Below are 111,421 nucleotides of genomic sequence, written 5' to 3'. Positions count from 1 at the left end.
GCGGTATGCCGGAGCCCCGGTGAAGTCTGTCGCGGCGATGTCGGACGCCGGACGCAGCCAGGGGGAGTTCGTCATCACGCGGCATGGCATCGAGGGCAGCCTCGTCTACGGCCATGCGGCCGCGCTGCGCGACAGGCTGGCCGCCAACGGGCAGGCCGATTTTGTTCTCGATCTTGTGCCCGGGCGGTCCCTCGACACGTTGGCCTCTGCCTTGGACAAGGCACCGCGAAAGGCGAGCTTCAGCAACCGTCTCAGGAAAGCGGCCCGCATCGATGGCGTGAAGCTGGCATTGGTCCGCGAGGTCGTGCCCAACGCCGATCATTTGCCGGCAAATGATCTTGCGTCCATGCTCAAAACGTTGCGTGTTCATGTCTTGCGACCACGGCCGATTGCAGAAGCCATTTCATCTGCCGGAGGCATTCCGCTCGACGCGATCGGGCCGACAGGGATGCTTCGCGCTGCGCCCGGCATTTTTGTAGCGGGCGAAATGACCGACTGGGAAGCTCCGACGGGCGGTTACCTTCTGACAGCATGCATGGCGACCGGTCGACTTGCGGCGACAGGACTTCTGGAATGGGTTTCTGGTTCGGAAACGAGACAGGCGACGGGCGTCTGACATCAGACTTTAAGCGCGGTTTGGATCAGCGAAAAACCGGCGCCCGTGTCGCATTGGACAGCAATTCCTGCTCGGTCGCGAACTGGCCGAAGAGCCGGGTCAGCCGGATTTTTTCTTCCGGGCCAAGACGATATCGACGGCAGAAATCGTCCACACTGCGCACGCGGCGCAACGCACTATTCTCCACTTTGGCAACGTCGATATGCTCGCTCACGATCCATCCCTTTCAATTGACGCGTCGATAACTGGCCATGGCAGGTTTAGTTCCGCCAGGGCTTAGCTTTTTCGACACGTCAAATTAAGGATGGATCCGCGATTCTACTTTTTCAGGATGACCCAGATAGCGTGAATGATTCCCGGGATATAGCCAAAGATCGTGAGAAGAATGTTCAGCCAGAAGTGAAGGCCGATACCCACCTGCAGGAACACGCCGACAGGCGGAAGGAGGATGGCGATGAGAATACGGACGACGTCCATGATCATCTCTTTCTGAAAACGTTTGCAGGCAGATCGTGGCCGACAGATGGATGTCTCCATCGGCCCATCTGCGAAAACCGATTTAGAGAACCGCGCTGCCTGCCATGAAGGCAAGAACGACGAAGATCAGGAAGATGACGACGGCGATGGCGAACAGGACGCGCGCGATCGTCGCGGTCGCAGCGGAGACGCCGGAGAAGCCAAGAAAGCCGGTGACGAGGGAAACGAGGAAGAAGATCAGCGCCCACTTGAGCATTGGTGATTCCTTTGAGTACGGGTTCGCTCGTTAACGCACCGGTCTGAAATTTGTTCCTTATGTAGATCAACCTTCCATGTGCTGCGCATGCACGGGTTCGACCTGAAGCGGGCGCGATTCATCTAACGAATATCGGAGTGTCCATTTCCGTACCGTCTGCCACCGCATTAAAATAGTTGAATGACACTATCGGCCCTGGAGTGGAGAACGCTTGTCTTGTCAAAGACAGAGAGCCTCTATGACCGAAGAGAAGAAAAAGCGTCGTCCGAAAGCGGGGCCGGCGCTCGGGAACATCGACGAAACCAAAGTCGTGGCACAAGCCATTATCGACACGCAACTCAATGCCGCACGTGAGAAGACCGAGCGGTTAAAACAGCTCCGACTCCAGCGCGAGGCCCAGCAGAACGACACGGCCGGCTGAAGCCGCCACAGCGATTCATCATTGCTTTCGGGTCTATCGGCCCGAGAGGCAAGGCAAGCCTTACGGGCTGCAAACGACAGCCGGATCGCTGTCAGACTTAACGGGTGATCGCTGGCCGGATGGGTGGGAAGCTCGGCTGCCATTTCGTTGGCCATAGGAAGAAAGCGGAAAAATCCCTATGTTCTTCATCTCCATCGTGTCCGCTTGACACGGCCTGCGATCTGCTTGGAGAAGTAACTGAACCTGCGTTGGTTCCGGCCTTATCCATTCTTTTTCCAGTCCATGTCACGCGGAGATCGGGGAGCGGAACCCGTGACGGGCATGGGCGGTCTTCGCAGCAAAACGGTGCACTTTGCACAGCGAGATGTCGGGACCATGGATCGAGCGTTCCAAGGTCTCGATGAATGCCGTCCTGTTCGTCTGCCCAATTCAGGCTTCATGTGAGAGGATGGCGATGGACGCCTCTTGCAATCTGCGTCATGGGAGCGCTCGATGATGAACGTGCTGGAAAAGGCGTATCCTGCTCGGGCGTTGCCGCGCCGCTGCGTCGTTATCATCGGCGCCGGCTTCGGTGGCCTGGCGTGTGCCGGAGCGCTCGGACATGCCGAGGTCGATGTGGTCGTGATCGATCGGCGCAACCACAATCTGTTTCAGCCGCTGCTCTACCAAGTTGCCACCGCGGCCTTGTCCCCGGCCGATATTGCGGAGCCGATCCGCAGAACGCTCGGGCGCTATCGCAACATTCACATCATGCTCGCCGAAGCCGACGGCATCGATACGCAGACGAAGCGGGTGATGCTCAAGGATGGCAATGCGGTCGCCTACGACCAGCTCGTGATCGCTACCGGCTCGGAATACAACTATTTCGGACATGACGAGTGGCAGCGGTTTGCACCGGGTCTCAAGACCCTTCACGAAGCTCGCCGCATCCGTCACCGCCTGCTTCTGGCCTTCGAAAAGGCCGAGCAGACGAAAGATCCGGCGGAACGTCGCGCTCTGCTCACCAGCATCGTCGTCGGCGGTGGACCGACCGGCGTCGAGATGGCGGGCGCTATCTCCGAGCTCGGGCGCTCCATGGCGTCGCGCGACTTCCGCACCATTCCGTTGTCGGACCTCCGCGTCATCCTGGTGGAAGCGGGGCCGCGCATCCTGTCGGCGTTTCCCGAGCATCTCCAGACCTATGCCTTGGGTTATCTCGAGAAGATCGGCGTTGACGTCCGATTGGGTGCGCAGGTGTCCGATATCACCATGGAGGGTGCCGTGATCGCAGGGGAGATGGTGCCGGCGGGCAACATCGTCTGGGGCGCGGGCGTCAAGGCGTCGCCGGCTTCCCGCTGGCTCGGCCTGGAGGGCAAGGCGAACGGCCGCATCCCCGTCGACTCCAAACTGCGTGTCGAAGGGTACGAGGATATCTTCTCGCTCGGGGACACCTCGGTCCAATCCGGCGACAACGGCGCGCCTCTGCCGGCTTTGGCCCAGGTGGCAAAGCAGCAGGGTCACTATCTTGGAAAGCTTCTTGCCAAGATCGACACCATTGAAATCGCGAAGCCCTTTCACTTCAACAATCGCGGCAACACGGCCGTGATCGGCCGAAATGCCGCGATCTTTGATTTTGGTCGCTGGACGCTGAAAGGCTATCTCGCCTGGATCCTCTGGGCGATTGTCCATGTCTACCTTCTGGTCAATTTCGAAAAGCGGATGCTGGTCACGCTCCAGTGGATCTGGCGCTATCTAACCCGCCAGCGCGGCGCACGCCTGATCGACGAGAATGACAGGGAGGACGTGTTGCCTGCCGCAAGGCGCTGAGCCTCTGCGCCTCACCGCCGCGGGTGGATGGGAAGCCGGGTGCAGGTCTGCCGGCCGCGGAACCTTTAGCGTTTCGACTGGTTCGATGACCGACAGCCGATGCGTGGGGATCCATCCTGCCATCTTTTCATCCGGCTCCGTGCCGGCATGCCTGTCGCGACCGCGCCGGCTCCCCCCTGTCGCCGGTCCGGCCGCGACAGGCTCATCAAGGGCCCGCTTGCCGCGCAAAGCGCGCGCTGGCTGCGCCGAGCGTGAGGTCGATATGCCTGAGAACTATACATCCTTGCTGATCATGGTCGTCGTGCTTGTTGCCATCTGTGGAGTGATTGGCGCTTGGGCCCTGCGGAGCCGTCGACGCCATGCCCGCGTGGCGCCCGTCGGCCGTAAGGACCGCCCTGATACGACGCTTGAAGGGGGACATGTGCAGTGACGGGCGATCGAAATCGAGAACCCTATCTGGCACCTTCCGCCGACTCGCCAAAGCAGGTCGAACACAAGTCGAAAGCGGGCAAGGGCATCATCATGTTCATAGCGGCCTTCGCTCTCGCGGCGTTTCTCATGTATCTGAGCATCCTGATCTATGCGAGCATCGTGCGGGTCTGATAGCCCTGTCCGACCATCGCGGCCGCAAATTCATTCCGCTCTAGCCGGCGATGCGATAGGCTCGCAGGGAAATCAGAGGCGGGATGACGGGTGACGCGGAAGAACACGATGCACGGGACGATAGCAGGGGCCTGGATGGTGGCCGCAACGGCGGCTTCAACAGCCGCCTTTCCCCTGCCGGCCGACGCTGAGGTAAAGGCGACGGAGACGGTCGAAACCTACGGGATCACCGGCAAAACCGGCGCTGAACTCTATGCTTCAATCGGCGAACGCGGACCTCTGCTCGGCGCTAGTCGGGTCATCGCGCACACACGGTTCAAGCTGACCTGGCGCCGGAATTATCAGACGGAGGGCAATGACTGCGTTCTCGTCTCGGCTGTTCCGCGCCTCATCATCACGACCACGCTGCCGAAACCGACCACCAGCCTTCCGCCGCCCGTGCGGGCCAGCTGGAAGACGTTCATCGAGGGCGTTCGCCAGCACGAAGCTGTGCATGGTCGATATGTCCGCGATCTCGTTGCGAAGATCGAGACCGCAACCATCGGGCTTCGCCAGTCCGAAGATCCCGGCTGCACGAAGATCAAGACGGAAATGACCCGTCGCCTTGGTGCGCTTTCCGATGAACGGCGTGATCTCGACCGTGCGTTCGACCGTGCGGAGTTCACGGAGGGCGGCGCGGTTCACGCGCTGATCCTCGCTCTCGTCAATGGTCCGTGACCGATAGGCAATGGTCGGCGAGGCTAGGCAGATGCCGCCGAGCTCGCTTCCGTGAGAGGCTCCAGAGACGGCGCTTCACGCCGTCAAGACATGTCATTTGTTTTTCGATCAACGCAGGGAGAAAATTTGACGGCCTGCGCGTGGGCGCGATGTCGACGCAACCTTGAACGACGGGCGCGATGATGCCACTTTCCGGCAACCCGAAAAGAGGACCGATCCATGAGCCTGCGCATCAACGATATCGCCCCCGATTTTACCGCAGAAACCAGCCAGGGAACGATCTCGTTCCACGACTGGATCGGCAATGGATGGGGCGTCCTGTTCTCGCATCCGAAGAATTTCACCCCGGTCTGCACGACCGAACTCGGCGCCATGGCCGGCCTCCAGGACGAATTCGCCAAGCGTGGCGTAAAGGTCATCGGCATCTCGGTCGACCCGGTCGAAAGCCATGAGCGCTGGAAGAACGATATCCGCACGGCGACCGGCTACGAGGTCGACTACCCCCTGATCGGCGACAAGGATTTGGCCGTCGCAAAGCTCTACGACATGCTGCCGGCCGGTGCCGGTGAAAGCTCGGAGGGCCGCACGCCTGCCGACAATGCCACGGTTCGCTCGGTCTTCGTGATCGGGCCGGACAAGAAGATCAAGCTGATCCTGACCTATCCCATGACGACCGGTCGGAACTTCGACGAGATCCTGCGCGCGATCGACTCGATTCAGCTGACCGCGAAGCACCAGGTGGCCACGCCCGCGAACTGGAAGCAGGGCGACGATGTCATCATCACTGCGGCCGTTTCCAACGAGGATGCGATCGCCCGCTTCGGCAGTTTCGATACTGTCCTGCCCTACCTGCGCAAGACCAAGCAGCCGACGGCCTAAGTCTGACAGCGGGGCCTGTGTCCGACAGCCGGCCCTGTGACCTCGATTGGATGTGCCTGCCGCGGATGTGTGCGGCCGGCGCAAATCCTCAGGCGACGCGCGCGCCGGCGCGCCAGACGCCGGCGACAAGCGGCGGCGAACCGGGCTCTGACCGCACCCGCAGGAGATCGGCGCGCAAGCCCGTCTCGATCCGGCCGCGATCGGCCAGACCGGCCGCCTTTGCCGGATTGGCCGTGATCATCCTGACAGCATGCGGCAGATCCGTCTGACCGCGCTCGGCCAGCAGGAAAGCTGCCTGGAGCAGGCTGAACGGCACGTAGTCCGACGACAGGATATCGAGCGCATCGCGCTCCAGAAGGTCGAGCGCCGACACATTTCCGGAATGAGACCCGCCACGCACGACGTTCGGGGCCCCCATCAGAACCTGTAGGCGGGCGGACTTGGACAACGTTGCGGCCTCGATCGTTGTCGGGAACTCGGCAAGAGCGATTCCGAGATCAACACTCTCGCGCACATGCGCCGCCGTTGCATCATCATGCGAGGCGATCGGGATGCCGGCTGCGTGGCAGCGTGCTGCGAGCGCCAGGCGGTTGCGGTCCGCATTCTCCAGGGACTGGGCGATCCGTCGCGCGCTGAACGCCTCGAAATCCGCGTCGGAGATCTTTTTCTTCCCCTGATAGTAGATTCGATAGGCCTCCAGACTCACGAACTGGCGCTGCCCCGGCGCATGATCCATCAACGACGCCAGCCGCACCCGATCATTGCGCTTCATGGCATCGAACTGCTCGACCACATCCGGCATGGAAACTTCGCAGCGCAGGTGAATGAAGTGCTCGGCGCGCAGGCGGTTCGCGGCCGTGGCGAATGAGATCATTTCCGCCATTTCCGCCATATCCCCGGCACCGAGCTCCGTATCGCCATCGAGCCCGACGCGCAGTGCGTCGAACACCGTGGTGATGCCCGCCGTGGCAATCTGCCCGTCATGCGCCTGCAAGGCGGCGGCAAGGTTCCAGCGCACCTTCGGCCGCGGCTGGAGATGGGTTTCCAGGTGATCCGTGTGCAGTTCGACGCATCCGGGCATCAGGTAGTCGCCCTCGAGGTCGATCCCGTTTGCCGTCTGGTGCGCCGTTGCCGTGGTGGAGATATCCGCGATCACGCCGTTGCGCACGACGACGGTGCCCTCAACGATCTCGGTCGGAAGGATGATGGCGCAGCGGGTGAAGATCTGTTCGTAGGTCATGGTCTGCCGTTCCGCAGCCTGGCTGCAGTTTTCGGGTGGGAGAGAAGTGTGGCGTGGAGAGACGTCGGCGCGCGGTCTCGTGCGGTCGTCGTCAGATAACGACCTTGCGCAATTGCTGGGACAGAATATCCATCAGCGTCACGGTGGCGACCACGATGATGAGAATGGCGGATGCCTGCGGATAGTAGAAGCCGCGAATGCTTTCGAACAGGATCTGTCCGATGCCTCCCGCGCCGATCAGGCCAAGCACGGTGGCGGAGCGGATGTTGGATTCCAGCCGATAGAGCGAGAAGGAGATCCAGAGCGGCAGGACCTGCGGGATGACACCGAAGACGACCTGCTGGAGGCGGGACGCGCCGGTGGTCCGGATCGCCTCGACCGGCCGCGGGTCGATCGCCTCCACCGCCTCGGAAAACAGCTTGGCCAGAATGCCCGTCGTATGCACGAACAGCGCCATCACGCCTGCAAACGGCCCAAGACCAACCGCGACGACGAAGAGCACGGCGAACACGATCTCATGGATGGCCCGAAACAGATCCATCAGCCTGCGGACCGGATGAACGACCCACGTCGGCGCCATGTTGTGCGCCGAGAGAATGCCGAAGGGAACGGAGAGGAGAACGGCAAGTAAGGTGCCCCAGAGCGCAATCTGGATCGTGACGAGCATCTCGTTGAGATAGGAGAGCCACTCCTTGAAGTCGGGCTTGAGGAAATCCTTGGCATACGACGCCATATTGCCAGCGTCCGAAAAGAGATAGGTCCAGCGCCCCATCTCGGCCGGCCCCCAGCTGGCTGCCAGCGCACCGGCGAAGACGAGCGCGACAAGCCAGCCGCGTTTGCTGCCGCGCGCAGCCTTCGCGCTGGTCTGTCCTGTCGCCAGGCGGGCGGGCGTGAGACCTGTGGTGGCGATGACGTTGGTCATGGGCGTCGTCCTTGTGGATCGCAGGCAGAAGTTCGTAGGGCGGATGGCAAGTGGGAGAACCGGAGCGGGCGGTGTTGCCCGCTCCGGTTCTCATGCTCAGCCGTTGGAGGCGGTGCCGAGTTCAGCTTCGAACTTGGCCTTCTGCTCCGTCAGAGGCTTGATCTTTTCGGCCTTGGCATCAGCCGACAGCGACGTGTCGGCGTCGATCTTGGCGATGGACTTCGAGAGTTCCATGACCCGGATCGGCAGGAGCTGCTTGTCGGTCGAGGCCTTGAATGGTGCCCACTTCAGGCCGGCAAGAACCTCCTTTTCATGGGCGATGTCGCCCTTGGAGTTGGCAGTGCCATAGGCCAGAAAGAAATCGCGCAGCTTGGTCTTGGTTTCTTCCGGCAGATCCTTGCGCCAGACGATCGGGTCGGACGGGATCAGCGGCGAGCGCCAGATTTCGCGAATGTTGGAGAAAGCATCCGGCTTGTTCTGCTCGATCAGCGCCATGTTCTCGGTATTGTTGGCCGCTGCATCGACCTGCTTCATGGCAACCGCCATGGCATTCGTCTCGTGGTTGGCGTTGGTGACTGTCTTGAAGCAATTCTTCGGGTCGATGCCGCGGGCGCCGAAGACAAAGGTCATGGGCACGAGATAGCCGGAGGTTGAATTCGGGTCACCCAGACCGAAGCTCTTGGTTTTGTCGCAGGTCAGAAGCTCGTCGACCGTCTGGATCGGGCTATCCTTGGGGACGATGATGACCGACCAGTAGCCTGGGTCGCCATTCTTGGCGACACTCTGCACGAACACCTCGCCCTCGGCGTGATCGACGGCTTCCATGGCCGACTTGTTGCCGTACCAGGCAACCTGCACCTTGTTGAAGCGCATGCCTTCGATGATGCCGGCGTAGTCCGAGGCGAAGAAGGGCTCCACGTCGAGACCGGTCTTGGTCTTGAGGTCGGCCAGCAGCGGCTCCCAGTTTGCCTTCAGGTTCTGTTGGGATTCGGTGGAAATGATGCCGAAGTTGATGGTCTCGGCTGCAAACGCCTGCTGGCTCAGTGTCGCGGCGAGCGAAAGCGCCGCAATGCTCTTGATGATCGCGTTCATGGTGGTCTCCGGTTGGTCCGTTACTGGGGGTCGGGTGGTGATCGGGTGATCAGACGGTGGCGAGCACTGTCTGACGTTGATGAGGCTCGGCGCCGAGCGGCGCCGCGGGGTCCGGCGGGCTGCCGGGGGCTGCTTCCGGAAGAACGAGCTCCTCCGATGCCGCGCCGTAAAGCTCGGCCAGGAAATCATTGGAAAGGGCCGTGGACGGGCCGTCATAGACGATGGCGCCGTCGCGCATGGCGATCGTGCGGCGACAATAGCGTCGCGCATACTCGACCTGATGAAGCGAAACGAGCACGGTGATGCCGTCTTCGCGGCAGATGTCGGCCAGCACGTCCATCACCCGGCGTGCTGCCGAGGGATCGAGCGCCGAGATCGGCTCGTCGGCAATCAGAATGCGTGCTTCCTGGACAAGGGTGCGGGCGATCGCCGCACGCTGCTGCTGGCCGCCGGAGAGGGTCGAGGCGCGTTGCGCCGCGACCTGGGGGATCCCGACGCGGGTCAGGGCCGCATGCGCTTTCGTCTTTTCCCGGGCGTTGAAGAGGCCGAGCGTGCCTCTCCAGCGCGGGACGCGGCCAAGATGGCCGATCAGCACGTTGGTAAGCACCGAAAGGCGTCCGACGAGATTGAACTGCTGGAAGATCACCGCCACGCGGCCGCGCGCCGCTTCGCGATTCATGCGTCCGCCGGCCTGTGACACCGCGCCGAGGATCTCGACACGGCCGCCATCTCCGTCGCCGATCTCAAGGCCGGCAATATGACGGATGAGGGTGCTCTTGCCGGACCCGGAGGCGCCGATCAGCGCCACCATCTCGCCTTGCTCCAGCATGAGGCTGACGCTGTTCAACGCCCGGGTCTCGCCATAGCGCTTGGAGAGATTGGTCACGGAAAGCGCAAGGGGTGTAATCTCGGTCATGGTTTGATCCCGGACAGCAGCTTGAAAGCCGACCTCAGGCCGGCTGCACGTCCAGGGACTGTGAGCGGCAAGCGGTGATGGTTGCGTGACGGTTACATGAAACTTTTGCGTCAGTGTCCGATGTCGGAAGCGTAGCGCGCAAGGAACGCTTCGCCGGTCAACATGCGGAAATCTTCAAGGGCGGCGAACAGTCTGTCATGCGGCCAGTCCCACCAGGCCAGCCGGTCCATGGCTTCGGCCGTCGCGCGGGAAAAGCGGTCGCGGATCAGTCGGGCCGGCACGCCGCCGACCACCGTGTAGGGGGCCACATCGCGGGAAACCACGGCGCCTGCGCCGATGACGGCACCGTTTCCGACCGTCACGCCCGGCAGGACCGTCGCGCCATGGCCGATCCAGACATCGTGCCCTATGGTGACCCGCCTTGCCCGCCGCGCGGCAAAGAAGTCCGCCTCGTCTGCGGCACCGTCGAAATAGTCGCCGGCCCTATAGGTGAAATGGTGGAGCGTGGCGCGCTCCATCGGATGGTTGGTCGCGTTCAGCCGCACGGTAGAGGCGATGTTGACGAACTTTCCGACGGTTGCGCACCATAGCGCGCAGTCCTCCATCACGTAGGAGTAATCGCCGAGATCGACCTCGCCGAGGCGCGACCTTTCGGCAATCTCGACATAGCGGCCGAGACGACAGTCGGTGACCGTCGCGGTGTCGTGGATTGCAGGGACATGTTCGCGGAGCTTGGGCATCACGCCGTCTTCCGAGCGGAGAATGCGGCGACGTCGATCGTGCGGGTTGCCACGGCGTCGCGCACCGGCTGGTCGTGGAAAATGCCCAGAACCGCGGTGCCCCGGGCAAGCTTCTCGCGGATCATTGCGGTGACCACGTCGCGGTTCTCCGCATCGAGCGAGGCCGTCGGCTCGTCGAGAAGAAGCACGGGATGATCGGTGATGAAGCCGCGGGCGATATTGACGCGCTGCTTCTCGCCGCCGGAGAACGTGGCAGGGGGAAGTCCGTGCAGCGTTTCCGGCAGGTTCAGGCGGGTCAGCAGGTCGCGGGCGCGCAAAAGCGCGTCTGCCCGATCGACACCGCGGGCGAAAAGCGGCTCGGCCACGATCTCCACGGCGGAGACGCGCGGCACGGCGCGCAGGAACTGGCTGACATAGCCGATGCCGTCATGCCGGATGGCGAGCACAAGGCGTGGGTCGCCGGCTCCGAGATCGCGGATCTCGCCGGTCGAAGGATCTCGCATAAGGACGGAACCGGCATCGATGGCGTAGTTGCCATAGACCATCCGCAGGATGGACGACTTGCCAACGCCCGAAGGGCCACCGAGAACGACGCATTCGCCGGGGAAGAGATCGAAGCGGACATTCGCGACCACGGGCAGCACGACGCCGTCGCGCAGATGCATGACAAAAGACTTTGCGACGTCGCGCGCGCTGAGCAGTGCACCCTCCGGCATGGAAGGTTGGCGAGGCATGGAAGGTTGACGAGACCCGGAGGGGGACGACACGGCGGAGGATAGGGACACGGGCAGACTCCGGCTGAGAGGTGTTGGAGTTCAGGACTCAGGGATCGAAGCGACGAGAAGCTGGGTGTAGGCATGGCGCGGATCGTCCAGCACCCGGTCCGTCAGCCCGGCCTCGACAATGTGCCCGCCCTTCATCACGATCATGCGCTGCGACAGGAGACGCGCGACCGCGAGATCATGGGTGACGATGACGACGGCGAGCGACAGGTCGGTGACGAGGCCGCGTAGAAGGTCGAGCACGCGCGCCTGCACGGACACGTCGAGGCCTCCGGTCGGCTCGTCCATGAAGATCAAGCGGGGATGCGTGACGAGGTTGCGGGCAATCTGCAGACGCTGTCGCATGCCGCCGGAAAAGGCGATCGGCTGGTCGTCGATCCGCACTGTGGGGATCTCGACGCGCGAAAGCCAGTCGCCGGCCGTACGGCGGATATCGCCGTAGTGACGGGCACCGACGGCCATCAGCCGCTCGCCGACATTGGCGCCGGCCGACACCCGCATCCTCAGCCCGTCGGCCGGGTACTGGTGGACGAAGCCCCAGTCGGTGCGCATCAGGAACCGGCGCTCGGCTTCAGAAAGTTCCGCAAGGTCGGGAAAGCGACCATCGCGCAGCCTGTAGCGGATTTCACCGGCCGAGCGTTCGAGCCTGCCCGAAATGCAGTTGAGCAGTGTCGTCTTGCCGGAGCCGGACTCGCCCACGATGGCCACGACTTCGCCGGGCCAGACATCGAAGGCGATGTCCGTGCAGCCGACGAAGGATCCATAGCGCTTTTCGAGGCCGCGGACGGAGAGAATGGGATCGGTCATCGCGCGCTCTCCTGGTCGGATTCGGCATGAGGTCCGAGCTGGGGGATGCCGGGGCCCGTGTGGCCGTCCGCCTGCCGGGTCTCGCAGTGATCGGTGTCCGAGCAGACGAACATGCGTCCGCCTCGGTCGTCGGTGACCACCTCGTCCATGTAGACGCCGGCCGCGTTGCAGAGCGCGCAGGGACGGCTGAACCTTTGAACGGTGAACGGATGATCCTCGAAATCGAGGCTCGCTACCTCGGTGAAAGGCGGCAGCGCATAGATGCGCTTTTCGCGTCCCGCGCCGAAGAGCTGCAGCGCCGGCGAACGACCGAGCTTTGGATTGTCGAATTTCGGGATGGGGGAGGGGTCCATAACATAGCGGTCCTCGACCTTCACCGGATAGGCATAGGTCGTGGCGATGTGACCGTGCTGCGCGATATCTTCATAGAGTTTCACATGAACGAGGCCGTATTCCTCTAGTCCGTGCATCACCCGCGTTTCCGTTTCCCGCGGTTCTAGAAAGCGCAGCGGTTCGGGGATGGGAACCTGGAAAACGAGGGTCTGGTGCGCCTGGAGCCGCTCTTCCGGGATGCGGTGCCGGGTCTGGATGATCGTGGCGTCCGCCGTCTTCGTCGTCGTCGCCACATTCGCGGTCTTGGCGAAGAAAGCGCGGATCGAGACGGCATTGGTCGTGTCGTCGGCGCCCTGGTCGATCACCTTGAGAACGTCGTCCGGCCCGAGAATGGCGGCCGTCACCTGTACGCCGCCCGTGCCCCAGCCGTAGGGCATCGGCATTTCACGGGAGGCGAAAGGCACCTGATAGCCAGGGATGGCGATGCCTTTCAGGATCGCGCGGCGGATCATGCGCTTGGTCTGCTCGTCCAGATAGGCGAAGTTGTAGGTGGGCAGGGTCATTCCGCGGCCTCCTGTCGGTCCGTCTCTGCGGTCGTCTTCGCGGCATGTTCCCGCCGCAGCATGCGCAGCAGGTCGAGTTCGGCCTGGAAATCCACGTAATGCGGCAGCTTCAAATGCTCGACAAAGCCGGTCGCTTCGACATTGTCGCAATGGGAGAGAACGAATTCCTCGTCCTGTGCCGGCGCCACGCGGTTCTCGTCGAACTCGTCTGCACGGAGCGCACGGTCAACGAGACTCATTGCCATGGCCTTGCGTTCCGACTGGCCAAAGACCAGACCATAGCCGCGCGTGAAGCGCGGGCCGTTCTCGCCGCCGCCCTTGAACTGCGACACCATCTGGCATTCCGTCACGCGGATCGCGCCGATGTTGACGGCAAAGCCTAGCTCGGGCAGGTCGATCTCCAGATCGACGAGGCCGATGCGCACTTCCCCGACAAAGGGATGCGTGCGCCCGTAGCCGCGCTGGGTCGAATAGCCGAGCGACAGAAGAAACCCTTCGTCGCCGCGTGCCAGCGCCTGAAGTCTCAGGTCGCGACCGGCGGGAAAGCCGGTCGGATCGCGGGTCAGATCGCGGGGTTCGACATCCGACGCGACATCCGGCTCGATCAGGCCTTCGTCGTTCAGGATATCCGTTACCCGGGGATAGGCGGCATCGCCGGCCATTTCGCGAAGCGCACCGGGTGCGACGGGATGGTCGCCGGCCATGTCCGGGTCGATCAGGCGATGGGTGTAGTCGAAGGTCGGTCCGAGCAGCTGTCCGCCCGGAATGTCCTTGTAGGTGGCCGAAACGCGTCGTTCGATCCGCATGGCCGCCGTTTCCACCGGACGCGTCGCACCAAAGCGGGGCAGCGTGGTGCGGTAGGCACGGATGAGGAAGATCGCCTCGATCAGGTCGCCGCGCGATTGGCGGACGGCCATGGCGGCCAGGTCCGGATCATACAGCGACCCCTCGGCCATGACGCGATCCACGGCGAGCGAAAGCTGGCCGGCGACCTGTTCCAGAGAGAGCGCGGGAACGGAGCGATCCCCGCGGCGTCGGTCGGCCAGCAGCCGGTGCGCCTTTTCGATAGCGGCTTCCCCGCCCTTGACGGCAACATACATGGCTCAGACCTCTTCGATGCGTGTGGTGCGGGGCAGGGCCAGCGCCTCGCCGCCCGCGACGAGGACGAGATCGAAACCGAGCGGAAAGCCGGCACGGTTGGCGGCCATGACATCGGCAAAGCCCCTCGGCAGACCCTGCGGCGCAATCTCACGCGTCGTCTCGATGCCCGGCCCCTTGAGAATGAGGCTTTGGCCGCCACGCAGGCCAGCGACCGGCAGCAGCAGCGATGCCGAGCGATCCGGATACTCGGCGGTGCCGCGCGCAAAACGGTTCCAGGCAGCGGCGTCACCGGCATCGGAAAGGTGAACGAAGCGGGCAGATGGCGCGTCGCGGGTAACAGTCGCGCCGGTGTGAAAGCCAACCCAGGCTTGTGCATCCGGCATGTCCGTCTCAAAGAACACCGGCGTGTCCTGATCAGCGAGCGCGAGCAGAAACGCGCCCGCAGCCGGCGACATGGGGGCGGGCGGAACCGCAAGGCCGGAGAGGTCGGCGATGCTGCCCGGGCGCGCAAAGGCATCCATCAGCGCCCGAAAGGCGTGCTGTGACCCGAACACAGGTTCGGCGAAACCGCCATCGACAAAGGCAAGGCTCATCGATCTTCTCCCCGAACCAGCGTGAAGAAGTCGACGCGCGTTGCTTCCGTTTCTTCCGCGCGCCGCCGGCGGGCAGCGGTCTCGAGCAAAAGCGCCGGCGCGACGACATCCGCTTCGATCACGGGCTGCCATTCCGTACGCTGCCCGAGCGCATCGAGATGGGCGACCATGCGCGCCTTCTTCAAGTCCCGGCCGAGAAGGATGGCGTGGCCGACCTCGCCGCTGTCGAGCTTGACGGTTGCCCGCGTTACACTTGCTTCGCCGAGATTGAAGGGTGCCCCGCCGCCGCCGATCCGCCCGCGGACCATCACCGCACCGATTTCCGGACCGCGCACAGGGATTGCCCGTGGTGCGGCCGCTGCGATCGTGCCGTAGCGTTCGCACAGCAGCTGGGCCGGCATGGATGCCATCGCGTCGAGGGCGCGTTTGCGGCCCGGCTTCTCATCAGCTCTACTCATTCTGAATCCTATTTGTCTATTTGTATAGACAACCAATCTCATGGCGACTTATAACCCGAAAACCATGACGCCGCTGTGACAAGCGGCGTGGCTGTGCGGGAAGGAAATGTCATGGACAGGCAGGACGATGGCGTTTCACGCTGGCGGCGCGTGGCGGACGGAATCCGCGCTTCGATCACGTCGGGCGCGGTGACCGCGCGTCTGCCCCCAGAGACGGACCTGGCAGCGGACTACGGCGTCAATCGCCATACAGTGCGTCGCGCCATCGCGGCTTTGGCGGCGGAGGGGATCGTGCGGGCGGAACGTGGCCGCGGAACCTTCGTCAATCCCGTCGAGCCGCGGATCTCCTATCCGATCGGCACGCGGGCGCGTTTCTCCGAGAACATGATGCGGCAGTCGTTGGAACCCTCGGGGCGTCTCGTCGGGTCGCAGAAAGTGGTGGCGGATATGGTCATGGCACGGCTGCTCGGGCTCGCCCCCGGCGCTCCGCTCCACCGGCTGGACCATATGGCCGTGGTGGATGGCGTGCCTCTGTCGCGCTCCACCTCCCATTTCTCCGCCGAGCGCTTCCCCGGCATCATCGCCGCCTATGCACAGGAAGGCTCGATCACCCAGGCCCTTCAGCGTTGCGGTCTTTCGGATTATCGCCGGCGCGAGACGCGTCTGACGGCCGAACGGATCGCTGCGACGGATGCCGATGCGCTGTCCTGCGCCGCCGATGCCATCGTGCTCGTTGCCAATGCTGTCGACGTGGACCTGGAAGGTCGGCCTGTGCAGGCGATCCGTACCCGCTTCCTCGCGGATCGCATGGAACTCGTCTTTTCCAACCCGGACAGCGCTCGCTAGACCTTTCCTGTAAAAAAAGGGGCGCCGCAGGATCGAACGCCGAACCGCGTTCCGTCGGTTGTGAATGCTCTGGGCGAAACCGCTACCGCGCGGCCTTTGGCCGATCCACGGGCGCGATCATCAGGTTGATGCCCTTGGAGCGCATGCGCTCCAGATGTTCGGGCGCGATGTTGTCGTCAACGATCACGAGATCGAACTCGGTGAGCGCGGCGAAGGAATAGAGTGCCCGGCGCTCAAATTTCGTGTGGTCCGCCAGAAGGATCCGCATGGCGGCGCAGTCGAACATGGCCCGCTTTGTTTCCACCATTTCCGGCGATTGGTGAAAGGCGACATCGTCGAGAATGGCCGACATCGACATGAACACCGTATCGGCACGCAGTTTTTCGATTTCGCGAATGGTCATGCGCCCCATGAAGGCGTTGCACCAGTTGTAGAACTGCCCGCCGAGGCCAAGCAACGTGACGTCCGGCACGGCCTTCAGCTCGTTCATGAGATTGAGGGAGTTAGTGATGACCGTCAGCGGCACTTTTTCGGGCAGGTGATGAGCCATCTGCAGCACGGTCGTGCTGTCATCGAAGAAGATCGCCTGGCCCGGCTCGATGAAGGTCATCGCGGCTTGGGCGATCGCAGCCTTCTCGCGGGCCTGGCGGCTCGAGCGGTAGACGTCACTGGATTCGATCAAGCTCGTTGGGGCGGCGGTCACGATGCCACGTGTCTTGCGGAACAGGCCGCGGCTGACGAGTTCATCGACATCCCGGTGCGCCGTCATCAGGCTGATGCCGAAACGGTCGGTCAGATCCTCGATCCGCATCGACCCCTCGGCCATGACCGCCTCGGCGATCAGCTGGCGACGCACGATCTGGCGGGCATGGCGACTGTCGCTTGGAAGCTCGGACATGAACGGACCGGCGATTGTCTTGCTCGTCATGCCATTGCCCCCTCTGGTCGTGGTTGCCAAGCGCGCGGCGGCGCCGTTGCTGTGTGCGTCCTAGCGCGGGAAACCTTCAACGGAAAGCCCGTTCGCAAGCTGGGGGCGAGTGGGCGAAGCAGCGAGAGGATAAACGCGAAAGGAGGGCGCCGCGGACGGCGCCCTCCTCGCAGAGAGGCTTACTTGTCGAGGACGAACGGTGCGGAGTACTTGTCGACGTTGTCCTTGGTGATGAGCAGGCAATCGAATAGCTGCTTCTCGGACTTGGCGCCCGTCGCGCCTGTCTTGATGAAGCTGTCGGCCTGCTTCACGGCTTCTTCCGAGAAGACGGCGACCGGCTGGAGAACGGTGTACTGCAGTTCACCGGCCTTGATGGCGGCGACCGCATCCGGCGAACCGTCGAAGCCGCCGACCTTGACGTTGGCGATCTTGCCGGCTTCCTTGAGCGCTGCGATGGCGCCGAGCGCCATTTCGTCATTGCCCGAGATCACGCCGTTGATGTCGGGGTTTGCCTGCAGCATGGACTGCATCTTGTCGTGGCCCTTGGTGCGATCCCAGTCAGCCACCTCAGAGGCAACCTTCTCGAGGTCCGGATACTGCGTCAGGACAGTTTCGTAACCATTGGAGCGGGTTGCAGCATTGTTGTCGGAGGGGGCGCCGAAGAGCTCGACATACTTGCCCTTGTCGCCGACGGCTTCCACCCACTGCGTGGCACCGAGGGCGGCACCCTGAGCGTTGTTGGACACGAGCTGCGCCTTGGCGAGACCTTCCTGGTTGATCTCGGCATTGACGAGAATGACCGGGATGCCAGCGGCAACGGCCTTCTTCACCGCACCGACGGAGCCGTCGGCATTGGCCGGATCCAGAATGATCGCGACCGACTTGTTGGTGATGGCGGTGTCGATCAGGTTGCTTTCGGTGTTGGTGTCACCCTTGTGTGCGCCGACGGTGGCGGTATAGCCGAGCTTTTCAGCGGCGGCCTTTGCCACATTGCCTTCGGTCAGCCAGTAGGGGTTGGACGGATCGTTGACGATCACTGTCATCAGGCCTTCGGCATAGGCGGTGCTGGCGAACATCGTTGCGGCAGCTGCGGCTGCCATCAAGAGGCGGGTTGCGGTCTTCATCATGGTCTCACTCCCGGTTTGAAATGCGGTTCGGTTGTGCCGGTCACCCGGCGGTGCTTGTCCGTGGCCGGCCTCTGCCTCTCCTCGAAAGGCGAAGGCCGGTGATGCGGAGAAGGTCGTGTGTCGGTCGCCTCTTACTTCGGGCGGCGGCCGTACTGGATGCTGTTGAGCAGGACGGCGAGCACGATGACCGCGCCGGTGAAGACGGTCTGCCAGTAGGAGGACACGCCGATGATGACGAGGCCGTCCGAGAGGAAACCGATGACGAAGGCGCCGAGCATGGTGCCGCCGATCGTGCCGCGTCCGCCGGTCAGGGCCGCGCCACCGATGACGACGGCGGCGATCGCCGTCAGCTCGTAGGTGGTTCCGGCCGTGGGGCCGGCCGAGGTGAGCTGCGACGACAGGACGAGGCCGGCAATGGCCGCGCAGACGCCCGACAGCACGTAGACGATGATCTTGACCCGCTTGACCGGCACGCCCGACAGCTCCGCTGCACGCTCGTTGCCCCCGGATGCGTAGAGCCAGCGACCGAAAGCCGACCGGCTGAGCATAACGAAGCAGAGGATGGCGAGGAGGGCAAGGACGAGAACGCCGATCGGGACACCGAACAGTCGGTTGAAGCCCAGCCAGTCGAAACCGGTATTGCCGAGTTCCGGCCGTCCGCCGAGATTGTTGAAGGTAAGACCGTTGGTCATCAACAGCGCGACGCCGCGGGCGACATACAGCACGCCGAGCGTGGCCACGAAGGCGGGAACCCGGAGATAGGCGATCAGTACCCCGTTGATGGCGCCGACAAACGCGCCGAGCGCGCAGGTGAGGATGACCACGACCCAGACCGGCGGATAGAGCACGACGCCGAACTGGTTGAGCGTGACGCCCTGCATGAGATAGCCCGCCACAACACCGGAGAGCCCGAGCGTGGAGCCGACCGAGAGGTCGATGCCGCCATTCAGGATGACGAGCAGCATGCCGATCGCGAGAATCCCGAAAATCGCGACATGCGACGACATGATCAGGAAGTTCGCGACGGAGAAATAGTAGGGCGAAATGAGCGAGAACACGATGATGATCGCGATCAGCGCGAAGAAGGCGCGGCCTTCAAGCAGGAGATGGCCGATATTCATCGTCTTCTTCTGGGGCGGCGCAGCGGTCGCGGTGGAAGGGGTTGCCGACATGATCAGTGCGTCCTCGTTTCGGGCTCGTGCCCATCCGATCCATGGCCGCCGGCTTTTTCGCCGGACGCCGCCATGATGAGTTCCTTGGTGACGTCGGAGCCGAATTCGGCGGAAATCTTGCCGCGGCGCATGACGATGATGCGGTGCGCGATGCTCAGGCATTCGCCCACTTCCGACGTTGAATAGATCACCGCGAGGCCCTGGCGGGCACGCTCGGCGAGCAGCTTGAAGACTTCCGACTTCGCGCCGATGTCGATGCCGCGACTCGGTTCGTCGAGCAGCATGACCTCCGGGTTTGTCGCGAGCATCTTGCCGATGACGACCTTCTGCTGATTGCCGCCTGACAGCGAACCGATCGGCGCCGCGCCGCCATCTGTCTTGATGTGGACCTTGCGGATCGCATCGGTGACGAGGCCGGCTTCGCTGCGGCGGGACGTGAAGAGGCCCTTCGTGAAGGCGCCGATGCTGGCGAGCGACAGGTTGCTGCCGACCGTCATCGTCTGCACCAGACCGTCCCGCTGCCGGTCTTCCGGCACGAGAACGAGCCCGTTGTCGATGCGCTCGGCGATGGAGAGCTTCGAGACGTCTTGCCCGCGCAGCATGACGCGCCCCGCGGACGGCTGCAGACGTCCGGCCACGCACTCGAGAAGCTCGGTGCGGCCGGCTCCCATCAGCCCGTAGATGCAGACGACCTCGCCCGCGTGCACATCGAGCGAAAGGTTGTCGACCACGGAATAGCCGGCGCCCGAGGCGTCCGGGACCGAAAGCGTCTCGATCGACAGGGCGACCGGACCGAACGCATAGCCCGACGGCGGAGCGCCAAGGTCGAAATTCTCGCCGACCATGTTGCGCACGATCCATTCGAGATCGATATCGGCCCGCGCCGCATAGGCGGTCATCGTGCCGTCGCGCAGCACCACGGCGTGATGAGTGATCTGAAGAGCCTCTTCGAGGTGATGCGAGATATAGACGATCGAGACGCCGCGCGCCGTGAGGTCGCGGATCACCTTGAAAAGAACCTCGACCTCGGACGCGCTGAGCGCCGATGTCGGCTCGTCCATGATGAGGATGCGGGAATTGACAGACAGCGCCCGGGCGATTTCCACGATCTGCTGCTGACCGAGACGCAGTTCCTCGACCGGTGTCAGTGGGTCGATGTGCTCTTCCAGTTCCTCCATCAAAAGCCGGGTCTGCCGTTCTTCCTCGGCGTAATCAACGCCGGTCGGCCCCATGATCTCGCGGCCCATGAAGATATTGTCGCGAACATTCATGTTCAGCGCGAGCGACAATTCCTGGTGAATGATCGATACACCACTGTCGCGCGCATGCGAGGAGGACGAGAAGGTCACCGGTTCGCCGTCGAGGATGATCTCTCCTGAGGTCGGCTGGACCACCCCGGACAGAATTTTCATCAGGGTCGACTTGCCAGCTCCGTTCTCGCCGAAAAGCGTCGTAACCTGACCGCGGCGGATCTCGAAGTTCACGCCTTTCAGCGCATGGATGCTGCCATACGACTTTGCGATGTTGCGCGCCTCCATCACGACGGCGCCATGCGCCAAGTCGGGCTTGCGGGCCTGGTGGTCGGCTGCGACGCTCATTTCACGGTCACCGCGACGGGGGTGACCAGCCAGTTCTTGGGGTTGATCAGCTTGAACACGCCCGTGATGTCCACGGTCTTGCCTTCGAGCGCCGCTGGATCGATGTTGCCGAGCGCCTCTTTCTTCATGGCGTTGTTCAGCGCCGAGCCTGCGTTCTGGTATTCGATCTGGTTGGTGAACTGGCCGAACTCGATGTCGCCCGTCGCGTCTCTGAGGTCCGTGCCGTTGATGGCAGGACCGGTCTGTACCCGCACCACGGTGCCTTCGGGCAGCCCTTGGACGGCGATCGTGTTGGTGCTCGACTTCCGTTCGCCGACCACGCCGGTCAATTTGACCGGGATGACGGGACCGGTGCTCGTGGCGACGCCATATTTCGTGCCGGCCGCAGCCTTGTCGGCGGCAATCGCACGACCGAGCTCAGCGGCATCGACCGCGCGGCTGACCACGCTGTCGCGAACCTTCGGAAAATTCTCTGCTCCGAACGCCTCTGGCGAGAATACGTCAGCGCGAACATCATGCTCGGAGCCGATCCGCACCACGCGCGTATTGTAGGCCATGGCGCTGACCAGAATCACGGCCAACGCGGTTGCGATGGCACGGCCACGGGTCAGGCGAGGGGACGTCAGCGATTTCGGTTCGGCAAGGGTGCTCATGACGAGAGCCTCATATCTGAAGTCACCTCTCGAAAGAGGCGCAAAGTTCTGTTGATCGCCGCAGATGTCCGCGGCCACGTGTCGAATGTCATCTCGGGAGAAGGGTGCCGCGCGCACAATGGCTGCCAAGCAGCGAAAGCCAAAACCGGAGGGGTCGGCCGCAGATCGGGATCGCAGTGCTGATCATGACGTCTCCTCCTTGGTGCAGCCGAACCGGCGATCTCCTCCCGCAGTGTCACGCCTTCTCAGATCGATGGTAGATTTGTGTTATCTACGGATCAGACAATGATAGAAAATTTTTCGACTGTCAACGGCATCGACAGATCGACGTCCTATGCCGCAGTCGGCGCTTCATGCAACAGAAGGCGTCATGTCATTGGCACGTGCCAGCTTTGGAACAGGGGTATACCCAGCGTGTTCTGCCTGGTGTTAAGGCGCACCGTTTGTCGCTCAAGACCACAGGAAAGCGCAAAGATCATTGATTCTATACAGTAATTCATGAACGAATCTGATGTCTTTGCGGTCTGGAAACGGTAGCGGCCTGTGTGTTCGTGAGACGCGTCGGCAGCTCTTCCGAAAACGATCGTGCGTACGTGCGGTGGGGAAGCGCAGACCTTGACACCGTAAGCTGAATATGAAAAAAAATGCGACACGAGAAATATATTTCGCAATTAGTGTTATGTTTGTGATATAACTCTGGCGGCGCATCGTTGTCTTGGAGGATGATGATGCTTTCGCCCTTCCGACAAGGGCGCTGCGGGAAGGGGAGGATCACCGATGATGCCATGTGCGAAAGCGCGTCGCCGGACCTTGTGGCTGCGCAGGAGCGGACGGAATGCATAACGGTGACGATGTCATTATCGGGATCGATGCGGGAACGTCTGTCATCAAGGCGGTCGCCTTTGACCCTGCTGGACGTCAGCTTGCCTGCGCCTCGGTGCGCAATGTCTATGCAACCGGCAACGACGGCTCGGCGACCCAGTCGCTGGAGCGGACCTGGGCGGACTGCGTGTCGGCGCTGAAAGGCCTCGGCGAAAAACTGGATGGGCTTGCAGGGCGAACGGTGGCGCTGGCCGTGACCGCGCAAGGCGATGGAACCTGGTTGGTGGGAGCCGGCAACCGCCCCGTGGGGGATGCCTGGCTCTGGCTGGATGCCCGCGCGGCGCCAAGCGTGCGCCGTATTGCCAACCGCAGCGAGGATCGGGCGCGCTTCGAGGCGACCGGCACCGGTCTCAACACCTGTCAGCAGGGCGCTCAGATGGCGCATATGGATCGACACTTTCCGATGCTTCTGGATAGTGCCGAGGTCGCTCTCCACTGCAAGGACTGGCTCTACCTGAACCTCACCGGCGTCCGCGCCACGGACCCGTCGGAGGCGAGCTTCACCTTTGGCAATTTTCGCACGCGGCGCTACGACGATGTCGCGATCGACAGCCTTGGCCTCTCGCATCGCAAAAGCCTGTTGCCGGAGATCGTCGACGGCACGCAGATCCAGCATCCGCTTTCGGTCGAAGCTGCCCGGGCAACCGGCCTGCGTGCGGGAACGCCCGTGTCGCTCGGTTATGTCGATATGGTCATGACGGCGCTTGGGGCCGGGGTTCGCACGCGCTCGACAAACGCGGCCTGTTCGACGGTTGGCTCCACCGGTGTCCATATGCGGGCCAAACCGGTGGAGGAGGTGCAGTTGAATGCTGACGGCACCGGTTATGTCATCGCGCTTCCCGTTCCGGGCATCGTCACCCAGGTTCAGACGAACATGGGCGCGACGCTCAACATCGACTGGATTCTGCGGCTTGCAGCGGATCTGATGGCGGATGCAGGCCGGGAAGTGGCGTTCTCCGATCTCGTCGGGCGGATCGAGCACTGGCTGGAAACCACCCGGCCCGGGGCGCTGCTCTATCATCCCTATATTTCCGAGGCCGGCGAGCGCGGACCCTTCGTCAATGCGAATGCCCGTGCCGGCTTCATCGGCCTTTCCACCCGTCATGGTTTTCCGGATCTGTTGCGCGCCGTTGTCGAAGGCCTCGGCATGGCAACGCGCGATTGTTATGCCGCAATGGGTGCGATGCCTCAGGAACTGCGGCTGACCGGTGGCGCGGCCCGCTCGCGTGCCCTGCGCGGCGTTCTCGCGGCCTCGATCGATGCGCCTGTGCGAATTTCCGATCGCGAGGAAGCGGGCGCTGCCGGCGCCGCAATGATGGCCGCCGTCGCGCTCGGCGTCTATCCGACGATGGACGCCTGCATCGACGAATGGGTGAGCCCCCTCTTGGGGAAGACGGAAGCGCCGGATTCGGAGCTCGCCCGCCATTATGATCGCCTTTACCCGGCCTATGTCGTGGCCCGCCAGTCACTCACGCCCGTCTGGGAGACACTGGGGCAGGAGCACGCGCATGCCGTATCTGAAGGCGACGCGGCGATGGCCGCTCCGGATTCAGCCGATCTGACGGCACACGACGACGCAGGTCCTGCATCTGCGTCCCAACCTCACCTTCCTGCGTCCCCGCTTTGAGGAGCCTGACATGACAGAAGCAAAGACGGTCGATCTCTTCGTGATCGGCGGCGGCATCAACGGTGCCGGCATCGCGCGGGACGCCGCCGGCCGCGGCCTGTCCGTCATCCTGTGCGAAAAAGGCGATCTGGCGGAAGGCACGTCGTCGCGCTCGGGGAAACTCGTCCACGGCGGTCTGCGCTACCTTGAATATTACGAATTCCGTCTCGTGCGCGAGGCCCTGATCGAGCGCGAGGTGCTTCTCAACTCGGCGAGCCACATCATCTGGCCGATGCGCTTCGTATTGCCGCACAGCCCGGACGATCGTCCCGCTTGGCTCGTTCGGCTCGGTCTCTTCCTCTACGACCATCTCGGCGGCCGCAAGCGCCTGCCGGGAACCCGTTCCCTCGACCTGCACAGGGATCCCGAAGGCGCACCGATCCTTGACAAGTATACGAGGGGATTCGAGTACTCCGATTGCTGGGTGGACGACGCTCGGCTCGTGGTGCTGAACGCGCTCGACGCTGCCGAACGCGGCGCCACCGTGCTGACGCGCACCGCCTGCATCAGCGCGCGTCGCGAGGATGGCGGCTGGCGCGTGGATACGCGCAACGAGCGCACCGGCGAAATTGCGACGTTCCGCGCAAAAGTCCTCGTCAATGCCGGTGGCCCGTGGGTCAACGACATCGTCGGCCGGGTCGCTGGTTCCAACAGCAGCCGCAACGTGCGTCTGGTCAAGGGCAGCCACATCGTGGTGCCGAAATTCTGGGAGGGGCAGCAGGCCTATCTCGTGCAGAACCACGACAAGCGCGTCATCTTCATCAACCCCTACGAGGGCGACAAGGCGCTGATCGGTACCACCGACATTCCCTATGAGGGACGCCCCGAAGAGGTCCGGGCCGATGAGAAAGAGATCGATTACCTGCTCGCCGCCGTGAACCGCTACTTCAAGGAGAAACTGCGTCGCAGCGACGTGCTGCACAGCTTCTCCGGCGTTCGCCCGCTCTTCGACGACGGCAAGGGCAATCCCTCTGCCGTCACGCGGGACTACGTCTTCGAGCTCGACGAAACCGGTGGCGCCCCGATGCTGAACATCTACGGCGGCAAGATCACCACGTTCCGCAAGCTGTCCGAGCATGCCATCCAGAAGATCGCGGGCTTCTTTCCCAACATGAAGGGCGACTGGACGCGCGGCGCGACGCTTCCCGGCGGTGAGATTCCGAACGCCGACTACGTGCAGTTCGCCGAGCGGATGCGCAGCGACTATCCCTGGATGCCGCGTGCGCTGGTCAATCATTACGGTCGCCTCTACGGCGCCCGCGTCAACCGCATCGTCAAGGGCGTGACATCGCTGGAGGGTCTCGGCCGTCATTTCGGCGGGCAGCTCTACGAGGCCGAAGTTCGTTATCTCGTGGCCAACGAGTGGGCGGAGACGGCCGAGGACGTGCTCGTCCGGCGCACCAAGCAGAACCTGCACCTGACGGAGGCCGAACGGGCGGCCTTTGCGGACTGGTTCGAAGCGCATGTTGCCCTGGCGGCCTGAGGTAAGATCATGAGCCTGACCCTGTCCTTGAACACCAATCCGCTCGTCAACCGTTTTGCAGAACCGGACGACCTGATCGACGCCGTGGCCCACGACCTGAAGATCCGCGATCTCCAACTGACCCACGAGTTCATCAATCCGAGCTGGCCCGCACCCGTCATCCGCCGCCTGACGCGGGACATGCAGCGTGCCCTGTCTCGCACCGGCGTGCGCGTTACCTCCGGCATGACGGGCCCCTACGGTCGCCTCAATCATTTCGGTCATCCGGACCGCGATGTGCGGCGCTATTACGTCGACTGGTTCAAGACCTTTGCGGATATCACCGCCGATCTTGGCGGCGTCTCCGTCGGAACCCAGTTTGCCATTTTCACCTACAAGGATTTCGACGACCCGGCGCGCCGCGAGGAGCTTGTCACGATCGCCATCGACTGCTGGGCCGAAGTCGCTGAGCACGGCAAAGCCGCCGGTCTCGACTACATCTTCTGGGAGCCGATGAGCGTCGGGCGTGAATTTGGTGAAACGATTGGCGAGTGCATCCGCCTTCAGGACCGGCTGTCGGCCACCGCCATGGCCATCCCCATGTGGATGATGGCCGATATCGACCATGGCGACGTGACCTCGCCCAATCCCGATGATGTCGACCCGTATGCCTGGGCCCGGGCGGTGCCGAGAATGTCGCCGATCATCCACATCAAGCAGAGCCTGATGGACAAGGGCGGCCACCGTCCGTTCACCGCCGAGTTCAACGCGCGCGGTCGCGTTCACCCCGAGCCGCTTCTCAAGGCACTGGCCGAGGGCGGCGCCGAAAACAACGAGATCTGCCTTGAGCTGTCCTTCAAGGAACGCGATCCGAACGACCGCCAGGTCATCGAGCAGATCGCCGAGAGCGTCGCCTTCTGGGCGCCGCACATCGACACGGGCGCATCCGACCTGAATATCTGAGACGCGGTGGCCCGTCTGAGACGCGAAAAAGGATGGCAGGACGCGGCATGGCGTGTATCCATGAGCGGATCCGTGAGAGCATGGCAGGAAAGACGGCAGGACGCATGGCAGGACACCGACGCCCCATCGACCCTGAGGAATCGCTCGCCACACGCGCTGCCTGGCTGCACTATGTCGGCGGCATGACCCAGGCGGCGGTTGCCAAGATGCTCGGCTTGCCCTCCGTCAAGACCCATCGGATGATCGCGCGGGCCGTGGCCGACGGCATGGTCAAGGTGACCATCGACGGCGATATCGTCGAATGTGTTGACCTGGAGGCCCGCCTCGCCGAACGCTTTGGCCTCGATTACTGCGAGGTTGCGCCCGACATGCGCGAGGAAGGGCTTCCGCTTCGCGCGCTTGCCTATGCCGGCGCATCCTACCTGCGGCGGGAAATCGAGCGCGGCGAACACAGGATGATCGGCCTCGGCCATGGTCGTACCCTGGCGGCGGCCGTCCGGCACATGCCGCGCCTGGGTGCGAGCAACGTGTCCTTCGTGTCGCTCTTGGGCGGCGTCACCCGCAACTATGCCATCAATCCGCACGACGTCATGCACCAGATTGCCGAGAAGACCGGGGCAACCGCCTATGTCATGCCGGTTCCTTTCTTTGCCAATACGGCGGAGGACCGCGAGGTTCTTCTCGCCCAGCGCGGGGTCGGCGAAGTGTTCGCGCTGGCCGAAGGTGCCGATCTCAAGTTCGTCGGTATCGGCACCGTAGAACCTGCAGCCCAGCTGGTCGCATCCGGCATGATCGAGCCCCGCGAGATCCGCGAGATCTCCGGCAATGGCGCCGTCGGCGAACTGCTCGGCCACTTCTTCGACGCCCGCGGCCGCCTGCTCGAAACCATGCTGACCGCCCGCACGCTTTCGGTTTCCTTCCACTCCGCGCAGGCAGACCGCATTGTGGCCATCGCCGGCGGGCCGGGGAAGGTCGAGGCGATCCGGGCGGTCCTCACGAGCCGCCGGCTTTCCGGCCTTATCACCGACGAACGCACCGCGCAGGCCTTGCTCGACGCCGGGTAACAGCCATGGCTTCCACGTGAGGACGCCTTGGAAAAGCTTTTCATCATAAAAGCATGGCGAGACGCTTTCCATTCGTCCTGGCGAGCACATGTATGGTCGCATGCGGGGCAAATGGCATGCCTGCGACGTCGCAATGCGAGGGACCATGGCCAGACCGACGGTGAACAAGTTCCTGCTGCAGGCCCGCAACGAGGTACGGCAGAGTGCCGGGATGATCATCCTTGCAGTGCTCTTCGTAGCCTTCGCCTCGATCGGAGCCTCGGTGCTCCTGTCTCAGCGCGAGCGGCAGGCGCAGGAGGCCATCGCCCACACAATCGGCAACGAGCGGCGCATCTCGACCCTGCAGTCGCTGTTGCAGGATGCCGAAATCGGACAACGCGGCTATCTTCTCACGCAGGATCGCGCCTATCTCGAGCCGTACGAAGCCTCGATCGCGGAGATCGATCGGGTGATGGAAGACCTTGCGACAGGCCTTTCCGACAATACGCGCCAGGATGCCAATGTCGCAGTGCTCCGATCGTTGATCGTCCAGAAATTGTCGGAGCTGCACCAGAGCATCGATCGCCAGCGTGAAGGCGATGCAGCCGGTGCGCTTGGCATCATCAAGACCGGTCAGGGCAAGATGCTCATGGACGGCGTGCGCAATGCCCTGAAGACCATGCGGGCCGAAGAAAGTAACCAGCGCATGCAGCGCGTGGCGGAAGCACGCCAAGCCGGTGCCCGCATGGAAATGGTGGTCTTCGCACTGTCGCTCCTGACAGCCGTCTTCGCGCTGGTGGCTGTCCGCGCCACCGCACGGCGCGCGCGCTCCGCCGAACTGACCCGGGATGAATTGCTCTCCCGGCTCGATCGCCGGCTGCTCGCGATCATGGCGGCCGATGTCGTCGGCTATTCCCGCTTGATGGAGGGCGACGAAACCCGCACGCTTGCAAGCCTGAAGATCGTGCGGGACCGGATCGATCCGATCATCGAGCATCACAGCGGCACGATCGTCACCACCGCCGGCGACAGTGTCCTTGCTGCCTTTGCCAGCGCCCTCTCGGCGATCGACTGCGCGATCGAGATCCAGCAGGCGATGGCGGAGGCCAATGCCGGTCTCGACGAGAACGATCGGCTGATGTTTCGGATCGGCATCAATGTCGGCGATGTCGTGGTGCAGGACGGCGACATCTTCGGCGACACGGTCAACGTCGCGGCCCGGCTGGAAACACTGGCCGAACCCGGTGCCATCTGCATTTCCCGTACTGTGCGCGACCATGTCCGCAAGCAGCGTCCCCTGACATTCGACGATCTGGGCTTCCAGCGCGTCAAGAATATCGCTCAGCCGATCAGCGCCTTTCGCGTACGGGCCGAGACGGGGTAGAAGGCGGCCTCCGTCCACCCGCTTTCCCATCGCCCTTCAGACATTCCAAGAGCCGGAACTTCATGCCGACGTTTCTTTCCCCCGTCATGCTCACCTGGGGCATCTCCGCCCTTGCCGTCGCCGGCGTCATCACGCGGCCTTTCCACCTTCCCGAAGCCGTCTGGGCCGTTCTCGGCGCGGCGCTCATCGCCGCGCTCGGCCTCATGCCGCTGTCGGCAGTCTGGAGTGGCATCGCAAGGGGCTACGACGTCTATCTCTTCCTGATCGGCATGATGCTTTTGTCGGAGCTCGCGCGCAAGGAAGGTCTGTTCGACTGGCTCGCCGCCATTGCGACACGCCACGCCAAGGGATCCCCGAAGCGCCTGTTCTTCCTGATCTACGCGGTCGGGGTGCTCGTGACCGTCTTCCTGTCCAACGACGCTACGGCCGTGGTCCTGACGCCGGCCGTCTATGCGGCCACCCGGGCGGCCAAAGTCGCCACTCCGTTGCCTTACCTCCTGATCTGCGCCTTCATCGCGAATGCCGCAAGTTTCGTCCTGCCGATCTCCAATCCCGCCAATCTCGTCATCTTCGGGGGTGGCGAGATGCCGCCGCTCGGCGAATGGCTGCGCACCTTCACGCTTCCCTCGATCGTGGCGATCGTCGCCACCTATCTTGCGCTCGCCTTTACCCAGCGTCGGGCCATGGCCTCTGAAACCGTTGCTGCCGATGTGCCGACACCGACGTTGTCGCCTGCCGCCCGCGTTGCCGGCATCGGGCTTGCCCTGACCGCCATCGGTCTTGTTGTCGTCTCCGCCCTCGATCTCGATCTCGGCCTGCCGACCTTCGTCGCCGGCATCGCCACGACGCTGCTGATCGTCATCGTCAATCGCGAGCCCCCCATCGACGTTCTCAAGGGCATCTCCTGGAGTGTCCTGCCGCTGGTCGCAGGCCTGTTCGTCATCGTAGAGGCGCTGGCGGGAACCGGGCTTGTCGGCATGCTCGGCGACCTCCTTGCCCGCCACGCTGCGACATCGCCGGCCTGGACAGCGGGTGTCGCCGGCATCGGCGTCGGCTTTGTGGCCAACCTCGTCAACAACCTGCCGGCCGGGCTTTTTGCCGGCAGCGCGGTACAGACAGCTGGAGCCCCGAGCCTTGTGGCCGCTGCGATCCTCATCGGTGTCGATCTCGGCCCCAATCTGTCCGTCACCGGCTCTCTTGCCACCATTCTCTGGCTGACCGCCCTGCGTCGTGAGGGTATCGACGTCGGCGCCTGGACCTTCCTGAAGCTTGGAACCGTGGTGATGATCCCCGCGCTGCTTCTTTCCATCGCCACGCTGATCGGCATGTCCTTCCTGTAGGTCACGCCGGGACCGGAGCGTGCACTGCAGCAAAAAGCCGGGACAACAGAGCCATCCCGTGCCATAAGGCGACCCGCAACGCAGCCGGGCCCGACCGATCATGATCCGCATTGAAAACATCTCCAAGCAGAACAGCCACCGTCTTCTTTTCATCGAGGCTTCGGCCGCGCTGAACAAAGGCGAGAAGATCGGCCTCGTCGGCCCGAACGGCGCCGGCAAGACCACGCTCTTTCGCATGATCACCGGCTCGGAACTGCCCGACGAGGGGCAGGTCGCGACCGAGAAGAACGTGACGATCGGCTATTTCAACCAGGATGTGGGCGAGATGTCGGGCCGCAGCGCCGTGGCCGAGGTCATGGAAGGCGCAGGACCCGTAAGCGTCGTTGCGGCCGAGCTGCGCGACCTGGAAGCCGCGATGTCCGATCCCGACCGCATGGACGAGATGGACGCAATCATCGAACGCTATGGCGAGGTGCAGGCACGTTACGAGGAACTCGACGGTTACGCGCTGGAAGGCCGGGCCCGCGAGGTGCTCGATGGCCTGTCCTTCAGCCAGGAGATGATGGACGGCGATGTCAGCAAGCTGTCCGGCGGCTGGAAAATGCGCGTTGCGCTCGCCCGAATTCTCCTGATGCGGCCCGATGTCATGCTGCTCGACGAGCCCAGCAACCATCTGGACCTCGAAAGCCTGATCTGGCTTGAAAACTTCCTGAAAACCTACGACGGCGCGCTTCTGATGACGTCGCACGACCGCGAATTCATGAACCGCATCGTCACCAAGATCATCGAGATCGACGGTGGCTCGCTCAACAGCTATTCCGGCGACTATGGCTTCTACGAACAGCAGCGGGCGCTGAGCGAGAAGCACCAGCAGGCGCAGTTCGAACGACAGCAGGCGATGCTTGCCAAGGAAATCAAGTTCATCGAACGCTTCAAGGCGCGCGCCTCGCATGCTTCCCAGGTGCAGAGCCGCGTCAAGAAACTGGAGAAGATCGACCGGGTCGAGCCGCCCAAACGCCGGCAGACCGTTGCGTTCGACTTCCTCCCGGCCCCGCGATCCGGTGAAGACGTCGTGAACATCAAGCAGGTCCACAAGGCCTATGGCTCGCGGACGATCTATGACGGGCTCGACTTCATGGTCCGTCGGCGTGAACGCTGGTGCATCATGGGTATCAACGGTGCCGGCAAATCCACCCTTCTGAAGCTCGTGACCGGAACTGCGTCGCCGGACAAGGGCAGCGTCACCATCGGCGCCAGCGTCAAGGTCGGCTATTTCGCCCAGCACGCAATGGACCTGCTCGACGGGGAGAGCACGGTGCTCCAGTGGCTGGAGGAGCGCTTTCCGAAAGCGGGCCAGGCGCCGCTCCGGGCTTTGTCAGGCTGCTTTGGCTTTTCCGGCGACGACGTTGACAAGCGCTGCCGGGTTCTCTCGGGCGGCGAAAAGGCGCGCCTCGTCATGGCGGCGATGCTGTTCGACCCGCCGAACTTCCTGGTGCTCGATGAACCGACCAACCATCTCGACCTCGACACGAAGGAAATGCTGATCAAGGCCTTGTCGGCCTATGAGGGGACGATGCTCTTCGTCTCTCACGATCGCCACTTCCTCGCAGCTCTGTCCAATCGCGTGCTGGAGCTCACGCCCGACGGGATCCACCAGTATGGCGGCGGATATACCGAATATGTCGAGCGAACAGGGCAGGAGGCTCCGGGAATACATTCCTGAGTTGCGTTCGATCGTCACCTTCTCATTTTGATCACGCCCACCCTGTTCTTCCGCCGATATCGCTACATATGCCAGCCTATGCAGCGATATCGGCGTCTCCTTACGGACGATGCCGAAGAGATCCTCGACTCCAACCGGCTCGAGAGTAATATCGTGCAGCAGGTGTGGTGGGGTGAAGCTGACCGCGTGCGTCATGAAGGACGCAGGAAGCTTTTGTGTTATCAGGGGAGAATTCACATGCGTCTCAAGTCAACCGTCATCGCGGCCGCGGCCGCGGTCCTGTCCTTCTCTGCCGCGGCTGAGGCCCAGGTGGTCGTATCCTCCAAGATCGATACCGAAGGCGGCGTGCTCGGCAACATCATCCTCTCGGTCCTGAACGCCAATGGCATCAAGACGACGGACCGGGTGCAGCTCGGTGCAACGCCGGTCGTGCGGAAGGCCATTACGGCGGGCGAGATCGACATTTATCCGGAATATACGGGCAACGCGGCGTTCTTCTTCGAGAAAGCTGACGATCCTGCGTGGAAGGATGCCGCCAAGGCCTATGAAGAAGCCAAGAAGCTCGATTACGACGCGAACAAGATCGTCTGGCTGACGCCGTCGCCGGCCAACAACACCTGGGCCGTGGCCATTCGCAAGGATCTTGCCGACCAGTCCAAGGTCAAGACCTTCTCCGAGTTCGGCAAGTATGTCGCAGACGGCGGCACGATCAAGCTTGCGGCCTCATCGGAGTTCGTGAATTCGGCGGCGGCCCTGCCGGCTTTCCAGACGACCTATGGCTTCACGCTGAAGCCGGACCAGTTGATCACGCTGTCGGGCGGCGACACCGCTGCCACCATCGCTGCGGCGGCCAATCAGACGAACGGTGCCAATGCCGCCATGGTCTATGGCACGGACGGTGGCATCGCGCCGTCCGGTCTCGTGGTTCTGGAAGACGACAAGGGCGTCCAGCCTGTCTATCAGCCGGCGCCGATCATCCGCGAGGCAGTGCTGAAGGAAAATCCGCAGATCGAGACGCTGCTGAAGCCCGTTTTCGAAAAGCTCGACCTCGTGACCCTGCAGGATCTGAACGGTCGCGTGCAGGTCGGCGGTGAGCCGGCTAAAGCTGTGGCCGAAGACTTTCTGAAGAAGAACGGCTTTCTGAAGTAGGTTTGTTCGTCTGGCCACGGGAGGCGTTCGGCCTCCCGGTGTCGGTCCAGGCGCATTTCGTGATGAGACGGCAGACATCCCGGCGCCCCGGACATCCAGACGCCTGAACCCGACGATCTCTGCAGTCGACATGACCATACCCCCGTCGCCGGAGCGTCATCTGGCGCCGGGTTGTCTTGCCAAACACCGGGAGAGGCATGCGCATCCGCTTCGACAAGCTCGGCGTTATGATCGCCCTCCTCCTTGGCCTCGGAATGTTCTGGGCGCCGTTCGCAACGTTTCGCGCCAACCGCATCGTCCCTGGCACCCCGCGCTCGGTCATGGAATCGCTTCCGCCTTCCTGGGGAGCAGCGCTTCTGGTTGCCTTGGCCATCGCTGCCGTGCTGGCTGTCCTGCGCACCCCGCCGGCCATACGCTTGATCGTCGCCGCCATCGGCGTCCTCGTGCTGATGCTGCTGATGGGCACTGCGGGTCGCTTTCTCACCCCGGAAGGTAACAGCTATGCGCGGATTTCCCCGGCGTCCGGCTTCTGGACGCTGCTTTCCGCCTTCTTGCTTCAGGCCGCAGACGCAATCACGCGCATGAAGCCGAAGCCCGGCGTCCGGCTGCTGCTGCTCGGCGTGACGCTGGGCGCCCTTGCGGTCATCTTCGCCTCGGGCCGATGGGATGCCCTCTCGCTCCTCAAGGAATACGCCGGACGGGCGGATGTGTTCTGGACCGAGGCGGGCAAGCACGTGACGCTCGCGCTCGGCTCGCTGATTGCCAGCGTCGTCGTCGGCCTGCCGCTCGGAATCCTCTGTCATAGGGTGCGGCCGCTGCGGGCCGCCGTGTTGAACATCCTCAATCTGATCCAGACAATTCCGTCGATCGCGCTTTTCGGCATCCTTATCGCGCCCCTCGGCTGGATCTCGATACATGTGCCCGGTGCCTATGCGATCGGTGTGCGCGGCATCGGCGCGGCACCGGCCTTCGTCGCGCTGTTTCTATATTCGCTGCTGCCGGTCGTCGCGAACACGGTGGTCGGTCTTGCAGGTGTTCCCCGCGAGGCGAACGAGGCGGCGCGCGGCCTCGGAATGACGGGCGCACAGCGCCTTCTGCGCGTCGAATTTCCGCTGGCACTGCCCGTGATCCTCACCGGGATCCGTATCGTGCTCGTGCAGAATATCGGGCTCGCAACCATCGCGGCGCTGATCGGTGGCGGCGGCTTCGGCGTCTTCGTCTTTCAGGGCATCGGCCAGACCGCGATGGATCTCGTGCTTCTCGGCGCCGTGCCGACCGTGCTGCTGGCCTTCGCTGCTGCCATCGTCCTCGACGCCCTCATCGAAATGAACGCGCCGCTCAACCGCGCAGGCAGGACAGCATGATCGAGATCGACGGCATCACCAAGCGCTACGACGACACCACCGTGGTCGACAATGTCACGATGACCATCCAGCCGCGAACCGTCACGGTCATCGTCGGAACGTCGGGCTCCGGAAAGACGACACTCCTGCGCATGATCAATCGGCTCGTCGAGCCAACCTCCGGGACGATCCGTCTGGATGGCGAGGACAACCGCTCCGTTCCGGGCTTCGAACTTCGTCGCCGCATCGGCTACGCCATTCAGGGACACGGCCTGTTCCCGCATCGCACGGTGGCCGAGAACATTGCGACGGTGCCGGTCTTGCTGGGTTGGGATACCTCGCGCATCGACGCCAAGGTGGCTGAACTTCTGGCGCTGTTCCAGCTCGATCCGGAAACGTTCGCCAACCGTCTACCGCACGAGCTTTCCGGCGGCCAGCAGCAGCGTGTGGGCGTCGCACGGGCGCTGGCGGCGGAGCCGAACGTGCTTCTCATGGACGAGCCCTTCGGCGCGCTCGACCCGATCATCCGCGCCAAGGCGCAGGAGGATCTTCTGGCGATCCAGCGCCTGCTGGGCACGACGATCATTCTCGTGACGCACGACATGGAGGAAGCCTTTCATCTCGCAGATCGCATCGCCGTCATGGACAAGGGTAAGCTCGTCCAGTACGGCCCGCCTGCCGAGCTGGTCGAGCGTCCTGCAACGGGTTTTGTCGAAACGTTGATCGGCGCTGCCGAGCGTCCGTTCCGCATGTTGTCGATCGGAACGGCGGGCGCAGCCGTCGAGGCCGGCGAGGCGGCCGGCGCGGCGATCGTCGCCACGACCACCCAGCGGGATGCTCTGGCCGAACTTCTCTGGAGCGGGCGGGACGCCGCGCCCGTGTCGGACGCGGATGGCAGGCCGATGGGCCGTATCACGCTGGATGCCCTGGTCCAGCGTGCCGCGAGACGCCGATGACGGCGCTTTCCACGACAGCTGAGCCAGCGACGACCAAAGCCCCGGCGACGGCGTGGCTGCCGCTCGCCTTGCGGGCGCTTTTGCTCATCGTGCTTCTCACCTTCCTGATCGCTCCAATGCTGTTCGAGCCGATCCTGAAGCCCTTGGTTCAGGAAAACGCCCCTGCGATCTACAATCAGGGAAGCCTTTTCACGCTGACGCTGCTGCATCTGCGCCTCGTCGCCATTGCCACGACGGCTGCCATTCTGGTCGCGGTCACGCTCGCTGTCCTCGTGACGCGACCGTTCGGAGCAGAGTTTCTGCCTCTGTCGCGCAGCCTTGTGAATGTCGGCCAGACGTTTCCGCCGGTTGCCGTTCTTGCGCTTTCGGTGCCGGCCCTCGGGTTCGGAGAAAAGCCGACGCTGGTGGCGCTGTTCCTCTACGGCCTGCTGCCGATCTTCGAGAACACCCTGACGGCCCTGACGACGCTGCCGCCGGCAGTGATGGACGCTGCCCGCGGCGCCGGGATGACGGACAGGCAGCGACTTTTCCGTGTGGAGCTCCCGCTCGCCGCACCGGTCATTCTCGCAGGCATAAGGTTGTCGGTCACGGTAAGCCTTGCGACCGCGACTATCGGCTCGACGGTCGCGGCAAGGACGCTCGGGGAGGTGATCATAGCGGGGCTCCAGTCGAACAACCTTGCCTTCATCCTGCAAGGCGGTCTGATTGTTGGAGCGCTGGCCGTTCTAATCTATGACGGCCTGTCGGCACTCGAAAGGCGCCTGCGCCGCCGGACAGGCCGCTGACCGTCGTCGTTGGCGCAAACACCCGGCAGGCGCAAAGGCCGTTCAGTGCGAGCGCTGCCGGTGCAGGCTGGCCTCCGGGAAGACAAGTCCGTCGAAGGTGCTATCGTTTTCCTGCAGCACCGAGCGCAAAGCGAGATCCAGGCAGTGAACCGCGTTTTCCAGATCGAGATCAATCGCATTTTGGCGCGCAAAGACGATCAGGCGGGCAAGCGCCCGGACCTCCTGAGGGTCGCGCTCGGTAAGAGTGACGTTTAGCGGTCCTGCAAGCGGGTTGATGAGTGTCATGTTTCAAGCCATTTCGTTATCCTGCGAGCAAGTGTAGCGACACGGCTGGAAAATCGCGCGTGACACAGGCGTGACATGAGGCGCGTGACGCGTTGCACGTTCCGCAAAGCACCTTATAAACATTAGAAGTTTCGCATTCTCATCCGTGCGTAAGCGTTTGCCAAAGTGTCGTTTCCTGAAAGTCCCAGTCAGGCTTTTCCCGGGATCGTTCGTTCGAGCATGCCTGCAAGGCGCGAACCAGAAGCAAGGCGTCGACCCGTTTCACATTGCGTACAGACGCTTTCAGGGTCGCTTCGACCGCCCGCCGACGGTTATCGTCCGGCAGATCAACGCTTCTCAATATGGTGCGCCACGTCCGGTCCTTGAAATGCAGGCGCTGGGCCGCCGCCCCGATCCGGTCGCACAGATCCTCCGTGAGGCTGGTCCGCAGACCGGGTTGCGCAAGCGTCGCGGCGATATTGACGAGGGGTTCGCTGAGGCTTTGCCAGCCGAGCTCCGCGGGGGCATGCAGCTGTGCGACATCGGCGTCGTCCACCAGCACGCCATCGGCATAAGCCTGCGCAATGGCGCCAATTCCGACCATTCCAAAGGCGTGGCACTCGGCAGCGCGCAGCGCACCCATGCTCGCCGCACCGAAGACGGAAACGCCGACAGAGAGGGCGTAGAGGATCTCCTTGTGCCAGACAGGTGCGGTGTATTCGAACCCACCATCCACCAAACCGATAGCGGTAGCTCCCGCGCGAACGGCGCGGTAGACGTCGCCTTGGATCGCTGGCGGGCAGATTTCGAGGTCTGGCGCGATCCGTGCCGCATCCGGCAGGGTCGGTCCGACAAACAGAACCTTTCGGTTGTTGCGCTCTTCCCGAGGGCTCATGATGCAAGCGCCTGGCGAAGGGCGCGCGTCCCATGTCGCTGTCGTCGCTTTCCCTCGGGATTTTCGAGGGCTGGGGCAAGGACCTTCACGACGGCGAAAGGAAGCTCATGTCGGGATAGCCGCACCGCGATCAAGGGTCCTGCACCCCGTGCGCAGAGGGTCTCGACCACGCGCTCGACCGGCACCGCGAGAAGCGGCGGGGTCCATGCGCCGGGTTCCGCCAGCATCGCCTGCCGCGTGCTGTCTGCCAGCGGCCTGTCGTAATCTTCGGGAAAGACGTCGTCGCGCGCACCGCTGATGTAGGTCAGGCGCGACTGAGCGCTTTCCGTGATCGCCCTGACGGCAGCCTGGCGCGCGGTCGAGTGGGCGCCCGCGCCGAACGTGACGTCCACATGGCGAAGCGGTCCCGAGAGATGTTTCTCCTGAGGGCCGAGATAGGCCGAAAAACAGGGGATGCCGAGATTGCTCGTGGCATCGAACAGACGCAGCCGCAGCCCTGCAGCGTCGATCCGGCTCGCCAGCGCGTGGATGACGGGGCACTCGAAATCGAAAGGTGAGACGCAAGTCGCAAGACGCGCCGCGGGAGCGCGCAACTGCCAGAGGGCATGGGCGTCCCGCTCTACGCGCTCCATCAGGCCATGGGCGATCGCTTCGTCAAAGGTGTTGCCGGAGGCAAGGCCATCGGACGATTGCCAATAGCGGGCATTCCTAAGGGTCCGGTCGAGGACCACGGCCTGCCGGGGCACGAGGATGGATTGTCCGGTGAGAAGATCCTGTCCCTCTACCCAGTCGGTATCGTCGTCTGGAGCCAGCAGGTCATGGCCTGCGGCGACCAGTGACGGCAGTGTGTGAAACGTTCGTCCGCGCCGCTTTAATCCGGCGACGTTGTCCGTGATCGTCTCGACGGCAGGGCTGCATGCCACCGCCCGTTCCAAAGCCTCCATGACGGCCGAGGTTCGTGCATCCGCGTCGGTGACGCCCTTGCCCTGCGCCACGACGATGGACTTGGCATTGGGGGTGAAGGCGCACCAGACGGGAATGCCGACCCGATCGAGCCCGGTGTGACGCGCAATGCGCGTGATGCCGAAGTCTGCCAGGAAAGGTGCAACGCGGTCGAAGGTTTCGGCCGCGGTGCAGATCCGGTCGAAGCTTGACGGCTGCAACGGTGTCAGTCGAACAGACCGGAGAACGCCTTGTCGGCCGGAGCGAGGGCTACGGCGAAATCGACGCCGCGAATAAAAGGCGCGCGGTCGGCGCGCAGTTCGCCAGCGCGGCCGTCGGTGTCTTCCAGTGGCTTGACCGTGCCCGCCTCGATATCAGCGACGTAGAGCTGGCTATCCCCGGGGACGCCGAAAACGACAGTTTTGGACATGAGATCTTCCTTTGAGACAAGAACGACAAGGACAACCACCTGCTATGTAAGGTTGTGGTCGCCAAAGTGGAGAGGACAGGTCCTCAAGCGAATCTGCCGCTAATATCCTGCCCGGGAAAGGCCTTCGCGGTAAAGCTCTTTCTGCCATGTTTCGCGGATGGGTAGAACCGCCAGCCAGCGATCGAGGTCGAAATGCGGATTGGTTTCGCGGTCCTTGCGGCGGTAGCGGCGCGCGGACGCCAGGTCGCCGAGCATGGCGAATGCAGCGGCTCTCAGCCGATCGGCCGAGGATTGATTGGTCATCCGGCCGATATAGTCGATGGCATCCTGATACTTGCCGACGAAATAACTCGCGCCGGCGGCGCTCCAGAAATAATCGTCCGGGCTTAGGGGATTGAGCTCGATCGCCCGCTGGATCTTGCGAAGCCCCTCGTCTGGGCGCGAGGCATGGACGAGCGAGTCGGCATAGCTGTAGATCGCGTCGGCGTAATGGGGGCTCAGAGCCTCCGCCCGCGCCAGAGCGTCGAGGCTTTCGTCGAGGTCGCCGAGATAGAGCTTGGCGACGCCAAGCTCCTTGTAGCCTGCTGCCCCCGCAGGGTCTTGCTGGATGGCGAGCCGCGCGTGCGCTTCCGCCTTGTGGAGCAGGTTCTTGTCGCCACGTGCGGTCAACACCCATTCCAGCGAGTAGGTGCGTGCGAGCCCGATGAAGCTCGGCGCAAAATCCTGCCTGTACTGAAGCGCTTCGCGAAAGCCGCGTCGTGCCCCGCGAATGGACGGGAGCGAAATGTCCTTCGTCTGGCGCGCGCCGGCGAGATAGGCACGGTAGGCATCCGGATGATGCTCGTATTCGACCAGCGGATCATGGTTGCGCTGAAGCTCGGTCGCGATGCTGTCCGCAATGATCTTGGCGATCACCCGCCTGTGCGAGGAAAAGGGCGTGTCGAGCGCAAAGCGCTCCGCCCAGATGACCCGGTCGAGGGGAACGAAGATGATCTGGACCAGCAGGCCTTCCGCGCAGAGCGTGGTGTCGACCAGATAGGAGATGGCATGCGTTTCCAGCATGGCAATCTTGTCGTTGCTCTCCTGAATCCGCTTGGCCGTGTGCGGCGCGACGATCGAGATATTGCGCAAGGTACAGAGACTGATGGCGATATCGTCGATCAGGGCCGCAACGGTCCCGGTGAGGGTGCGCGAGGCCCCGAGGCGCAGGGCCGGCGGCAGGAGGGCGAGCCTGGGCAGCGATGCCGTGACGCTGAGCGCCCGCGAAGCGTGAGGCATGACCTGCGCATAGACGACCGGCGTATCCAACGGAAGGCTCTTCGGCGCGGTCGTCCGTTGCCCTGGAAACAGGGAGGCTTTTGTCGGGTCGCCCAGAAGGTCGTCCTGCTGCGCCGATGGTGCATTGTCTTCGAGCAGTGCCCGCACCGGTTCATCGTGGACATTGCGTTCCAGAAGCAGGAAGGCCGCCTCTCGCAGCACCACGGTGTCCGGCTTGGCCGCGACGTCCCGCGAGACGGCAAACAGCCGCTCGCGGAAGCGGTGATACTGCATGTCGACCTGCAGGTCGCCCCAGCGCCTCAGAAAGCCGTCCGGGAGCGTGCCGGAGAGAAAGCGCTCCCGCAGCAAGGCCAGCATGGTTTCCAGTGACGTATCGTCCCGGCGAAAGCAGGCGGCGTCCACCACCAGCCGCTGCCCGTCGTCGCCCAGCGCGATGGACGTCTCGTCGATATCGAGGATGACACTGTGATAGGCGAGTTGGGCTTTCCGGACGCGGGACACCATCTTGCGCAGATTGATGTGCTGCACCTCGCGATCGGCTTCGGGCCAGAGCATGGCGGACGCCTCATCCCGCCGCAGCGCCGGACGCTCGCCCAGGCGCAACACGCAGACGATCAGCAGGGCCTTCTGCGGGAAGGCGAGGTCTTCACCGCTTCGGGCTTTCAGGGCCAGATTGCCGAAGGTCTGCAGCCGCAGCGGGCACATCAGGAAACGTTGGCGGAAGCCTGCGTAGCGGACGCATCCGCCGGCTGCCGCACAGATGCTTCTTCGCCCTGGGCCAGCGAGGTGACAAGGGCAACGACCGTCTTGCGGATATCAGGGCTCTTGATGGACGAGAAGGCCTTGTTCAGCGACAGGCCTTCGCGTGTCGAGAGAAAGGCGTTCACAGCATCGAAATCGGCCGCTTCGGGACGTGCCTGATCACTCGGATTGTCCTGGAAAAAGTAGCTGATCGGGACACTCAAGATGTCGGCGGCCGCCTGAAGCCGGCTCGCGCCCATCCGGTTCACGCCTTTTTCGTATTTCTGGATCTGCTGGAAGGTAATGCCGAGGCGATCGCCAAGCGCCGTCTGGCTCATTCCAAGAATAAGCCGGCGCGCACGAACACGACCTCCGACGTACACATCGATCGCATGGGGGGCTTTCGCGTTCATGGTCGCTCCTGCGGAATACCGGCTGAATTCTCGTCGCGCGAGAATGTATGAATCTTCAGAAAGAGCAACGAATTTCCAACCCGACGGATGGTGGAAGCCCTACAGCCCTTCTTGTTAGCAATCGATAACGTTTTCCGCACGATTATGCTACTCCCTGCACTGAAAAAGAAGATCGTTATGTTCGAGGGTTGACAATGACTTCGACGCGGAATGTCAGAAACGTACAGAGTTTGAGGGGGTAAACATGCCCGAAAATGCTGTCGGCCGCTGATAGCAAGTGACGCCAAAAACCTCCGAATGGTTAAGATTTGGTCAATGACGGACGTTTCTTTTGACCGGTATGCTTGCCTTGCATAGCTGCACTGCAATGAACGGTCTTTTGGTTTTTTCGAAATCGCGTAAGATCCTCCCTATCGAACAGCGCACCTCCTCCCGCGCTCTTCGTGTTTCAGGGCTCCGATCCTCCTCCCCGGACCCTGTAGGAATAGCGGCACTCCTCCTCCCAGCCGCTGTTCGGTTCTTTTGGAAAGCCTGCCGCACCTCCTCCCGCGGCAGGCTTTTCAGTTTCTGGAGGAGGCTATTCCCAATGACAATCCTGATCGTCGCCTCTGGCGGATCCGTGCTCGGAGCCTCGTGGCTTGGCGACAACGCTATGACCGCGTGGCGGACCAGGAGATCGGCAAGACCCGATGTTGTTCATCCCGCGGGAGGGGAGCGCATCTTTTTCCGGCTTCCGAAGTTATCTCCTGTCATCAGCCAAAAGGAGACGACCATGTCGAAGCGGGAATTGATCGATACGGGAACAGACAAGCGTTACGTCCGGCGCGACGAAGACGGCCGGTTCAAGGAGAGCGTCGATGTCAGTCGCTCCCTTTCAGCCGATGCCCGTCACGATGCCAAGACGGATGCAAAACCCGGCGAAGGCGACAAGGGCGACCGGAAGGGCCACTGAGCCCTCCATGCGGATCGCCACCTATAACGTGAACGGGATCAACGGTCGGCTGGATATTCTTCTTCGCTGGCTGAAGGAAACCCGGCCGGACGTCGTGTGCCTTCAGGAACTGAAGGCACCACAGGCCAAGTTTCCGAAGCAGGCCTTGGAGAAGGCAGGCTACGGGGCCGTATGGCACGGGCAGAAGGCCTGGAACGGGGTGGCGATCCTTGAGCGTGACGCCCAGCCGACGCTTATCCGGCGGGGCATTCCCGGTTACGACGATGCAACGCGACAGGATGACGGTGAGAGCCGGTACATCGAGGCGATCGCCGGCGGGATCATCGTTGGCGCGCTGTATGCACCCAATGGCAACCCCTATCCCGGACCCAAATTTGCGCGAAAGCTCGACTGGTTCAAGGCTCTGACGGCCTATGGCGAGACATTGCTGGAATTCGGTATGCCGTCCGCCTTGGTGGGCGACTTCAACGTCATGCCGACCGATATGGATGTCTACAACCCCGCGCGCTGGGCGGACGACGCGCTCTTTCGTCCCGAAGTACGCAAGGCCTACCGCAATCTGGTCGCGACCGGCTGGACCGACGCCATCCGCACGCTGCATCCCGACGAGCAGATCTTTACCTTCTGGAAATACCTCCGCAATGCCTTTGCGCGAAATGCAGGGCTGCGGATCGACCATTGCCTTCTCAGTCCCGACCTCGCGCCGCGCCTCACCACCTGTGGCGTTGATCGGCATGTCCGCGCATGGGAAAAGACCAGCGATCACGCGCCGGTTTGGATCGAGCTGTCGCTGTAGCCGCATATATCGGCATGGACGATCCCATGAGCAGCGCACTTTCGGGCCGCCCTCCGGATCGCGCCCCAAAGCGCGGTGCGTGAAAAAGGATTCACGCACCGCGCTTTACGCTCTTGTTTGGATGCATGTCGTTTCCCGAAACCGCTGCACACGTTCGGGCGACATGCATGATCGGGCGGGCATTTATGGGAGAATGGCGGCAACAAGCTCTGGCGGTCTCCGGCAGGGCCTGATGCGATGGGAAGTGAACAGTGACAACCCCATCGGTCTCTTCGAACTTCGGCTCTAGCAAATCCCGCTGCGCCCGATCGAGCAGACGTCACTGAGGACCCTGCAGACGCGCCAAGTCATCCTGCATACGTATCGACAGCAGAGGCTGCAAGAGATTTCGATTTCCAGAGAGATTTGGTGGAGCTAAGCGGGATCGAACCGCTGACCTCTTGCATGCCATGCAAGCGCTCTCCCAGCTGAGCTATAGCCCCATTAAGGGTCCGGCAAGGCCGGTTCCGGGTACCGCCGGGCGTTTCGTCCCGGCAGGTGCGGCTTATTACGTCCGCTTCCCGACGATGGCAAGTCATAAAATCGATGCTATCGACATTTTGTTGAATTTACGGGGAAACCGCCTTGGTGGCGCGCCGAAAGAACGGGATCACGCCAAAGAAAAGGCCTGCCTTTTGCGAAAAAGGCAGGCCTTGAAGAGAGGGAATGCGGAGGCCGATCAGACTTCGTCGTCGTCGTCATTGACGCCGATCAGATCGGACAGGCCGTCATTATCGTCGTCTTCGTCTTCCTCGAGGAAGGTGTCGTCATCGTCATTGTCGATCTCGACTTCGTCATCGCCCAGATCCGGGATGTCGTCGCCGTTTGCGCCCTCGTCGGCCTCTTCGAGAGAGACGAGCTCGACTTCCGGGTTCTCGGTATCGACTTCTGCGACGTCCTCTTCTTCCGCGGCCTTTTCCATGACCTTGGCGACCGAGGTCTCCTCGAAGAAGGAGAGCGGATAGGACTTGCCCGTGTACGGAGACACGATCGGGTCCTTGTTCAGGTCATAGAACTTACGGCCCGTTTCCGGGTCGATTCGCTTGGTTCCGAGTTCCGCTTTTGCCACTGTCGATGCCTCTCGAACGGCCGGACGAACCGGCATCAGCCGGAATGCCGGCCGTAAACCTAAGATGAATTAGCCGGTCCCCTTAATCGTATGGGCGGTTACTGTCAAAGCGAAAACGCGCCCGGCGACGTTTCCTTGCAGAGCGAGGGAGTGCCTTGTGATGTCGGACAGTGCTGCCGCCACGGTCGCAAGGGCGGCAACCAGGGGTGCCCCGTCGGGATGGAGAGGCTTTCGTCGCGCGAGCCGCGTTGCCGTCCTCCCATTGCCCAATCATGCGGGGGGAGGGTCGGCTGGATAAATCGTGGCGCGGCTCCATCTTGCAAAAGTGCGTTCGGTGGGGGATGGAGACGGTTCGTCCATCGGGAGGCGGCATCGCTGCGGCGGTCATTACGCCTTCTCCCGGTTTCCTGCTTTTCCCCGGTCTCTGCTGGAGATCCCTTCGGGCGAAGTTTCTTGATTCGGGTGAAGCATGACATTCATTATCGCCATCGACGGCCCGGCTGCGGCGGGCAAGGGAACGTTGTCGCGTCGCATTGCCGAAACCTACGGCTTTTACCACCTTGATACAGGACTGACCTATCGCGCCACTGCGAAGGCGCTGCTCGATGCAGCCATGCCGCTCGATGACGAGGGCGTCGCCGAGGCGATGGCCTCCCAGGTCGATCTTGCCGGGCTCGACCGCTCGGTCCTCGCCTCGCACCAGATCGGCGAAGCCGCGTCGAAGATCGCGGTGATGCCGGCGGTCCGCCGTGCGCTGGTCGAGGCGCAGAAGGCATTTTCCAGCCAGACCCCGGGCACGGTGCTCGACGGGCGCGATATCGGCACGGTCGTTTGTCCGCAAGCCCAGGTCAAGCTCTTCGTCACCGCTTCGCCGGAGGTGCGGGCGCGGCGCCGCTTCGACGAGATGACGGCGCACGGCGTTCCTGCCGATTATCTTTCGGTCCTTGCCGATATCATCAAGCGGGACGAGCGGGACATGGGCCGTGCCGACAGCCCCTTGCGCCCCGCTGCAGACGCGCACTTGATCGATACCTCGGAAATGGGTATAGAGGCGGCGTTTTCAGCGGCGAAGTCAGTGATCGACGCCGCGTTAGCAATCTAGCAGTCCGAACCGACCGTCCCCGCGCCGGAATTGTTCCCGATATGATGCCCTATGGGGCCGATCGGGAGCGGGCGGTCATCGGACATGATCAACGCAAACCCCCGGCGCCCGTGCCAGATGGCACGACCAGGAGTATTCATGTCTCAAGCACAACCCACCCGCGACGATTTTGCAGCGTTGCTGCAGGAATCCTTTGCCCAGCAGGATCTGGCCGAAGGCTACGTCACAAAGGGTGTGATCACGGCCATCGAGAAGGACGTCGCGATCGTTGACGTCGGCCTCAAGGTCGAAGGCCGCGTTGCCCTGAAGGAATTCGGCGCAAAGGCCAAGGACGGCACGCTGAAGGTCGGCGATGAAGTCGAAGTCTATGTCGAGCGCATCGAAAACGCTCTGGGCGAAGCCGTTCTGTCGCGCGAGAAGGCTCGCCGCGAAGAAAGCTGGATGCGTCTGGAAGTGAAGTTCGAAGCCGGCGAACGCGTCGAAGGCGTCATCTTCAACCAGGTCAAGGGCGGCTTCACCGTCGATCTGGATGGTGCCGTTGCCTTCCTGCCGCGCTCGCAGGTCGATATCCGCCCGATTCGCGACGTTACCCCGCTGATGCACAACCCGCAGCCCTTCGAAATCCTCAAGATGGACAAGCGTCGCGGCAACATCGTGGTTTCGCGCCGGACGGTTCTCGAGGAGTCCCGTGCCGAGCAGCGTTCTGAAATCGTCCAGAACCTCGAAGAAGGCCAGGTCGTTGACGGCGTCGTCAAGAACATCACCGATTACGGTGCGTTCGTTGATCTCGGCGGCATCGATGGTCTGCTGCACGTGACGGACATGGCATGGCGCCGCGTCAACCATCCGTCCGAGATCCTGAACATCGGCCAGCAGGTCAAGGTTCAGATCATCCGCATCAACCAGGAAACGCACCGCATCTCGCTCGGCATGAAGCAGCTCGAGAGCGATCCGTGGGATGGCATCGGTGCGAAGTACCCGGTCGGCAAGAAGATCTCCGGTACCGTCACCAACATCACCGACTACGGTGCATTCGTCGAACTGGAGCCGGGCATCGAAGGCCTGATCCATATCTCGGAGATGTCCTGGACCAAGAAGAACGTACATCCCGGCAAGATCCTGTCCACGACGCAGGAAGTCGACGTTGTTGTTCTCGAAGTCGATCCGACCAAGCGCCGCATCTCGCTCGGCCTCAAGCAGACGCTCGAGAACCCGTGGCAGGCCTTCGCGCACAGCCATCCGGCTGGCACGGAAGTTGAAGGCGAAGTCAAGAACAAGACCGAATTCGGCCTGTTCATCGGCCTCGACGGCGACGTCGACGGCATGGTGCACCTGTCGGATCTCGACTGGAACCGTCCGGGCGAGCAGGTCATCGAGGAATACAACAAGGGCGACATGGTCAAGGCCGTCGTTCTCGATGTGGACGTCGACAAGGAGCGCATCTCGCTCGGCATCAAGCAGCTCGGCAAGGACTCGGTCGGCGAAGCCGCCACGTCCGGCGAACTGCGCAAGAACGCCGTCGTCTCGTGCGAAGTTACGGCCGTCAACGACGGTGGCCTCGAGGTTCGTCTCGTCAACCACGAGGACATCACCTCGTTCATCCGTCGTGCCGACCTGTCGCGCGACCGTGACGAGCAGCGTCCCGAGCGTTTCTCGGTCGGCCAGACCGTAGACGCCCGCGTCACGAACTTCTCCAAGAAGGACCGCAAGGTCATGCTTTCGATCAAGGCGCTGGAAATCGCCGAAGAGAAGGAAGCCGTCGCACAGTTCGGTTCGTCCGATTCGGGCGCATCGCTCGGCGACATCCTGGGCGCCGCCCTCAAGAACCGCGGCGGCAACGAGTAATCGTTGTCCGTTCAACAGTCCTGTTGAACCGCGTTTGAACGAAAAAGGCCCGCGGCGATCCCTCGCCGCGGGCCTTTTCCTTGTGTCGATCCGGGCCATGCCCCGCTCGCGGGCTGTGCCCGTTCAGGCGAGGTCCGAGAGGCGCTGATACAGATCGTAAGCGTCATGGCGCGCACCGTCCGCCATCTCGTCCGTTCGGCCGACCTCCGCCTGCTCGTCGGGTGGAGCTGTCTCGGCAAGGGCCGCTTCGTCCTTATCCGACGTTGCTTCACGGTCGTTTCCGCTGGTATCGCCATCCTCGCTCTGGGCGAAACCAGCTTCGTCATCCCGCCGTTGGGCGCGCGGCTCCTCATCCTCGGTCTTGCCGGCATCGGCAGCGGTCAAGTAGGGGACAAAGGCGTAACCGACCGCCTCCCGGGCGAGTATGGCGTCAAGGCCGCGAGGCGGACCGGGGAGGGGCGCGATGTCTTCGCCGTGCGTCGCCTGCGGCGCGAGCCCGCGTGATGCGCGGTCCTCGTCCATGACCGTCAACAGGTCCGACTCGGTGCTGTGATTATTCTGCGGGCGCGCCGCCGTGGCGTCTGCCGGATGGTCTGCGGCACGGAGCGTTTCCTGCGGCAGAAGGGCTTCAGGCGTCTCGCCGAGGCTTCCGGACAGCATATAGAACAGCGTTTCCCATTCATCGAGTTGTCCGATGGCATTCGCAACCTCGCGCATTCCCGGCGTCATCAGGGCGATTTCCACCTGCGGTGGGATCGCGTCGATCCGGCGGGCAAGGGCATCGGCAGCGTCGCCGTTGCGCTGGGCAGGGCCGCTTGCCTGCGAGCTTTCGGGGCGGTGACCGTGCGGAGCGTCAACCTGCGCGGGCACGAGCGGCCGAGCCTGAAAGGTGATCGTCTCGGAAGTGCGGGGCGCTGCCGACAGAGGCCTGCTGTCCATATGATCAGCGGGCGATGAGGCGGAGGCAGTCTGCGTAGAACCATAACGTTCGAGAACGACGGGCCCCGAGGACGCCGGTCCGAGCGCCGTTGACGTGCGCAGGGATGCCGGATGATCCGGCATGTGAGATTGGTTGCCGATGGACTGTTGCTGCGCCAGCCGCTCTTCAGGATCGTCTACGGCTGAGAAGGACGTCGCGATCCCTGCTCCATCGACGGGCGTTTCGGGAACCGGAGCCGTACCGCGGCCAAGCCCGGCAGGCCCCGCCCCGGCAGGCCCCATCCCGTCAGACGCGAACTGGGCACTGCCCCGATGGGTCGCGCCAACGATCGTGCCGTCCCTGTCCGCAGAGGGCTGCATCGCCGGAAGCCCGCCACGGGCATTGTCCCCAACGTTGCTCTCCGCTGGACCGGTGCCATCCTGCCCTTGCGGAAGCGGCTTGGAAGGTAAGGCGGTCGGGATGTCCCGGCGCATCTCGCGCGGCATGTCGCTGGTCATGTCATGGGCCATGTCACGAACCCCGTGACGGGACTGATCCCTCGCAATGGCGGCAGCCTGCGCCAGCGCCTGTGCGTCGGACGCGAGGAATGCCACCGCCTTTCGCAGCGGCGGCACGGGTTCGTTTGCAGTCTGCAAGGGACTGCCGGTCCGGCCGGACGGCTCCATTACAGGACGTGGATCGGGTGCCTGTTCCGGCCGCCCGGACGAAGGCCCCGTCGTTTCCGGCGAGAAGGCCTTTCCAAGCGCCTGCTGCAGGTGCGGTGCGCCGGGCGCAACGCCGGGTGCCTGGGAGAAGGCCATGCGGGTCGGCAGCGGAACCTGGATGGTCGGCTGATGGAACGCGGGTCTGTCGTCTTCGTCCGGGAAGAGGGCGGAGACGGCGTCGGGATGCCAAAGGCCATCGCGTGTCAGCGGCATGTCGATCCGGAGATCGATTGTCAGCGCCGGCCGCAACGTTTCCACCAGCATCTTCAGAGCGGCGAGAAGCGGCTGCTGGTTCAGTTGCTTTTCGATCAGCGCCCGCGCGGCGGGCGGCAAAACGTCCATATGGGCAGCGAGGCGGCGGGTAAAATCGCGCAGGGTTTCCTGTGGCTGTGGAGGAAGATCGACGATCCGGGCCAGCGCGTCCGTCAGGCGGGCCAGCGCGACACGCGTCGCCGGATCCGCATTCGGCATGTCGCGCAGGACGATCTCGATGACATGAAGGATGGTGTCGAACCGCTTCGTTGCCGCTGCAGGGAGCGCCTGCCGGTCTTTTGCCGTGCCGCCGTCGGTCAAGGCTGCGGGGGCACTTCGGGAGATGGCGGTCGATGTCTGCATGGCAGTCTCCGTCAATGTCCGGTCTCGACCGGGTGCGATTGATGCGAAACGAACGCAGGGAACAAACGCCCTGCCGGCCGGCGGGTTCAGGAGCGCCGGGAGAACCGGCGGCATGATGTCGAGGGGCGCGTCATGCGCATGCCCGCCAGAAAACATCTGGAGGCAGCATAACCGGCAAAAGAGCCGGCGAGGCATGAATGTCTCCAGATTAGCGCAATATGGTTACGATATCCTTAGCGAGATGCCGATGCATATCACGCGATGGACGGAAGGCTGCATGACATGAACTGGGACAATCTCATCCTCAATACCGATAGCTACAAGCTCAGCCATTTCCTGCAATATCCGCCGGAGACGGCCGCCATCTCCTCCTACATCGAGACCCGTGGCGGGAGCGATCTCATCGACGTGGTCTTCTTCGGCTTGCAGATTTTCCTCAAGGATGTCTTGAGCCGCCCCGTGACGGCAAGCGACGTGGCAGAGGCCGAAGAGATCGCGAAGGCCCATGGCCTGCCGTTCGATCGTGCCGGCTGGACGCATATCGTCAACGTGCATGGGGGCTATCTTCCGCTGCGGATCGAGGCTTTGCCGGAGGGCACGTTGACGCGCCGCGGCGTGCCGCTGGTTCAGGTCGTCAACACCGATCCCGCCTGCTGGTGGCTGACGTCGCATATCGAAACGGCACTGCTGCGCGCTGTCTGGTATCCGTCCTCGGTGGCCAGCAACGTCCGCAAGGTCAAGCTGGCGCTGCGCGATGCGCTCGAACGGACGGCCGACGAGCCCGACCTCCTTCTGCCGTCGCGCCTCCTCGACTACGGCGCGCGCGGCGTCGGCGCTTTCGAGCAGGCCGGCATCGGTGGCGCCGCGCATCTCGTCCATTTCACGGGGACGGATACGCTGTCGGGCGTGCTCACCGCGCGCCGCTGCTACGGTGCGGCCATGGCCGGTCGCTCCATGCCGGCCTCCGAGCATTCGACCATGACGGCCTGGGGCGGCGACCACGAGGCGGATGCCTACGAGAACATGGTCGCCCGCTTTGCGCCCTCCGGCGCCTTTGCCGTCGTTTCCGACAGCTACGACATCAATACAGCGGTATCCTTCATCTGGGGCAAGCAGCTGCGCGACACCGTCAAGGCCAGCGGGGCGACGGTCTATATCCGCCCCGACAGTGGCGATCCGATCGAGACCCCGGTCCAAGTGGTCCAGCAACTCGACTACCGGTTCGGCGCGACGCAGAACCGCAAGGGTTTCAAGGTGCTCGATCGATGCGTCCGGGTTATCCAGGGCGACGGAATCACGCTGGCCGATATGAACCAGATCTTGAGCCGGCTGGAAGCCTTCGGCTATTCCGCCGAGAATATGACCTTTGCCATGGGCGGCGGTATTCTCCAGAAGGTGAACCGCGATACCTATGCCTTTGCCATGAAAGCCAATGCCCGCCAGGATACGGCCGGGCGCTGGCACGACGTTTGGAAGCGGCCAGCCACCATGAACGTCAAGGCCTCCAAGGCCGGGCGTCAGGCCGTCGTGTCAGGATTGGCCGGGTTAGAGGCCGTGCGGCTTGACGCGCTCGGCGGCCGCGAAAATCAGCTGAAGCCCGTATGGCAGGATGGCCGCCTTCTCAAGGACTGGTCGTTCGAGGAGGTTCGCGCGCAGGCCCGATAAGGTCGAGGTCGAGGTCGAGGGCGCTGGACCGCGGCGATCCTCTTGCCAGCGGGAGGAGGGCGCCCCAAATCAGACCCTGCGCGTCCTCTGCAGACGAGGGCGGCAGGACGGGCGATCCGGCTCTTGGAGCCGCAGAGCAGAGGGAGGGTCCGCGATGTCGGTCAAACCGCCGCAATCGTTCAGAAATCCGGGCGCCGCGCGGTCGACGGGGCTGGATATCCTCGAGTATGAACTGATGGCCGAGCGCGCGGACGCGCTGGGACGACACGGGTTGAAAGTGGAAAAGGCAATCGGCGCGCTGCAGGCGCTCGACGATCCCGAGACCACGCCGGAGCGGCGTGAGGCCCTGCTGGATGCCGCAGCCGATGTTGTCTGGTCGTTCTTCATCCAGCGCGAGATGTGTGGTCTTCGCTCTAATCGGGACGCCATCGAGCGTTACCGGATCCCAAAGGAGGTCGTGGCCCGCCTCGGCGTCGTGCGCAAGCCGGTACAGATCTGAAGGCGCGGCTTCAGCTGTGCGAGAAAATGTCCGTTTCGTCCCATCCGAGCAGGTCGAGCTTTGCCCGCGTGGGCAGAAACGCAAAACAGGCTTCCGCGTGGTCGATCCGGCCATCCCGGATCAGGCGCTGGTTCAGCTTGTCGCGCAGAGCATGCAGGTAGAGAACGTCGGAGGCCGCATAGTCCAGTTGGGCCGGGGTCAGAACCGGCGCTCCCCAGTCGGACGACTGCTGCTGCTTGGAGATGTCGACCTCCAGCATTTCTTTCAGGTTGTCCTTCAGGCCATGGCGGTCGGTGTAGGTGCGCGACAGACGCGAGGCGATCTTGGTGCAGAACACAGGCGTGGTGGTGACGCCGAAGGTGTGGAAGAGCACGGCAATATCGAAGCGTCCATAGTGAAAGATCTTCTGCCGGGCGGGGTCTGCGAGCATGTGAACGAGATGGGGCGCCGTCGTCTGCCCTGGGGCGATCCGCACGATATCGGCCGTCCCGTCTCCGGGTGACAGTTGCACGAGACACAGACGATCGCGGCGCGGCACGAGACCAAGCGTTTCCGTATCCACGGCGATTGCGCCATTGTAGCGCGCGGCGTCCTGAGCGGCGATATCGCCTTCGTGAAACCGGATTGTATTCGGCATGCACGTCCCCACATCATGATACGGTCTGGCCGGGCAGGCCGTCGGCCTCGTCAAGGCCACGGACGGAGAATGGTCGTGTTGCCCGCATTTGACCGGCCCAAGCCGGCGGTATAGCGCGGAACGGCTTGCGATGCGATAGCGTTGGCTCGCCGCGAGAACAGCAGGTCGGCACCGGGGACCGGACGACAAACGAACGAAAAGGGGCGCAAGCCATGGGACACGGGATCTGCACACATGCCCTGCTCGCAGGCGTCGGCATCATGCTCTTTCTCGGCATCGCGTCGGTCACACATGCTGCCGAACCGCGCCAACCCGGCTTGACGTTCGACAATCTGCCGGGTGTCAAACCGGAGGATCCGATCGGCATGACCAGCAACCTGCGCTGCGAACAGGTGCTGATCGATCGTGCGCTGGGCAACATCTTGCCCACACGCGGGCCGCGCTATGACACGGTCAATGTCTGCAGTCGCAACGGCGGCCCGGAGTTCGTCTCGCCCCGCCTGCCGCCTTCGACGTATCGGCAGCTTCGCGGCCTGAATTATTAACCCGTCTCATTCCCGCAACCCGCAATTTCGCATGGGCCCATCGTCTGCTACGGAAAGGGCATCAGCCGCAGAGCTGGTGAACCTGTCCGGGTGCGATCTCGGACGACACGCGCTCTCGAACGATGCGAGCGCCGACAATGCGGGAGGAACGCGAATGTCCGGAAACGAAAAGCCGCTGGTGATCAGCGCACCCGAGCCGCGAACGCTCGATCTCATCTTCACAACGGACGCCCTTGGCGTACTCCACGACCGATATCGGGTCATCGAAGTCGAGGCCGAAACCGTCGCCAGTCTGGATGGCGATATCCTTGGCGCTGCGCGCTATGTCCTTGGCCAGCCACCGCTCGATGCCGCTACGCTCGCACGCATGCCCAGGCTGCGTTCCATTCTGAATGTCGAAAGCAACCTGATCAACAACATGCCCTATGAGGTGCTCTTCGAACGGGGCATTCATGTCGTCACCACAGGGCAGGTTTTTGCAGAGCCTGTTGCGGAACTGGGCCTCGCCATGGCGCTCGGAATCGCGCGTGGTCTGGTGGATGCCGATCTGGACTTCCGGCAGGGTCGCGAACTTTGGGGCGGGGACGGCAACCGGACTGCAAGGCTCCTGAGCGGCTCCCAGGTGGGTATCATCGGCTTTGGCGACCTCGGCAAGGCGCTCAACCGTGTCCTCACCGGTTTCCGGACGGTGACGCGGGTGTTCGATCCCTGGCTGCCGGCGTCCATCCTCAAGGACAACGGCGTCATCCCGGCGGATCTCGACACCGTATTGTCCGAAAGCGACTTCATCTTTGTCGTTGCGGCCGTGACCAGCGAGAACGAAGGCTTCCTCGACGCGCGCGCATTTTCCAAGATGAAGAAGGGCGCGGCCTTCATTCTGCTGAGCCGCGCCAATGTCGTGGATTTCGAAGATCTGATGGCCGCCGTCGAGCAAGGTCACATCGTTGCGGCCAGCGACGTCTTTCCGGAGGAACCCTTGCCGCTCGACCACAAGGTTCGCGGCCTGCCTGGCTTTCTACGCTCGGCGCACCGGGCCGGGGCGCTCGACAGCGCCTTCAAGAAAATGGGCGACATGGTGCTGGAAGACATGGATCTGATGGATCGCGGATTGCCACCCGTGCGCTGCAAGCGCGCCGAGCGGGAAACCGTCTCCCGCATGCGCTCGAAACCCGTCACCAACAACTAGAACCGCTCGCATCGGTTTTGCATCCGGAGATGACAGGGTCAGCGTTCGTCGACGTTGATCCTGCGCATCGCCGCCAACAACTCCGTTTCGCTGGTATGGCCTGTCTTGTAAAGTCCGAGGAGAACGGTCGCGACATCGCGACCGTCCGCACTGTCGATCGGCGTGCCGATCTCCCGACACCAGAGATCGAGGGCCCGATAGACGACATCGATCTGCGTTTGCTCGAGCGCCATATCCGAAATGAACGACATGACGTTCTCCTTCTTTTCTGCGGGAACAGCCCACCAGTCACGGCGCGATCTGTAAGGCCATCGCGAAGGTGCAGCAATCCCTACATCGAGGGGGTGGCGTCATTCCGCAGCGAGGAAGCGGACGCCTCCATCAGAGATGCGGCGATCGCCATGGCCAGAAGCTTTCCCTTCGCGCGAACCGCCCCCGTATTGGCATCGCGCACCGAGACGGCAAGGTCCATGCCTTCCCGCATCAGGATCTGCTGTGCCCGCAGCACGGCCCAGTTTTCCACGCTATCGTATTTCCCCATTGCGACACCCCTTCGCTTGATCATGAAGCTTTCATGTCCCCTCCCTCGGCGCGCAAAACACGCGTGCCGCGAATCATCGGAACATGTTCAAGGAAATGCGAAAACAGGCTGAATGAGAAGCGTGACTTCTGCCGGATGAAAAGTAAGAGTTTTGTGACGATTGTTCCGGCGACGACGCAGCAGACTGTCACGAGAAGCGTCTTTCGGTGCCGGCCACGGAGCGCGTGCTCGACAAGGCTTCAAACGCCAAAAGCCCTGCAGAAGCAGGGCTTTGTGGGTCATTTTCGGGAATTTGGTGCCCAGAAGAGGACTCGAACCTCCACACCCTTTCGGGTACCAGCACCTGAAGCTGGCGCGTCTACCAATTCCGCCATCTGGGCGACGAGCGGGGATGTAAAAGGCCGGGCGTCCGGTGTCAACAGCGTTTTTGAAGTTTTCGCGACAGTCGCTGCAAAGTATTGTTAATGTTCAATTTTCATTCTGCCGCGCTCGTTGCGCTGCTGCAGGTTTCGGCCCGTTGATGGGCGAAGGCGCGGATAAGCGCAAGACCGTCGGCCAGGAGCGCCTTTGCCTTCGTCTCGGTGGCCGCTTCCACATAGCAGCGCATTTCCGGTGCGTTTCCGGACGGGCGGAGGTGAAGGATCGCACCGTCCTGGAGCGTAATCCGCAGACCGTCGATATCGCTGACGAGAGCCGGTGTGCCCACAGGCGCCAGAAAAGCGGCAAGCTCTGCCGGACCACGGCGCAGATGCGTCATCAGGGCCTCGCTCGTCTCGACCGGAAACCGCTCCAGGCGGTCGCTGAGGGCAATGGGCAGGTCATACCCTGCAACAACCGCCGAAAGCGCCACACGACGCTCTGCGGCTTGGAAAAGCGCTGCCAAGACCGGGAGAAAGCAATCGCGCGTCGGAAGTGCGGCCAACCGTGTGCCGTTCACCGTCACATCGCTCGCCGTCAATGTCCCGCCGTTCGCCTCGAAGCCGACCACGCAGGCATGCCCGGACATCACCGCATCCTGCATGCCGGCAATGACGAAAGGGGAGCCGACGCGGGTCCGTAGAATCTCCACCGTGCCCCGCCGTTCCAGCCCGGAGTTCGAGGTGACCGGTGTAACCGCGATGGTCGCGCCAAGGAACTCGGCCGCGATCAGGCCGAGAAGATCGCCTCTGATCGGCTCACCACGCTCGTTGCTCAAGAGCGGCCGGTCACCGTCGCCATCCGCCGAGACGATCGCATCCAGGCCGTGCTCGCTCGCCCAGCCGCGCAGGGCCACAACCGTCTCGGGGGAGACCGCCTCCGTGTCCACCGGAATGAAGCTGTCGGATCGCCCGAGCGGCACCACATCGGCACCGTAGCGCGTGAGCACATCGACGAAGAGATCGCGGGCGACCGTGGAATGCTGGTAGACGCCGACCTTGAGGCCGGCGAGCGCGCGGTCCGGCAGAAGCGCCATGTTTCGCGCGACGAAGAGATCGCGCACGGCGGCTTCGATATCGGGGACCTCGGCGGGCGTGGCGTTCACCGCCCCGGCGCTCGCACGAAGCCTGTCCGCGGCCTCGGTGATCGCCAGTTCGTCATCCTTCGCGATCTCTCCATCAGGTCGATAGAACTTGATGCCGTTGCGGTCGGCAGGGATGTGGGAGCCGGTGACCATCAAGGCGGCCGAGCGCGTGGTGAGGGCATACAGCGCAAGCGCCGGCGTCGGTACGGTGCCGCAGTCAAGCACGGAAAGGCCGGCGCGCAGCAGTGCGCCCGCGGCGATGGCGGAGATCGCGGGGCTGGAAGCACGGAAGTCGCGGGCGATGAGGACCGTATCGCCGGGATTTGCCTGTCCGGTCGATAGGAGCATGTGCGCGAATGCCGTGGCGTAGAGCGCGGCTGCCGGACCCTCGAGATCAATGGCGAGGCCACGCAGCCCGCTGGTTCCGAATTTCAGGCTCATGGGACTTGGGGCTCCTGTGTCTTCAGATGATGCTCTATGGCACCGGTGTTCGCGGCAGAAGTACCCTAAAACCCACGATGCATCAAAGCCGCGCGACGGTTACGGAAGCGGTAAAATAAGAAATCGGTTACTGAAGTTGCCTCAACCGAAAACCCAGACCAGAAAGCCATAGCGGATTGCCTTGCCGATCGTGACATAGACAAGGAAGGCAAGCCACGGCATGCGCAGAATCCCGGCCGCAAGCGTTAGCGGATCGCCGATAAGGGGGAGCCAGGAGAGAAGCAGAACCGGCTGCCCGTATCTCCGGAAAATGGCCTCTGCCCGCGCCCGGTTCTCCGGCGAGACGGGAAACCACCGCCGCGCCTCGAAACGCAGGAAAAAGCGGCCCAGCACGAATGTGGCGACGGCACCGCAGACGTTGCCGGCGGTGGCCACGAGGAAGACGATGCCGCGCGGCAGCTCGGGATTCTGCAGCGCCGCGATGACAGCCGCTTCCGAAAGCCCGAAAAGAAGCGTGGCGGACAGGAACGCAGCACCGAAGACGCCGGCAAGCGCTGCGAAGCTCAAGAGGCGGGCCGATCTGTATGGCCGAGGTCACGCTCCGGCGCGATGATGTCCCGCACCCGTTGCTTCAGCTCCTTGGGGCCTGGAAACCCGCCGTCCCGCTTGCGCTCCCAGATCAGGGTCTCATCGACCCGGATCTCGAAGATGCCGCCTGTTCCGGGAAGGAGCGCCACTTCGCCAAGCGCATCGGAAAAGGTCTGCAGCAGCTCCTGTGCCATCCAGCCGGAGCGCAGAAGCCAGTTGCATTGCGTGCAATAGACAATGCTGATGCGGGGTTTTCCGTGGTTCACGTTTCTGCTCCTTCCGCGATGTGCTGGCGGTATGGAGGGTGATCTCACCCCCGCTTGGCTCGCAGCTTCTCGCCCTCTGGCGACCGGACATGAAAATGGCGGCCGCAGCCGCCATTTTCAAATTGGAAATCCGGTTTGGCCTTACAGCGTCCGGGTAATGTGCTCCACGCGGAAGCACTCGATCGTGTCGCCGGCACGGATGTCTTCGTAGTTTTCGAAGGCCATACCGCATTCCTGACCGACCGGCACTTCGGAGACTTCGTCCTTGAAGCGCTTGAGGGTCTTGAGCTTGCCCTCGTGGATGACGACGTTGTCGCGCACAAGGCGGACGCCCGCACCACGCTCGACTTTGCCTTCGACCACGCGGCAACCCGCGACCTTGCCGGTCTTGGTGATGTTGAACACCTCCAGAATTTCGGCGTTGCCGAGGAAGGTCTCGCGACGTTCCGGCGAAAGCAGGCCCGACATCGCTGCCTTCACATCATCCACCAGATCGTAGATGATGTTGTAGTAACGGATCTCGATGCCCGAACGTTCGGACGCCTGACGGGCCTGGGTATTGGCGCGAACGTTGAAGCCGATGATCGCGGCATCCGAGGACTCCGCAAGCGCGATATCGGATTCGGTGATTGCACCGGCGCCCGAATGCACGATCCGGGCCCGTACTTCGTCGGTTCCGAGACGATCGAGCGCGCCGATGATGGCTTCGACCGAACCCTGCACGTCGCCCTTGATGACCAGCGGGAACTCCTTGAACCCGGTGTTCTGAAGCTTGCTCATCATCTGCTCGAGCGAACCGCGCTGGCCGGACTGGCGGGCAACCGCCTTGTCGCGCGTCAGACGCTGGCGATATTCGGAGATCTCGCGCGCACGGCTTTCGTTTTCAACGACCGCGAAACGATCGCCGGCAGCCGGGGTGCCCGACAGGCCGAGAACCTCGACCGGGGTCGCAGGGCCCGCTTCCTTGACGTGGTCGCCCTTGTCGGTGACCAAGGCACGGACACGGCCCCACTGGTCGCCGGCCACGATGATCTGGCCGGGCTTCAGTGTGCCCTTCTGGACGAGCACGGTCGCAACCGAGCCGCGACCGCGGTCGAGCTGGGCTTCGATGACGATACCTTCGGCCGTCCGGCTCGGGTCGGCCTTGAGGTCGAGAATTTCGGCCTGCAGCAGGATCGCCTCGAGCAGCTTGTCGAGATTGACCTTGTTCTTGGCCGAGACTTCGACGTCGAGGACTTCACCGCCGAGCGACTCCACGAACACTTCATGCTGCAGCAGCTGCTGACGAACCTTGTCCGGGTTGGCTTCGTGCTTGTCGATCTTGTTGATCGCCACGATGATCGGAACGTCGGCCGCCTTTGCATGGCTGATCGATTCGATCGTCTGCGGCATGACGCTGTCGTCGGCCGCGACCACGAGGATCGCAATGTCGGTTGCCTGCGCACCGCGGGCACGCATGGCTGTGAAGGCCGCGTGACCGGGCGTGTCGATGAAGGTGATCTTCTGGCCGTTTTGTTCGACCTGGTAGGCACCGATGTGCTGCGTGATGCCGCCGGCCTCGCCGGAGACGACGCTTGTCTGGCGAATGGCGTCGAGCAGGGAGGTCTTACCATGGTCGACATGGCCCATGATCGTCACGACCGGAGGGCGCGAAACCATTTCACCAGCATCGTCGGCCTGGTTGAAGATGCCTTCTTCAACGTCGGATTCCGATACGCGCTTGACCGTGTGGCCGAATTCGGCAGCGATGATTTCCGCCAGATCCGCGTCGATGACGTCGCCGGGCTTCATCATCTGGCCGTCTTTCATCAGGTACTTGATGACGTCGACGGCGCGCTCGGACATGCGCTGCGAAAGTTCCTGAATGGTGATGGTTTCCGGCAGAATAACTTCGCGCATGACCTTTTCGCGCGTTTCCTGCATCTGGCTCCGGCGGAATTTCTCCTGCCGGCGACGCATGGCGGCGAGCGAGCGGCCACGGGCATTGCCGTCGTCATCGAGCGCGGCCGTCAGGGTCAACTTGCCCTTGCGACGTTCTTCCTCGGTCTTCGGGCGGGCGGGAGCCTTCGCCGGCTCGGGACGAACGGGCTTGCCGCGGACCGGTACCGCGCCGGGACGGGCAGGGCGCGTTTCCTCGGCTTCGTTGGTGCGGCGGGTGCGGACGCCATTGGCATCCGTCGTGATGATGGGGGCAGGGCGCTCGACAACCGGAGCAGCGGCTGCTGCAGCGGCCGCAGCCTTTTCGGCTTCGGCAGCAGCGGCCAGGGCCACCTTCTCGGCTTCGCGTTCTGCCGCAGGACGGGCAGCTTCTTCCGCCTCGCGGCGTGCGGCCTCTTCGGCTTCGCGCTTCAGGCGGGCCGCTTCCTCGATCTTGCGCTGTTCCTCGGCCGCTGCGCGTGCCTTGGCTTCCTCGGCATCGCGGATCTGCGCTTCGGCAAGCGCACGACGGCGTGCATCGATTTCACCGGCTGACAGCTGGTTCAGGACGACACCGGTGCGCGGACGCGCAGGATCGGGCCGCGGAGCCTGGGGCTGCGGGCGAACCGACGTCTGCTGCATCGGCCGGGTTTCCGGCGGGCGCGGCTGCGGCGCGCGGACCGGAGCCGAGGCGATCGGTGCGACCGGCTTCTCGTCTTCGGGCCGTGTGGGGCGGCGCTTGCGGGTTTCGACCACGACAGCCTTCGTGCGGCCGCGGCCCATGTCCTGGCGGACTGTGCCCTGGCTCACGCCGGAGGGGCGCAGCGTCAGAGTCTTCTTGCCGGCTCCGCTCAGGGTCTTGTCGTCGTTGTTATCGGTCATTCCGTTCCGTTCCTCAGATCGAAGCCGGATGCGTATCACCAGACCCCGTCGTTCGATTGTCGTCTTACTGTATTGCGGTCGTCACGGCCGTAGCCGGTGTCCCGCGTCATGATGTCGGCTGGGAAGCGTCGCCGAAGGCACGGGGGGACATTTCGCCCCGGTATCGTTCCAGCATGTTTGCGCGCTTCACTACACCCTCACCCGCCTGCCCTGCAAGCGCTGCGGCATGGATAAAAGAATTACTTCCGAGCAACGTATCCAATTCCTCTCCGGTGAAGAAGCGGAACGTGGGTATCTGCTCACCGTCATCGGCAGCAAAGCTGATGGCCTTGCGCGCCTGGTCAATCTTCCGCACACCGTCGGGTGCGGCCGTGGAGGCGTGGAAGGTGGCGATGGCCGCCATCCCGCGGACGGCCTGCTCGACCTTCGAAGCCCCCGTGATGAACTGCGCGGCCTTGCGCGCCATGTTCATCATGCCGACAAGTTGCTGAACCAGCAGCCTGTCGACCTCGTCCAGGAGTTCGGGACCGGGCTTGGCCTCTGCCGTTTTGAGCGCCCGGGCAAAAAGCTTGCGCTTGATCGCCGTCTCGAGAACCGCCCGTTCGGCCGTGACCCAGCAGCCGCGTCCCGGCAACTGGCGTTTCAGATCCGCGACCACCCGGCCGTCCGGCCCCGCAACGAAGCGGATCAGGCCGTCATCGGCCGGACCGCTCTTGCGGGTGACGATGCACATGCGGCCGTTGAGCGGCAAGTCGTCATCCGCGTCTTCGGGGACGCTGGGATCGTCCGTTGCCCATTCGGGCTGGTCGGGTGCGGCATTCATGAGGATCAGGACGCGGCTTCCGCCTCGTCCTCCTCGCTACCTTCCGTTATTTGGAGTGCCTCGGTCTCGCGTGCAAGGTCTTCCTCCGTAATCCAGCCCGCAGCAAGGCGTGCTTCGAGGATCATGGTTTCCGCTTCGGTGCGCGAAACTTCGAGCTTCGAGAACAGGCCCTCGAAACGCTTGGTCTCGCCATCCTTGCGCTCCGACCAGCCGACGAGGTCGTCGGCGGCGCAGCCTGCGAAATCTTCCATCGTCTTGATGCCGTCCTGACCCAGGGCCACGAGCATCTGACCGGTCATGCCGTTGATGGAGCGCAGTTCGTCGGCAACGCCGAGTTCCTTGCGCTTTTCATCCATCTCGGCTTCCAGCCTGTCGAGATATTCGCGGGCACGTGTCTGGATCTCGCTCGCGGTCTCCTCGTCGAAGCCTTCGATGGAGGCAATCTCGTCGAGTTCTACGAAGGCGAGCTCCTCGACCTGGGCAAAGCCCTCGGACGCCAGAACCTGGCCGACCATCTCGTCCACGTCGAGCGCTTCCATGAAGAGGTTCGTGCGCTCGTTGAATTCCTTCTGGCGACGCTCGGACTCTTCGGCTTCGGTCATGATGTCGATGTCCCAGCCGGTCAGCTGCGACGCGAGACGGACGTTCTGGCCACGACGACCGATCGCGAGCGACAGCTGCTCGTCGGGCACGACGACCTCGATGCGCTCGGCATCTTCGTCAAGCACGACCTTGGCCACTTCGGCCGGCTGCAGGGCGTTGACGATGAAGGATGCGGGATCCTGGCTCCACGGAATGATATCGATCTTTTCGCCCTGGAGCTCGCCGACGACAGCCTGGACGCGGCTTCCGCGCATGCCGACGCAGGCGCCGACCGGATCGATCGACGAGTCGTTGGAAATGACGGCGATCTTGGCGCGCGAACCGGGGTCACGGGCGACCGAGCGGATCTGGATGATGCCGTCGTAGATTTCGGGCACTTCCATGGTGAAGAGCTTGACCATGAACTGCGGATGCGTGCGCGACAGGAAGATCTGCGGACCGCGCTGTTCGCGACGAACGTCGTAGACATAAGAGCGGACCCGGTCGCCATAGCGCATGTTCTCGCGCGGGATCATCTCGTCGCGGCGGATGATGCCTTCGCCGCGGCCGAGGTCCACGACCACATTGCCGTATTCGACGCGCTTGACCGTGCCGTTGACGATCTCGCCGATGCGGTCCTTGTATTCGTCGAACTGGCGGTCACGCTCCGCTTCGCGGACCTTCTGGACGATGACCTGCTTGGCGGACTGGGCAGCGATGCGGCCGAAATCCATCGGCGGCAGCGGGTCGGCAATGAAGTCGCCGAGCTTTGCATCCGGGTTGCGGTCGCGCGCCAGTTCCAGGGGAATCTGCGTGCCGTAGTCTTCGGCAACCTCGACAACTTCCAGGAGACGCTGAAGGCGGATTTCGCCGGTCTTGGAGTTGATGTCGGCGCGGATGTTGCTTTCCGAACCGTAGCGGGAGCGTGCCGCCTTCTGGATCGCATCGGCCATGGCGGCCAGCACGATTTCGCGGTCGATCACCTTTTCGCGCGCGACGGCATCCGCGATCTGCAGAAGTTCGAGCCGGTTAGCACTGACTGCCATGGGGTATGTCTCCGTAGGTCGAATAGTCCGGGTGGTGCCTCTCGGGCCGGGCTTCGAAGCTGAAGCGCCGGCCGGGCGCTTGTCATTGCTGCGAAGGGGTCTCGTCGTCGCCGTCGATGTCTTCGAAATTCTCGTTGGCCGCTTCGCGTGCAGCCTTGGCCTTCTTGTCGGCGGTCAGTGCATCGCGGATCAGGTCGTCCGTCAGGATCAGCTTGGCTTCTGCCAGCGCGGAGAACGGCACCGTGACCATCGGCGCCTCGTCCGGACCCGGCTGGTCGCGCTCGATCGTGAAGCCGTCCGCGTCCGCGCTCCGAATGACGCCGCGGAAGCGCTTGCGGCTTTCGACCAGAACCGAAGTCTCGCATTTCACGAGATGGCCGGTCCAGCGGACGAAATCGCCCTTGCGCACCATCGGCCGGTCGATGCCCGGCGAAGACACTTCCAGATGATACGCCTTGCCGATCGGATCGTCCACGTCTAGCACCGGCGAGATCGCGGTGGAGACGGTTTCGCAATCCTCGACCGTCATCGTGCCGTCGGTCCGTTCCGCCATGATCTGCAGCGTTGCACCATTCTGGGCCGAAAGCCTGACGCGTACCAGCTGGTAGCCCATCGGGATCAGCACGGGTTCGATAATGTCGGCCACGCGACGATCGATCCCGGTCTCGGTGATCAGGCGCGGTTCCTGCTGCATTTCTGCCGTGTCGATGTCGGACAAGCACTGTCTCCCGTCATGCAAGGTCTGTCATGATGGTAATAAAAAAGAGCGGGTCCTGACGGGCCCACTCTTCATCAACCGATCAAGAATTTGAGCGTCATATACGCTGCATCCGCCGCAATTGCAAGCGCCGCGCGGGATGTGACCCTTGCGCGGTCCCCGAGCGACCCGCGAGCGTCCCTTGGGCGAAATCGGCGCGCTGCCGCGGGTTGCCGCAGCAGGTGTCCGGGCTACATTGCGTCAAGAGGACATCAGACATCCTGAAAAGGCCGCCGCCCGCATCACGGTCGTGCCGCCATGGCATATCGGCGGTCTCGTCAAGGTGGCTGCGCATAAACGAGGAGACGGCCGTGCCGGATCGATCATCGCCCTTGGCGCCATTCCGCCACGAGACCTTCCGCATCATCTGGATCGCCAGCCTTGCCTCGAACTTTGGCGGCTTGATCCAGTCCGTCGGCGCCGCCTGGATGATGACGTCCATCTCGACGTCGGTGAACATGGTTGCACTGGTGCAGGCGTCGGTCACGCTGCCGATCATGCTGTTCTCGCTGATCTCGGGCGCGCTGGCGGACAGTTTCGACCGGCGGCGGATCATGTTGGTCGCGCAGCTCTTCATGCTGGTCGTATCGGCGCTGCTGACGGCGTTCGCCTGGTTCGGTCTGATCACGCCCTGGCTACTGCTGACGTTCACCTTTCTGATCGGCTGCGGAACGGCGCTGAACAACCCGGCCTGGCAGGCCTCCGTTGGCGATATCGTCCCGCGCGAGGATCTGCCGGGAGCCGTGTCGCTGAACAGCATGGGCTTCAACATGACGCGCAGCGTCGGCCCGGCCATCGGGGGCGTCATCGTGGCGGCAGCCGGCGCAGCGGCGGCATTCGCGGTGAACACGCTCACCTATTTCGCGCTGATCTATGCGCTGTTGCGCTGGAAACGGACGCCGGCGCTCAACGCCCTGCCGCGCGAGCCCCTGGCACGGGCCGTCGGGGCAGGGCTGCGATATGTCGCGATGTCGCCGAACATCCTGAAGGTCATGCTGCGCGGCTTCCTCTTCGGCCTGTCGGCGAGCGCGATCCTGGCCCTTCTGCCGCTGGTTGCGCGCGATCTCGTGGCCGGCGGACCGCTGACCTACGGCGTCCTCCTCGGCGCCTTCGGAATCGGTGCGATCGGCGGTGCGCTGCTGAGCGCCCGGCTGCGCGAGCGTCTGGCCGGCGAAGCCGTCGTGCGCATTGCCTTCGTCGGCTTCGGGCTGTCCGCCGTCATCGCCGCCGTCAGTCGGTCGGAAGTCCTCACAAGCCTTGCCATGCTTCTATCGGGTGCCGGCTGGGTGTTGGCCCTGTCGCTGTTCAACACGACCGTACAGCTGTCCACGCCGCGCTGGGTGGTGGCGCGGGCTCTTTCGCTCTACCAGACGACCACGTTCGGCGGCATGGCGCTTGGCAGCTGGGTCTGGGGCCTGGCCGCGGAAAACTACGGTCCTGCAACGGCCCTTGTCGGCTCGGCAGCCGTCATGCTGGTCGGTGCAGCCGTCGGCCTGCGGTTTGCCTTGCCGGAATTCAAGGCGCTCAATCTCGATCCCCTGGGCAGTTTCACCGAACCAATGCTCAAGCTCGATCTGAAACCGAGAAGCGGGCCGATCGTCGTGATGATCGACTACGAGATCGATCCTGCGGACGTCGAGGCGTTCTTGTCGATCATGACCGAACGTCGCCGTGTCCGGATCCGCGACGGTGCCGGCCAGTGGACACTGATGCGCGACCTCGAGCGACCGGAGATCTGGACCGAGACCTACCATGTGCCGACCTGGGTCGAGTATGTCCGCCACAATCAGCGGCGCACCAAGGACGATGCGGCAATCTACGAGCAGCTCCGCGCGCTCCATTGTGGCGAAACGGCCCCTTACGTGCATCGCATGATCGAGCGGCAGACGATCCTGCCGCACGAATACGAACAGTTCAAGCGGCCGGTCGACATCGGTCACTGAGGCGATGGTCTACCGCAGCTTGGCCTTGAGACCGGCGTCTGGGAAGCATGTCGCTGCAAGCCCGTTTTTCTCCTGCCACTGGCCGAGCGAGCGCCTTGTCTTGTAGCCGGCCAGCCCATCGGCCTTGCCGATGTCGTAACCCTGGGCTTCGAGCCGTTTCTGCATGGTCAGGACATCGGAGCGCAGCATCTTTCCGACGTCGCCCCAGCTACCCTCGAACGCACCGCCATTCGCGCCGATCCGGTCGGCGAGATTGCCGATGAAGAGCGCATAGAGATCGGAATTGTTGTATTCCTTGATGACGTAGAAATTCGGCGTCACCAGGAATTCCGGGCCATGGCGACCGGCCGGCACCAGCATCATGCCACTCTCCTTCGCGTCACTGCGTGGAAAGGCCTTGCCGGAAACACGGGCGATCCCGGATGCGGCCCATTGCCCGAACGGCTTTGCAAGATCCGGCCCCTCCTGCGCGCAGGAAACGGTCCGCGGGATCGACACTTCGAAGCCCCAGTCACGACCGCGCTGCCAGCCTTTTTCGGACAGGTAATGCGCGATGGAGCCAAGGACGTCCGGCACAGAATTCCAGATGTCACGCCGCCCGTCGCCATCGAAATCGACGGCATAGGAGAGGAAGCTCGAGGGAAGGAACTGCGGCTGGCCCATGGCACCCGCCCAGGATCCGCGCATGTCGGCCTCGGCGACGTCGCCGCTGGCCAAGATATGCAGGGCCGAGACGAGCTCGCGGGTGAAGAGTTCACTGCGCGTGGACATGAAGGCCTTGGTCGCAAGCACATCGAGCACGGGATGGGGGATCTTCGCCCGCCCGAAGCCCGACTCGCGGCCCCAGATCGCCAGCACGATCGGGCCGGGCACGCCATAGGTCTTCTCGATCCGCCGCAGCGTCGCGGCGTGCGTCGAGGCGAGGCTCCGACCGGTTGCGGCGAGGCCCTGCAGGCGCTTTTCCGAGAAATAGGCGCCGGGAGAAGCGAACTCCGCCTGGCTCTGTTTCTGGTCGCCTGGCGGTTTTGCGCCCGGCGGCACTAGGTCCGGGAGGTCCCAGTCGAGCTTCACATCGGCAAACGCCGTGTCGAACTCGTTCCTGGTAACGCCGCCCTTCTGAGCTTGCGGCCAGAGATCGGTCTGCAGCCAGCGCCGGAACTGCGCTTCGGTCTCGGCCTTCGAAGCGGCCAGCGCCGGAATGGCTGTGCACGCGCAGACGAGAGCCGCGAGGCCGAGGCGATGGAAATGGCGAAGGCCGGGAAGTCGGGGGAATGTCATGTCAGATTGCCGTCCTCGCCCGCAGAGCCGCGGTCAGTGTGCCGTCGTCGAGATAGTCAAGCTCGCCTCCGACGGGGACGCCGTGGGCAAGCCGGGTGATGCGGACGTCCAGCCCGTCGAGCTGGTCGGTGATGTAATGCGCTGTCGTCTGGCCCTCGACGGTTGCGTTCACGGCGATGATCAGCTCGCGCACCTCGCCCTTGACGACGCGATCGACCAGTCCACGGATGTTCAGGTCGTCGGGGCCGACGCCATCGAGCGGCGACAGCGTGCCGCCGAGCACATGATAGGCCGTGTTCATCGCACCCGTGCGCTCCAGTGCCCAGAGATCGGCCACGTCTTCGACCACGATGATGCAGCTATGGTCGCGCCGTGCATCCGTGCAGACGCTACAAGGGTCGCTCGTATCCACATTGCCGCAGCAGGAGCAGATGCGGACCTTCCGATGCGCCTCGCTCATCGCATCGGCGAGCGGCCCAAGCAGCTGGTCTTTCTTCTTGACGAGATGGAGAGCCGCGCGACGGGCCGAGCGGGGGCCGAGCCCTGGTACCTTCGCCAGAAGCTGGATGAGTTTTTCGATTTCGGGGCCGGTGACTCGCTTTGCCATGAGGCGCGTTCTATCCCATATGCGGGTGGAGTGAAAATGCTTTGCACCGCGCAGGTATGATCGGCGACCACGCACGAAAAGGGTAAGCCATGAAGATAGACGCCGTCTGCGTCGGCCATGCCACCGTCATCGGCGGCAAGATCGCAAAGACCGGGATCGTCAAGCATCCCCAGGGCGGTGCCGTTATCGTGGATGCCGCGGGGCTGGCGGGCGATGCGGTGTGCAATCGGAAACATCATGGCGGTCCGGATCAGGCCGTCTACGGCCTCGGCTCGCTGGATCTGGACGCCTGGGCAGAGGAACTGGGCCATGCCGTCCCGCCCGGCCTGTTTGGCGAAAATCTCGTTGTCTCGGACGTCGACAGCCGAGCAATCGCGGTCGGCGATCGCTTCGAGACGGACACCGTCACGCTGGAGGTCACCTCCACCCGAATCCCCTGTTCCACGCTCGCACTTCGGTTCAACGATCCGGGATTTGCGCGCAGGTTCCGGAGGGTCGGCCGGCCGGGCTTCTACTGCCGCGTACTGCGTCCGGGCATGATGTGCGCCGGGGAACGCGTCGTCTTTCATGCGTTCCAGGGGCCTCGGATCACGATGCCGGAGATGCTTGCCACCGCGGTCAAGACGCTTTCCGACGCAGAGCGCGCGCGTTACCGGGCGGCCCCGATCAGCGAGCGGGTTCGTGCGCAGCTTGAAGCGCTCCAGCCTTAACCATTCCTTAAGGAACCGCTTCGCGACGCCGTCGGGCTCCGTTATGTCCTTCGCGACCAAGGCAGCTGACGGGAGCGTGCAATGACGTGGGCGAGCAGGATCAGACGGCAAGCGGGATATCTGGCGCTGGTTCTCCTCGCCGCGGTTCCCGCGAGCCACAGCCTTGCCCGAACCTGCGCGCCCTCCGGCGTCGAGGCGGCCCGCCTCCAGCGTCAGATTGCCACGAACAGGACGATGGCGCAGAAGCATGGTTGCGATCTCGAAAACGGCGGCTTTGTCTGCCGGGAGGTGGCTGGCCGTATCGCACAGGCCCGAGCGGCGCTTTCGGCCTTGCCATCCACCTGCAAGGCCGATGGTCGCGCGACCCACGCGGCGATCTCGCCGAAACGCATCATCCGGCAGCTTGCCAAGGCCGAGGCGTCCACTGCCCGCCCGGCGCTCTCCGCGGCGACACGCGCGGCCACGTTCTGCGTTCGTCTTTCGGACGGCTATTACTTCCCGACGCCCAATTCCGGATTCAGCCCTCGTCGCGCCTCGGCCGAACGGCTTGCGGCACAGTGCAGGGCCATCTGCACCACGGCGAACATGGATGTCTTCCAGCAGCCGAATGGGAATGGCGAGCCGATGGACATGGTCTCGCTCTCGACCGGGAGACGCTATCGGGATCTCGATGTGGCAGGTCTTTACCGAAAGGCCGAACAGGCGAAAACCTGCGATGCGAGCCGCATCTTTTCTGCCGACTTTCGACCCATGTCCGCCGCAAGCATGCCTGCGACAGCGCCCCAGACCGGCTCCGAAGCAGCGCCAGATCGGGGGCCGACCGTTCTCGCGACGCTGGAAGGAAGGCCGGACAGAGGACTGTTCTCCGACGTCGGCCTGCGTGGTACGCGAACGGATATTCCAAGGTTTCCGCGCAAGGTCCGCATGGTCGGGCCTGCATTCCTGCCGGACCTCTGACCCGGCAGCCCTCAGAAAGGCAGCTTCATTCCGGGCGGAATCGGCAGGCCGGCGGTCAGTTCGCGCGTCTTTTCCGCCGTGATCGCCTCCGCCTTGTCCTTGCCGTCCTTGTGCGCGGCGACAATCAGATCCTCGAGGATCTCGACCTCGTCTTCCTTAAACAGGGACGGATCGATCTTGATGCTCTTCAAGGCGCCCTTTCCATCGAGCCGGACGGTGACGAGGCCCCCTCCGGAGGTGCCGTCCACTTCGAGAAGGGCGATTTCCTCCTGAAGCTTCTCCATCTTGGCCTGCATTTCCTTGACCTTGCCCATCATGCCCATGATATCGCGCATCGTCCGTCGTCTCCTCTTCTCATATCCGGTTGGATCAGTGTTCTATGTCGTCACCGGGAAGAATGTCGCCCTCTTCGGACTCGGCCACCGCAACAATCTCCGGCGTCTCGTCCCGTTCGACCTCCGATACCTTGATGCGGACATCGACCATCTTGGCGCCGGGGAAGCGGGCGAGGATGGCTGCGACGTCCGGATCCTGACGCGCATCGTTGAAGCGTTCTTCCTTCGCGGCCGCTTCGGTTTCCACCATGGTCGGCAGACCGGGCTCGCGGCTCACCGTCACCATCCAGCGGATGCCGGTCCACTCCTCCAGCCGCCGCTGCAAGTCGGTCACCAGCGTTTTCGGCGCGTCATCGGGAACGTTCATTTCCAGCCGGCCCGGTTCGATCCGCACGAGACGCACGAAATTGCGCACCAGCGTCTTCAAGAGGATGTCACGGTTCTTCTGGCAGAGGTCGACGATATCGGCGACCGAGCGCAGGGGAACGACGGGAGCCGCCGGCGCCGGCTCGGGCTTCAGGTCGACCTGACCACGCTCCTGTGCCGCGGGAAGCTCGGCCTCGGGCACCGCACGCAGCATGGCCGCGCCGTTGGCCGTCAATCGCGATGGCGTGACCGGTTCGCCGGAGCGCGCCGTGACACTGCCCTGACCCTGTCCGTAACCCTGCTGGGCAACGGCGGATGCCATCGTACCATTGCCGCTCGCATGGCCGTTCCCGGGCGTACCACCCACGCCCGATCCCGCCCCCCGGGGGGCCGGCCGCGCGGCATCGCTGCCCGACATTTCCAGCAGCCGGCGGGCCGCATCTTCCGGCGAGGGAAGGTGGGCGGCATGCGTCAGCCGGATTAGCACCATTTCGGCGGCACCGGCAGGCCGGGCGGCGTTTTCCGTCTCCGGTATGCCTTTCAGCAGCATCTGCCAGATCCGCGACAAAGTGGAGACGGCGACGGCAGCAGAAAATTCCGCACCGCGAATCCGCTCGACCTCGCTGAGCGACTGGTCGTTGGCGGCCTCCGAGGAAAACTTCAGCTTGGTCACGAGATGCGTAAAATCGGCAAGATCGGTCAGGACGACAGACGGGCTGGCACCGGCCTTGTACTGAAAGGCAAACTCCTCGAGCGCCGCTTTCACGTCGCCGCGCACCACATGGCCGAAGAGGTCGACAATACGGGCGCGATCGGCAAGGCCGAGCATGCTCCGCACCGCATCCGCGGCAACGATTCCGCCGCCATGGGCGATCGCCTGGTCGAGCAGCGAAAGGCCGTCACGGGCCGAGCCTTCCGCAGCGCGCGCGATCATGGCCAGCGCCTCGGCTTCTGCGGTGACGCCTTCCTTGCCGAGAATGGTGGAGAAAAGGCCGACCAGATCGGTCGCCGCGATACGCCGCAGGTCGAACCTCTGGCACCGGGATAGGACGGTGATCGGAACCTTGCGGATTTCGGTCGTCGCGAAGATGAATTTCACGTGCTCAGGCGGCTCTTCGAGCGTTTTCAGCAGTCCGTTGAAGGCCTGCGTCGAGAGCATGTGCACCTCGTCGATGATGTAAACCTTATAGCGCGCGGAAACCGGCCGATAGCGCACCTGCTCGATGATCTCGCGGATATCGTCGATGCCGGTATGGGACGCGGCGTCCATCTCGATCACGTCGACATGGCGCCCTTCCATGATCGCCTGGCAGTGTTCACCCGGCGTGCGAAGATCGATCGTCGGCTTGTCAATGTCGTCGGTCTTGTAGTTCAATGCGCGCGCGAGGATGCGGGCCGTGGTCGTCTTGCCGACGCCGCGGACACCCGTCAGCATGTAGGCCTGCGCGATGCGCCCCGTCTCGAACGCATTGGTCAGCGTCCGGACCATTGGCTCTTGTCCGACCATCAGGTCGGAGAAGTCCTTCGGGCGATATTTCCGCGCAAGAACCCTGTAAGCCGCCGGCTTCTCGACCGGGGCGGTGGCTGCGTCAGGAGATGTCGTGGTGATGTCGGTCATGCGCCCCGCCGCTCGTTCCGTCTGTCCGGACGGTCGGCAAGCTTTAGACGCGGCAGCGAGCTTGCGAACGGGCGGCCATGGTCTGGTGGTTCAGGGACTTCCACGAAGACCCTGAGGGTGGGAGGCTGGCACGATGACCCGTGCCGGGCTCGTTGGGGCTGCTTCCTTCCGGACCTGACCCGGTTGGCGAGTGGCTCGTCCACCACCAACCTCCCGATCTCCATATCGGCAATATCCAAACGGAATGCAAGTCGGCCCTTGGAAGAATCTGGCATCCCTGTCAGAAGAGAAGCCTGTCCAAAGAGAGGCCTTTCCCGAAGCGCTGACCCGTCGTTCAGACAAACGGGCACGGCGGCCGGGAAAGACCGACAGCACAAGCAGGAGGAACCCGTGACCCCGTTCGAACTCGACCCGCGCCTCGCGCGTGACAGCGATCTCGTGTCCCGCCTCGATCTTTGCCAGCTGCGGCTCAGCCGCGATGCGCGCTGGCCCTGGCTGATTCTCATCCCGGAGCGCAACGCTGTCAGCGAAACGTTCGAGCTGTCGCCCGACGAGCAGGCAACGCTTTCGCGCGAAACCAACCGGATTGGGACTGCTTTGAAGCAGGTAACCGGTGCGACCAAGATCAACATCGGCGCACTGGGCAATATCGTTCGACAGCTCCATGTCCATGTCGTTGCCCGCACCGAGGACGATGCGAACTGGCCGGGCCCCATCTGGGGCTTCGGCGTGGCCGAACCTTGGGACGCGGCAAAGCGAGACCACTTCCTGAAGAGCCTGATGGAATCCCTGACATGAGCCACGCGATTTTTGATTTCAAGGGACCGCATCCCGAACCGAGTTCTCTGGTCGCTTTTGCCGGCAATCATCTCGTCCGCGACAGCGAACACCGAGCCGACGATTGCGTGGAGGTGGCGCTGAAGACCGAGGGCGCGCATCTCTTCGCCTTTGCGGAGGGCAAGCTGGTCGTCAAGCACGACGAAAACATCATCGACCCGCTGTTTGCGCCGTACGAGATCGCGGAGCTCGAGCCTGATCTCGAGGCTGCCATCCTTCTGGGAACGCTCCCCTCCGGAGAGCCGCGGATCGCGGTTCCCGTCAACCGGACGGAGGCGACGTTGGAGGAGCCCTTCAAGCTGGCAGATGGCCGCAGCCTCTATCGGCAGGCGATGCTGCCGGACGAATTGCTCGGGCAGTTTGCCCAGGCCGCGAGCCTGATGGCCTGGAATGCCTCCAACCGCTTCTGCGGCAAATGCGGCAGCCCGATGGAGGCCCGGGGCGGCGGATATCGGCGGGTGTGCACGGCCTGCGGCCATCCGGCGTTCCCGCGCACGGATCCCGTCGTCATCATGCTGACGATCGACCTGCAGCGCGACCTCTGCCTGCTCGGCCGCAGCCCGCACTTTCCCGAGGGCATGTATTCCTGTCTTGCTGGCTTTCTGGAGCCCGGCGAGACGATCGAGAATGCCGTGCGGCGCGAGACGATGGAAGAGTCCGGCATTCGAATCGGCCGCGTGCGCTATCACGCTTCCCAGCCCTGGCCGATGCCGCACAGCCTCATGATCGGCTGCTATGCCGAGGCCAAGTCGAGCGAGATCCGGATCGACGATCTCGAGCTTGAAGACTGCCGCTGGTTCACCCGCGAGGAGACCCGTGCCATGCTTGCCCGCAATACGGGCCATGACGTCGACGTCCAGTCGACGCCGCCGAAAGGGGCGATCGCCCACCAGCTGATGCGCGATTGGCTGGATTGGCCGGCCTGACGAAACGCCGAACCGGAAAACGAAAGAACCGGCACGAGGCCGGTTCTTCAAAGCGCAATCGTCGAAGGGACGCCTGATCAGAAGTCGCGCTGGAAGCGGATCGTGCCGCCGACTGCATCGCCATGACCGCGTTCGCCGTCGAATTTGGTGTAGTTGAACTCCGGCTGCACCTTGAAATTGTCGACGATCATATACTCCATGTTAAGGGCGGTCGCGAGCGTGCCATCCTGTTCATAGGCCACCTGACCGTTGACGGAGGTCTTCTCGTTAACCGTGGCGGTGAACCCGCCCCATGCGGCCCAGTCTCCGTTCCACGGGCCATAGTAGTTGCGCCTGCGGGTGTCGCCCGGACCTTTGTCATTGTTCCAGTCGGACTGGTAGCCGGCCATGATGAAGATCTTGAACACGTCGTTAAAGACGATATCGCCGCGAACCTTGCCGCCGAAGGCCTCGGCATCCGGATCGTAGCCGCCGATGATAAACAGGCCGCCCCAGTCTTCCTGAATGCGTGCGCCTGCCAGCGGGTGTGCCGCCTGATAGTCGTCGACCGGCCTGCCGGCAAAGCCGGTATCGTAGGAGCCGCCACCCTCTTCCACGCCGATGAAGGCCGAAAAGCCCTTGTCGCCGCCCCACTGGTAGCTCACCTGGTTCGTCCGGTCGCCGGTATAGTCGATGACGTCGTCATTGATGATGTTGCCGGCCGAATTCAGGAAAAGGTCGTAGCGTGAATCGTTGAAGCCGGCCATGAAGCCGCCGAGCATGATGTAGGCCGAATTGATGTAGGTGGTCGATTCGCCATCGCTCGCTTCCGATCGCATTTCGATGAAGGAGCGGAGCTCGCCGAATTCCGTATCGTTGCGGGCATCCAAGGTCAGCGTTCCCCGGGTAAAGGGCGACCAGTCGAGATCTTCGCCGCTATAGGCACTTTCCCCCAGATTGTTGTCGTTGCGGACATAGCCGCCAATCTTCAGGCATGTTTCCGTGCCTGGAATGTAGAAGAAGCCTTCGCCGAAGGCATCGCAGACACGAACATATTCCATGGCTTCCGGCTCGGCGGCAACGATCGCATCGGCGGCCCGTGCGCCCGCAGTCATGGACAACGCAGCCGTCGAGGCAAGAAGAAGAGTTCTGATAATCATGGTAGGCGTCCCTTGGATGCCGCCTTTTCCGCGGCTGTCAAACGAAAGGCGCGGGCGGCAATGCCGCAAATCAGTCACCTCTCCGCCGTACGCAATCATCTTTGCGTCATGAACACTACCCCGCACCTTGGACATGTTTGTCCGCGCAGAAGGGATTTCGGCAGGGCGCGACTTTTATAACACGCGTCGCATGGGGTGCGCCGGATAGGAGCCGAGGATCCGGACCTTCTCCGAAAAGAACCGAAGTTCCTCCAGCGCCCGCTTGACGTTCGCATCGTCGGGATGCCCGTCGATATCCGCATAGAATTGCGTCGCGATGAACTTTCCGCCAATCTGATAGCTCTCCAGCTTCGTCATGTTGATGCCGTTCGTGGCAAAGCCCCCCAGCGCCTTGTAGAGCGCGGCCGGAATGTTGCGGACGTTGAAGACGAATGTGGTGACGAGATGGTCGCTTGCGGCATCGCGCCGGATCGGCTTTTCGTCGCGTGAGAGCACCACGAAGCGCGTCACGTTGTTTTCCGTGTCCTCGACGTTCTCGGCGACGATATCGAGCTTGTAGAGATCGGCCGCCAGCCGGGGCGCGAGGGCCGCCATCGAGCGGTCCCCCGTTTCCGACACAAGCTTGGCGGCGCCGGCGGTGTCGCCGGCGACGACGGGCTTCCAGCCGTTGGCGCGCACGATCTTGCGGCACTGGCCGAGCGCATGAATGTGGCTGTGCACGGTGCGGATCTCGCTGCGGGAAACACCGGGCAGGACCATCAGCTGGAACCGGATCGGCATGAAATACTCGCCGATGATGTGCAGGCGCGACTCCGGCAACAGATGATGGATGTCGGCGACGCGTCCCGCGATCGTGTTTTCGATCGGGATCATGGCGAGGTCCGCCTCGCCGTTCTCGACGGCCAGAAAGGCATCCTCGAACGTCTGGCAGGGCAGCGGGTCCATCGCCGGGAACATGTCGCGCGATGCCATGTCCGAATTTGCGCCGTAGTCGCCCTGGAACGAGATCCGGTTGGTGACAGGCATCATGACGTAGCTCCGGGACGCGTCGAGAGCATCCGTCGTGCCGCCTCGAGATCGGCAGGCGTATCGACGCCGAGCGGAATGGAGCTCACGATTTCCACGTCGATGCGCATGCCTGCCTCGAGCGCGCGGAGCTGTTCGAGCGATTCGCGCTTTTCCAGCGTCGACGGCGGCAGGGCCACGAAACGTTCCAGAGCAGACCGGCGATACGCGTAAAGGCCGATATGATGGTAGAGCGGTCCTGTACCATGGGGTGCGGTTGCCCGCGTGAAGTAAAGCGCCCGCATGCGGCTGGCAGACAAAGGTGCGCCGACGACCTTCACGACGTTCGGATTGCTCTTCTCCGCTTCGTGCACGATTTCCACCGTCAGTGTCGCGATGTCCACGGCGGGATCTTCCAACGGCCGCAGGGCTGCGCGGATGGTTTCCGGCTCGATCGTCGGCAGATCGCCCTGTACGTTGATGACGGTCTCGATCCGGCCCTCGGGGTCGCAGAGGGTCAGGGCCTCGTAGATCCGGTCAGAGCCGGATTGATGGTCGATGCGCGTCATCACGGCTTCGAAGCCGGCCGCCGTCACGGCATCAAACGTGTCCTGGTGATCGACAGCCACGACGATGCGTCCGGCGTCCGCATCCCGCGCACGAAGCGCGACCTGGACGATCATCGGCAGCCCGCAGATGTCGGCCAGAGGCTTGCCAGGAAGCCGTGTGGAGGCCATCCGCGCCGGGATGAGGACGAGTGTTTTTGCCAAATTGTCGCTTTTCATGCCGAGCCCTTCAAAACACCATCAAAAAGTGCCAGAAGTGGTTCGTCCGGCACGGATATCGCTGTTGCAACGCTTGGTCAAAAGACATAGCTTCCGCACGATTTCAAGGTGCCGTGGCAGATTGTTGAAACCGGCGGCGCGTGCGTATGCCTGGAGCCGGACGCAAGGGGAGGTGTGTTGATGAACTCGCATGTAAATATGGCCGTGGGAGCCTTTCTCGGAACGGTCTTCGTGCTGATGTCCGTATCGATCGCCTCTGAAGGCATTTTTCATTCCGAAGCTCCGGAGAAGCCGGGCTTTGCCATCATTGCCGAGGAGACGGCAGGCGAGGCCGGAGCGGGGGCTGCTGCCGAGACGGAAGTCGACATCAAGCCGCTGCTTGCCAGCGCCGATGCCGGTGCCGGCGAAGCCATCTTCAAGAAGTGTGGCGCCTGTCACACCATCGAAAAGGGTGGGCCGAACAAGGTCGGACCCAACCTCTGGGGCGTGGTGGAGCGACCGATCGCCTCGCATGAAGGCTTTGCCTATTCGGCCGGCATGAAGACCTTTGCCGAAGCCAACAAGACGTGGACATACGATCATCTGAGCTATTTCATCGAGGCGCCGAAGAAGCACGTGCCTGGCACGGCCATGGGATTTGCGGGCGTGAAGAAGCCGGAAGAGCGTGCCAACCTCATCGCCTGGCTTCGCGGTCAGTCCGATGCGCCTGTTGCTCTTCCCGATGCCTCTGCCTCCGCTGCACCTGCAGCCGCGCCGGCTGATGCTGGGGCTCCGGCTGCCCCGGCTGCCCCTTCTGCCCCGGCCCCTGCGACACCCGCAGCCCCGGCCCCTGCGACACCGGCCCCTGCAACACCGGCCCCTGCGAACTAAGTCGCAGAGCGTCATTGATCGACAATTGTCTAAGCCCGGCTCGCGCCGGGCTTTTTGCGTTCTGACAACAGGGTCTGTCGTTGCGCGAACGTACGACCACGAGAAGCCTGGGATGTCGGGCTGCCGAGCGTCAAAGGGCGAGCGTCAGAGCAGAACGTAGGCCCATGCGGAAACGGTGACCACGCCGAGGGCCGTGGTCAGGGTAATGGTCGAGGATGCCAAGCCATGACCCACATTGAAATGGTTCGCGATCAGCCAGGCGTTGACACCTGTGGGGACGGCCGACGTCAGCACCAGCGCGGCCGTCCAGGAGCGTTCGAGGCCGAGCAGATGGCTTGCGCCGAAAACACAGGCGGGCAACACCACGAGTTTGAGCGCGCTGGTGAAGGCGGCAAGGCCGAGATTGCCTGACAGTCCATATTTATCAAGCGCCATTCCGATCGAGATCAGCGCGGCGGGGCCTGCGACAGCCGCCGTCTGGTCGATGGCGATCTTGAGCGGTCCCGACAGCGGGAGATTCAACGTATGCATCAGGGCGCCGCAGGCGAGCCCGATCACAAGCGGGTTGCGCACCAGATTCCGCAGGATGCCGCGAGCCAGGGCCAGCGGACTTTGGGCCGCGCCGCCATTGGTCTTCCGTTCTGCCCGTTCCATCAGGATCGTGCCGGCGATCATCATCACGGGAAGATGCACCGAGATCAGGATCGACAGGGCCACGACACCGGCGTCCCCCACATTGCGCGAGACGAGCGGCAGGCCGATGAAAATGGTGTTGGCGAAGGCCGAAGAGACGCCCGCGAGCACGCCGATGCGGCGGTCGCGCTTGAAGCCGAGGGTGGCGACAAGATGGCCAAGCGTCCAGACGACGGCGACCCCTGAGAAATAGGCGACCCAGAGTGGCCACGGCGAGCCGTCCGTGAAGTCCGCGGTCGCTATGGTGCGAAACAGGAGAACGGGCACGGAAACCTTGAACACGAAGTCGCCGAGGGCATCGCCGACCGCGGGCTTCAGATAGCCCGTTCGCACGATCAGCCAGCCTGCGAAAATGAGGACGAAGAGAGGAAGGACATTGATGAGGACGTCGGACATGAAGCTCTCCGTGCCCCTATCGCATAAACTGCTTCGTGCGCCCTTCGCAACCTTTCCGTTTGCGACGCAATGCCTGCGTAAGTTTCGACTGCCATAAAGGCCGACGGTTATCGGCAGCGGAAGGATTCGGCATGACGGTAAGTAATTACACAGTGATCAATGAAAAATGGTGGCAGCAACCGGTCGTCCTCGAACTCGGCGGCATCGGAGACTACCGGATTATCCGCAACACGCGGGAAGCGGCCGAAGTCCTACTCGACAAATGGCCGACACATGAAGGCGCCGCCTACGGAGCCGCCCTGCGAATGTGCCGCTACGTTCTGAACGGCGAGCAGCCCGCGGATTATGCACGCGAGGACTTCATCGCGGCGGCCGTCGAAGCGTTCATCCATGTCGAAGACGGGCGCCGCCTCTTCTGATCGACCGTTCATGGCGAGACGGTACGCCTCACGGCGAAGCGGGATGGCGTGGAACATTCCTGTGAGACCTCGCGTTGCATTGCAGCGATAACGCTGATCCGCGAAACGGCCAAAAACGGCCGGCCCTGAATGCGGAACGCGGGCAACAGGGGCGCACAGGCATGCCGATTGACAAGCAGACATATTGCCGACGCGACGATGAACCCCATCTGCGGGATGACGACCTCGCAAGCAAGGTCTCACGATACATCCAGTATGTGGCCCTCGTCGATACGACCCACCTTGATGTCATCGCCATCGGACGCACCATCATCCTGTCCGGCTATGTGTCGAACGAAGCCGAGGTCGGTTGCGTCGAACAGGCAGCCGCATCGGTGATCGGTGTTCATCTCGTCGAGAACAATGTAACCGTCCGGCACCACTGAGAGTTCCAGGTGCTCGAGCAACATCGCGTCCGGCAGACGTCTTTCAGGTTCTTCGACCAAGCAGGCTGACGCGCTCTCCGTCGCACCCCTATCCGTCACGACCGCATCTGGCGAACATCACACGAGAACGCGCACCGAACAGAACCGTCTCCCCGACTAGAACGCGTCGGGGAAGTGGACCGGCCAACGCCATGGCGTGACGGCCATGATGTCATAGCGGATCGACAGGCGATCCGCATCTGGCTGCCGTTGCAGCCAGAGTTCGCTCGCGTTCCGGATTCTCGCCTCCGACAGGGCACTCACCGCGGCGATCGCCGCATCCGCGCTTCGGCGCGCCTTCACCTCGACGCAGGCGATGAGATCGCCACGCCGGGCGATGATGTCGATTTCCCCGAGCTTCGTGCGGTAGCGAAAGGCGACAATCCGATAGCCGCGCAGCATGAGGGCTAGGGCTGCGAGATATTCCGCAAGGGCCCCTCTGCGCAGCGCCTGCAAGCGTCGCCGGTCGGCCCTTTGCGTCACGGCTGATCCTTGAGCACCAGAAGCCGGTCATAGAGCGTGCGCCGGTTCAGTCCCGTGCGTTTTGCAGCTTCGGTCGCCGCCTTGCCGGCCGACATCTCGGCGGAAAGCTCTGTCAGGAGAGCATCGACATCCTGCGCTTCCGGTGCCGCTTCCTCCGGAGGCGGGCCGATGACCAGCACGATTTCGCCCTTCACGACGACGTCGCCGCCGTAATGGTCGGAAAGTTCACCGAGCGTCCCGCGCCGGAACTCCTCGTAGGTCTTGGTCAGTTCGCGACAGACCACCGCCGCGCGTGCCCGGCCGAGCGTCTCCGCAGCGCCGATCAGCGTGGCGCCGATCCGGTGAGGCGACTCGAAGAAGATCAGCGTTGCCGGCACGCGGGAAAGGTCGCCCAGCCGGTCGCGCCGCGCCTTGTCCTTGGAGGGCAGAAAGCCTGCGAAGAGGAAGGCCTCGTTCGAAAGTCCGGAGCCGACCAGCGCAGCCAGGGGGGCCGAAGGCCCGGGGAGGGGCACCACCCTGTGGCCCGCTTCGATCGCCGTCTGGGCAAGCCGATAACCCGGATCGGACACAAGAGGCGTGCCCGCATCCGACACCAGCGCGACCGACCGGCCGGCATCGAGCGCCGCGATCAGCCGCGGGCCGGCCTCGTTCGCATTGTGCTCGTGATAGGCGTAGGGACGGTTGGCGATTCCGTAGCGGTCCAGGAGAACGCGTGTGACGCGTGTGTCTTCGCAGGCTAGCACATCGGCGCCGGCCAGGGTTTCCAATGCCCGCAGGGTGATGTCGCCGAGATTGCCGATCGGCGTCGCCACCAGATAGAGCGCCGGCTCGATCGGTCGGGCATCCACGATCGTATCGTGGACGCGATAGCTGCGCGACCGTATGTCGGCATCCGATGCCGCACCGCGTTCTCTTGTCTTGTCCTTCATGCGGTCTTTATGGGGGAGCCGGTGTCGGGCCGCAAGCCGGAGCGTCGAAGGATAATGGTGGGCAGTGTAATGCGAGCGCGGCTTGGCCCTTGCACTTCGTCCCGGTGTAGTGCCATTTTGCGCGTCCACATCCACGCCGCCCTTCGGCCGCCCGCGGCCCGGTGGCCGAGACGTTCAAGAGTTCAAGCCGGGAGGTCTCTCCCGGTCCTGATGGAAAGCGACAGCATCTCATGCGCATTACGATCGAGCGGTCCAATCTCCTCAAATCGCTGAACCACGTCCACCGCGTCGTCGAGCGCCGGAACACCATTCCGATCCTGTCGAACGTTCTGCTGCGGGCCGACGGCGAGAGCCTCGACATGAAGGCGACCGACCTCGATCTCGAAATCACCGAGGCGACACCGGCGCAAGTCGAGCAGCCGGGTGCCACCACTGTTCCAGCCCACCTGCTCTACGACATCGTCCGCAAGCTGTCGGACGGTTCGGAGGTCCGGCTTTCGACCAATGCCGAGGGTACAGCGATGACGGTCGCCTCCGGCCGATCGAAGTTTTCGCTTCAATGCCTGCCGCAGTCGGATTTTCCGGACCTGAACGCCGGCACCTTCACGCACAAGTTCACGATGAAGGCGACCGATCTCAAGATGCTGATCGATCGCACGCAGTTCGCGATCTCGACGGAAGAGACACGCTACTATCTGAACGGCATCTATATCCACACGATCGAAAGCAAGGGAGACCTGAAGCTGCGCGCCGTGGCAACGGACGGGCACCGTCTTGCGCGCGCCGATCTGGAGGCGCCTTCGGGCTCCGAAGGCATGCCGGGCATCATCATTCCCCGCAAGACCGTGGGCGAACTGCAGAAGCTGGTGGATCAGCCGGACGCGACGGTGACGCTGGAGCTTTCCGATGCCAAGATCCGCATGAGCATCGGCTCCATCGTCATGACATCGAAGCTGATCGACGGGACGTTCCCGGATTACCAGCGCGTCATTCCGGCCAATAACGAGAAGGAACTGCGGATCGATTGCCAGTCCTTCGCGCAGGCCGTGGACCGCGTTTCCACCATTTCCTCCGAGCGAGGTCGTGCCGTGAAGCTGGCGCTTGCCGACGGACAACTGACGCTGACGGTCAACAATCCCGACAGCGGGAGCGCGACCGAAGAACTGCCGGTCGGTTACGACAATGACCCTCTCGAAATCGGCTTCAACGCCAAGTATCTCCTCGACATCACGGCCCAGCTCTCGGGGACCGAGGCCGTCTTCATGCTCGCCGATGCCGGCTCGCCGACATTGGTCCGCGATCTCGCTGGTGAAGACGCGCTGTACGTGCTGATGCCGATGCGCGTGTAAGGCGGCACCGCGTTTAACGCCGTCACCGCCTGTTCTTTGCTGCATGCCTGTCTTGAGCGCCCGCGAGGATTCCCTTCCGGGCGCTTTTGCATGTCAGGGCATTGTCCAGGCCGAGCACCGACCGTCTTCCGCCCAATGTCGACCGCTCCTTACAGAGCAAACCCCTTGGGTTTCCTCCGCAATGCCGCTCAGCAAAATGACGCAAAGAGGACGGTTTTTGTCGCGTTGGATATTTGAATGGGGTATGACAGCGAACGCTCAAGCAGCGAGTCGGAGTGGAGACGGGTATGAATTTGCGTTTGAAAGAGCGTTTCGGCAAGAAATTCGATGAGGAAATCCGGTTCTTCAAGGGCTGGCGCAGCAACATGAAGGCCGTGGGTGCCATCACGCCGACCTCCTCGATCGCCGCGCGGCGGATGGCAAGCGTCATCGATACCGATTCGGGCCTGCCGGTCCTTGAGCTTGGACCGGGCACCGGCGTCATTACCAAAGCCATCCTCGATCGCGGCGTGGCGCCCGACCAGCTCGTGTCGGTGGAATATTCGAGCGACTTCTACACCCAGCTCCTGGCGCGCTTTCCCGCCGTCGAGTTCATCAACGGCGATGCCTTCGATCTCGGCACCACGCTCGGCCGCCGTGCCGCAGATCAGTTCGATTGCGTCATCTCGGCCGTCCCGCTTTTGAACATGCCGATGCCGCGCCGTGTCGCGTTGATCGAGGATCTGCTGACCCGGGTACCCGTCGGTCGCCCCGTGGTGCAGATTTCCTACGGTCCGCGTTCGCCTGTCGCCAACTTGCCGGACCGGTTCCGCACCGAACAGCTCGACTTCATCATGCGCAATATCCCGCCGGCGCGGCTCTGGATCTATCGCAAGACCCATTGATCGCGTCTTCTGGGCGCACGGGGCACCGTCATGTTCGGCCTTTATATCAGCCATCCCGAGGTTTCGATCGATCCCGACGTGCCGATCCCGCGCTGGGGCCTTTCGGAGCGGGGTCGCGCGCGGGCCGGGGTCGCAGCGCAGGCCGGTTGGGCACGGCGTCTCGGTCGGATCGTCTCATCGGACGAAACGAAAGCGCTGGAGACGGCCGGCATTCTGGCGGATGTATCGGGAGCTATTGTCGAGGTTTTGGAAAACGCCGGCGAGAACGACCGCTCGGCAACCGGATTCCTGCCCTCGGCGGCGTTCGAGGCGGCGGCCGACAGCTTCTTCGCGAAGCCTTCCGTGAGCTTTCGCGGCTGGGAAACGGCGGACGACGCGCAGGCCCGCATCGTCCAGGCCGTCACGACTGTGCTCGATACGCACGACCCAACCGTTCCCATCGCCTTCATCGGCCATGGCGGCGTCGGCACGCTGCTCTATTGTCACCTCTCCGGCCTTCCCATTTCGCGGGCTCACGACCAAGGGCCGGGTGGTGGGCACCTCTTTGCGTTTCCGCTCCGCGCGGTGCGCGACCGGTCCGAGGATGTCTGTGAGACGGCTTTTTCCCTTGCTCGCCATCGCCCGGTGTGCAAGTGGACCCGCATTGAGGATTGGCAGGGGTGGACGGATGGCTGAGGCAGCGCGCGACAGGTTGATCATCGGTCTTGATGTCCCCACGGTCGCCGAGGCGCAGGGCATTGTCGATGCCGTTGGCGACGAAGGCCGCTTCTACAAGATCGGCTATCAGCTGATCTTTGCCGGCGGTCTCGAATTTGCGCGAGACCTCGCCGCCTCGGGCAAGAAGATCTTTCTCGACATGAAGCTTCTCGATATCGACAATACGGTCGCCAAGGGCGTCGAGAACATTGCGCGCATGGGAATGACCATGCTCACGCTGCACGCCTATCCAAAAGCCATGGCCGCCGCCGTTGAGGCGGCGAAAGGCTCCGGCCTCTGCCTGCTGGGCGTGACCGTGCTCACCTCGATGGATGCGGACGACCTGAAGGCCGCCGGCTATGCCGACGATCCGCGCGCGCTCGTGCTGCGCCGCGCAGCCCAGGCGCGGGATGCCGGAATGGGCGGCATCGTTTGTTCGGCCGAAGAGGCTGCGATCGTGCGCGAGGTCGTCGGTCCGGATCTCGCCGTGGTCACGCCCGGCATCCGGCCGGCGGGCGCTGACAAGGGCGACCAGAAACGGGTCATGACCCCCTTCGATGCGATCTCGTCCGGCGCAAGCCATCTCGTCGTCGGTCGCCCGATCGTTCAGGCGGCGGATCCCCGTGCTGCGACGCATGCCATTCTTGACGACATGCGCCGCGCCAGCTGGCCCAGCAACGACTGACGGCGTCAGCGCAACACATCTCAGAGGAGACCGATATGGCCAAGGGATACTGGATCGCGCGCGTCGATGTTCGCGATGTCGAGCGTTACAAGGATTACGTCGCGGCGGCCAAGCCGGCCTTCGAGAAATATGGCGCTGTCTTCCTCGCGCGGGGCGGGCCGGTGGAAAAGCTTGAGGGCAACATCCGGGCGCGCAACGTGATCATAGAGTTCCCCTCGATGGAGGCCGCCACGGCCTGCTACAATTCGCCGGAATACCAGATCGCTGCGGCCATCCGCCAGGAGGTCGCAGATGCCGACATGCTGGTGGTCGAAGGCGTCTAAGCGGCGCCGTCCCTCTGCGACATGTTGCGCTGCATGATATCTTTCCGTACGAGGCGGGTTAAGCTATATCGCATGACTGAGCATGCTTGAAACATCCTATGCCTGAACACCACCGGAGCGCCGTTCCATGACCCTGTCCAATCTTCCCCCGCTCGTCACCGTCTTCGGCGGATCGGGCTTCGTCGGGAGGCACGTGGTGCGCGCGCTTGCTCGGCGCGGTTTTCGCATTCGCGTCGCCGTACGCCGCCCGGATCTGGCAGGCTTCCTGCAGCCGCTCGGCAATGTCGGCCAGATCTCGTTCGTGCAGGCCAACCTGCGCTATCGCCAGTCGGTCGATGCCGCCGTGCAAGGCAGCGATCATGTCGTCAACTGCGTCGGCATCCTGTTCGAGGCTGGGCGAAACACGTTCGATGCGGTGCAGGATTTCGGTGCGCGCGCCGTGGCTGAGGCTGCCCGCAGCGTCGGCGCCTCGCTCACCCATATCTCCGCGATCGGCGCCGATGCGGCCAGCGCATCCATCTACGCCCAGTCCAAGGCGAAGGCCGAAAAAGCCGTGATGGAGATCAAGCCGGATGCGGTCATCCTGCGCCCTTCGATCGTCTTCGGTCCGGAAGACGGTTTCTTCAACAAGTTTGCACAAATGTCGCGTTTCTCGCCGGCGCTCCCGCTCGTTGGCGGCGGCAAGACTGCATTTCAGCCGGTCTATGTCGCGGATCTAGCGGAAGCCGTCGCCAAGGCTGTCGAAGGAGCAGTCGAAAAGGGCAGGATTTACGAGCTCGGCGGTCCCGAAGTCCTGACCTTCCGCCAGTGTCTGGAGATCATGCTGAAGGCCATCGACCGTAAGCGTGCACTCGTCACGTTGCCTTTCGGTGCCGCCTCGCTGATCGGCAGCGTTGCCTCCCTGATTCCGCTCATCACCCCGCCGCTTACCACAGACCAGGTGACGCTGCTGAAGAGCGACAATGTCGTGTCGCAGGCGGCCGAAGCCGAGGGGCGAACCTTCAAGGCTTTCGGCATCGAGCCGACGTTGGTCGAGGCGATCATTCCGAGCTACCTCGTCCGCTATCGCCCGCAGGGACAGTATACCCGCTCCGGCAAGGCCGCCTAAGGCCGCCTGGAACATCGGGCTTGATAAGCCGCCAGTGATGAGCCGGCGGCTTTTCTTTGTCCGGAAAGGTCGGCGTTGCAGTTCTGCCGCACTGCACTTTTCCCGATGGCCTTTACCGGCGATTCAACATGTTGCGTTATTGCTTGTGCCGGTGCTGGGGCATAGACAGCAGCCGCGTGCCTTTGTCAGGGTCAGGGCACGCCATTCGGACATCTCGAAAGGCTAGAGAGTAAATGGGTAAGTCGATCGCAATCTTCTTTGCGTGCGCGGCATTGGTCATCGTTGCCGGCTCGTTCGCCGCGCCGAAGACCGTGGCAGGCAGCCACGATAACTGTGCGCCGGCTTATGGCGTCGATCCTTGCACGACGTCGTCGATCGGTTTTGCTTCCGGTCGCTGATGTTTTTGCCGCAGCGAAAGCCGCTGGCTAAGATGTGAATTCTAAGGGTATGGCGGGGGCCAGGAAACCGCATGCGGACCGTTCATCGGCCGCATGCGGTTTTTTTATGCGGTTCAGCCGAACACGGTGAGGCCGATGAGGCCGGCAATGCCGACGATGATGCGCCAGATGGCGAATGGCGCAAATCCGCGACTGGAAACAAACGCGAGAAGCGAACGCACCACGAGGAGTGCCGAGACGAAGGCGGCAATGAAGCCGACCGCGATCAGCGAGGCATCGTTGAAATCCAGCACGTCGCGGTTCTTGTAGAGATCGAGAACCGTCGCTCCCAGCATGGTCGGAATGGCGAGAAAGAACGAGAATTCCGCAGCCGAGCGCTTGTCCGTCCCCATCAGAAGCGAGCCTGCGATGGTGGCGCCGGAGCGCGAGGTTCCCGGAATCATCGCGAGGCACTGAAACAGGCCGATCTTCAGCGCCAGCGACGGCGTGTAGTCCATCATGTCATGGTAGCGCGGCTTGATCGGCATGCGGTCGATTGCATACAGAATGATGCCGCCGACGATCAGCATGATGCAGATGAGCTTGGGCGTTTCGAAAAGAACGTTCTTGATGAAGTCGTGAGCGAGAAAGCCGATGACCGCCGCCGGCAGGAAGGCGAGCACGATCAGGAGAACAAAGCGTCGGGCCCGGGGATCGTTCGGCAGAGCGATCAGGATCGACCAGAGGCGATGGAAATAGACGGTCAGGATCGCAAGAATGGCGCCGAGCTGGATGATGATCTCGAAGGTCTTTCCCTTCGATTCAAATCCGAGGAAATGCCCCGCCAGCAGGATATGGGCGGTCGAGGAGACGGGGATGAACTCGGTCAGGCCCTCGATGAGGCCCAGAATGAGTGCACTGAGGATCGAATGTTCGGGCATCAGGTAAAGTTCCTTTAAGCAAAGGAGTTTAAGGGTTCAGGAACCGGGGGAGGGCCGATTCGCTTGAGTTCGGGAAGGCTTGCTTCTATAGCTGCGACGAGCGCTGCCTTATAGCTGTCTTCCCTCTGCCATGGCCAGACGAAACCGCGCCTCCCGATCCGACCTTGAAATCCTGTTCCGAGACAGATCCATCGATGCCCACTCTCTATCATCACTCCATGTCCACAGCGTCCCGTTTTGTCCGGCTCATCCTGTCGGAATACGGCTACCAGACGGATCTGACGGAAGAGCAGCCTTGGGAAAAGCGACGCGATTTTCTGGCGCTCAATCCGGCCGGAACCTTGCCGGTCTATGTCGATGACAGCATGCGCGCTCTTTGCGGTGCCGCGGTCATCTCCGAATACCTCGATGAGACCAATGGCGTGCTGAAGCGCGAACGCCGGCTTCTGGCGGAAGATCCATTCCAGCGCGCGGAGATCCGCCGCCTCACCGAATGGTTCCTTCTCAAGATGGAAGCGGACGTGACCCGCCCCCTGGTCCGCGAGCGGATCTTCAAGCTGCAGATGACGGCGGAGCAGGGCGGCGGCGCCCCCGACTCCAAGATGCTGCGCCTGTCGCGCGCCAATATCCGCCAGCACATGAAATACCTGTCCTGGCTGGCGGGGTCGCGCACCTATCTGGCAGGCGATCGCCTGTCCTATGCGGACCTTGCCGCAGCGGCGGCGCTTTCCGTGCTCGACTACATGGGCGAGATCGACTGGACGGAGGCTCCCGCCGCCAAGGATTGGTATCAGCGGCTGAAGTCGCGTCCGTCTTTCCGCCCGCTGCTTGCCGAGCGCGTGCGCGGCCTTACTCCGGTATCGCATTATGCGGACCTCGACTTCTGATCCGCAAAGCCGCGCTGACGGCGCTCTCGCACGTCGCCGCGCGGGACTGACAGCCTTTCTGAAGGCCGAGGCACAGGCGCAGGGCTTCGATGTCTGTCGCATCACGATGCCTGACGCCATACCGGATGCGCCGGCCCGTCTGACAGACTTCCTGCACAAGGGCTATCACGGCACCATGGACTGGATGGCAGAGACCGCCGATCGCCGTGCCGATCCCCGAACGCTCTGGAGCGAGGTCCGCTCGGTCGTCATGTTCGGCATGAATTATGGCCCGGACCATGATCCTCGCACCGTCCAGGAATTGAGGGATCGTGGTGCGATCTCGGTCTATGCGCAGAACCGCGATTATCACGACGTCATCAAGGGGCGACTGAAAGAGGTCGCGACACGCTTCGCGGCGCGCGCGGGCGCCGATGTCAAAGTCTTCGTGGACACGGCGCCGGTGATGGAAAAGCCGCTCGCCGAGCAGGCGGGTCTCGGCTGGCAGGGAAAACACACCAATCTCGTCAGTCGGACGTTCGGCTCCTGGCTGTTTCTCGGCAGCCTGTTCACGACGGAGGATCTCGCGTTCGATGCCGCCGAGCGGGATCATTGTGGCTCCTGTCGGGCCTGCCTCGACGCCTGTCCGACGGATGCCTTTCCGGCACCCTACAAGATCGATGCGCGCCGCTGCATCTCCTACCTGACGATCGAGCATAAGGGGTCGATCGACCCTGCACTGCGCCCGGCCATCGGCAATCGCATCTACGGATGCGACGACTGCCTTTCGGCCTGCCCCTGGAACAAGTTTGCGGCCGTCGCGCGCGAGATGAAGCTGAAGGCGCGCGCCGACCTCGCCGCGCCGTCGCTGGCTCTGCTGCTTGCACTCGATGATGCCGGCTTTCGCACGCTCTTTTCCGGTTCCCCGGTCAAGCGCATCGGGCGCGACCGCTTCGTGCGCAATTGTCTGATCGCTGCGGGCAATTCGCGCGATCCCGAACTGATCGCGCCAACCCGCGCACGCTTGAGCGATGCTGCGCCTGCGGTGCGGGGAATGGCCGTCTGGGCGCTGTCCCGTCTGATGCAGCCGAACGCTTTTCAGGCGCTTGCCCGAGAGCGGCCACCGGAAAATGACGGCGAGGTCTTGGACGAATGGAAACGCGCAGGAGCCGCATGATGGACGTTCTCATTCTGGGTGCTGGTTTTTCCGGGGCCGCTATCGCGCGCCGGCTTCTGCCGTCGGCGACCTCGGTCGCCGGCACGACCCGGTCTCCCGAGCGGCAGCAGGCACTCGCAGCCATGGGCCTGGACGCGCTGATCTACGACGGCGAAACCCTTTCTGCCGAACTTCTCTCCGTGATGGGGCGGGCGACGCATCTCGTACAATCGATCGCACCCGGCAAGGCCGGCGATCCGCTGATGCGGCCCGGTACACCAAGCCTCTCTCACCTCATGCCGAATCTGCGCTGGGTGGCCTATCTTTCCACCGTCGGCGTCTACGGCGATCACAAGGGCGCCTGGGTAACCGAGGACACGCCGCTCGATCCGGTATCGACCCGCTCCCTGGAACGTGTGGAGGCAGAAAACGCGTGGCTGGGTTACGGCCGGTCGGTCGGCATTCCCGTGGCCGTTCTGCGTCTGTCCGGCATTTACGGGCCTGGCCGCAACGGCTTCTGCAATCTCGCCAACGGGACGGCACGGCGTCTCGTAAAGCCTGGGCAGGTCTTCAACCGCATCCGTGTCGAGGACATCGCTGGTGCAGTCGCCTTTCTCGTTGAGAACAGTATGGGGGGCGTCTTCAACGTGACGGATGATGAACCCGCGCCGCCGCAAGACGTCGTGCTGGAAGCCGCTCGTCTAATGGGCGTAACGCCTCCGCCGGAGATGGCCTTCGAAACGGCCGACCTCTCCCCGATGGCGCGAACCTTCTACGGAGAAAACAAGCGCGTTTCGAACGCGAAACTCCGCGCTTCCGGATATACCTTTCTTCACCCCGACTATCGGCAGTCTCTGCAACAGATGTGGAACGAGAATTGCTGGAAAGCGCAGATCTGAAAATGCGCAGCCGGTCGCCGAGGACACAACCCTGTCGGGAATTTGCGCAGCACCGGTGACCTGCGGATGACGAAATTATGGGCTTTTCAAAAATTTAATCTCATTTTATTCAGCCTGTGGAAAAACTATTCCACAAAATGCCACATTTACTGAATCGTCTTGATTCAACGCATTTTTTTCCAGTGATGGCGCGTGATTCAAAAATTTAAGAAAATTCAACAGAGGACAGGATCAGTAAACCCTAACTGTTGCTTAACGGTTGAAGCTCTTTTTTGCCATTTTTGCCCCGGACAAGCCGTCTCGTTCGCTGAAAAGCAAGACGATACGACAAAGGGGTACCTGGTTGACGACACTGAAACTTGCGAATGTCGCACTGGCGGCATGCGTTGCTTTGGGGGCAACTTTCACATCCATCACACCATCACAGGCCGCAGGCGCAGGATGTGGCGGCGCATCGTGGTATGCACTCTCATCGCGGACCGCTTCCGGTGAACGGATGAATGCCAAATATCTCACCGCAGCACACCGCAGCCTGAAGTTCGGCACACGGGTCGAAGTGACGAACAAGCGAAACGGCAAGAGCGTCGTTGTCCGCATCAATGACCGAGGCCCCTTCATCCGAGGCCGCGTGCTCGATCTCTCCAAGGCCGCAGCCTCGCAAGTCGGTATGGTCAGTTCCGGCCACGCCAGCATCTGTTACCGCGTCGTCGGATAAATCCCGACGGTCGTAAAAAGGTTCCGGAAAAAAATTCCGGGTCTGTCCGGAAACCGCCTGCGCGGCATGCGTCCGCAGGGAAACGCTCTAGGATCGCAGGGCCTTCCGGCTTGCTCTTCGCTTTCATCGCCGGTACACGCGCCACAATGGATGTTGGATCAGTACCGCCGAACGATGGAGAATGAGCGATGCGACTGGGTGGACGACTTGCCGGTGCAATCGATGTTCTCTCCGACATCGAGGCGCGAAAGCGTCCTGTTGCGGACGCGCTGAAGGACTGGGGTCTCTCCCATCGTTTCGCGGGCTCCGGCGACCGCGCTGCTATTGGCAACATCGTCTACGATGCGCTTCGTCAGAAACTGTCTCACGCCTGGCTGATGGACGACGACCGGGCGACCGCACTCGGTTATGCCGTCATGCTGCGTCAGTGGGGCGAAACGCCGGAGACGCTGGCGGCAAGCCTCGAGGGTGATCGTTTCGCACCGCACCCGCTTCCCGACGCGGCGCTGGCCGCGTTTCGCACGCGCGACATCAACGAGGCCCCCGCGCATATCCAGGGAGATGTTCCGGAGTGGGTCGTGCCGTCCTTTCAGGCGGCCTTCGGGGATCGCTGGCTGGACGAAGCGGCCGCACTCGCCGAACGCCCGGCACTCGATCTGCGTGTCAACACGCTGAAGGCCTATCGTGCGAAAGTGCAGAAGGCGCTGGAAGACGCCGGCGTGCGTCCAACAGAGACCGCGCGCCAAGGCCTGCGCGTTGCGCCGGGCGAGGGGCCGTCCCGACTTCCCAATGTCACGGCCGAGCTTTCCTTCCAGAAAGGCTGGTTCGAAGTTCAGGATGAAGGCTCGCAGATCGTTGCGGACCTCGTCGGTGCGGCCGGCGGCGAGCAGATCCTCGATTACTGTGCCGGCGGCGGTGGAAAGACGCTCGCTCTTTCGGCCACCATGGACAACAAAGGTCAGATTCACGCCTTCGACACCGACCGCAAGCGGCTGGCACCCATCATCGAGCGATTGAAACGGGCAGGCACCCGAAACGTGCAGGTTCACGACCGGCAGCAGGCACTCGCCAGTCTGGCCGATCGCTGCGATGCCGTGCTGGTTGATGCCCCCTGCACAGGAACCGGAACTTGGCGCCGCCGGCCCGACACGAAATGGCGGCTGAACGAGCGCAACATCGAAGAACGCCAGGGCCAGCAACGCGAAGCGCTGGCGGAGGCCGCACGCTACGTCCGACCCGGCGGCCGTCTCGTCTATGTGACCTGCTCTGTACTTCCGGAAGAGAATGATCAGCAGATCGATCGATTTCTAGCGGAGAATGCGGGCTTTACCGCGGTGCCGGCGATCAAGAGCTGGGAGACCCTGTTCGGCACGTCGGCGCGTCGCCCGGTCACACGCGATGGCCGCACGCTGACCCTGTCCCCGGCATCGACCGCAACCGATGGCTTCTTCTTTGCCATGCTGCAGCGGCAGGGATGACAGGGTCAAAGCGGGTAAACTATACCCTTTGACACAAGTTTAGTTTTCGTTCATGAGGATCGGACAAGGGCAGCAGCATGCCGGAAAGGCATGGCCGTCCCCAATCCGTTTCACACGTGCGGTTTTCCTGTCCGGCTCGTTGGGCAGGCCCGCCGAGGAGAGGTCATGACCGTATCATTCCTTCGCTCCGCCGCCTTGGCGCTGGCTGCGGCCACATCCGCGCTTTCGCTTCAACCGGCCCATGCGGCAACGGATGCCGCAGCCGTGCTCAAGCATTATTCCGACGTGGCACATGCCAAGTTCGAGGATGCGCTGACAACGGCGCAGGCGCTCGACAAGGCTGTCGACGCCCTGATCGCAACGCCGAGCGACACGACCCTGAAGGCCGCCAGAGAGGCTTGGCTCGCTGCCCGCAACCCCTATCAGGAAACCGAGGTCTACCGTTTCGGCAACCCGATCGTCGATGAATGGGAGGGCAAGGTCAACGCCTGGCCGCTCGATGAGGGGCTGATCGATTATGTCGATCCGAGCTACGGCAGCGAGAGCGACGAGAACGCGCTCTTCACCGCCAATGTCATTGCCAACAAGACGATCTCGATCGACGGCAAGGAAATCGACGCATCGAAGATCACCCCGGAATTTCTGTCGGGAACGCTGCAGGAAGCGGATGGCATCGAGGCGAACGTCGCCACGGGCTATCACGCGATCGAGTTTCTGCTTTGGGGGCAGGACTTGAACGGCACCGGTCCGGGCGCCGGCAATCGGCCCTACACCGATTACGATACGAAGGCTTGCACCAATGGCAACTGCGATCGTCGTGCCGCCTACCTGAAGGCTGCAACCGATCTTCTCGTCTCGGATCTGAAGGAGATGGCGGCCAACTGGACGCCGGATGGAGCCGCCACGAAGGCTGTCGAAGCCGATCCGAAGGCTGGCCTCACCGCTATCCTGACCGGCATGGGATCGCTCTCCTATGGCGAACTTGCCGGCGAGCGCATGAAACTCGGCCTTCTTCTGCATGATCCGGAAGAAGAGCATGATTGCTTTTCGGACAACACCTACAACTCGCATCTCCACGACGCGATCGGCATCGAGCAGGCCTATCTCGGGACCTACACCCGCACGGACGGCACCAAGATGTCCGGGCCTTCTTTGTCGGAACTCGTTGCTGCCAAGGACCCGGCTGTCGATGCGGAGATGAAGGAAAAGCTCGCCACGACCGTGGCGGCGATGCAGGCGATGGCAAAGCGCGGCCAGACGGTCGAGGCCTACGACCAGATGATCGCGGAAGGCAACACCGAAGGCAATGCCGTCGTCCAGAAGGCGATCGATGGTCTCATCGCCCAGTCAAAGACGGTCGAGCGCGTGCTGACCGCGCTGGATCTCGGCAAGATCGAACTTGAAGGGTCCGACAGCCTCGATAATCCGAACGCCGTCTTCCAGTGAGAGCCGTTTCCCGCCGCGCCGACGCTTGATCCGCGATGACCGCTCGGACCGTCCCCCGTTCCATCACGACTGCAGCCGCCGCGAGCCTCGCGGCGGGTCTCGTCGTGGCTGCAGTTGGCGCATGGGTCGGAGCAGGGTCGGGCGCGTCCTTCTCCACACAGGCCGTGCCCGCTGTTTCCGCGGTTGCGCCTCCGTGGTCCGGGGGAAACGCCGAACGCAGCGACCTGTCTGAACAGGACCGGCGTCGCGTTGCCCGGGTCGTCAAGCCGACGCAGGACGTCTCCCGTCCGGAGCCTTTCGAGGCAATGGTCGGCGGCGCGGGAACTTCGACCGCAAGGCCGGATCGGGCCGTTCTCACCCATCCCGCGGCCAATCTGGATTCCGAGGCGGAGCAACGCTTTCGCCTCGGCAGTGCTCTCTTTGAAAAGCTCTGGGTGTCCTCGCCCTCCTCGACACAGGCTTCGGACGGACTTGGGCCTCTCTACAATGCCCGCTCCTGCGAAACCTGTCATGTGCGGGACGGCCGCGGGCGGCCACCGTCCGGCGAGGCGGGAAGTCCCTCGCTGGTGGTGAAGTTCTCGTTTCCCGGTCAGGCTCGATCCGGCCCCCAAGGCGATCCGGTCTACGGTCGTCAGCTCCAGGACAACGCCGTCCCCGGTCTTGCTGCCGAAGGTCGCCTCGTGCCGCGTTATCAGGAGGTTCCGGTCGTGTTGGCCGGTGGGGAACAGGTCAGCCTGCGCCGGCCGGTCTATGCGATCGAAGGTCTGGCCTACGGTTCTCTGGCGCGCGCCACGCGCCTTTCGCCGCGTCTCGCGCCGCCGATGACCGGCCTCGGCTTGCTGGAGGCGATCGACGTCGGCGATATCCTCGCGCATGCGGACCCACAGGATCGTGATGGCGATGGCATCAGCGGCGGTCCGTCCTGGCTTGCGGAGGGCGCCGCCGATACCCCCGTCCTCGGCCGTTTCGGCTGGAAGGCGCAGGCTCCCACCGTTCGGGCCCAGGCGGCCGAGGCCTTTGCGACCGATATCGGGATCTCCACCCCGGATGTCATGCGGAGTCATGGCGATTGCACGGCCCTTCAACCGCAATGTCTTTCCCTCAAGGATGGTGTGCAGCCGCGGCTGGGGTCGAGCGAGGCACCCGATCCTGTGCTCGACCTCGTTGCCTTCTATGCCCGGCACCTCGCCGTCCCGGCGCGACGGGACGTCGCTGCGCCCGCCGTGCTCACGGGCAAGCGGATCTTTTCGGAAGCAGGATGTGCCACCTGCCACGTTCCAAAATTTGTCACCCGCCGCGACCCGGCAACGCCGTCGGTCGCCTTCCAGCTGATCTGGCCCTATTCCGACCTGCTCCTGCACGATATGGGCGAGGGATTGTCCGATGAAGAAGCGGACGACGCTGTCGGACAAGAGGACGCTCTGCCCGGGGAATGGCGGACGCCGCCGCTTTGGGGTATCGGTCTTGCGCGCACCGTCGATAGGGAAGCCGGCTTCCTGCACGACGGGCGAGCGCGGACGCTGACCGAGGCCATTCTCTGGCATGGCGGCGAAGCGCAAGCCGCGCGCGATCGTTTTGTTTCCCTCGACGTCGCGGATCGTCGGGCGTTGCTCGCATTTCTGGAGTCGCTGTAATGCGTCTATGGACAACCTTCCTTCTCACCGTCGCGCTCGCCTCGGCAACGCCGGCCGTTGCGCAGGAGGTCGACGACGAGCTCGCGGCCGTACCCTCCAGCGGACTTGTGGTAGAGGCTGTGCCAAAGGTCATGACCCGGGCTGTCGATGGGTTCATCCGGCCCGGCTACCGCGATCTTGTCGAGCGGACGGGCGCGCTTGCCGATCATCTTCGTCCGCTCTGCCACCGGCCGTCGCCCAGATCGCTCGCCCACGCCAAACGCGCATTTACCGATGTCACTGCCGCGTGGTCGCGCATTGAGATCGTCCGCGTTGGCCCGGTTCTCGACGACAACCGGTTCGAGCGTGTCCTGTTCTTCCCCGACCGCAAAAGTACGGGCCTGAAGCAGGTTCAGCGGATTCTGGCCGAAGGCGACGAAACGGCGACGATCGCGACCTCGCTGCGCGGCAAGAGCGTTGCCGTCCAAGGGCTGGGCGCCCTGGAATATGTCCTGTTTGGCACCGATGCCGATGTATTGCTCGATGCGCCTGACGGATTCCGATGCCGCTACGCGCGGGCCATTGCCGAGAACCTGACGAGCGTTGCCGCCGAACTGAGTGCCGCATGGGAAAATCCGCGGGGTGTTCAGGCCGCATGGAAGGCGCCGGGGCCCGACAATCCGCTCTATCGGACGGAGGGAGAGGCGGCCACGGAGCTCCTCGGCATCCTCGTTCACGGCGTCGAAAGCCTGCGCGATCAGCGTCTTCGTCCCGTTTTTGCCGGCGCGATCACGCCTGCGCCGTCTCCCGGCCATCCAAAGCTCGCCGTCTACTGGCGGTCCGGTCAGACGATGGCGTCGGTCGCCGGCAATGCGCGAGGTCTCAAGGCACTCTTCGATTCCTCCGGCATGCGTACGCTCCTTCCCGCGGACAAGCAGTCGATCGCCGCTTCGATCGATATCGTCTTGAACGACCTGATCGCCTCAGCCGACGCCGTCGATCGGCCGATCGACACGTCGCTGACAGATCCGGCGGAACGCGAGAAACTGCTTCTCGTCCTGCGCAACGCCAATGATCTGTTGCAGCGTTTGAATTTGGATTTCGGCGCCGCGATCGGACTTGGCGCCGGCTTCTCCTTCGCCGACGGCGATTGACGGAGGACGGCGATGACGCGTTCCGATATGCCCCGCGGCCAGGTGCTCCTCGACAGACGGGCGTTTCTTTCGATGGCAGGCGCCGCATGGGCGGTCTCGCTTTCGCCTGCCGCCGCTGCCGTCCTGTCTCGAACGGACGCCGTCTTTGCCTCCGCCTTCAGGGCCCAGGACGGCTCCTACGGGATCGCCACCGTCTCGGAGGAGGGCGAGGTCATCGATCGTCATGCCCTGCCGGATCGGGCCCATGGTCTGGCCCATTCCGCGATCACCGGCCATACCGTCGCCTTCGCTCGCCGCCCGGGAACCTTCGCCATGGTCCTTGATACGGCCGGGCGCAGCGAACCGGTCGTCATTACCGCCAGCGAAGGGCGACATTTCTTCGGTCACGGGTGTTTTTCCGCAGACGGCCGGCTGCTCTATGCCACCGAGAACGACTTTGCAGGAAATCGCGGCATGGTCGGCATCTACGACGGCACGGACGGCTTCCGTCGCGTGGGCGAGTTCCCGACCTTCGGCATCGGCCCGCATGATATGACGCTCTCGTCGGACGGCCGTCACTTGGCCGTCGCCAATGGCGGCATCGAGACGCATCCGGACTTCGGACGCACCAAGCTCAACCTCGATCACATGGACCCCTCGCTCGTTCTTATCGAGACGGCGACCGGGCGGCTGGTCGAGCGGCACGTCATGCCGGAACACTTGCGACAACTCTCGACGCGGCACGTCGATATCGACGACAAAGGCCGCATCTGGTTTGCCTGCCAGTACGAGGGGCCCCGCAATGCACGCCCTCCGGTTGCCGGCGTGTTTGCTCCCGGCGAGGACATCCGCTTCCTTGATCTGCCGGAGGAGGCGACCGCGGCGCTGGCCAATTATGTCGGCGCGATTGCCGTCCATCGTCGCGAGGGGCTGGTGGGCCTCGCATCGCCGAAAGGGGGCGCTGTCGTCACGGTCGATGCAAAGACCGGCGCTTTCGTCCGACTGGACAAGCTTGCCGACGCGGCCGGCATTGCGCCTGCGAACCGCCAGGGTTTCGCGGTCTCGTCCTATGACGGGCGCTTCGCGGAAAGGATCGCGCCGATCGCCTGGGACCAGCACATCGTTCGCACGCGCCCGCTATGAGGCATCAAGACACTGCGAACGCGACCCACCGCTTGACAGAGCCTGTCAAAGACGTGGCCCTGCCCTAAATTTCCTCTGCCGGATGACCGGCTGTCGTAAGCTTTTCCTCGCAACGATTCAGCCCGATCTTCGGGACGTCGACGGAACACGATCATGATTGGACCCTCATGCGCCCTCCGCTGATCTACGTACTCTTCATCGGCGTCGTCGTTGCTTGCGGCCTCTTGATCGGGATCAACAATATCCCCGGCGAGTGGTACCAATCGCTGCAGAAGCCGCCGTTCAACCCGCCGAACTGGATTTTCGCGCCCGTCTGGACAACGCTCTACGTGATGATCGGTGCCGTCGGTGCCCGCACCTTCCTGCATCATCGCCACACGCGTGCCATGGGTTTCTGGGCTGCGCAGATGCTGTTCAACTTCGCCTGGTCGCCGCTGTTCTTCGGGTTACACGAGATCGCCCTGGCGCTGATCGTCATTCTCGCCTTGCTGATATCGGTCTATGCCTTCATCGCCGTCTCCTGGCGGCAGGATCGGTTGTCCGCATGGCTCTTCGTGCCGTATGCCGTCTGGGTCTCGTTCGCGACGCTCCTGAATGGGTCCATTCTGCTCCTCAACTGAGGATGCTGACGGGAAACCCTTGCGGGTGGAGGGAGCAGCATGCCAGTCTTCAGCCGTCCCGGCCGCAAGGCTAGAAGCAGCAGGTGTCCGGAGGCGCCGATGCCGCATCAGTGGAGTGTTGGACATGGATGAAACGACCGGCCACGATTTTCGCGCCCGTGTCCGCCGGAGCTTCGACCGCCAGGCCTTCATGCGGACGATCGGTGCCGAACTGACGCGCGTCGAGCAAGGCATGGTGGAGATCGAACTGCCGTTCGACGAGATGATGACGCAGCAGCACGGCATCCTCCATGCCGGGATCATCTCGTCTGCGCTGGAAACCGCGAGCACCTATGCCGGCTATTCCGTGCTGGAGCCGGACGCCGGGCTGCTTACCATCGAGTTCAAGGTCAATCTGCTGTCGCCCGGACGGGGCGAACGCTTCCTGTTCCGCGGCGAAGTCACGAAGCCGGGCACCACCATCATCGTCTCCGACGGCCGCGCCTATGCGATGTCGCAGGATGCGCCGCCCAAGCTGATCGCCTCGATGACAGCCACTAAAATGGTCGTGCGCGACCGTGAAGGATTTGCAGAGTGAACGAGATGACCCATCCGACACCGGGCACGATGCCCGTAGACCTGCTGAAGCAGGTTGGCGAACAGTCGATCCTCTACGTCATGGCGGTCGAGGCGGAGTACGGCCCGCATCTGAGGACGCGGATAACGCCGCTGATGACCGGCGTCGGGCCGGTGGAGGCGGCGGTCATGGTCACCCGCGCCCTCGCTCAGCTTTCGGGCGCAAACCGATTGCCGGCGTTGGTCGTATCCTTGGGCTCGGCCGGCTCCGCCTCGCTCGAGCAGGCAGGGGTCTACCAGGCGACCTCGGTTGCCTATCGCGACATGGATGCTTCGCCGCTCGGATTCGAGAAAGGAGCAACGCCCTTCCTCGACCTTCCCGTCACCGTTCCCTTGCCGCTGCGCATTCCGGGCGTGCCGGAAGCAAGCCTCTCCACAGGTGGCAATATCGTGTCCGGATCCGCCTATTCCGATATCGCCGCCGATATGGTGGACATGGAAACCTTCGCCGTGCTGCGTGCCTGCCAGGTCTTCGGCGTGCCCTTGCTGGCGCTGCGCGGCATTTCCGACGGCAAGGCGGAACTCCGCCACGTCTCCGACTGGACCGCCTATCTGCACGTCATCGACGAGAAGCTTGCCGGTGTTCTCGATCGGCTGGAAGCCGCGACGGCAGAGGGCGCGCTCGGCCTTTGAGGCAGGAGAGCGCGGGTTAGACATTGCACTTGCCGGCCCGTTTATTTAAAGGCTCGGGATGATCCCGCGCGTGAAAAGGCCAGGCATGACCGAGATAGCCCATCCCGACAGCATCCTCATCATCGATTTCGGCAGCCAGGTGACGCAACTCATCGCGCGCCGGATTCGCGAAGCCGGCGTCTATTGCGAGATCCATCCCTTCAACAATGCCGAGGATGCATTCGCCCGCATGGCGCCGAAAGGCGTCATCTTCTCCGGCGGCCCGGCGTCCGTCACGGCGGAAGGCAGCCCGCGCGCTCCGCAGGCGGTGTTTGACAGCGGGATTCCCCTCCTTGGCATCTGCTACGGCCAGCAGACGATGTGCGTGCAGCTGGGCGGCACCGTGGAAGGTGGTCATGCCGCTGAATTCGGTCGCGCAGATGTCGAGATCAAGGCGGCAAGTCCGCTGTTCGAGGGGCTCTGGCAGGTCGGCGAACGGTATCCTGTCTGGATGAGCCACGGCGACCGTGTGACGCAGCTGCCGCATGGCTTCGAGGTCATCGCCACCTCCGAGAATGCGCCGTTTGCGATCGCCGCCGATGAGAGCCGCCGCTACTACACCACCATGTTCCATCCCGAAGTGGTGCACACGCCGGATGGCGCCAAGCTGCTTTCCAACTTCGTGCACAAGATCGTCGGCCTGAAGTCCGATTGGACCATGGCCGCCTACCGGGCCGAAATGATCCGCAAGATACGCGAAGATGTCGGGGATGGCCGGGTGATCTGCGGGCTCTCCGGCGGCGTCGACAGCTCGGTCGCTGCCGTTCTCATCCATGAAGCGATCGGCGACCAGCTGACCTGCGTCTTCGTCGATCACGGCATGATGCGCCTCAACGAGGCGGATGAAGTGATCAAGATGTTTCGGGATCACTACAATATCCCGCTTGTCCATGTCGATGCATCGGACCTGTTCCTGACCGAGCTTGCCGGCGAGGTCGATCCCGAGGTCAAGCGCAAGACCATTGGTCGCCTCTTCATCGATGTTTTCGAGACGGAGGCCAAGCGCATCGCCGAAGACGGCAAGGGCGCGCCGGCGTTCCTCGCGCAGGGAACGCTCTACCCCGACGTCATCGAAAGCGTGTCTTTCTCGGGCGGTCCCTCCGTCACGATCAAGAGCCATCACAATGTGGGTGGGCTGCCGGCCCGCATGAACATGAAGCTGGTCGAGCCGTTGCGCGAACTCTTCAAGGATGAGGTGCGTGCGCTCGGCCGCGAGCTCGGTCTTCCCGAGCGCTTCGTGGGCCGCCACCCGTTCCCAGGCCCCGGTCTGGCCATCCGTTGCCCCGGCGGCGTGACGCGCGAAAAGCTCGACATCCTGCGCAAAGCCGATGCCGTCTACCTCGATGAAATTCGCAAGGCGGGTCTCTACGATGTGATCTGGCAGGCCTTCGCCGTGCTGCTTCCGGTCCAGACCGTCGGCGTCATGGGCGACTACCGCACCTACGATTTCGTCTGCGCCCTGCGCGCCGTCACCTCGGTCGACGGAATGACGGCCGACTTCTACCCCTACGACATGACCTTTCTCGGCCGCACGGCGACCCGCATCATCAACGAGGTCCGCGGCATCAACCGCGTGGTCTACGATATCACGTCGAAGCCGCCGGGAACGATCGAGTGGGAATAGCGCCCCGCGAAGGACTGGCACGCTACACGCCGTGACGCACCGGTCCTTTCGCTTTGTCCTTCATATCGCCGCTCGTTAACGCGCTTGTTCACTCTTCGTTCTTGAACGAGGCAGCGGTTCGGCTATAGATGCAGAACGAGAGGGAGATTCGGTTGAAGCAGGACGCGATCAATATCCCAGGGGATACGCCGGAAGTGAGCTGGCGCATTCCTGTTCTGGAGTTTTCAGGTTCGCAGGCCAGCTCCACGCCGAAGGTCTATCTTCAGGCAGCTCTGCATTCCAACGAGTTGCCGGGTGTCGCGACGCTTCACCTGCTTTGCGCGCGACTTCGCGAGGCGGAAGCGGCAGGGGCGATCCGGGGCGACATCACCGTCGTGCCGCAGGCAAACCCTCTCGGCGCAGCACAGTCGCATTTCGGTGAGATGCAGGGTCGTTTCGATCTGGGGTCACGCGGGAACTTCAATCGGGATTTTCCCTTGATCGCCGCGTCCGAGCGTCACGCCCTGCTGCTTGATCTGGACCAGTTCACCGCACCGGAGCGTTTGAAGCGGGAGCTGCTTTTCCGCGCGGTTGGGGCGGATCTTGTGCTCGATCTTCACTGCGACGACGAGTCGCTGCCCTATGCCTATATCGATAGCGCGTTCTGGCCCGAAGCTTCCGACCTTGCATCGGCCTTGGAAATGGACGCCGTTTTCCTGTCCGACGGGGAAAGCTCGGCGTTTGAAGAGGCTGTTTCCTATGCGTGGAAACAAGAAAAGGGTGGAAAGGGCGTCTCGCTCCCGGGTTACCTCTCGGTGACGATGGAGCTGCGTGGGCGTCGCGACGTCGGCCCGGACGTGGCACGGCGCGACGCAGATGGGCTTTGGGCCTTTCTGCAGGCACGCGGCATCGTGGACGGAAGCGCGCCGGCACTTGCGGCCTATTCCGGACCGGCCTTTGCTCTTGATACGATCGAAATGATCAAGGCGCCCGTTCCCGGTACGATTCTGTTTCATCGCGACGTCGGAGATCGTGTCGATGCCGGAGACCTCCTGGCCGTTCTCGTTCCGCGCCCGGGCTTTCCGGAGGATGATGTGGAGGTGCACGCGCCACAGGCAGGGCTCGTCGTTACGCGATCCTCCGCCCGCTTTGCCCGCCGTCGCGACGATCTGATGAAGATCGGTTGTGCAGACATGACGCGAGCGGGCCGCAAGGCGGGCGCGCTGGAGGACTGATCGTGCCCGTGACCCTCTACGGCATTCGTAACTGCGACACGATGAAGAAGGCTCGGAACTGGCTGGACAGCCGAACCATTGCCTACCGCTTTCACGACTACAAGGCCGAAGGCATCGATCGAGCCTCTCTGTCCGGCTGGTGCGCGGCGCTTGGCTGGGAAACGGTTCTGAATCGAGCGGGAACGACGTTTCGTAAGCTTCCGGACAGGGAACGGCAGGAGCTCAATGAAGAGAAGGCCATTGCCCTGATGCTGGCCAATCCGTCCATGATCAAACGCCCGATCCTCGATTTCGACGGCGCGTTGACCGCAGGCTTCCGGCCGGAAGTGTATGAGACCGTCTTCGGGAATTGAGCCATGTCGAAAACGACACGTGCGACACAGACGCTGACAAACGCGGCAATCGCCTTTACCACCCATAGCTACGACTACGACCCGTCCGTCGATCGCATCGGGATGGCCGCTGCAGACGCCATGGGCGAGCCGCCGCACCGCGTTCTGAAAACGCTGATGGCGGAGGTCGATGGCAAACCAGTCTGCGTCGTCGTGCCGTCCGACCGCGAGGTCAACATGAAGAAGCTTGCCGCTGCCGCTTCGGGCAAGTCCGCCGCGATGATGAAGCCGGCCGCGGCCGAGCGGCTCACCGGCTACCATGTCGGCGGCATCAGCCCGTTCGGGCAGAAAAAGACGGTGCCGACCTACATCGAGGCGGCAGCCCTTGCAGAACCTCTGGTCTATATCAATGGCGGCCAGCGGGGGTTGCAGGTCCGTCTCGCGCCGGCCGACGCCCTGTTGGTGCTCAATGCCACGGCCGTGACGCTTGTCACATAAGGGGACGTCGCCAAGGGGCCGGATACGAAGCGTTAACCAAAATCTCCTTACATCAGGGTGACAGAAGGAGAATCGGTTTGACCATGACGACAGGACACGACGCCCGGGACATGCAGGGCGGGATCATTGCATTTCCGCTGTCCGGACGGACAAACCTGATCCGCCGTTGCGCGGCCGAACTGGAGGCCGTTCACGGCCAGGCTGCAGTCACCTACTGGCGCACGGCCTGCCGCCGCCTGGCCGACGATCTGCTCACGCTCGGCTGCGGCGAGGACGACATCCATCATCAGGTCATGGATTTCCAGACCGAGGTCCAGCTCGAGATGATGCGCCGTTACAGCGAACGTCTTGAAGCGGGCGCCGATGCGGACCCGGAAGAAGGCCACCGCATCCGCACCTGAACGTCTCAGGAAAAGGACACGTGCGCGGCCGGCTCCCAGGGACCGCCGTCATAATGCCAGAGACGGAGCCCGGTCACCGCGAAATCCCAGGGAGCGAAATCTTCGGACAGCCGTGCCTGAAGCGCGCGTGCCGTCTCGGGAGAGACCTTGTTCTGCACCGTGACATGCGGTCTGAATCCCTGCTGATCCTGTCGCGTCAGCCAGTCGCGCCACCGGTGCGCGAACGCCGCGCGGAGGTCCTGCAGCGCCCCGCTCGACAGGGCAAAAGCGACGCCGTTTCCCAGGAAGCGAACGCCTTCGACCGACGTGGTGATGGGGCCCACCCCAGCGGTCAGTTCTGTAAGATGCTGTTCGATGGTCACTCTCTCTTCGCCGGGGAGGGCGTGGAAGAGCGTCAGATGGGCAGATAACCAATTCCGCTCTGACGGAAAATGCAGGCGCCGGAGCCGGTCGAACCGCACCTGCGCCGCTTCCTCCATCTCGGCCGTGAGGATCAGCGGCCGATGCGCTGGGAGGAAAGCCTTGTCGTCCTGCGTGTCCGGATTGTCCGTCAGTGTCCCGATCTCCGTCATGACAGTCCTACGCGCGAATGCACGGCGTGGATGCGGAGATCTCGATCTTTCGAACCTTTTCCCTTGTAGCTCTAGTCGCTAGAGCCTTTACACCATCTCGTATCAAGTGACGGAGATGATGATGGGCGAGATGCGGAAGACGCGATTCGACGTTGAAGGAATGGACTGTGCCTCTTGCGCATCCAAGATCGACACGGCCGTGCGGCGAATGCCGGGCGTTTCCGATGTCGCCGTCTCGGTCACGACCCAAGGCATGATCGTTCACCATGACGAGACCGCTGACCTGTCCGCTGTCGCACGCAAAGTCTCCGGCCTGGGCTACAAGACCGCGCCGGCAAGACGCGCGGAGCCAAAATCGACGGTGCAGGCGGCAACCTGTTGCGGCGGACATGCGCCTCACGCTGATGCCGAGCATGATCACGACAGCGCCGACCGCGCTGGCCGCCATCAGGGCGACCATCAACACGGATCTCCCGGCGATCACGCGCGCGAAGCGCCTTCGACGATGACGGCCGACGCCCCACCCGCCGGCTTGCATGGTCACGACCATGGACCGATGTCCGGGCCTTGGTGGGCATCGGCGAAAGGGCGGCTGACGCTTCTCTGCGGCGCTGCCCTGGTGCTGGCCTATGCGGTCGGGCATGTTCTTCCCACGCTGGCGTCCCCGGCGTTCCTCATCGCTCTGCTGGTCGGACTCGTGCCGATCGGCCGGCGTGCCGTCATGGCGGCGCTGGCGGGAACGCCGTTCTCGATCGAGATGCTGATGACGATCGCAGCGATCGGCGCGGTCGTGATCGATGCGGGCGAGGAGGCTGCGGCTGTCGTCTTCCTGTTTCTCGTTGGGGAACTGCTGGAGGGTGTGGCCGCCAGCCGGGCAAGGCGCAGCATCCAGGCTTTGACCGACCTCGTGCCGAAGACGGCCTTTCTCGATGACAACGGCACGACGCGGGAGGTGGCGGCGGAGACGCTCGCGCCCGGCAACGTCATCCGTATCCGGCCTGGTGACCGCATCCCTGCGGACGGGGAGATTCTTTCAGGGGAAAGCGCGATCGACGAAGCGCCTGTGACCGGCGAGAGCGTGCCTGTTCGCAAGGCTGGCGGCGATCCGGTCTTTGCCGGCACCGTCAACGGCGAGGGCGTGTTGCGCGTCACGGTCACGGCAGCGGCCGCCGACAACACGATTGCCCGGGTGGTTCGCCTCGTGGAGGAAGCACAGGAGGCAAAGGCGCCGACCGAGCGCTTCATCGACAGGTTCTCGCGCTATTACACACCCGGCGTGGTGCTTGTCGCCGCACTCGTTGCCATTCTGCCGCCGCTCCTGGCCGATGGTTCCTGGTCGGAATGGGTCTACAAGGGGCTCGCCATCCTCCTGATCGGCTGCCCGTGCGCACTGGTGATTTCCACGCCCGCCGCCATTACCGCGTCCTTGTCCGCCGGCGCCCGTCGGGGGCTGCTGGTTAAGGGCGGAGCCGTTCTCGAAAAGCTCGGCACGATCGATACCGTGGCGTTCGACAAGACGGGAACGCTGACCCAGGGACGCCCCGAGGTCACGGACATCCTGTCCTTCACCGTCGAGGCGAGCGATGTCCTGCGGCTCTCGGCTGCACTTGACGCCGGTTCGAGCCATCCGCTGGCGCTCGCCATTCTCGCCCGCGCGGAGAGGGATGGCATCCCCTATCCCGCCGCCGAAAATGTGTCGGCGAAGGGGGGCAAAGGGGTTGCTGGAAACGTCGGCCAGCAGGACCTTTTCCTGGGCTCCCCCCGGGCGGCTGGCGATATCGCGCCGCTGACGGAAGAACAGGCACGTGCTGTCCAGAGGCTTAACGACGACGGCAGGACGGTGTCGGTGCTGGTCGTCGACGGGCAGATCGCCGGCGCCATCGCCATGCGCGACGAGCCGCGCAAGGATGCGCGGCAAGCGCTTGCTGCACTCAAGGCCGGTGGCATCCGCACGCTGATGCTGACCGGCGACAATCGGCGCGTTGCAGAGGCTGTCGGGCGCGATCTCGAGATCGACGTTCGCGCAGAACTTTTGCCCGAGGACAAGCAGACGATCGTTCGCGAACTCAAGGCGCAAGGCGCCATCGTCGCCAAGGTGGGGGATGGTATCAACGATGCACCGGCGCTCGCGGCAGCCGATGTCGGCATCGCCATCGGCGGGGGAACGGATGTGGCTCTGGAGACCGCGGATGCGGCGATCCTCCACGGTCGCATCGCCGATGTCGCAGCATTGATCGCTTTGTCGAAGCGCTGCATGGCAAACATCCGCCAGAACATTGCGGTCGCGCTCGGCCTTAAGGCCATCTTCCTCGTCACGACCGTTGTCGGGATCACCGGTCTCTGGCCCGCGATCCTTGCCGATACCGGCGCGACCGTGCTCGTCACCATCAACGCCTTGCGTCTCCTGCACGTCCGCGCTTAAAGCGCGTCGCGTGAGAAGGATTCACGCAGCGCGCTTCAAGGTCTGTTTGATGCATGTCGTTTCCCGAAACCGCTGCACACTTTCGGGCGACATGCAGTCACCCCGTGACCGACGACAAACGCCCGGCATCACTGCCGGGCGTTTGCGAAGCGGGATCGCGCGCACGGATCCGGGCACCTGCGAAAGACGGCGTCGCGTGGGCTACTTCGCCGTGTCGAGGCGATCGATCGCCTTGACGTTGTCGGCCGAAGAGCCATTCGGATCGAACTCCGAAGCAAGCCAGGTATCGACGATCGCCTTGGCAAGTTCCGGGCCGATGACGCGGGCGCCCATCGTGATGATCTGGGCGTTGTTTGACTTCGCGGCGCGTTCCGCCGAATAGGTGTCGTGCGTCAGCGCCGCGCGGATGCCGGGCACCTTGTTGGCCGAGATGCTGACGCCGATTCCGGTGCCGCAGAAGAGGATGCCGCGCTCGTTCTCGCCGGCGACGATGGTCTGGGCGAGCTTCTCCGACAGGTCGGCATAAAAGCCTTGCTGGCTGAGATCCGTCACCTCGAGATCCGTGCGTGTCGCGAGATGCTTGGCGATGACGTCGAGAAGCGGTTTGCCGGCGCTGTCGGCTCCAATGGCAATTTTCATGACTGTTTCCTTTCAGGCTTTCGTTATCGGAGGGGAGATCAGAGGGCGGATGAAACGCGCGTGAGGATGTCGAGATAGCCGGCGACGTTCCAGGCGGAGCGGCCGATGAACAGGCCGTCGATATGCGGCGTGGCGATCAGTTCGACACAGTTTTGCGGGTTGACGCTGCCACCATAGAGAACCGGAACCCTGACGCCGAGGCAGGCTTCGGCGACCTCGGCGATCCGGGCGTGGCGCTCGTCGGCATAGTCTGCCGATGCAGGAATGCCGTTGACGCCGATGGCCCAGACAGGTTCGTAGGCCAGGAGAACCGGCTTTTGTCGATCTGTGCCCGCAAGTCCGGAAAGCGCGCCTTCGACCTGCCGCTTCAGAACGGCGTCGGCCTCGCCGGCCTCGCGCTCGGACAGCGTTTCCCCGATGCAGATCAGCGGTGTCAGCCCGTGGCGAACGGCGGCGGCCGTCTTCAGGCCGACCGTCCGGTCGGTCTCGCCGAAATGCTCGCGCCGCTCGCTGTGCCCGAGTTCAACAAGGTCCAGCCCGCAATCTGTCAGCATCGGTGCCGAGATCTCGCCGGTCCAGGCGCCGTCATCGTCCCAATGCATGTTCTGCGCGCCGACTTTGACGCTGGTGTTGGAGAGCCGCTGCTTCGTCTCCCGAACAGCCGTAAACGGGGGAATGACGAAGCGCTGAATGCGCGGGTCGCGTGCGCCGTCGCTGGCCGCCAGACCGTCGGCAAAGGCCATGGCCTCGCTCAGCGTCTTGTTCATCTTCCAGCTTGTTCCAACCCAGATGCCATTCGTCGTCACTGCATACTCCTCGTCGTAGCTCCGGTCGTCAGACCTTGATAATGGGGATCCCCGCATCCCCCAACGCGGCCTCATGGCCACCGTCGATGCGGTTACTGGTGATGACCGCGCTGAAGCCGTCCAGCCCGGTCAGGAAATGCAGGGCGGGCTTGCCGAATTTCGCGTGGTCTACCATGAGATAGCTACGGCTTGCCGACCGCATCATTTGCCGTTTGGTCTTCACCACTTCCTGATCCTGATGATACGCGGCCGCTCCCTGAATGGCGGAGGAAGAGAGAAACGCAATATCCGCCCGGAGCGACGACAATGTCTCCTCCGTCACGATCCCGAAGAAGCCGTTGAACTTGCGGCTGTACTGGCCACCGAGCGAGATGACCTCGATACCGGATACGGCGGTCAGCTTGACGATCACGGAGAGATTGTTGGTGATCACCGTCAGCGGCCGTATCGTGGCAAGATGTTCGGCAAGGCCACCGGCCGTCGAACCGTCATCGATGATGATGATCTGTCCCGGCTCCACGAGCGTCGCGGCATGGGATGCGAGCTGCCGCTTTTCCTCTGCGGCCATCTTCTCGCGGTATCGGAAATCGCTCTCAAAATGGGCGCTGGATTGGATCGATGCACCGCCGTGAACCTTGCGAAGGAGTCCGGCCTGCTCGAGATCGTCGAGATCGCGATGGACGGTCATCTTGCTCACGGAAAAGCGCAGGGCCAGATCCTCGACAGACGCGGAGCCCGCTTCCATCAGGATATCCATGATCTCCTGTCGCCGATCGTCCGGTTTCAAAGCCACATCCCTTTGTCCACCCCTATGTAAACATCATTCGGTCGAAAGACAACATTATCGATGAGATTATGTGAATCTGAAGTGTTACGAAATGTGATGTTCGCACATTCGCAATGTTGCAGGCCATAGCCCGGCATGGCATGAAGAGGATGCATGCTGCGCCAACGATGGAGCAGCGCAGGAGGAATGTCCGCACGGCCCCGCCGTTCACGCGGATACGAGGATATGGCATGACGAAGACGGATATTGCGCGACGCGTCTACGACAATGCCTGGAAGCTCGATCCGGTCGTACGCAGTCTCCTAGACACGGATTTCTACAAGCTCCTGATGTTGCAGATGATCTGGCGGCTCTACCCGGATGTCGATGCGACCTTCTCCCTGATCAACCGTACCAAGACGGTGCTCCTGACGGAGGAGATCGATGAGCAGGAATTGCGCGAGCAGCTGGATTACGTGCGTACGGTGCGCTTTACCAAGAAGGAAATGATCTGGCTGGCGGGTAACACCTTTTATGGCCGCAAGCAGATCTTCTCGCCGGATTTCCTCGCTTGGCTCGCCGATTTCCAGCTTCCGGATTACGAACTCTCGCGCCGGCACGGTCAGTACGAGCTGACCTTCCCCGGAAAGTGGACGCATACCAGCATGTGGGAGATTCCTGCTCTCGCCATCGTCAACGAACTGCGTTCGCGCACGGCGATGAAGGATATGGGGCCCTTTGCGCTCGATGTGCTGTATGCACGTGCAAAAGCGAAGATGTGGTCGAAGGTGGAGCAGCTGCGGGCGGTGCCGGACCTGCGCATTTCGGATTTCGGCACCCGGCGTCGCCATTCCTTCCTGTGGCAGCGCTGGTGCGTTGAGGCGCTAAAAGAAGGAATCGGGGAGTCCTTCTCCGGCACCAGCAATGTGCTCCTTGCCATGGATACGGATCTCGAGGCGCTCGGAACCAACGCCCACGAATTGCCGATGGTGGCGGCAGCTCTTGCCAACAGCGATGCCGAGCTTGCGGATGCACCCTACAAGGTTTTGCAGGACTGGAATCGTCTTTACGGCGGCAACCTGCTGATCGTCCTGCCCGATGCCTTCGGGACAGCGGCCTTTCTCAAGAACGCCCCCGACTGGGTCGCCGACTGGACGGGTTTCCGCCCCGACAGTGCCCCGCCCATCGAAGGCGGCGAGCGCATTCTCGACTGGTGGCGGGCCCATGGCCGCGACCCGAGAGAGAAGCTGCTGATCTTCTCCGACGGGCTTGATGTCGACATGATCATCAAGACCTACCGGCATTTCGAGGGCAGGGTGCGCATGAGCTTTGGCTGGGGCACCAATTTGACCAATGATTTTGCCGATTGCGCGCCGACGGAGGTCAGCGGGCTGAACCCGATTTCCATCGTCTGCAAGGTCATCGATGCCAATGGCCGACCGGCGGTCAAGCTATCCGACAACCCGCGCAAGGCGACCGGCGATCCAGCCGAGGTGGAGCGCTATCTGAAATTCTTCGGCACGCAGGACTTCGAGGAACTTGCTGTTCGCGTGTAACGTGATCCGCAGGAACTTAACGCGAAAAAAACCCGACCGGAGGAGGTCCTTCCGGTCGGGTTTCGTTTCGCCCGGGAACAGGGCGTGGTGCTCGCAGGCGGGCCCGGTCAGAGCCTCGCCGGCGAGATGAACGCGGCGCTCAATAGCAGGCAGCGCAGGCAGAGCCCGTGCGAACGGCCAGCGGGTGCACCATCGCGAGCAGGCGTCGCTTGGGGGCGGCAAGAAGCTTCGCGGCATGGGTCCGGGCGCCGCCGGGTTCGGGCTTGGCGTGCTCCAGTGCGTTCGCTGCCGAATAGAGCAGCGTCTTGAACTGCGAGGAGGTCACGCCATCGGCCCGCATTACGGCGCGGATCATCGGATCGGTCAGCACCTCGCTCAGGGTCAGATCGTCATTCGCCATGTTCATGGCCGTCTCCTTCGTCTCGTCCACAGTCAGGGGCAGGCTGGGTTAGGCCTGTCCTTGACCGAAATGCTTTGGTGTGTTACCGGTAAGTAACACGTCATTTGTTACCGAACGGTCACACCCATGTCAATCGCTGTCGTGAATAAAAACGCCAAACGTGGCTCTACTGTGAAACCGGAACCGGATTCCGCAGCGTCCTCCGGTTTATCCGGTGCGAAGGTGGCTCCGCGAGACCGGATCGTGTCGACAGCCTGCGAGCTGTTCCGCCAGCACGGCATTCGCGGCATCGGTGTCGATGCCATCGCCGAGGCGGCCTCGACCAACAAAATGACACTCTATCGGCACTTCGGCTCCAAGGACGATCTTATCTGTGAGACCCTGCGGGTCACCTCCGAAAAAAGCGGTGCGATGTGGGCGGATATCGAAACGCGCTTTCCCGATGATGCAAAGGCCCAGCTCGGCGCCTGGGTAACCGCCCTTTCCGAATGTCTTCAACGCGAGCCATCCGGATGCGATATCGCCAATGCGGCGATCGAGTTGAAAGAGGCGGATCATCCCGCCCATGCGGTCATCGAAAATTTCAAGATACTGCAGCGCGACAAGCTGACGGATCTCTGCCGGCGAACCGGCACGGAGGAGCCGGAAACTCTGGCGGACACGTTGCTTCTGCTGCTGGAAGGCGCGCGTGTCAGCCGCCAGGCCTCGGGCCTTGAAGGCCCCGCCCAGTGCTTTCAGCGCGCCTGTCGGAACACGCTGCATGCCTTTGGCGTCGGCGTGCGCTGAGGCTTAGACAAAGCACCCCTGCCTTCCATCAGACGAAAGCCATCGCGGCGACGCGATGGCTTTCGGGTTTATACGCGGATGTTTCTAGATCACATCCCGTCGCGCTGCAGGAGCGCACGAACCTCTTCGAAACGGCGCTTGTTCGCCTCGTTGCGCTCATCCGGGCCATAGCATGTGCTGGAGACGCAGAAACGCTGCAGGTTGAAGGGCGCAGCTGTGTTTTGAAATTCGCATTCGATAGAATCGACCATGTCCTTCTTTTCCACGCCTTCGCGCGTCGAGTAGGTCAGGCGCGCCCCTGGCGGCTTCAGCTCCGGAAAGGACTGGACAACGCCGGTCTGGAGCGTATCGGCAAGGAGCAGGTGCTTGGCGACCTGAACGCAGACATCTTCGATCTTCGGCGTTTGTGCGGCGGCCGGCGACAGTCCGATGAAGGTCGATGCCGCTGCAATGGCTAGAACAATCCGTTTTCTCATGACACACTCCGGGAGGCCGCCTGAGGCGGCAGTGACTGATCGGGATCGTCGCGTTGGCAGACGGGCCTGCGCCGAGACGATCCATCAGCACTAGATAGGGCGGTTTCGACCGCCATCCAGCGGCTTCGGCGGTAGGGAACGCCGGCAGCCTCCGATCCCGCAACGTCTCGTCGCTCCTCCTCTCGGGAAGCGCCGGGACAGGCAAAA

At 63.1% G+C, this 111,421-nt stretch carries 114 protein-coding genes, 2 tRNA genes and 1 other RNA gene (1 of these 117 cut by a window edge); 60 read left to right on the top strand and 57 right to left on the bottom strand.

The annotated features are described in order from the left end of the window. A protein-coding gene (locus ASG03_RS06120) for a TIGR03862 family flavoprotein (RefSeq protein WP_082475597.1) crosses the window boundary here: on the top strand, window positions 1-616 show its end. It extends 638 nt beyond the left edge of the window; 616 of the gene's 1,254 nt are visible here — the last part of the coding sequence; its start codon lies off the left edge, out of view; its stop codon occupies window positions 614-616. A 25-nt stretch (window positions 617-641) separates the two neighbouring features. On the opposite strand, the gene ASG03_RS06115 is transcribed toward ASG03_RS06120, so the two are convergent. The 3 genes from ASG03_RS06115 to ASG03_RS20970 all read right to left on the bottom strand — a co-directional run bounded on the left by ASG03_RS06115 (window position 642) and on the right by ASG03_RS20970 (window position 1,349). Next, window positions 642-830, bottom strand: coding sequence for a hypothetical protein (locus tag ASG03_RS06115; RefSeq protein ID WP_062692881.1), 189 nt, complete (start codon window positions 828-830; stop codon window positions 642-644). A gap of 104 nt (window positions 831-934) precedes the next feature. Next, entirely contained in the window at window positions 935-1,093 is a 159-nt protein-coding gene (locus ASG03_RS20975) for a YqaE/Pmp3 family membrane protein (protein ID WP_082475596.1), read from the bottom strand. An 82-nt stretch (window positions 1,094-1,175) separates the two neighbouring features. After that, window positions 1,176-1,349, bottom strand: coding sequence for a DUF1328 domain-containing protein (locus ASG03_RS20970; protein ID WP_082475551.1), 174 nt, complete (start codon window positions 1,347-1,349; stop codon window positions 1,176-1,178). A 238-nt stretch (window positions 1,350-1,587) separates the two neighbouring features. Between ASG03_RS20970 and ASG03_RS06110 the strand changes: the two genes are divergently transcribed. The 5 genes from ASG03_RS06110 (at window position 1,588) to ASG03_RS06095 (ending at window position 5,775) form a co-directional block, all read left to right on the top strand. Continuing rightward, window positions 1,588-1,770 (top strand): hypothetical protein, encoded by a 183-nt coding sequence (locus ASG03_RS06110; protein ID WP_062471283.1) that lies wholly within the window; start codon window positions 1,588-1,590, stop codon window positions 1,768-1,770. A gap of 492 nt (window positions 1,771-2,262) precedes the next feature. Continuing rightward, on the top strand, window positions 2,263-3,576 hold the full coding sequence (locus ASG03_RS06105; RefSeq protein WP_200934683.1) for an NAD(P)/FAD-dependent oxidoreductase: 1,314 nt from the start codon (window positions 2,263-2,265) through the stop codon (window positions 3,574-3,576). Between the two features lie 426 nt (window positions 3,577-4,002). Further along, window positions 4,003-4,179, top strand: coding sequence for a hypothetical protein (locus ASG03_RS21765; RefSeq protein WP_164490733.1), 177 nt, complete (start codon window positions 4,003-4,005; stop codon window positions 4,177-4,179). Window positions 4,180-4,287: 108 nt separating this feature from the next. Continuing rightward, the gene (locus ASG03_RS06100) at window positions 4,288-4,896 is read left to right on the top strand and encodes a DUF922 domain-containing protein (RefSeq protein WP_082475549.1); all 609 of its coding nucleotides are present in this window, start codon (window positions 4,288-4,290) and stop codon (window positions 4,894-4,896) included. 219 nt (window positions 4,897-5,115) lie between these two features. Next, the gene (locus ASG03_RS06095; RefSeq protein WP_062471275.1) at window positions 5,116-5,775 is read left to right on the top strand and encodes a peroxiredoxin; all 660 of its coding nucleotides are present in this window, start codon (window positions 5,116-5,118) and stop codon (window positions 5,773-5,775) included. A gap of 88 nt (window positions 5,776-5,863) precedes the next feature. Here the strand turns inward: ASG03_RS06095 and ASG03_RS06090 are convergent, their stop codons facing one another. From ASG03_RS06090 to phnG, 11 genes are all read right to left on the bottom strand, one after another. Continuing rightward, entirely contained in the window at window positions 5,864-7,015 is a 1,152-nt protein-coding gene (locus ASG03_RS06090) for an alpha-D-ribose 1-methylphosphonate 5-triphosphate diphosphatase (protein WP_062692876.1), read from the bottom strand. A 91-nt stretch (window positions 7,016-7,106) separates the two neighbouring features. Continuing rightward, complete coding sequence (gene phnE, locus ASG03_RS06085; RefSeq protein WP_062692874.1) at window positions 7,107-7,937, bottom strand: phosphonate ABC transporter, permease protein PhnE; 831 nt, start codon at window positions 7,935-7,937, stop codon at window positions 7,107-7,109. A gap of 96 nt (window positions 7,938-8,033) precedes the next feature. Beyond that, complete coding sequence (gene phnD, locus ASG03_RS06080) at window positions 8,034-9,029, bottom strand: phosphonate ABC transporter substrate-binding protein (protein WP_062692872.1); 996 nt, start codon at window positions 9,027-9,029, stop codon at window positions 8,034-8,036. A gap of 49 nt (window positions 9,030-9,078) precedes the next feature. Beyond that, a complete protein-coding gene (phnC, locus tag ASG03_RS06075; protein WP_062692871.1) occupies window positions 9,079-9,945 on the bottom strand; it encodes a phosphonate ABC transporter ATP-binding protein in 867 nt (288 codons plus the stop codon). 110 nt (window positions 9,946-10,055) lie between these two features. Next, on the bottom strand, window positions 10,056-10,685 hold the full coding sequence (locus tag ASG03_RS06070) for a DapH/DapD/GlmU-related protein (protein WP_062471261.1): 630 nt from the start codon (window positions 10,683-10,685) through the stop codon (window positions 10,056-10,058). Further along, window positions 10,685-11,419 carry a phosphonate C-P lyase system protein PhnL gene (phnL, locus tag ASG03_RS06065; protein WP_244475169.1) on the bottom strand — a complete coding sequence of 245 codons (735 nt, stop codon included), beginning with the start codon at window positions 11,417-11,419 and terminating at the stop codon, window positions 10,685-10,687. The genes ASG03_RS06070 and phnL overlap by 1 nt, the downstream gene beginning before the upstream one ends. An 81-nt stretch (window positions 11,420-11,500) precedes the next feature. Beyond that, window positions 11,501-12,274, bottom strand: coding sequence for a phosphonate C-P lyase system protein PhnK (gene phnK / locus ASG03_RS06060; RefSeq protein ID WP_062692866.1), 774 nt, complete (start codon window positions 12,272-12,274; stop codon window positions 11,501-11,503). Next, window positions 12,271-13,170, bottom strand: a complete 900-nt coding sequence (locus ASG03_RS06055) for an alpha-D-ribose 1-methylphosphonate 5-phosphate C-P-lyase PhnJ (protein ID WP_062692864.1) — start codon at window positions 13,168-13,170, stop codon at window positions 12,271-12,273. The genes phnK and ASG03_RS06055 overlap by 4 nt, the downstream gene beginning before the upstream one ends. Then, entirely contained in the window at window positions 13,167-14,270 is a 1,104-nt protein-coding gene (locus ASG03_RS06050) for a carbon-phosphorus lyase complex subunit PhnI (protein ID WP_062692862.1), read from the bottom strand. Before ASG03_RS06050 ends, ASG03_RS06055 begins: the two co-directional genes overlap by 4 nt. A gap of 3 nt (window positions 14,271-14,273) precedes the next feature. Beyond that, complete coding sequence (gene phnH, locus ASG03_RS06045) at window positions 14,274-14,864, bottom strand: phosphonate C-P lyase system protein PhnH (RefSeq protein ID WP_062692860.1); 591 nt, start codon at window positions 14,862-14,864, stop codon at window positions 14,274-14,276. After that, window positions 14,861-15,322, bottom strand: coding sequence for a phosphonate C-P lyase system protein PhnG (gene phnG / locus ASG03_RS06040; RefSeq protein WP_062692858.1), 462 nt, complete (start codon window positions 15,320-15,322; stop codon window positions 14,861-14,863). Before phnG ends, phnH begins: the two co-directional genes overlap by 4 nt. A gap of 111 nt (window positions 15,323-15,433) precedes the next feature. Here phnG and phnF point away from each other — a divergent pair, with 111 nt between their 5' ends. Continuing rightward, the gene (phnF, locus tag ASG03_RS06035; protein ID WP_062692856.1) at window positions 15,434-16,168 is read left to right on the top strand and encodes a phosphonate metabolism transcriptional regulator PhnF; all 735 of its coding nucleotides are present in this window, start codon (window positions 15,434-15,436) and stop codon (window positions 16,166-16,168) included. Window positions 16,169-16,250: 82 nt separating this feature from the next. Here phnF and ASG03_RS06030 read toward each other — a convergent pair whose 3' ends face one another. From ASG03_RS06030 to ASG03_RS06010, 5 genes are all read right to left on the bottom strand, one after another. Continuing rightward, a complete protein-coding gene (locus tag ASG03_RS06030; protein ID WP_062692854.1) occupies window positions 16,251-17,096 on the bottom strand; it encodes a DeoR/GlpR family DNA-binding transcription regulator in 846 nt (281 codons plus the stop codon). A gap of 179 nt (window positions 17,097-17,275) precedes the next feature. Further along, a complete protein-coding gene (locus ASG03_RS06025) occupies window positions 17,276-18,223 on the bottom strand; it encodes a D-ribose ABC transporter substrate-binding protein (RefSeq protein ID WP_062471209.1) in 948 nt (315 codons plus the stop codon). A 131-nt stretch (window positions 18,224-18,354) separates the two neighbouring features. Next, window positions 18,355-19,395: an ABC transporter permease gene (locus tag ASG03_RS06020; protein WP_062692852.1), complete on the bottom strand. Its 1,041-nt coding sequence runs from the start codon at window positions 19,393-19,395 to the stop codon at window positions 18,355-18,357. 2 nt (window positions 19,396-19,397) lie between these two features. Then, entirely contained in the window at window positions 19,398-20,993 is a 1,596-nt protein-coding gene (locus tag ASG03_RS06015) for a sugar ABC transporter ATP-binding protein (protein ID WP_062692849.1), read from the bottom strand. Next, the gene (locus ASG03_RS06010; RefSeq protein ID WP_062692847.1) at window positions 20,990-21,646 is read right to left on the bottom strand and encodes a DUF2291 family protein; all 657 of its coding nucleotides are present in this window, start codon (window positions 21,644-21,646) and stop codon (window positions 20,990-20,992) included. The genes ASG03_RS06015 and ASG03_RS06010 overlap by 4 nt, the downstream gene beginning before the upstream one ends. Before the next feature lie 835 nt (window positions 21,647-22,481). Here ASG03_RS06010 and ASG03_RS06005 point away from each other — a divergent pair. The 11 genes from ASG03_RS06005 to ASG03_RS05955 all read left to right on the top strand — a co-directional run bounded on the left by ASG03_RS06005 (window position 22,482) and on the right by ASG03_RS05955 (window position 36,342). Further along, window positions 22,482-24,155, top strand: a complete 1,674-nt coding sequence (locus ASG03_RS06005; RefSeq protein WP_082475548.1) for an FGGY-family carbohydrate kinase — start codon at window positions 22,482-22,484, stop codon at window positions 24,153-24,155. Between the two features lie 10 nt (window positions 24,156-24,165). Next, window positions 24,166-25,677, top strand: a complete 1,512-nt coding sequence (locus tag ASG03_RS06000; protein ID WP_062692845.1) for a glycerol-3-phosphate dehydrogenase — start codon at window positions 24,166-24,168, stop codon at window positions 25,675-25,677. Window positions 25,678-25,686: 9 nt separating this feature from the next. After that, window positions 25,687-26,619 carry a sugar phosphate isomerase/epimerase family protein gene (locus ASG03_RS05995; protein ID WP_062471196.1) on the top strand — a complete coding sequence of 311 codons (933 nt, stop codon included), beginning with the start codon at window positions 25,687-25,689 and terminating at the stop codon, window positions 26,617-26,619. A gap of 104 nt (window positions 26,620-26,723) precedes the next feature. Then, on the top strand, window positions 26,724-27,683 hold the full coding sequence (locus ASG03_RS05990) for a sugar-binding transcriptional regulator (RefSeq protein WP_062692843.1): 960 nt from the start codon (window positions 26,724-26,726) through the stop codon (window positions 27,681-27,683). Between the two features lie 145 nt (window positions 27,684-27,828). Continuing rightward, a complete protein-coding gene (locus ASG03_RS05985; RefSeq protein WP_062471190.1) occupies window positions 27,829-29,046 on the top strand; it encodes a CHASE3 domain-containing protein in 1,218 nt (405 codons plus the stop codon). A gap of 62 nt (window positions 29,047-29,108) precedes the next feature. Then, window positions 29,109-30,386, top strand: coding sequence for an arsenic transporter (locus tag ASG03_RS05980; RefSeq protein ID WP_062692838.1), 1,278 nt, complete (start codon window positions 29,109-29,111; stop codon window positions 30,384-30,386). 100 nt (window positions 30,387-30,486) lie between these two features. Then, window positions 30,487-32,109, top strand: a complete 1,623-nt coding sequence (gene abc-f / locus ASG03_RS05975; protein WP_062692836.1) for a ribosomal protection-like ABC-F family protein — start codon at window positions 30,487-30,489, stop codon at window positions 32,107-32,109. A 237-nt stretch (window positions 32,110-32,346) separates the two neighbouring features. Continuing rightward, complete coding sequence (gene osmF, locus ASG03_RS05970; RefSeq protein ID WP_062692834.1) at window positions 32,347-33,258, top strand: glycine betaine ABC transporter substrate-binding protein OsmF; 912 nt, start codon at window positions 32,347-32,349, stop codon at window positions 33,256-33,258. 197 nt (window positions 33,259-33,455) lie between these two features. Continuing rightward, entirely contained in the window at window positions 33,456-34,622 is a 1,167-nt protein-coding gene (locus ASG03_RS05965) for an ABC transporter permease (RefSeq protein WP_062692832.1), read from the top strand. Next, window positions 34,619-35,557 carry an ABC transporter ATP-binding protein gene (locus ASG03_RS05960; protein WP_062692830.1) on the top strand — a complete coding sequence of 313 codons (939 nt, stop codon included), beginning with the start codon at window positions 34,619-34,621 and terminating at the stop codon, window positions 35,555-35,557. Before ASG03_RS05965 ends, ASG03_RS05960 begins: the two co-directional genes overlap by 4 nt. Further along, entirely contained in the window at window positions 35,554-36,342 is a 789-nt protein-coding gene (locus ASG03_RS05955; RefSeq protein ID WP_062692828.1) for an ABC transporter permease, read from the top strand. The genes ASG03_RS05960 and ASG03_RS05955 overlap by 4 nt, the downstream gene beginning before the upstream one ends. A gap of 42 nt (window positions 36,343-36,384) precedes the next feature. Here ASG03_RS05955 and ASG03_RS05950 read toward each other — a convergent pair whose 3' ends face one another. The 6 genes from ASG03_RS05950 to ASG03_RS05925 all read right to left on the bottom strand — a co-directional run bounded on the left by ASG03_RS05950 (window position 36,385) and on the right by ASG03_RS05925 (window position 41,305). Further along, the gene (locus ASG03_RS05950; RefSeq protein ID WP_062692826.1) at window positions 36,385-36,627 is read right to left on the bottom strand and encodes a hypothetical protein; all 243 of its coding nucleotides are present in this window, start codon (window positions 36,625-36,627) and stop codon (window positions 36,385-36,387) included. Window positions 36,628-36,766: 139 nt separating this feature from the next. Beyond that, window positions 36,767-37,501, bottom strand: coding sequence for a TfuA-like protein (locus ASG03_RS05945; RefSeq protein WP_062692824.1), 735 nt, complete (start codon window positions 37,499-37,501; stop codon window positions 36,767-36,769). Continuing rightward, window positions 37,498-38,664 (bottom strand): YcaO-like family protein, encoded by a 1,167-nt coding sequence (locus tag ASG03_RS05940; protein ID WP_156381737.1) that lies wholly within the window; start codon window positions 38,662-38,664, stop codon window positions 37,498-37,500. Before ASG03_RS05940 ends, ASG03_RS05945 begins: the two co-directional genes overlap by 4 nt. 5 nt (window positions 38,665-38,669) lie before the next feature. Beyond that, entirely contained in the window at window positions 38,670-38,873 is a 204-nt protein-coding gene (locus ASG03_RS05935; RefSeq protein WP_062471162.1) for a hypothetical protein, read from the bottom strand. 99 nt (window positions 38,874-38,972) lie between these two features. Continuing rightward, window positions 38,973-40,856 carry a hypothetical protein gene (locus tag ASG03_RS05930; protein WP_062692822.1) on the bottom strand — a complete coding sequence of 628 codons (1,884 nt, stop codon included), beginning with the start codon at window positions 40,854-40,856 and terminating at the stop codon, window positions 38,973-38,975. After that, window positions 40,856-41,305 (bottom strand): helix-turn-helix domain-containing protein, encoded by a 450-nt coding sequence (locus tag ASG03_RS05925; protein WP_062471157.1) that lies wholly within the window; start codon window positions 41,303-41,305, stop codon window positions 40,856-40,858. Before ASG03_RS05925 ends, ASG03_RS05930 begins: the two co-directional genes overlap by 1 nt. A gap of 772 nt (window positions 41,306-42,077) precedes the next feature. On the opposite strand from ASG03_RS05925, the gene ASG03_RS05920 reads away from it, so the two are divergent. Both ASG03_RS05920 and xth read left to right on the top strand, forming a co-directional pair. Continuing rightward, window positions 42,078-42,257 carry a hypothetical protein gene (locus tag ASG03_RS05920; protein WP_062471154.1) on the top strand — a complete coding sequence of 60 codons (180 nt, stop codon included), beginning with the start codon at window positions 42,078-42,080 and terminating at the stop codon, window positions 42,255-42,257. Between the two features lie 7 nt (window positions 42,258-42,264). Further along, window positions 42,265-43,053 (top strand): exodeoxyribonuclease III, encoded by a 789-nt coding sequence (gene xth, locus ASG03_RS05915; protein ID WP_062692820.1) that lies wholly within the window; start codon window positions 42,265-42,267, stop codon window positions 43,051-43,053. 406 nt (window positions 43,054-43,459) lie between these two features. Here xth and ASG03_RS05910 read toward each other — a convergent pair. Continuing rightward, window positions 43,460-43,535: transfer RNA gene (locus tag ASG03_RS05910), tRNA-Ala, on the bottom strand. 236 nt (window positions 43,536-43,771) lie between these two features. Continuing rightward, window positions 43,772-44,161: a TIGR02300 family protein gene (locus ASG03_RS05905; RefSeq protein ID WP_062471147.1), complete on the bottom strand. Its 390-nt coding sequence runs from the start codon at window positions 44,159-44,161 to the stop codon at window positions 43,772-43,774. 469 nt (window positions 44,162-44,630) lie between these two features. On the opposite strand from ASG03_RS05905, the gene cmk reads away from it, so the two are divergent. Next, complete coding sequence (gene cmk / locus ASG03_RS05900) at window positions 44,631-45,263, top strand: (d)CMP kinase (protein ID WP_062692818.1); 633 nt, start codon at window positions 44,631-44,633, stop codon at window positions 45,261-45,263. Window positions 45,264-45,401: 138 nt separating this feature from the next. Next, entirely contained in the window at window positions 45,402-47,108 is a 1,707-nt protein-coding gene (rpsA, locus tag ASG03_RS05895) for a 30S ribosomal protein S1 (RefSeq protein WP_062471141.1), read from the top strand. Between the two features lie 123 nt (window positions 47,109-47,231). On the opposite strand, the gene ASG03_RS05890 is transcribed toward rpsA, so the two are convergent. Then, window positions 47,232-49,367 carry a hypothetical protein gene (locus ASG03_RS05890; protein WP_062692816.1) on the bottom strand — a complete coding sequence of 712 codons (2,136 nt, stop codon included), beginning with the start codon at window positions 49,365-49,367 and terminating at the stop codon, window positions 47,232-47,234. Window positions 49,368-49,649: 282 nt separating this feature from the next. Here ASG03_RS05890 and ASG03_RS05885 point away from each other — a divergent pair, with 282 nt between their 5' ends. Both ASG03_RS05885 and ASG03_RS05880 read left to right on the top strand, forming a co-directional pair. Beyond that, on the top strand, window positions 49,650-51,032 hold the full coding sequence (locus tag ASG03_RS05885) for a nicotinate phosphoribosyltransferase (RefSeq protein WP_062693060.1): 1,383 nt from the start codon (window positions 49,650-49,652) through the stop codon (window positions 51,030-51,032). A gap of 154 nt (window positions 51,033-51,186) precedes the next feature. Beyond that, window positions 51,187-51,531 (top strand): DUF6665 family protein, encoded by a 345-nt coding sequence (locus ASG03_RS05880; RefSeq protein WP_062692814.1) that lies wholly within the window; start codon window positions 51,187-51,189, stop codon window positions 51,529-51,531. A gap of 10 nt (window positions 51,532-51,541) precedes the next feature. Here the strand turns inward: ASG03_RS05880 and ASG03_RS05875 are convergent, their stop codons facing one another. Continuing rightward, window positions 51,542-52,168 carry a ribonuclease D gene (locus ASG03_RS05875; RefSeq protein WP_062471128.1) on the bottom strand — a complete coding sequence of 209 codons (627 nt, stop codon included), beginning with the start codon at window positions 52,166-52,168 and terminating at the stop codon, window positions 51,542-51,544. Between the two features lie 212 nt (window positions 52,169-52,380). Here ASG03_RS05875 and ASG03_RS05870 point away from each other — a divergent pair, with 212 nt between their 5' ends. Both ASG03_RS05870 and ASG03_RS05865 read left to right on the top strand, forming a co-directional pair. Then, on the top strand, window positions 52,381-52,713 hold the full coding sequence (locus ASG03_RS05870) for a hypothetical protein (protein ID WP_062471125.1): 333 nt from the start codon (window positions 52,381-52,383) through the stop codon (window positions 52,711-52,713). Window positions 52,714-52,867: 154 nt separating this feature from the next. Further along, window positions 52,868-53,899, top strand: coding sequence for a hydroxyacid dehydrogenase (locus tag ASG03_RS05865; RefSeq protein ID WP_062471122.1), 1,032 nt, complete (start codon window positions 52,868-52,870; stop codon window positions 53,897-53,899). Between the two features lie 38 nt (window positions 53,900-53,937). Here the strand turns inward: ASG03_RS05865 and ASG03_RS05860 are convergent, their stop codons facing one another. From ASG03_RS05860 to rimP, 10 genes are all read right to left on the bottom strand, one after another. Further along, complete coding sequence (locus ASG03_RS05860) at window positions 53,938-54,150, bottom strand: hypothetical protein (protein WP_062471119.1); 213 nt, start codon at window positions 54,148-54,150, stop codon at window positions 53,938-53,940. Window positions 54,151-54,230: 80 nt separating this feature from the next. Then, entirely contained in the window at window positions 54,231-54,464 is a 234-nt protein-coding gene (locus ASG03_RS05855) for a hypothetical protein (protein ID WP_244475168.1), read from the bottom strand. 269 nt (window positions 54,465-54,733) lie between these two features. Then, a tRNA-Leu gene (locus ASG03_RS05850) sits at window positions 54,734-54,820 on the bottom strand. A 95-nt stretch (window positions 54,821-54,915) separates the two neighbouring features. Beyond that, entirely contained in the window at window positions 54,916-56,382 is a 1,467-nt protein-coding gene (locus tag ASG03_RS05845) for a phosphomannomutase (RefSeq protein ID WP_062692812.1), read from the bottom strand. Between the two features lie 141 nt (window positions 56,383-56,523). Then, the gene (locus tag ASG03_RS05840; RefSeq protein WP_244475167.1) at window positions 56,524-56,949 is read right to left on the bottom strand and encodes a YqaA family protein; all 426 of its coding nucleotides are present in this window, start codon (window positions 56,947-56,949) and stop codon (window positions 56,524-56,526) included. After that, window positions 56,946-57,236 (bottom strand): SelT/SelW/SelH family protein, encoded by a 291-nt coding sequence (locus ASG03_RS05835; protein WP_062692810.1) that lies wholly within the window; start codon window positions 57,234-57,236, stop codon window positions 56,946-56,948. The genes ASG03_RS05840 and ASG03_RS05835 overlap by 4 nt, the downstream gene beginning before the upstream one ends. A gap of 141 nt (window positions 57,237-57,377) precedes the next feature. After that, on the bottom strand, window positions 57,378-60,035 hold the full coding sequence (gene infB / locus ASG03_RS05830; RefSeq protein ID WP_062692807.1) for a translation initiation factor IF-2: 2,658 nt from the start codon (window positions 60,033-60,035) through the stop codon (window positions 57,378-57,380). Between the two features lie 106 nt (window positions 60,036-60,141). Beyond that, window positions 60,142-60,858: an RNA-binding protein gene (locus tag ASG03_RS05825; protein ID WP_062471104.1), complete on the bottom strand. Its 717-nt coding sequence runs from the start codon at window positions 60,856-60,858 to the stop codon at window positions 60,142-60,144. 5 nt (window positions 60,859-60,863) lie between these two features. Beyond that, a complete protein-coding gene (nusA, locus tag ASG03_RS05820; protein WP_062692803.1) occupies window positions 60,864-62,486 on the bottom strand; it encodes a transcription termination factor NusA in 1,623 nt (540 codons plus the stop codon). Window positions 62,487-62,568: 82 nt separating this feature from the next. Continuing rightward, entirely contained in the window at window positions 62,569-63,204 is a 636-nt protein-coding gene (gene rimP / locus ASG03_RS05815) for a ribosome maturation factor RimP (protein WP_062471098.1), read from the bottom strand. 350 nt (window positions 63,205-63,554) lie between these two features. Between rimP and ASG03_RS05810 the strand changes: the two genes are divergently transcribed. After that, a complete protein-coding gene (locus tag ASG03_RS05810) occupies window positions 63,555-65,186 on the top strand; it encodes an MFS transporter (protein ID WP_062692800.1) in 1,632 nt (543 codons plus the stop codon). A gap of 9 nt (window positions 65,187-65,195) precedes the next feature. On the opposite strand, the gene ASG03_RS05805 is transcribed toward ASG03_RS05810, so the two are convergent. Continuing rightward, a complete protein-coding gene (locus ASG03_RS05805) occupies window positions 65,196-66,464 on the bottom strand; it encodes a lytic murein transglycosylase (protein ID WP_062692798.1) in 1,269 nt (422 codons plus the stop codon). Between the two features lies 1 nt (window position 66,465). Further along, on the bottom strand, window positions 66,466-67,071 hold the full coding sequence (gene recR, locus ASG03_RS05800) for a recombination mediator RecR (RefSeq protein ID WP_062471090.1): 606 nt from the start codon (window positions 67,069-67,071) through the stop codon (window positions 66,466-66,468). Between the two features lie 89 nt (window positions 67,072-67,160). On the opposite strand from recR, the gene ASG03_RS05795 reads away from it, so the two are divergent. Both ASG03_RS05795 and ASG03_RS05790 read left to right on the top strand, forming a co-directional pair. Next, the gene (locus tag ASG03_RS05795) at window positions 67,161-67,781 is read left to right on the top strand and encodes an MOSC domain-containing protein (RefSeq protein ID WP_062692796.1); all 621 of its coding nucleotides are present in this window, start codon (window positions 67,161-67,163) and stop codon (window positions 67,779-67,781) included. A gap of 81 nt (window positions 67,782-67,862) precedes the next feature. Continuing rightward, the gene (locus ASG03_RS05790) at window positions 67,863-68,738 is read left to right on the top strand and encodes a DUF2865 domain-containing protein (RefSeq protein ID WP_062692793.1); all 876 of its coding nucleotides are present in this window, start codon (window positions 67,863-67,865) and stop codon (window positions 68,736-68,738) included. A gap of 11 nt (window positions 68,739-68,749) precedes the next feature. Here the strand turns inward: ASG03_RS05790 and ASG03_RS05785 are convergent, their stop codons facing one another. The 3 genes from ASG03_RS05785 to ffs form a co-directional block, all read right to left on the bottom strand. Then, entirely contained in the window at window positions 68,750-69,073 is a 324-nt protein-coding gene (locus ASG03_RS05785; RefSeq protein WP_062692791.1) for a YbaB/EbfC family nucleoid-associated protein, read from the bottom strand. Window positions 69,074-69,107: 34 nt separating this feature from the next. Next, a complete protein-coding gene (locus ASG03_RS05780) occupies window positions 69,108-71,057 on the bottom strand; it encodes a DNA polymerase III subunit gamma/tau (RefSeq protein ID WP_062692789.1) in 1,950 nt (649 codons plus the stop codon). Between the two features lie 117 nt (window positions 71,058-71,174). Continuing rightward, window positions 71,175-71,271, bottom strand: an RNA gene (gene ffs / locus ASG03_RS05775) — signal recognition particle sRNA small type. Between the two features lie 176 nt (window positions 71,272-71,447). Between ffs and ASG03_RS05770 the strand changes: the two genes are divergently transcribed. Next, on the top strand, window positions 71,448-71,855 hold the full coding sequence (locus tag ASG03_RS05770; protein ID WP_062471076.1) for an HIT domain-containing protein: 408 nt from the start codon (window positions 71,448-71,450) through the stop codon (window positions 71,853-71,855). Next, entirely contained in the window at window positions 71,852-72,820 is a 969-nt protein-coding gene (gene nudC / locus ASG03_RS05765; RefSeq protein ID WP_062692786.1) for an NAD(+) diphosphatase, read from the top strand. The genes ASG03_RS05770 and nudC overlap by 4 nt, the downstream gene beginning before the upstream one ends. A gap of 77 nt (window positions 72,821-72,897) precedes the next feature. Here the strand turns inward: nudC and ASG03_RS05760 are convergent, their stop codons facing one another. The 3 genes from ASG03_RS05760 to ASG03_RS05750 all read right to left on the bottom strand — a co-directional run bounded on the left by ASG03_RS05760 (window position 72,898) and on the right by ASG03_RS05750 (window position 75,749). After that, on the bottom strand, window positions 72,898-73,959 hold the full coding sequence (locus ASG03_RS05760; RefSeq protein WP_062692784.1) for a porin: 1,062 nt from the start codon (window positions 73,957-73,959) through the stop codon (window positions 72,898-72,900). 174 nt (window positions 73,960-74,133) lie between these two features. Then, complete coding sequence (locus tag ASG03_RS05755; protein WP_062471065.1) at window positions 74,134-74,988, bottom strand: prephenate dehydratase; 855 nt, start codon at window positions 74,986-74,988, stop codon at window positions 74,134-74,136. Continuing rightward, entirely contained in the window at window positions 74,985-75,749 is a 765-nt protein-coding gene (locus ASG03_RS05750; protein ID WP_062692781.1) for a 3-deoxy-manno-octulosonate cytidylyltransferase, read from the bottom strand. The genes ASG03_RS05755 and ASG03_RS05750 overlap by 4 nt, the downstream gene beginning before the upstream one ends. Before the next feature lie 180 nt (window positions 75,750-75,929). On the opposite strand from ASG03_RS05750, the gene ASG03_RS05745 reads away from it, so the two are divergent. Further along, entirely contained in the window at window positions 75,930-76,619 is a 690-nt protein-coding gene (locus ASG03_RS05745) for a c-type cytochrome (RefSeq protein WP_062692779.1), read from the top strand. Between the two features lie 144 nt (window positions 76,620-76,763). Here ASG03_RS05745 and ASG03_RS05740 read toward each other — a convergent pair whose 3' ends face one another. Further along, the gene (locus ASG03_RS05740) at window positions 76,764-77,708 is read right to left on the bottom strand and encodes an AEC family transporter (RefSeq protein WP_062692777.1); all 945 of its coding nucleotides are present in this window, start codon (window positions 77,706-77,708) and stop codon (window positions 76,764-76,766) included. A 131-nt stretch (window positions 77,709-77,839) separates the two neighbouring features. Between ASG03_RS05740 and ASG03_RS05735 the strand changes: the two genes are divergently transcribed. Next, window positions 77,840-78,127 carry a DUF982 domain-containing protein gene (locus ASG03_RS05735; RefSeq protein WP_082475546.1) on the top strand — a complete coding sequence of 96 codons (288 nt, stop codon included), beginning with the start codon at window positions 77,840-77,842 and terminating at the stop codon, window positions 78,125-78,127. A 161-nt stretch (window positions 78,128-78,288) separates the two neighbouring features. Beyond that, window positions 78,289-78,552 (top strand): BON domain-containing protein, encoded by a 264-nt coding sequence (locus tag ASG03_RS05730; RefSeq protein WP_062471053.1) that lies wholly within the window; start codon window positions 78,289-78,291, stop codon window positions 78,550-78,552. A gap of 156 nt (window positions 78,553-78,708) precedes the next feature. Here the strand turns inward: ASG03_RS05730 and ASG03_RS05725 are convergent, their stop codons facing one another. Together ASG03_RS05725 and rsmI are read right to left on the bottom strand one after the other, a co-directional pair. Next, window positions 78,709-79,074: a YraN family protein gene (locus ASG03_RS05725; protein ID WP_062692774.1), complete on the bottom strand. Its 366-nt coding sequence runs from the start codon at window positions 79,072-79,074 to the stop codon at window positions 78,709-78,711. After that, window positions 79,071-80,003 carry a 16S rRNA (cytidine(1402)-2'-O)-methyltransferase gene (gene rsmI / locus ASG03_RS05720; protein WP_062471047.1) on the bottom strand — a complete coding sequence of 311 codons (933 nt, stop codon included), beginning with the start codon at window positions 80,001-80,003 and terminating at the stop codon, window positions 79,071-79,073. The genes ASG03_RS05725 and rsmI overlap by 4 nt, the downstream gene beginning before the upstream one ends. 230 nt (window positions 80,004-80,233) lie before the next feature. On the opposite strand from rsmI, the gene dnaN reads away from it, so the two are divergent. The 6 genes from dnaN to ASG03_RS05690 all read left to right on the top strand — a co-directional run bounded on the left by dnaN (window position 80,234) and on the right by ASG03_RS05690 (window position 85,048). Then, window positions 80,234-81,352 carry a DNA polymerase III subunit beta gene (gene dnaN / locus ASG03_RS05715; RefSeq protein WP_062471044.1) on the top strand — a complete coding sequence of 373 codons (1,119 nt, stop codon included), beginning with the start codon at window positions 80,234-80,236 and terminating at the stop codon, window positions 81,350-81,352. A gap of 287 nt (window positions 81,353-81,639) precedes the next feature. Then, a complete protein-coding gene (gene pmtA, locus ASG03_RS05710; protein WP_062471041.1) occupies window positions 81,640-82,236 on the top strand; it encodes a phospholipid N-methyltransferase PmtA in 597 nt (198 codons plus the stop codon). Between the two features lie 30 nt (window positions 82,237-82,266). Continuing rightward, the gene (locus ASG03_RS05705; protein ID WP_062471038.1) at window positions 82,267-82,911 is read left to right on the top strand and encodes a histidine phosphatase family protein; all 645 of its coding nucleotides are present in this window, start codon (window positions 82,267-82,269) and stop codon (window positions 82,909-82,911) included. Next, the gene (gene pyrF / locus ASG03_RS05700) at window positions 82,904-83,617 is read left to right on the top strand and encodes an orotidine-5'-phosphate decarboxylase (protein WP_062471035.1); all 714 of its coding nucleotides are present in this window, start codon (window positions 82,904-82,906) and stop codon (window positions 83,615-83,617) included. Before ASG03_RS05705 ends, pyrF begins: the two co-directional genes overlap by 8 nt. A 35-nt stretch (window positions 83,618-83,652) precedes the next feature. Further along, a complete protein-coding gene (locus tag ASG03_RS05695) occupies window positions 83,653-83,940 on the top strand; it encodes a DUF1330 domain-containing protein (protein ID WP_062471032.1) in 288 nt (95 codons plus the stop codon). 127 nt (window positions 83,941-84,067) lie between these two features. Next, on the top strand, window positions 84,068-85,048 hold the full coding sequence (locus tag ASG03_RS05690; protein ID WP_062692772.1) for a complex I NDUFA9 subunit family protein: 981 nt from the start codon (window positions 84,068-84,070) through the stop codon (window positions 85,046-85,048). 511 nt (window positions 85,049-85,559) lie between these two features. On the opposite strand, the gene ASG03_RS05685 is transcribed toward ASG03_RS05690, so the two are convergent. Further along, complete coding sequence (locus ASG03_RS05685) at window positions 85,560-86,366, bottom strand: undecaprenyl-diphosphate phosphatase (RefSeq protein ID WP_062692770.1); 807 nt, start codon at window positions 86,364-86,366, stop codon at window positions 85,560-85,562. Between the two features lie 194 nt (window positions 86,367-86,560). Here ASG03_RS05685 and ASG03_RS05680 point away from each other — a divergent pair, with 194 nt between their 5' ends. From ASG03_RS05680 to ASG03_RS05600, 17 genes are all read left to right on the top strand, one after another. Beyond that, window positions 86,561-87,253, top strand: a complete 693-nt coding sequence (locus tag ASG03_RS05680) for a glutathione S-transferase family protein (RefSeq protein ID WP_062471024.1) — start codon at window positions 86,561-86,563, stop codon at window positions 87,251-87,253. Next, complete coding sequence (gene queG, locus ASG03_RS05675; protein ID WP_062692767.1) at window positions 87,234-88,409, top strand: tRNA epoxyqueuosine(34) reductase QueG; 1,176 nt, start codon at window positions 87,234-87,236, stop codon at window positions 88,407-88,409. Before ASG03_RS05680 ends, queG begins: the two co-directional genes overlap by 20 nt. Beyond that, window positions 88,409-89,287 carry an SDR family oxidoreductase gene (locus ASG03_RS05670; RefSeq protein WP_062692765.1) on the top strand — a complete coding sequence of 293 codons (879 nt, stop codon included), beginning with the start codon at window positions 88,409-88,411 and terminating at the stop codon, window positions 89,285-89,287. Before queG ends, ASG03_RS05670 begins: the two co-directional genes overlap by 1 nt. Window positions 89,288-89,630: 343 nt before the next feature. Further along, on the top strand, window positions 89,631-90,002 hold the full coding sequence (locus tag ASG03_RS05665; protein WP_082475594.1) for a septal ring lytic transglycosylase RlpA family protein: 372 nt from the start codon (window positions 89,631-89,633) through the stop codon (window positions 90,000-90,002). Between the two features lie 188 nt (window positions 90,003-90,190). Next, window positions 90,191-91,480, top strand: a complete 1,290-nt coding sequence (locus ASG03_RS05660) for an RsmB/NOP family class I SAM-dependent RNA methyltransferase (protein ID WP_062692764.1) — start codon at window positions 90,191-90,193, stop codon at window positions 91,478-91,480. A gap of 165 nt (window positions 91,481-91,645) precedes the next feature. Further along, window positions 91,646-92,926: an imelysin family protein gene (locus ASG03_RS05655; RefSeq protein WP_062692762.1), complete on the top strand. Its 1,281-nt coding sequence runs from the start codon at window positions 91,646-91,648 to the stop codon at window positions 92,924-92,926. Between the two features lie 35 nt (window positions 92,927-92,961). After that, complete coding sequence (locus ASG03_RS05650) at window positions 92,962-94,560, top strand: di-heme oxidoreductase family protein (RefSeq protein WP_082475545.1); 1,599 nt, start codon at window positions 92,962-92,964, stop codon at window positions 94,558-94,560. After that, window positions 94,560-95,693, top strand: a complete 1,134-nt coding sequence (locus ASG03_RS05645) for an imelysin family protein (RefSeq protein WP_062692760.1) — start codon at window positions 94,560-94,562, stop codon at window positions 95,691-95,693. The genes ASG03_RS05650 and ASG03_RS05645 overlap by 1 nt, the downstream gene beginning before the upstream one ends. Before the next feature lie 12 nt (window positions 95,694-95,705). After that, complete coding sequence (locus ASG03_RS05640; protein ID WP_443216581.1) at window positions 95,706-96,815, top strand: DUF1513 domain-containing protein; 1,110 nt, start codon at window positions 95,706-95,708, stop codon at window positions 96,813-96,815. A gap of 167 nt (window positions 96,816-96,982) precedes the next feature. Continuing rightward, a complete protein-coding gene (locus tag ASG03_RS05635) occupies window positions 96,983-97,435 on the top strand; it encodes a TspO/MBR family protein (protein ID WP_062692759.1) in 453 nt (150 codons plus the stop codon). A gap of 124 nt (window positions 97,436-97,559) precedes the next feature. After that, a complete protein-coding gene (locus ASG03_RS05630) occupies window positions 97,560-98,012 on the top strand; it encodes a PaaI family thioesterase (protein ID WP_062471001.1) in 453 nt (150 codons plus the stop codon). A gap of 29 nt (window positions 98,013-98,041) precedes the next feature. Then, entirely contained in the window at window positions 98,042-98,683 is a 642-nt protein-coding gene (locus ASG03_RS05625; protein WP_062693056.1) for a 5'-methylthioadenosine/S-adenosylhomocysteine nucleosidase, read from the top strand. Window positions 98,684-98,768: 85 nt separating this feature from the next. After that, window positions 98,769-100,346 (top strand): glutamine-hydrolyzing GMP synthase, encoded by a 1,578-nt coding sequence (gene guaA, locus ASG03_RS05620; protein ID WP_062470997.1) that lies wholly within the window; start codon window positions 98,769-98,771, stop codon window positions 100,344-100,346. Window positions 100,347-100,498: 152 nt separating this feature from the next. Continuing rightward, window positions 100,499-101,560: a succinylglutamate desuccinylase/aspartoacylase domain-containing protein gene (locus tag ASG03_RS05615; protein ID WP_244475166.1), complete on the top strand. Its 1,062-nt coding sequence runs from the start codon at window positions 100,499-100,501 to the stop codon at window positions 101,558-101,560. Between the two features lie 2 nt (window positions 101,561-101,562). Then, on the top strand, window positions 101,563-101,913 hold the full coding sequence (locus ASG03_RS05610) for an ArsC family reductase (RefSeq protein ID WP_062692755.1): 351 nt from the start codon (window positions 101,563-101,565) through the stop codon (window positions 101,911-101,913). Window positions 101,914-101,916: 3 nt separating this feature from the next. Continuing rightward, window positions 101,917-102,390: a Cys-tRNA(Pro) deacylase gene (gene ybaK / locus ASG03_RS05605; RefSeq protein WP_062692753.1), complete on the top strand. Its 474-nt coding sequence runs from the start codon at window positions 101,917-101,919 to the stop codon at window positions 102,388-102,390. Window positions 102,391-102,473: 83 nt separating this feature from the next. Beyond that, the gene (locus tag ASG03_RS05600) at window positions 102,474-102,791 is read left to right on the top strand and encodes a DUF6074 family protein (protein ID WP_062692751.1); all 318 of its coding nucleotides are present in this window, start codon (window positions 102,474-102,476) and stop codon (window positions 102,789-102,791) included. A gap of 5 nt (window positions 102,792-102,796) precedes the next feature. Here the strand turns inward: ASG03_RS05600 and ASG03_RS05595 are convergent, their stop codons facing one another. After that, window positions 102,797-103,363: a 2'-5' RNA ligase family protein gene (locus ASG03_RS05595; RefSeq protein ID WP_062692749.1), complete on the bottom strand. Its 567-nt coding sequence runs from the start codon at window positions 103,361-103,363 to the stop codon at window positions 102,797-102,799. A 121-nt stretch (window positions 103,364-103,484) separates the two neighbouring features. On the opposite strand from ASG03_RS05595, the gene ASG03_RS05590 reads away from it, so the two are divergent. After that, complete coding sequence (locus ASG03_RS05590; protein ID WP_062692746.1) at window positions 103,485-105,785, top strand: heavy metal translocating P-type ATPase; 2,301 nt, start codon at window positions 103,485-103,487, stop codon at window positions 105,783-105,785. A gap of 201 nt (window positions 105,786-105,986) precedes the next feature. Here the strand turns inward: ASG03_RS05590 and derI are convergent, their stop codons facing one another. Genes derI through ASG03_RS05575 form a run of 3 tightly spaced genes read right to left on the bottom strand, consistent with a single transcriptional unit; the run spans window position 105,987 to window position 108,017 of the window. Next, a complete protein-coding gene (gene derI, locus ASG03_RS05585) occupies window positions 105,987-106,424 on the bottom strand; it encodes a D-erythrulose-4-phosphate isomerase (protein WP_062692744.1) in 438 nt (145 codons plus the stop codon). A gap of 38 nt (window positions 106,425-106,462) precedes the next feature. Continuing rightward, entirely contained in the window at window positions 106,463-107,230 is a 768-nt protein-coding gene (locus ASG03_RS05580) for a triose-phosphate isomerase (RefSeq protein ID WP_062692741.1), read from the bottom strand. A 28-nt stretch (window positions 107,231-107,258) separates the two neighbouring features. Continuing rightward, entirely contained in the window at window positions 107,259-108,017 is a 759-nt protein-coding gene (locus ASG03_RS05575) for a DeoR/GlpR family DNA-binding transcription regulator (protein ID WP_062692739.1), read from the bottom strand. A gap of 230 nt (window positions 108,018-108,247) precedes the next feature. Between ASG03_RS05575 and pncB the strand changes: the two genes are divergently transcribed. Further along, window positions 108,248-109,552, top strand: coding sequence for a nicotinate phosphoribosyltransferase (gene pncB / locus ASG03_RS05570; protein ID WP_062470976.1), 1,305 nt, complete (start codon window positions 108,248-108,250; stop codon window positions 109,550-109,552). A gap of 139 nt (window positions 109,553-109,691) precedes the next feature. On the opposite strand, the gene ASG03_RS05565 is transcribed toward pncB, so the two are convergent. After that, on the bottom strand, window positions 109,692-109,958 hold the full coding sequence (locus ASG03_RS05565) for a hypothetical protein (RefSeq protein WP_062600806.1): 267 nt from the start codon (window positions 109,956-109,958) through the stop codon (window positions 109,692-109,694). Window positions 109,959-110,078: 120 nt separating this feature from the next. Here ASG03_RS05565 and ASG03_RS05560 point away from each other — a divergent pair, with 120 nt between their 5' ends. Then, entirely contained in the window at window positions 110,079-110,738 is a 660-nt protein-coding gene (locus ASG03_RS05560) for a TetR/AcrR family transcriptional regulator (RefSeq protein ID WP_062692736.1), read from the top strand. Window positions 110,739-110,827: 89 nt separating this feature from the next. Here ASG03_RS05560 and ASG03_RS05555 read toward each other — a convergent pair whose 3' ends face one another. Continuing rightward, on the bottom strand, window positions 110,828-111,214 hold the full coding sequence (locus tag ASG03_RS05555; protein ID WP_062470966.1) for a hypothetical protein: 387 nt from the start codon (window positions 111,212-111,214) through the stop codon (window positions 110,828-110,830). Window positions 111,215-111,421: the final 207 nt, after the last annotated feature.

The sequence above is a fragment of the Rhizobium sp. Leaf341 genome (assembly GCF_001424325.1).
In the GTDB taxonomy this organism is placed as follows: Bacteria; Pseudomonadota; Alphaproteobacteria; order Rhizobiales; family Rhizobiaceae; genus Ferranicluibacter.
This window is presented reverse-complemented; position numbering and strand designations above follow the sequence as displayed.

Excerpts from the sequence above, each read along its gene's own strand:
- ASG03_RS05730 (WP_062471053.1), top strand. The coding sequence starts at position 78,289 with ATGCCGATTGACAAGCAGACATATTGCCGACGCGACGATGAACCCCAT.
- rsmI (WP_062471047.1), bottom strand. The coding sequence starts at position 80,003 with ATGAAGGACAAGACAAGAGAACGCGGTGCGGCATCGGATGCCGACATA.
- ASG03_RS05680 (WP_062471024.1), top strand. The coding sequence starts at position 86,561 with ATGCCCACTCTCTATCATCACTCCATGTCCACAGCGTCCCGTTTTGTC.
- ASG03_RS05870 (WP_062471125.1), top strand. The coding sequence starts at position 52,381 with ATGGGACACGGGATCTGCACACATGCCCTGCTCGCAGGCGTCGGCATC.
- ASG03_RS06050 (WP_062692862.1), bottom strand. The coding sequence starts at position 14,270 with ATGTATGTTGCCGTCAAGGGCGGGGAAGCCGCTATCGAAAAGGCGCAC.
- ASG03_RS05995 (WP_062471196.1), top strand. The coding sequence starts at position 25,687 with ATGAGCCTGACCCTGTCCTTGAACACCAATCCGCTCGTCAACCGTTTT.
- ASG03_RS05860 (WP_062471119.1), bottom strand. The coding sequence starts at position 54,150 with ATGTCGTTCATTTCGGATATGGCGCTCGAGCAAACGCAGATCGATGTC.
- phnG (WP_062692858.1), bottom strand. The coding sequence starts at position 15,322 with ATGAGTAGAGCTGATGAGAAGCCGGGCCGCAAACGCGCCCTCGACGCG.
- ASG03_RS05690 (WP_062692772.1), top strand. The coding sequence starts at position 84,068 with ATGACCCTGTCCAATCTTCCCCCGCTCGTCACCGTCTTCGGCGGATCG.
- ASG03_RS05795 (WP_062692796.1), top strand. The coding sequence starts at position 67,161 with ATGAAGATAGACGCCGTCTGCGTCGGCCATGCCACCGTCATCGGCGGC.
- phnE (WP_062692874.1), bottom strand. The coding sequence starts at position 7,937 with ATGACCAACGTCATCGCCACCACAGGTCTCACGCCCGCCCGCCTGGCG.
- ASG03_RS05930 (WP_062692822.1), bottom strand. The coding sequence starts at position 40,856 with ATGTGCCCGCTGCGGCTGCAGACCTTCGGCAATCTGGCCCTGAAAGCC.
- guaA (WP_062470997.1), top strand. The coding sequence starts at position 98,769 with ATGACCGAGATAGCCCATCCCGACAGCATCCTCATCATCGATTTCGGC.
- ASG03_RS05990 (WP_062692843.1), top strand. The coding sequence starts at position 26,724 with ATGGCAGGACACCGACGCCCCATCGACCCTGAGGAATCGCTCGCCACA.
- ASG03_RS05600 (WP_062692751.1), top strand. The coding sequence starts at position 102,474 with ATGACGACAGGACACGACGCCCGGGACATGCAGGGCGGGATCATTGCA.
- ASG03_RS05935 (WP_062471162.1), bottom strand. The coding sequence starts at position 38,873 with ATGTCCAAAACTGTCGTTTTCGGCGTCCCCGGGGATAGCCAGCTCTAC.
- ASG03_RS05960 (WP_062692830.1), top strand. The coding sequence starts at position 34,619 with ATGATCGAGATCGACGGCATCACCAAGCGCTACGACGACACCACCGTG.
- phnD (WP_062692872.1), bottom strand. The coding sequence starts at position 9,029 with ATGAACGCGATCATCAAGAGCATTGCGGCGCTTTCGCTCGCCGCGACA.
- ASG03_RS05650 (WP_082475545.1), top strand. The coding sequence starts at position 92,962 with ATGACCGCTCGGACCGTCCCCCGTTCCATCACGACTGCAGCCGCCGCG.
- ASG03_RS05890 (WP_062692816.1), bottom strand. The coding sequence starts at position 49,367 with ATGCAGACATCGACCGCCATCTCCCGAAGTGCCCCCGCAGCCTTGACC.
- ASG03_RS05755 (WP_062471065.1), bottom strand. The coding sequence starts at position 74,988 with ATGATGCCTGTCACCAACCGGATCTCGTTCCAGGGCGACTACGGCGCA.
- ASG03_RS20970 (WP_082475551.1), bottom strand. The coding sequence starts at position 1,349 with ATGCTCAAGTGGGCGCTGATCTTCTTCCTCGTTTCCCTCGTCACCGGC.
- ASG03_RS05845 (WP_062692812.1), bottom strand. The coding sequence starts at position 56,382 with ATGAGCCTGAAATTCGGAACCAGCGGGCTGCGTGGCCTCGCCATTGAT.
- ASG03_RS06020 (WP_062692852.1), bottom strand. The coding sequence starts at position 19,395 with ATGTCGGCAACCCCTTCCACCGCGACCGCTGCGCCGCCCCAGAAGAAG.
- cmk (WP_062692818.1), top strand. The coding sequence starts at position 44,631 with ATGACATTCATTATCGCCATCGACGGCCCGGCTGCGGCGGGCAAGGGA.
- derI (WP_062692744.1), bottom strand. The coding sequence starts at position 106,424 with ATGAAAATTGCCATTGGAGCCGACAGCGCCGGCAAACCGCTTCTCGAC.
- pncB (WP_062470976.1), top strand. The coding sequence starts at position 108,248 with ATGACGAAGACGGATATTGCGCGACGCGTCTACGACAATGCCTGGAAG.
- dnaN (WP_062471044.1), top strand. The coding sequence starts at position 80,234 with ATGCGCATTACGATCGAGCGGTCCAATCTCCTCAAATCGCTGAACCAC.
- ASG03_RS06090 (WP_062692876.1), bottom strand. The coding sequence starts at position 7,015 with ATGACCTACGAACAGATCTTCACCCGCTGCGCCATCATCCTTCCGACC.
- ASG03_RS05865 (WP_062471122.1), top strand. The coding sequence starts at position 52,868 with ATGTCCGGAAACGAAAAGCCGCTGGTGATCAGCGCACCCGAGCCGCGA.
- ASG03_RS05780 (WP_062692789.1), bottom strand. The coding sequence starts at position 71,057 with ATGACCGACATCACCACGACATCTCCTGACGCAGCCACCGCCCCGGTC.
- ASG03_RS06025 (WP_062471209.1), bottom strand. The coding sequence starts at position 18,223 with ATGATGAAGACCGCAACCCGCCTCTTGATGGCAGCCGCAGCTGCCGCA.
- nusA (WP_062692803.1), bottom strand. The coding sequence starts at position 62,486 with ATGGCAGTCAGTGCTAACCGGCTCGAACTTCTGCAGATCGCGGATGCC.
- ASG03_RS05790 (WP_062692793.1), top strand. The coding sequence starts at position 67,863 with ATGACGTGGGCGAGCAGGATCAGACGGCAAGCGGGATATCTGGCGCTG.
- ASG03_RS05805 (WP_062692798.1), bottom strand. The coding sequence starts at position 66,464 with ATGACATTCCCCCGACTTCCCGGCCTTCGCCATTTCCATCGCCTCGGC.
- ASG03_RS05760 (WP_062692784.1), bottom strand. The coding sequence starts at position 73,959 with ATGATTATCAGAACTCTTCTTCTTGCCTCGACGGCTGCGTTGTCCATG.
- ASG03_RS05745 (WP_062692779.1), top strand. The coding sequence starts at position 75,930 with ATGAACTCGCATGTAAATATGGCCGTGGGAGCCTTTCTCGGAACGGTC.
- ASG03_RS06110 (WP_062471283.1), top strand. The coding sequence starts at position 1,588 with ATGACCGAAGAGAAGAAAAAGCGTCGTCCGAAAGCGGGGCCGGCGCTC.
- ASG03_RS05925 (WP_062471157.1), bottom strand. The coding sequence starts at position 41,305 with ATGAACGCGAAAGCCCCCCATGCGATCGATGTGTACGTCGGAGGTCGT.
- ASG03_RS06030 (WP_062692854.1), bottom strand. The coding sequence starts at position 17,096 with ATGACGAGCAAGACAATCGCCGGTCCGTTCATGTCCGAGCTTCCAAGC.
- ASG03_RS05705 (WP_062471038.1), top strand. The coding sequence starts at position 82,267 with ATGTTCGGCCTTTATATCAGCCATCCCGAGGTTTCGATCGATCCCGAC.
- ASG03_RS05965 (WP_062692832.1), top strand. The coding sequence starts at position 33,456 with ATGCGCATCCGCTTCGACAAGCTCGGCGTTATGATCGCCCTCCTCCTT.
- ASG03_RS06010 (WP_062692847.1), bottom strand. The coding sequence starts at position 21,646 with ATGAGCACCCTTGCCGAACCGAAATCGCTGACGTCCCCTCGCCTGACC.
- ASG03_RS05885 (WP_062693060.1), top strand. The coding sequence starts at position 49,650 with ATGAACTGGGACAATCTCATCCTCAATACCGATAGCTACAAGCTCAGC.
- ASG03_RS05670 (WP_062692765.1), top strand. The coding sequence starts at position 88,409 with ATGGACGTTCTCATTCTGGGTGCTGGTTTTTCCGGGGCCGCTATCGCG.
- ASG03_RS06055 (WP_062692864.1), bottom strand. The coding sequence starts at position 13,170 with ATGACCCTGCCCACCTACAACTTCGCCTATCTGGACGAGCAGACCAAG.
- ASG03_RS05625 (WP_062693056.1), top strand. The coding sequence starts at position 98,042 with ATGCCCGTAGACCTGCTGAAGCAGGTTGGCGAACAGTCGATCCTCTAC.
- ASG03_RS06005 (WP_082475548.1), top strand. The coding sequence starts at position 22,482 with ATGCATAACGGTGACGATGTCATTATCGGGATCGATGCGGGAACGTCT.
- ASG03_RS06000 (WP_062692845.1), top strand. The coding sequence starts at position 24,166 with ATGACAGAAGCAAAGACGGTCGATCTCTTCGTGATCGGCGGCGGCATC.
- ASG03_RS06095 (WP_062471275.1), top strand. The coding sequence starts at position 5,116 with ATGAGCCTGCGCATCAACGATATCGCCCCCGATTTTACCGCAGAAACC.
- recR (WP_062471090.1), bottom strand. The coding sequence starts at position 67,071 with ATGGCAAAGCGAGTCACCGGCCCCGAAATCGAAAAACTCATCCAGCTT.
- nudC (WP_062692786.1), top strand. The coding sequence starts at position 71,852 with ATGAGCCACGCGATTTTTGATTTCAAGGGACCGCATCCCGAACCGAGT.
- xth (WP_062692820.1), top strand. The coding sequence starts at position 42,265 with ATGCGGATCGCCACCTATAACGTGAACGGGATCAACGGTCGGCTGGAT.
- ASG03_RS05955 (WP_062692828.1), top strand. The coding sequence starts at position 35,554 with ATGACGGCGCTTTCCACGACAGCTGAGCCAGCGACGACCAAAGCCCCG.
- phnL (WP_244475169.1), bottom strand. The coding sequence starts at position 11,419 with ATGCCTCGCCAACCTTCCATGCCGGAGGGTGCACTGCTCAGCGCGCGC.
- ASG03_RS05560 (WP_062692736.1), top strand. The coding sequence starts at position 110,079 with ATGTCAATCGCTGTCGTGAATAAAAACGCCAAACGTGGCTCTACTGTG.
- phnF (WP_062692856.1), top strand. The coding sequence starts at position 15,434 with ATGGACAGGCAGGACGATGGCGTTTCACGCTGGCGGCGCGTGGCGGAC.
- ASG03_RS05855 (WP_244475168.1), bottom strand. The coding sequence starts at position 54,464 with ATGATCAAGCGAAGGGGTGTCGCAATGGGGAAATACGATAGCGTGGAA.
- ASG03_RS05950 (WP_062692826.1), bottom strand. The coding sequence starts at position 36,627 with ATGACACTCATCAACCCGCTTGCAGGACCGCTAAACGTCACTCTTACC.
- ASG03_RS05980 (WP_062692838.1), top strand. The coding sequence starts at position 29,109 with ATGCCGACGTTTCTTTCCCCCGTCATGCTCACCTGGGGCATCTCCGCC.
- rpsA (WP_062471141.1), top strand. The coding sequence starts at position 45,402 with ATGTCTCAAGCACAACCCACCCGCGACGATTTTGCAGCGTTGCTGCAG.
- ASG03_RS05740 (WP_062692777.1), bottom strand. The coding sequence starts at position 77,708 with ATGTCCGACGTCCTCATCAATGTCCTTCCTCTCTTCGTCCTCATTTTC.
- ASG03_RS05735 (WP_082475546.1), top strand. The coding sequence starts at position 77,840 with ATGACGGTAAGTAATTACACAGTGATCAATGAAAAATGGTGGCAGCAA.
- phnH (WP_062692860.1), bottom strand. The coding sequence starts at position 14,864 with ATGAGCCTTGCCTTTGTCGATGGCGGTTTCGCCGAACCTGTGTTCGGG.
- ASG03_RS05565 (WP_062600806.1), bottom strand. The coding sequence starts at position 109,958 with ATGAACATGGCGAATGACGATCTGACCCTGAGCGAGGTGCTGACCGAT.
- ASG03_RS05685 (WP_062692770.1), bottom strand. The coding sequence starts at position 86,366 with ATGCCCGAACATTCGATCCTCAGTGCACTCATTCTGGGCCTCATCGAG.
- ASG03_RS05750 (WP_062692781.1), bottom strand. The coding sequence starts at position 75,749 with ATGAAAAGCGACAATTTGGCAAAAACACTCGTCCTCATCCCGGCGCGG.
- ASG03_RS05880 (WP_062692814.1), top strand. The coding sequence starts at position 51,187 with ATGTCGGTCAAACCGCCGCAATCGTTCAGAAATCCGGGCGCCGCGCGG.
- abc-f (WP_062692836.1), top strand. The coding sequence starts at position 30,487 with ATGATCCGCATTGAAAACATCTCCAAGCAGAACAGCCACCGTCTTCTT.
- ASG03_RS06015 (WP_062692849.1), bottom strand. The coding sequence starts at position 20,993 with ATGAGCGTCGCAGCCGACCACCAGGCCCGCAAGCCCGACTTGGCGCAT.
- phnK (WP_062692866.1), bottom strand. The coding sequence starts at position 12,274 with ATGACCGATCCCATTCTCTCCGTCCGCGGCCTCGAAAAGCGCTATGGA.
- phnC (WP_062692871.1), bottom strand. The coding sequence starts at position 9,945 with ATGACCGAGATTACACCCCTTGCGCTTTCCGTGACCAATCTCTCCAAG.
- ASG03_RS05695 (WP_062471032.1), top strand. The coding sequence starts at position 83,653 with ATGGCCAAGGGATACTGGATCGCGCGCGTCGATGTTCGCGATGTCGAG.
- infB (WP_062692807.1), bottom strand. The coding sequence starts at position 60,035 with ATGACCGATAACAACGACGACAAGACCCTGAGCGGAGCCGGCAAGAAG.
- ASG03_RS05630 (WP_062471001.1), top strand. The coding sequence starts at position 97,560 with ATGGATGAAACGACCGGCCACGATTTTCGCGCCCGTGTCCGCCGGAGC.
- ASG03_RS05985 (WP_062471190.1), top strand. The coding sequence starts at position 27,829 with ATGGCCAGACCGACGGTGAACAAGTTCCTGCTGCAGGCCCGCAACGAG.
- ASG03_RS06105 (WP_200934683.1), top strand. The coding sequence starts at position 2,263 with ATGATGAACGTGCTGGAAAAGGCGTATCCTGCTCGGGCGTTGCCGCGC.
- ASG03_RS05555 (WP_062470966.1), bottom strand. The coding sequence starts at position 111,214 with ATGAGAAAACGGATTGTTCTAGCCATTGCAGCGGCATCGACCTTCATC.
- ASG03_RS05660 (WP_062692764.1), top strand. The coding sequence starts at position 90,191 with ATGCGACTGGGTGGACGACTTGCCGGTGCAATCGATGTTCTCTCCGAC.
- ASG03_RS06070 (WP_062471261.1), bottom strand. The coding sequence starts at position 10,685 with ATGCCCAAGCTCCGCGAACATGTCCCTGCAATCCACGACACCGCGACG.
- ASG03_RS05785 (WP_062692791.1), bottom strand. The coding sequence starts at position 69,073 with ATGCGCGATATCATGGGCATGATGGGCAAGGTCAAGGAAATGCAGGCC.
- ASG03_RS05595 (WP_062692749.1), bottom strand. The coding sequence starts at position 103,363 with ATGACGGAGATCGGGACACTGACGGACAATCCGGACACGCAGGACGAC.
- ASG03_RS20975 (WP_082475596.1), bottom strand. The coding sequence starts at position 1,093 with ATGGACGTCGTCCGTATTCTCATCGCCATCCTCCTTCCGCCTGTCGGC.
- ASG03_RS05825 (WP_062471104.1), bottom strand. The coding sequence starts at position 60,858 with ATGAATGCCGCACCCGACCAGCCCGAATGGGCAACGGACGATCCCAGC.
- osmF (WP_062692834.1), top strand. The coding sequence starts at position 32,347 with ATGCGTCTCAAGTCAACCGTCATCGCGGCCGCGGCCGCGGTCCTGTCC.
- ASG03_RS05640 (WP_443216581.1), top strand. The coding sequence starts at position 95,706 with ATGACGCGTTCCGATATGCCCCGCGGCCAGGTGCTCCTCGACAGACGG.
- ybaK (WP_062692753.1), top strand. The coding sequence starts at position 101,917 with ATGTCGAAAACGACACGTGCGACACAGACGCTGACAAACGCGGCAATC.
- queG (WP_062692767.1), top strand. The coding sequence starts at position 87,234 with ATGCGGACCTCGACTTCTGATCCGCAAAGCCGCGCTGACGGCGCTCTC.
- ASG03_RS05655 (WP_062692762.1), top strand. The coding sequence starts at position 91,646 with ATGACCGTATCATTCCTTCGCTCCGCCGCCTTGGCGCTGGCTGCGGCC.
- ASG03_RS05945 (WP_062692824.1), bottom strand. The coding sequence starts at position 37,501 with ATGAGCCCTCGGGAAGAGCGCAACAACCGAAAGGTTCTGTTTGTCGGA.
- ASG03_RS06100 (WP_082475549.1), top strand. The coding sequence starts at position 4,288 with ATGCACGGGACGATAGCAGGGGCCTGGATGGTGGCCGCAACGGCGGCT.
- ASG03_RS05645 (WP_062692760.1), top strand. The coding sequence starts at position 94,560 with ATGCGTCTATGGACAACCTTCCTTCTCACCGTCGCGCTCGCCTCGGCA.
- pmtA (WP_062471041.1), top strand. The coding sequence starts at position 81,640 with ATGAATTTGCGTTTGAAAGAGCGTTTCGGCAAGAAATTCGATGAGGAA.
- pyrF (WP_062471035.1), top strand. The coding sequence starts at position 82,904 with ATGGCTGAGGCAGCGCGCGACAGGTTGATCATCGGTCTTGATGTCCCC.
- ASG03_RS05590 (WP_062692746.1), top strand. The coding sequence starts at position 103,485 with ATGGGCGAGATGCGGAAGACGCGATTCGACGTTGAAGGAATGGACTGT.
- ASG03_RS05635 (WP_062692759.1), top strand. The coding sequence starts at position 96,983 with ATGCGCCCTCCGCTGATCTACGTACTCTTCATCGGCGTCGTCGTTGCT.
- ASG03_RS05875 (WP_062471128.1), bottom strand. The coding sequence starts at position 52,168 with ATGCCGAATACAATCCGGTTTCACGAAGGCGATATCGCCGCTCAGGAC.
- ASG03_RS05920 (WP_062471154.1), top strand. The coding sequence starts at position 42,078 with ATGTCGAAGCGGGAATTGATCGATACGGGAACAGACAAGCGTTACGTC.